70 protein-coding genes, 2 tRNA genes and 1 pseudogene (1 of these 73 only partly in view) are annotated in these 89947 nt (G+C 45.2%); 35 read left to right on the forward strand and 38 right to left on the reverse strand.

All coding sequences use genetic code 11. The features are described 5' to 3' along the window. The 4 genes from TY03_RS00830 to TY03_RS00845 form a co-directional block, all read right to left on the reverse strand. On the reverse strand, window positions 1–1184 hold the 5' portion of the coding sequence (locus tag TY03_RS00830; protein ID WP_042366474.1) for a RagB/SusD family nutrient uptake outer membrane protein. Its footprint begins 673 nt before the window's first position; 1184 of the gene's 1857 nt are visible here — the first part of the coding sequence; the start codon lies at window positions 1182–1184; its stop codon lies off the left edge, out of view. Window positions 1185–1200: 16 nt separating this feature from the next. Further along, the gene (locus tag TY03_RS00835; RefSeq protein ID WP_042366475.1) at window positions 1201–4641 is read right to left on the reverse strand and encodes a TonB-dependent receptor; all 3441 of its coding nucleotides are present in this window, start codon (window positions 4639–4641) and stop codon (window positions 1201–1203) included. A gap of 131 nt (window positions 4642–4772) precedes the next feature. Then, window positions 4773–5954 (reverse strand): FecR family protein, encoded by a 1182-nt coding sequence (locus TY03_RS00840; protein WP_042366476.1) that lies wholly within the window; start codon window positions 5952–5954, stop codon window positions 4773–4775. Window positions 5955–5997: 43 nt separating this feature from the next. Beyond that, window positions 5998–6618, reverse strand: a complete 621-nt coding sequence (locus tag TY03_RS00845; RefSeq protein WP_042366478.1) for an RNA polymerase sigma factor — start codon at window positions 6616–6618, stop codon at window positions 5998–6000. A 244-nt stretch (window positions 6619–6862) separates the two neighbouring features. Here TY03_RS00845 and TY03_RS00850 point away from each other — a divergent pair, with 244 nt between their 5' ends. From TY03_RS00850 to TY03_RS00860, 3 genes are all read left to right on the forward strand, one after another. Then, entirely contained in the window at window positions 6863–7078 is a 216-nt protein-coding gene (locus TY03_RS00850) for a helix-turn-helix domain-containing protein (protein ID WP_042366480.1), read from the forward strand. Window positions 7079–7123: 45 nt separating this feature from the next. After that, entirely contained in the window at window positions 7124–8194 is a 1071-nt protein-coding gene (locus TY03_RS00855; protein WP_081713023.1) for a PHP domain-containing protein, read from the forward strand. A 184-nt stretch (window positions 8195–8378) separates the two neighbouring features. After that, window positions 8379–9086, forward strand: a complete 708-nt coding sequence (locus tag TY03_RS00860; RefSeq protein ID WP_042366481.1) for a DUF4627 domain-containing protein — start codon at window positions 8379–8381, stop codon at window positions 9084–9086. Window positions 9087–9357: 271 nt separating this feature from the next. Here the strand turns inward: TY03_RS00860 and TY03_RS00865 are convergent, their stop codons facing one another. From TY03_RS00865 to TY03_RS00890, 6 genes are all read right to left on the reverse strand, one after another. Further along, complete coding sequence (locus TY03_RS00865; RefSeq protein ID WP_042366483.1) at window positions 9358–11448, reverse strand: hypothetical protein; 2091 nt, start codon at window positions 11446–11448, stop codon at window positions 9358–9360. A 271-nt stretch (window positions 11449–11719) separates the two neighbouring features. Continuing rightward, window positions 11720–11793, reverse strand: a tRNA-Ile gene (locus tag TY03_RS00870). An 83-nt stretch (window positions 11794–11876) separates the two neighbouring features. Beyond that, window positions 11877–12188, reverse strand: a complete 312-nt coding sequence (locus TY03_RS00875) for a DUF4491 family protein (RefSeq protein WP_042366485.1) — start codon at window positions 12186–12188, stop codon at window positions 11877–11879. Next, window positions 12188–12652: an Lrp/AsnC family transcriptional regulator gene (locus tag TY03_RS00880; protein WP_042366487.1), complete on the reverse strand. Its 465-nt coding sequence runs from the start codon at window positions 12650–12652 to the stop codon at window positions 12188–12190. Before TY03_RS00880 ends, TY03_RS00875 begins: the two co-directional genes overlap by 1 nt. Before the next feature lie 200 nt (window positions 12653–12852). Continuing rightward, window positions 12853–13719, reverse strand: coding sequence for an FKBP-type peptidyl-prolyl cis-trans isomerase (locus TY03_RS00885; protein WP_042366489.1), 867 nt, complete (start codon window positions 13717–13719; stop codon window positions 12853–12855). 21 nt (window positions 13720–13740) lie between these two features. Further along, window positions 13741–14325, reverse strand: a complete 585-nt coding sequence (locus tag TY03_RS00890; protein WP_042366491.1) for an FKBP-type peptidyl-prolyl cis-trans isomerase — start codon at window positions 14323–14325, stop codon at window positions 13741–13743. A gap of 196 nt (window positions 14326–14521) precedes the next feature. Here TY03_RS00890 and TY03_RS00895 point away from each other — a divergent pair, with 196 nt between their 5' ends. Beyond that, window positions 14522–15226, forward strand: a complete 705-nt coding sequence (locus tag TY03_RS00895) for an SIR2 family NAD-dependent protein deacylase (protein WP_042366493.1) — start codon at window positions 14522–14524, stop codon at window positions 15224–15226. Here the strand turns inward: TY03_RS00895 and TY03_RS00900 are convergent. Both TY03_RS00900 and TY03_RS00905 read right to left on the reverse strand, forming a co-directional pair. Further along, window positions 15206–15961 carry a glycosyltransferase family 2 protein gene (locus TY03_RS00900; protein WP_042366495.1) on the reverse strand — a complete coding sequence of 252 codons (756 nt, stop codon included), beginning with the start codon at window positions 15959–15961 and terminating at the stop codon, window positions 15206–15208. The two genes, TY03_RS00895 and TY03_RS00900, sit on opposite strands and share 21 nt — an antisense overlap. Then, window positions 15954–17219, reverse strand: coding sequence for a glycosyltransferase family 4 protein (locus tag TY03_RS00905; RefSeq protein WP_042366497.1), 1266 nt, complete (start codon window positions 17217–17219; stop codon window positions 15954–15956). Before TY03_RS00905 ends, TY03_RS00900 begins: the two co-directional genes overlap by 8 nt. Window positions 17220–17321: 102 nt before the next feature. On the opposite strand from TY03_RS00905, the gene wecC reads away from it, so the two are divergent. Next, the gene (gene wecC / locus TY03_RS00910; protein WP_042366498.1) at window positions 17322–18533 is read left to right on the forward strand and encodes a UDP-N-acetyl-D-mannosamine dehydrogenase; all 1212 of its coding nucleotides are present in this window, start codon (window positions 17322–17324) and stop codon (window positions 18531–18533) included. Continuing rightward, the gene (gene wecB, locus TY03_RS00915; RefSeq protein WP_042367238.1) at window positions 18533–19672 is read left to right on the forward strand and encodes a non-hydrolyzing UDP-N-acetylglucosamine 2-epimerase; all 1140 of its coding nucleotides are present in this window, start codon (window positions 18533–18535) and stop codon (window positions 19670–19672) included. Before wecC ends, wecB begins: the two co-directional genes overlap by 1 nt. On the opposite strand, the gene TY03_RS00920 is transcribed toward wecB, so the two are convergent. From TY03_RS00920 to metG, 5 genes are read right to left on the reverse strand one after another with little or no spacing between them, the layout of a single operon-like run. Then, window positions 19644–20852, reverse strand: a complete 1209-nt coding sequence (locus TY03_RS00920) for a glycosyltransferase family 4 protein (protein WP_042366500.1) — start codon at window positions 20850–20852, stop codon at window positions 19644–19646. The two genes, wecB and TY03_RS00920, sit on opposite strands and share 29 nt — an antisense overlap. Then, window positions 20849–21985 (reverse strand): glycosyltransferase, encoded by a 1137-nt coding sequence (locus tag TY03_RS00925; protein WP_042366502.1) that lies wholly within the window; start codon window positions 21983–21985, stop codon window positions 20849–20851. Before TY03_RS00925 ends, TY03_RS00920 begins: the two co-directional genes overlap by 4 nt. Further along, window positions 21982–23166: a glycosyltransferase family 4 protein gene (locus tag TY03_RS00930; protein WP_230201866.1), complete on the reverse strand. Its 1185-nt coding sequence runs from the start codon at window positions 23164–23166 to the stop codon at window positions 21982–21984. The genes TY03_RS00925 and TY03_RS00930 overlap by 4 nt, the downstream gene beginning before the upstream one ends. Continuing rightward, on the reverse strand, window positions 23163–24614 hold the full coding sequence (locus TY03_RS00935; RefSeq protein ID WP_042366504.1) for a lipopolysaccharide biosynthesis protein: 1452 nt from the start codon (window positions 24612–24614) through the stop codon (window positions 23163–23165). Before TY03_RS00935 ends, TY03_RS00930 begins: the two co-directional genes overlap by 4 nt. Before the next feature lie 19 nt (window positions 24615–24633). After that, entirely contained in the window at window positions 24634–26673 is a 2040-nt protein-coding gene (metG, locus tag TY03_RS00940; RefSeq protein ID WP_042366506.1) for a methionine--tRNA ligase, read from the reverse strand. A gap of 214 nt (window positions 26674–26887) precedes the next feature. Between metG and TY03_RS00945 the strand changes: the two genes are divergently transcribed. From TY03_RS00945 to TY03_RS00960, 4 genes are all read left to right on the forward strand, one after another. Next, the gene (locus TY03_RS00945) at window positions 26888–28681 is read left to right on the forward strand and encodes a right-handed parallel beta-helix repeat-containing protein (RefSeq protein ID WP_042366509.1); all 1794 of its coding nucleotides are present in this window, start codon (window positions 26888–26890) and stop codon (window positions 28679–28681) included. A 295-nt stretch (window positions 28682–28976) separates the two neighbouring features. Further along, a complete protein-coding gene (locus TY03_RS00950; RefSeq protein WP_042366511.1) occupies window positions 28977–31037 on the forward strand; it encodes an acetate--CoA ligase family protein in 2061 nt (686 codons plus the stop codon). Window positions 31038–31124: 87 nt separating this feature from the next. Beyond that, window positions 31125–31595: a radical SAM-associated putative lipoprotein gene (locus tag TY03_RS00955; protein ID WP_042366514.1), complete on the forward strand. Its 471-nt coding sequence runs from the start codon at window positions 31125–31127 to the stop codon at window positions 31593–31595. A gap of 2 nt (window positions 31596–31597) precedes the next feature. Further along, window positions 31598–32671 (forward strand): TIGR04133 family radical SAM/SPASM protein, encoded by a 1074-nt coding sequence (locus TY03_RS00960; protein WP_042366516.1) that lies wholly within the window; start codon window positions 31598–31600, stop codon window positions 32669–32671. Between the two features lie 118 nt (window positions 32672–32789). Here the strand turns inward: TY03_RS00960 and TY03_RS00965 are convergent, their stop codons facing one another. The 6 genes from TY03_RS00965 to xerD form a co-directional block, all read right to left on the reverse strand. Next, on the reverse strand, window positions 32790–33983 hold the full coding sequence (locus tag TY03_RS00965; RefSeq protein WP_042367242.1) for a 6-bladed beta-propeller: 1194 nt from the start codon (window positions 33981–33983) through the stop codon (window positions 32790–32792). A gap of 175 nt (window positions 33984–34158) precedes the next feature. Beyond that, on the reverse strand, window positions 34159–35853 hold the full coding sequence (locus TY03_RS00970; RefSeq protein ID WP_042366517.1) for a hypothetical protein: 1695 nt from the start codon (window positions 35851–35853) through the stop codon (window positions 34159–34161). A gap of 30 nt (window positions 35854–35883) precedes the next feature. Further along, window positions 35884–37422: a YifB family Mg chelatase-like AAA ATPase gene (locus TY03_RS00975; RefSeq protein ID WP_042366519.1), complete on the reverse strand. Its 1539-nt coding sequence runs from the start codon at window positions 37420–37422 to the stop codon at window positions 35884–35886. Then, on the reverse strand, window positions 37412–38434 hold the full coding sequence (locus TY03_RS00980; RefSeq protein ID WP_042366521.1) for a thioredoxin-like domain-containing protein: 1023 nt from the start codon (window positions 38432–38434) through the stop codon (window positions 37412–37414). Before TY03_RS00980 ends, TY03_RS00975 begins: the two co-directional genes overlap by 11 nt. Before the next feature lie 115 nt (window positions 38435–38549). Next, entirely contained in the window at window positions 38550–40241 is a 1692-nt protein-coding gene (locus TY03_RS00985; RefSeq protein ID WP_042366523.1) for a tetratricopeptide repeat protein, read from the reverse strand. A gap of 139 nt (window positions 40242–40380) precedes the next feature. Beyond that, window positions 40381–41337: a site-specific tyrosine recombinase XerD gene (gene xerD / locus TY03_RS00990; protein ID WP_042366525.1), complete on the reverse strand. Its 957-nt coding sequence runs from the start codon at window positions 41335–41337 to the stop codon at window positions 40381–40383. Between the two features lie 75 nt (window positions 41338–41412). Here xerD and aroQ point away from each other — a divergent pair, with 75 nt between their 5' ends. The 5 genes from aroQ to TY03_RS01015 all read left to right on the forward strand — a co-directional run bounded on the left by aroQ (window position 41413) and on the right by TY03_RS01015 (window position 45618). Beyond that, window positions 41413–41838, forward strand: coding sequence for a type II 3-dehydroquinate dehydratase (aroQ, locus tag TY03_RS00995; RefSeq protein ID WP_042366527.1), 426 nt, complete (start codon window positions 41413–41415; stop codon window positions 41836–41838). 88 nt (window positions 41839–41926) lie between these two features. Further along, complete coding sequence (gene pyk / locus TY03_RS01000) at window positions 41927–43384, forward strand: pyruvate kinase (RefSeq protein ID WP_042366529.1); 1458 nt, start codon at window positions 41927–41929, stop codon at window positions 43382–43384. A gap of 9 nt (window positions 43385–43393) precedes the next feature. Beyond that, window positions 43394–44032, forward strand: coding sequence for an O-methyltransferase (locus tag TY03_RS01005; RefSeq protein WP_042366531.1), 639 nt, complete (start codon window positions 43394–43396; stop codon window positions 44030–44032). Window positions 44033–44065: 33 nt separating this feature from the next. After that, window positions 44066–44398: a 30S ribosome-binding factor RbfA gene (gene rbfA / locus TY03_RS01010; RefSeq protein WP_042366533.1), complete on the forward strand. Its 333-nt coding sequence runs from the start codon at window positions 44066–44068 to the stop codon at window positions 44396–44398. Continuing rightward, window positions 44395–45618, forward strand: coding sequence for an FtsX-like permease family protein (locus tag TY03_RS01015; RefSeq protein ID WP_042366535.1), 1224 nt, complete (start codon window positions 44395–44397; stop codon window positions 45616–45618). The genes rbfA and TY03_RS01015 overlap by 4 nt, the downstream gene beginning before the upstream one ends. Window positions 45619–45634: 16 nt before the next feature. Here the strand turns inward: TY03_RS01015 and TY03_RS01020 are convergent, their stop codons facing one another. Together TY03_RS01020 and TY03_RS01025 are read right to left on the reverse strand one after the other, a co-directional pair. Continuing rightward, window positions 45635–46333: a response regulator transcription factor gene (locus TY03_RS01020; protein ID WP_042366537.1), complete on the reverse strand. Its 699-nt coding sequence runs from the start codon at window positions 46331–46333 to the stop codon at window positions 45635–45637. After that, the gene (locus tag TY03_RS01025) at window positions 46330–47646 is read right to left on the reverse strand and encodes a sensor histidine kinase (RefSeq protein ID WP_042366539.1); all 1317 of its coding nucleotides are present in this window, start codon (window positions 47644–47646) and stop codon (window positions 46330–46332) included. Before TY03_RS01025 ends, TY03_RS01020 begins: the two co-directional genes overlap by 4 nt. A 468-nt stretch (window positions 47647–48114) precedes the next feature. Here TY03_RS01025 and TY03_RS22765 point away from each other — a divergent pair, with 468 nt between their 5' ends. The 8 genes and pseudogenes from TY03_RS22765 to TY03_RS01060 all read left to right on the forward strand — a co-directional run bounded on the left by TY03_RS22765 (window position 48115) and on the right by TY03_RS01060 (window position 55323). Then, on the forward strand, window positions 48115–48405 hold the full coding sequence (locus TY03_RS22765; protein WP_230201867.1) for a hypothetical protein: 291 nt from the start codon (window positions 48115–48117) through the stop codon (window positions 48403–48405). A 526-nt stretch (window positions 48406–48931) separates the two neighbouring features. Beyond that, on the forward strand, window positions 48932–49066 hold the full coding sequence (locus tag TY03_RS22990; protein ID WP_262482494.1) for a hypothetical protein: 135 nt from the start codon (window positions 48932–48934) through the stop codon (window positions 49064–49066). A gap of 648 nt (window positions 49067–49714) precedes the next feature. Then, on the forward strand, window positions 49715–50071 hold the full coding sequence (locus TY03_RS01035; RefSeq protein ID WP_052332355.1) for a hypothetical protein: 357 nt from the start codon (window positions 49715–49717) through the stop codon (window positions 50069–50071). Window positions 50072–50251: 180 nt separating this feature from the next. Further along, window positions 50252–50614, forward strand: coding sequence for a hypothetical protein (locus tag TY03_RS01040; protein WP_052332356.1), 363 nt, complete (start codon window positions 50252–50254; stop codon window positions 50612–50614). Between the two features lie 423 nt (window positions 50615–51037). Further along, complete coding sequence (locus tag TY03_RS01045) at window positions 51038–52204, forward strand: HlyD family secretion protein (RefSeq protein ID WP_042366543.1); 1167 nt, start codon at window positions 51038–51040, stop codon at window positions 52202–52204. Window positions 52205–52236: 32 nt separating this feature from the next. Beyond that, a pseudogene (locus tag TY03_RS01050) lies at window positions 52237–52979 on the forward strand (ABC transporter transmembrane domain-containing protein); the annotation flags it as partial. 31 nt (window positions 52980–53010) lie between these two features. Further along, complete coding sequence (locus tag TY03_RS01055; RefSeq protein WP_042366544.1) at window positions 53011–54225, forward strand: aspartyl protease family protein; 1215 nt, start codon at window positions 53011–53013, stop codon at window positions 54223–54225. Window positions 54226–54393: 168 nt separating this feature from the next. Then, window positions 54394–55323 carry a hypothetical protein gene (locus TY03_RS01060; RefSeq protein ID WP_187373964.1) on the forward strand — a complete coding sequence of 310 codons (930 nt, stop codon included), beginning with the start codon at window positions 54394–54396 and terminating at the stop codon, window positions 55321–55323. An 89-nt stretch (window positions 55324–55412) separates the two neighbouring features. On the opposite strand, the gene TY03_RS01065 is transcribed toward TY03_RS01060, so the two are convergent. Further along, the gene (locus TY03_RS01065) at window positions 55413–55949 is read right to left on the reverse strand and encodes a DUF5043 domain-containing protein (protein WP_042366548.1); all 537 of its coding nucleotides are present in this window, start codon (window positions 55947–55949) and stop codon (window positions 55413–55415) included. Window positions 55950–56638: 689 nt separating this feature from the next. Here TY03_RS01065 and TY03_RS01070 point away from each other — a divergent pair. The 4 genes from TY03_RS01070 to TY03_RS01085 all read left to right on the forward strand — a co-directional run bounded on the left by TY03_RS01070 (window position 56639) and on the right by TY03_RS01085 (window position 62960). Further along, window positions 56639–57175 carry a hypothetical protein gene (locus tag TY03_RS01070; protein ID WP_042366550.1) on the forward strand — a complete coding sequence of 179 codons (537 nt, stop codon included), beginning with the start codon at window positions 56639–56641 and terminating at the stop codon, window positions 57173–57175. Window positions 57176–57278: 103 nt separating this feature from the next. After that, entirely contained in the window at window positions 57279–60434 is a 3156-nt protein-coding gene (locus tag TY03_RS01075; protein WP_042366552.1) for a SusC/RagA family TonB-linked outer membrane protein, read from the forward strand. Between the two features lie 28 nt (window positions 60435–60462). After that, the gene (locus TY03_RS01080; protein WP_042366554.1) at window positions 60463–61935 is read left to right on the forward strand and encodes a SusD/RagB family nutrient-binding outer membrane lipoprotein; all 1473 of its coding nucleotides are present in this window, start codon (window positions 60463–60465) and stop codon (window positions 61933–61935) included. Between the two features lie 20 nt (window positions 61936–61955). Beyond that, complete coding sequence (locus TY03_RS01085; protein WP_042366556.1) at window positions 61956–62960, forward strand: metallophosphoesterase family protein; 1005 nt, start codon at window positions 61956–61958, stop codon at window positions 62958–62960. A gap of 181 nt (window positions 62961–63141) precedes the next feature. Here the strand turns inward: TY03_RS01085 and TY03_RS01090 are convergent, their stop codons facing one another. Next, window positions 63142–65652, reverse strand: coding sequence for a YfhO family protein (locus TY03_RS01090; protein WP_042367250.1), 2511 nt, complete (start codon window positions 65650–65652; stop codon window positions 63142–63144). Window positions 65653–65745: 93 nt separating this feature from the next. Here TY03_RS01090 and TY03_RS01095 point away from each other — a divergent pair, with 93 nt between their 5' ends. From TY03_RS01095 to TY03_RS01105, 3 genes are all read left to right on the forward strand, one after another. Continuing rightward, window positions 65746–66429 carry a 5'-methylthioadenosine/adenosylhomocysteine nucleosidase gene (locus tag TY03_RS01095; RefSeq protein WP_042366559.1) on the forward strand — a complete coding sequence of 228 codons (684 nt, stop codon included), beginning with the start codon at window positions 65746–65748 and terminating at the stop codon, window positions 66427–66429. A 30-nt stretch (window positions 66430–66459) separates the two neighbouring features. Beyond that, entirely contained in the window at window positions 66460–66942 is a 483-nt protein-coding gene (locus TY03_RS01100) for an S-ribosylhomocysteine lyase (protein ID WP_042366562.1), read from the forward strand. Window positions 66943–67120: 178 nt separating this feature from the next. Continuing rightward, on the forward strand, window positions 67121–68287 hold the full coding sequence (locus TY03_RS01105; protein WP_042366563.1) for a sensor histidine kinase: 1167 nt from the start codon (window positions 67121–67123) through the stop codon (window positions 68285–68287). A 54-nt stretch (window positions 68288–68341) separates the two neighbouring features. On the opposite strand, the gene TY03_RS01110 is transcribed toward TY03_RS01105, so the two are convergent. From TY03_RS01110 to rpsO, 3 genes are all read right to left on the reverse strand, one after another. After that, entirely contained in the window at window positions 68342–69991 is a 1650-nt protein-coding gene (locus tag TY03_RS01110) for an AMP-binding protein (protein WP_042366567.1), read from the reverse strand. A gap of 19 nt (window positions 69992–70010) precedes the next feature. Next, window positions 70011–70586 carry a helix-turn-helix domain-containing protein gene (locus tag TY03_RS01115; protein ID WP_042366569.1) on the reverse strand — a complete coding sequence of 192 codons (576 nt, stop codon included), beginning with the start codon at window positions 70584–70586 and terminating at the stop codon, window positions 70011–70013. A 157-nt stretch (window positions 70587–70743) separates the two neighbouring features. After that, entirely contained in the window at window positions 70744–71013 is a 270-nt protein-coding gene (rpsO, locus tag TY03_RS01120) for a 30S ribosomal protein S15 (protein ID WP_042366572.1), read from the reverse strand. 154 nt (window positions 71014–71167) lie between these two features. On the opposite strand from rpsO, the gene typA reads away from it, so the two are divergent. Beyond that, window positions 71168–72967: a translational GTPase TypA gene (gene typA / locus TY03_RS01125; protein WP_042366574.1), complete on the forward strand. Its 1800-nt coding sequence runs from the start codon at window positions 71168–71170 to the stop codon at window positions 72965–72967. A 107-nt stretch (window positions 72968–73074) separates the two neighbouring features. Here typA and pckA read toward each other — a convergent pair whose 3' ends face one another. After that, a complete protein-coding gene (gene pckA / locus TY03_RS01130) occupies window positions 73075–74667 on the reverse strand; it encodes a phosphoenolpyruvate carboxykinase (ATP) (protein WP_042366576.1) in 1593 nt (530 codons plus the stop codon). A gap of 269 nt (window positions 74668–74936) precedes the next feature. Between pckA and upp the strand changes: the two genes are divergently transcribed. Continuing rightward, a complete protein-coding gene (upp, locus tag TY03_RS01135; RefSeq protein WP_042367252.1) occupies window positions 74937–75590 on the forward strand; it encodes a uracil phosphoribosyltransferase in 654 nt (217 codons plus the stop codon). A 99-nt stretch (window positions 75591–75689) separates the two neighbouring features. On the opposite strand, the gene TY03_RS01140 is transcribed toward upp, so the two are convergent. After that, window positions 75690–76700 carry a 2-oxoacid:ferredoxin oxidoreductase subunit beta gene (locus TY03_RS01140; RefSeq protein ID WP_042366586.1) on the reverse strand — a complete coding sequence of 337 codons (1011 nt, stop codon included), beginning with the start codon at window positions 76698–76700 and terminating at the stop codon, window positions 75690–75692. 4 nt (window positions 76701–76704) lie between these two features. Further along, window positions 76705–78558 carry a 2-oxoacid:acceptor oxidoreductase subunit alpha gene (locus TY03_RS01145; protein WP_042366588.1) on the reverse strand — a complete coding sequence of 618 codons (1854 nt, stop codon included), beginning with the start codon at window positions 78556–78558 and terminating at the stop codon, window positions 76705–76707. A gap of 495 nt (window positions 78559–79053) precedes the next feature. On the opposite strand from TY03_RS01145, the gene TY03_RS01150 reads away from it, so the two are divergent. After that, a tRNA-Arg gene (locus TY03_RS01150) sits at window positions 79054–79125 on the forward strand. Window positions 79126–79191: 66 nt separating this feature from the next. Here the strand turns inward: TY03_RS01150 and secDF are convergent. The 5 genes from secDF to TY03_RS01175 all read right to left on the reverse strand — a co-directional run bounded on the left by secDF (window position 79192) and on the right by TY03_RS01175 (window position 87490). Next, entirely contained in the window at window positions 79192–82209 is a 3018-nt protein-coding gene (secDF, locus tag TY03_RS01155; protein WP_042366590.1) for a protein translocase subunit SecDF, read from the reverse strand. 532 nt (window positions 82210–82741) lie between these two features. Beyond that, window positions 82742–84832 (reverse strand): M3 family metallopeptidase, encoded by a 2091-nt coding sequence (locus TY03_RS01160; protein WP_042366592.1) that lies wholly within the window; start codon window positions 84830–84832, stop codon window positions 82742–82744. Between the two features lie 11 nt (window positions 84833–84843). Then, window positions 84844–85932: an endonuclease/exonuclease/phosphatase family protein gene (locus tag TY03_RS01165; RefSeq protein WP_042366593.1), complete on the reverse strand. Its 1089-nt coding sequence runs from the start codon at window positions 85930–85932 to the stop codon at window positions 84844–84846. 3 nt (window positions 85933–85935) lie between these two features. Further along, window positions 85936–86835 (reverse strand): rhomboid family intramembrane serine protease, encoded by a 900-nt coding sequence (locus TY03_RS01170; RefSeq protein WP_042366594.1) that lies wholly within the window; start codon window positions 86833–86835, stop codon window positions 85936–85938. Then, window positions 86816–87490, reverse strand: coding sequence for a rhomboid family intramembrane serine protease (locus TY03_RS01175; RefSeq protein ID WP_042366596.1), 675 nt, complete (start codon window positions 87488–87490; stop codon window positions 86816–86818). Before TY03_RS01175 ends, TY03_RS01170 begins: the two co-directional genes overlap by 20 nt. Before the next feature lie 227 nt (window positions 87491–87717). On the opposite strand from TY03_RS01175, the gene TY03_RS01180 reads away from it, so the two are divergent. Together TY03_RS01180 and argS are read left to right on the forward strand one after the other, a co-directional pair. Continuing rightward, the gene (locus tag TY03_RS01180) at window positions 87718–87990 is read left to right on the forward strand and encodes an HU family DNA-binding protein (protein WP_042366598.1); all 273 of its coding nucleotides are present in this window, start codon (window positions 87718–87720) and stop codon (window positions 87988–87990) included. An 87-nt stretch (window positions 87991–88077) separates the two neighbouring features. Next, window positions 88078–89871, forward strand: a complete 1794-nt coding sequence (gene argS, locus TY03_RS01185) for an arginine--tRNA ligase (protein WP_042366600.1) — start codon at window positions 88078–88080, stop codon at window positions 89869–89871. The last annotated feature ends 76 nt before the right edge of the window (window positions 89872–89947 follow it).

The raw sequence follows: 89947 nt of genomic DNA on the forward strand, positions 1-89947 counted from the left end.
TGTCCATCAACACTTGTAAATCCATTGTCATTTGGATTATATAAATTGGATTCTTCTATAGGCAGACCGTCTTTCATCAGAAAATCATCTACTAACTCTTGTGTAATAGAAGCTGTTTGATTTCCTTTCTGCTCTGAAAAGGGTGTACAGTATTTGTCGTATCCGTGGCTGTCTTGAATCTTAGCGAAAAAGGTTTTGGATGAGGCCCATATTATTTCATTATTGTATGACATGAACATTTCATACAATGATTTATCTGCGTCATATTGGTTATTGCTATAGGCTTTATAGAGTTCATATTTTCCCTCCGAGAATTTGATGAAATTTTGAATCGCATCTAATGCTACTGTCCATTTTTTAGGGTCTGAGTCAGGAAAGATACGTTTCCCGTCTGGGTTTGTAAGCGCCAATGCTTCTGTATAACCTCCATTATACAGTGGACTTGCAACTAATATACGGGTTTTGGCTATTACTGCCAATGCCGCACCTTTAGTAGGAAGTGCCAAACGTTCTTGCTGGGTTTCTATTTCACTTAACCCACCTTCTTCTGCGATTAAATCCGCCATTTCTTTACATATATACTGAGCAACCTCGTCGATGCTATTGCGTGGTAGATCCAAATCATCTTGATAAGGGTCTAAAATTCCATCGACTAATGGAACGGGTCCATAAAGTTCTAATAGCAGATAATAATAGTAAGCCCGTAAAAAACGCGCTTGCGCGGTTAGCTCCTTTAATTCAGCTTCGTCTAAATAGTCGAGTTGTGTTCCTGCCATTGGAATAGCGTGAGCATCTTTCAGAAAAATATTCGCTTGTCGGATAAGCTTATATAATATTCCCCATCGATGAAAAACTCCGCTACCTGCATGATATCCTCCTGTAAGTGCATAATATGACTCATTCATTGTGCCAAAGGTTATCTCATCAGATAAAGATGTCCATGGGTTGCCTAACCCATTTTCCGAAGTTGATATGTCTTTTACACGTATATTCGAGTAATCGGGTATGCCTGTAAATATATTCCGATGCCATTGCCTGGTCTTTTGGGGATCGTTGAAAACTTGTTCTTTGGTCAACTGTCCGGCCAATTCATCCGACACATCCAAAAAGGTGCATCCGCAGAATAAATATGATAAAAGCAATGTGAATATGATGCTTTTTATTGTAAACCTTATTTTTTTCATGTGTTTTGCATTTATATTAAAAAGTGATTTCTACTCCTAATGAGAAAGTACGAGGCAACGGGTATGACATACCATCATTTTTGTTACCCATCTCCGGGTCCCAGAGTTTTATCTTGTCCCATACGGCTATGTTATAGCCCATCAAATAAACTCGTGCAGCTTGCATATGCATTTTCTGTGCGGTTCGTTTATTGAAGCTATATCCCAGTTCAATGTTTTTCAAGCGTAAAAAGCTTGCATCGCGCATCCACCAGGTACTTGAGGCACGATTGTTAAAATTGGAAGAAGAGTGTAGACGAGGGAACATAACATTTTGACTTGGATTATCTTCAGTCCATCGATCCATTGCTTGTATACGTGTACCTGATGTTCTATCTGCCCACGCGAATGGGTGGAAACCCGGCCCATTAGCGATACCCATAATAGTAGATGTTTTTCCTACTCCTTGGAAGAAGATACTGGCATAAAGCCCCTTGTAGTCTACGTTTAATCCGAAGCCGTAAACCAACTCCGGTACACTTGGATTACCTACATCTCTTATTTGGTCAAAGCTATCTATGATGCCATCATTGTTTTGGTCTACAAACTTGATATCACCCGGAGCAATACTTCCTAATGTAGAATTGGGTACTCCCGGTTTCACTTCATATTTTTTTGTTCCATCCTGATTTTCGGTAATAATGAAATCATCATGGGTATATAATCCGTCGGAAATGTATACGTTCCAAGAGTTCAATCGCGTACCGGTTGTATTCATCCAGTCATATTTCTGTGGAACTTCATCATACTCTAATATTTTGTTTCGGGCAAATGTAACGTTTCCGCGGAAGGTAAGACGAAAATCTCCCAGTTTCTCTGTTACAATGAGACTTCCATCCATACCCTGATTGGATACTTTTCCATAGTTTTGCCAAGGGTTTTCCCGGAAACCTGAGAGGGTGGGTATGGTATTTCTCTTTAGCAAGATATCGGTTCGCATATTATTAAAATAGTCTATCTGTATATCTACTTTGTTATTGAACAATCCGACGTCAAGACCCAAGTTGCGTTTATTCTCTATTTCCCATCCCAGATTTTGAGCAGCGAATCGATCTTCTATAATACCATTACCTACACCGTTCAATCCACCGTCTGTACCAATACCTATATTGTACCCGCCTGCATTTGTTTTTAGTATTTCGCGATATAAGAAGCGGCTACCACCGGTATTATCATTACCTGTTCGTCCTATGGATGCGCGAATTTTAATTTTATTCACGACATTGGTAAAACTACTCGGCATAAATGGTTCGTTGGTTAAGAGATAGGCAACACCTACCGCAGGGAAAAGACCAAATCGGTGATCTTTGGAGAATGTTTCGCTACCGGTATAGCCGAAACTACCTTCAATAAAATAGCGTTCGTTATACGAATAAGAGGCACGCCCCACTATACTCTGTTTGCGATACGACAAGGCATCATCGTGATATTGCTGCTCTTTCTGCATATATAGCAACATTCCACTTACTTGGTGCTTGTCTGCGAACAAACGGTTATAACTTAATTGAGTTTCAACGTATATTTTCTTATCTCCACTATTCTTTTCTGCCGGATCGCCCAAAGAGTCATTTCCTTTGACTACTTGATTGAAGATTAGTTTTCCATTCTCATCTCTTCCCGTGGCGTTAAATTGGGTGGGTGTTTTTAGGCGTGTCATATCGTAGAGAGAATAGGAGTCGAAGCTGATACGTCCCATCCAAGTAAGTCCTTTGGTTACAAAATCTAGTTTTTGTTGCAATTTTACCGTAGACTGAATGCTTGTTTTCCATGACTTGGTATATCCCGAATTCATAAGTAAGTTGTAGGGATTTAATATGTTGCCGGTTGGTTCTGATGGGCTTGCGATCGTTCCATCTGAATAGACCATTGGAGTTAAATGGGGAGGAGTCAATGAAATTTTAGTGAAAATCTCATTTGAGCTTTTCCCTGGGTTATTCGTTTGAGAGTATTGTCCGCTTAAGTCTACACTCAATAAGGTGGATGATGTGATATCAATATCGATATTGCTACGCAAGTTGTAGCGAGTCACTCCAATGTTTGTATCATAGTCTTCTAGGTTATTGTTTTTAAAGATACCTGTTTCGTGGAAATAAGCTCCAGATACAAAATAACGTGCTTTTGCCGACCCTCCTTGCACATTTAGTGTATACCTTTGGTTATAAGTCTGATTCTTTAGCATATCAAACCAGTTTGTATCCGGATACAAGTCTCGATCCTCTCCCTGTGCATATTTAGCAATAAGTTCTTCGCTGTAATAAGGAGCAAGTCCATCGTTAACACGGGCTTCATTAAACAATGTCATATGATCGACCGATCCTAACATTTGGGGTAAGCGTGTAGGCGAAGCCATTCCAACCTCTCCTCTGAAACTAATTTTTGCTTTCTCGGTTTTACCTCGTTTTGAAGTAATCAATATGACTCCATTGGCTCCTTCCGCTCCATATACGGCGGTAGCTGCTGCATCTTTAAGTACGGTAAAAGTTTCGATCTCATCCGGCTCAATATCTTGCATTGCCCGAGGGGCACCATCTACTAATACCAGAGGTGAGGTTCCTCCTGCGAATGAGCTTGTACCTCGTATCCAGAACTCAGCATTGTCGTTGCCCGGCTCCCCATTGCGTTGAATGGCAATAATACCGGCTAGCTGGCCGGCTAAGTTGTTAGTCAGATTTCGGGTCGGTGCTTTGATTTCTTTAGCAGTCACTGAATTGACAGAGCTAACAACTCCACTTTTCTTCTGTTGGCCATAACCAATAACGACAACTTCATCCAATGTCTTGGAGTCTTCACTTAACATAACATTAATATTGCGCCGGTCTTTTACTTTAATTTCTTCTGTGTTGTAACCTAGATATGATATCAGTAAGACCGATTCTTCCGAGGGCACGTATATTTCATATCGTCCCTCTATGTTTGTAATACCTCCAATGCCGGCACTGCCTTTGACTGATACATTGGCTCCGATAATTGACTCTCCTTTTCCATCGGTAACGACACCTGTGACTTTTATCTTACTCTTTTGTTGATTTTTATCTGCTGGTAAGTGATCTTTCTCTTTCTTATAAATGTTGATTTGTCGATCTTTGATTGAATAGCTGTTTTCCGTATTTTTGAAAACCTGTTCCAAAACCTTTTCAACCGATTGGTGGATTACATTGACTGAAACTTTACGATTAAGGTCGACGGCTCCGTCTCTATAAAAAATAATAAACTCACTTGTTTTTTCAATTTCATCGAAAATTTGTCGAACAGTTTTCTCTGCAGCCTGAATATTAAAAACCTTTTTCTTGCTGTAACTGTTTGTTGCTAAGGTTATATTACTTATCGATAAAAATAAAAGAAGTAAAAAAATACTTTTAAAAGATAATAAGGTTCTACCTTTAATCTTATTCAGATTAAAAAATGATTGGTTTTTCATACATTTGTACAAATTTGATTAAAACGTTGTTTTTTGAAAATTGTGTTTACGGGTTGGATGATATGTCGGTATTGTCCAACCTGTTTTTCTTGTCATTTAAGGTCCCTGTTTCATTTGATTGTTGTTAGAGGTTATTTAATAAAGAAAGTTCCATCTTCTGTTTTTTCAATTTCAGCCGGTATGGTTTCTGCCAGTGTTTCCAATACTTCTTCCAGGCTATCCCGCAGATTCAGTTTTCCGCTACACGTTATGTCTTTCAGGCGTGGAGATATGGTGATGTCGCGTTTATAGTATTGGGATAGTTTGGTTGCAACGTTTGATACGCTTTCTTTCTCGAAGATACAATAACCGTTTATCCAACTGATATAATTGGCTACATTGACCGTTCGAACTTGTAACTCCTTCTCGCTGTATGCCAGCATTTCATTCGGTTTTAGTTTTCTTGTGGAGTGATGGCGGGTATCTACCTCTACCGCTCCACTTACCAATACCACATTTTGATTTTCGGTATAAGCATTGATGTTGAATTTGGTTCCCAGTACCCTTACGTCTAATTGAGTGGTTTTTACGATGAAGGGTCTGCTCTTATCGGGCGATACCTCCAGATACACTTCTCCTTCCACATAGATTTCGCGTCTTTTGGTTGTAAACTCCACGGGGTATACGACGCGGGTGTTGGCATTTACACATACTTTGGTGCCATCGCTAAAGGTGATGGAAGAGCGCTTACCTGCCGGAACGATTAGTTGGTTGTATGCTTCTTCTGTACCTTTGCTCTCGTTTATCTGTATGGTTTGCGAGTTTATATCGACTTTTCCTTTTTGGTAGAGTAGTTTACTGTCTTCTCCATCTATGGTTAGCTTTTTCGTATCCGATAAAATCAGTTGCACTTCATCTGTTGGCTGCGCGTCTGGTCTTTTTACCAAGGCGATTCCTGCATACTCCTCTTCCGGCATATTCATCAGTGCCATCCATCCACCTACAAAAAGAATGATGATACAGGCCACCGCAGCTACCCATCGGCGTAGCAACAGGTAAGGGCTTTTTCTTTTCTCCTTGGCGATGGTGCGGCTTTTAATCTGTTCCCAAAGCTCGGCTACTTCCGGCTCTGAAATACGTTTGCCGGAACTATGCGCTACAATATGTAACAATGCACGTGCCAACTGCATTTCGCTAGCTAGTACCTTGTGCTCTGCTTCAAGCCGGCTCCAAAAGAGTTGGCTTTCGGGGGTAGGATGATGTTCTGACTCTAAGAAATAATCATCATTTAAGAGGTCTGTTGCCGTATATGTGATATAGTCTGTCTTCTCCATTTCTATGCCTTATTTATCTCAAAGACAAATGAACTTTTATTTTCTACTCATAGAAAATGAAATTTTTTAGGCATAACGTGTTTATTTGGATAAAGAAGAGCACAGATAAACCTGACGACTCGCGCAACTTGATCAAAGAACGCTGAAACAAATTGTAGGCAGATTGGTAATTGAGATCCATCAGACGGCATATTTCATCGTATTGCAAGTCTTCATAGAATCGGTAATAGATAATTTCGCGTTGCCGGGGCGAAAGCGTATTTAGTAGATGAGCAATGGTTTGACTTTGTGAGGATTCCTCTTCGTCTGCAATGAATTGCTCCTCGACCGATAGGTCGAAGTCAAAGGCAGTATTGCTTATATACGTATCGTGCAGACGGTTTCTGTTGAGTGTGTTAAATAAAGCATTTCTTAAAGCCGACATCAGATAGAGTTTCGGGTTGTCGGGTACTGTTAGCTTCTCTCTATTTTGATAAATGTTAACAAAGAGGTTCTGAATGCAGTCTTTCACCACTTCCGAATCGGCACAGAAACGACACCCGTATTGATAAAGTTGATGAATATATCGGTTGTATATCCATGTATAAGCCTCATTGCTGCCCTCTGTCAGTAGTTTCCATTGGGCGAGACTTTCACTCGTATCAGATTGGCCATTCTTTTTCATTAACGATTCCGTGTTTCTCTATTATAATCATTTTGGCAAGCCTTTCACTTCGGTGATTCTGCTTGGTGAGGCCTATTTATAGACTAAACCATTGTTTTAAAAAGGATTGTAAGGCGTCTTTTTATTTTATGATTGCTGCAAAGATAGATATTATTTTATTATAGACAAGGAAATGCCGAATATATTCGGAGTGAAATATGAAAAGCTATCCCGAACTTTGAGCAATTAAAGAAAATAGATACTTATGGTTAACGAAGCAGATGTTCTGACTGATATAGGTAAAATTATAGTTCGCAGACGCAAAGAATTGAATATTACCCAAGAAGAGTTGGCTTATTCCGCCAACGTAGATCGAACTTATATAGGATATATTGAGAATGGAAAACAAAATATTTCCATATCCATTCTTTGCAAAATAGCCAATGTGCTCGACTTGGATATGAAAGACTTCTTTTCTTAAGCCTTCTTTTTTCATGCTAATACTAATCTAAAAAATACAAATTCGATGCGAAAACTATGTATGTGTTTATTTGCTTGCATAACGCTGACTTCTTATGCACAACTGCAAAATAATGAGGTGTGGAAACTTCCTGAAATGGGTCAAGGCGCCGTTCGCCAACTCATCCGTATTCCCGATATTCAAGGCTATCATACGCTAAAGTGCGACTTTCATATCCATACCGTTTTCTCGGATGGCGAAGTATGGCCTTCTGCCCGTGTAAAAGAGGCTTGGCGGCAGGGACTTGACGCAATAGCCATTACCGATCATATCGAGTATCGACCGCATAAAGATCAACTTTCGGGAGATTTTAACTCGGCAGATAACATCGCCCGTAAAACAGCCAACGACCTTGGTTTTATCTTGATTAAGGGATCTGAAATCACTCGTCAGAAACCCTTGGGACACCTCAATGCCCTCTTTCTCACAGACTCTAATCCGCTCGATGTCAAAGATCCTTTGCAAGCCATCGACATAGCCCGTTCGCAAGGAGCTGTTATTTTGTGGAATCACCCGGGATGGCCCGATAACCAATCGACCATCTACCCGGTGCACGAACAACTGTTGGCCAATCATAAAATTGATATGGTAGAGGTACATAACTATATGGAGTACTATCCGCTCTCTTTCGATTGGATTACGAAATACAATATTGCTCCTTCGGCCAATTCGGATACACATAATACGATTGAAAATGAGTTTGGTACCGACCGTATGCTCCGTCCCATGACTCTTGTGTTTGCCAAAGATCGTTCGGAGGCAGGTATCAAGGAGGCTTTACTGGCTCGTCGCACAGCGGCTTTGTTCAATGGCAATGTGATGGCACGGCAGGAGTGGGCCGAGCAATTGTTCCGCTCTTCTATCGACTATCGGATTATTCGCCAAAGCGAAGGCATGGTAACGCTGGAGGTCGAAAACCGCTCGGATATTCCTTATACACTCAAAAATAGTAAGAACGACTTGATGGTGCTTCCCGCTCAAAAGGCTGTGATTCTTAATTTAATACCCGGCGAAAGGCTGCGTGTAATGAACGTCTTCGTAGGTCATAATCGAAACCTGGAGATTCCGGTAGAATAATTCGCCTTCCGAACATCGTAACGCTGCGATTCGTATTGTATTATTTTGAACCTAATATGTACAGAATCGGAACTTCTCTCGTCTGCTCTCATTTATCTTTGTCCCGGTTTCGGATCAAAAACAGATGCTTTTGATCCGAAACCGGGATTTATGTTAAACAAATCAATTTATTAAATTAAATCGTATGAAAAAACAACTATTCTTACTTGCTGCTATCGCAACTTCATTGGCGGCCGGTGCGCAAAACCTGATTCAGAACGGAGACTTTAACAAGAGTGTAGACGTGGTGGTTACCAATGTCAATAAGGCTGTTCCGGGCGAGTGGTTTATCGTTAATAATGAGCCGGACAAGAATGCCACTCAGATTGAGTTGGTCGATGGTGGTGAGGCTCATCAAGGTGTGATGCAGATGAAAACGACAACATCTGTTCCGTGGTACAGAGTTTTCTTTGGTCAACGCATTCAACAGACAACGATTGAGCCGGGTGTCTATACCTTGAGTTTCGATGCGAAAGGGTTGTCGAAAGACGCCGTTGTATCGGTCTATATCAAACAAACCGTGGAGGAGAAAGATCCTGCTAGTAATAAGTTCCGAAATACATTCTTTGTGCGCAAGCAGTACGATCCGGATAAACAACTGACTCACTCGGGAGCATCTTTCTCGCAGACGCTGAAAAAGGTCGATACGTGGACACCCGTCACGGTTGACTATGACTTCGGACGAATCATCAATAATATTTCGAGCAAAAAGTCGGTGGGCGATGGGTTGCAGATAACCGAACTGAGCGCAAATGCTCCGATTCTATCGGACTTCTTTGTGGTGATACAGGGGATTGCTGCCAACCAAACCATTCAGGTAGATAATGTGAAGCTCATCAAGAAGGGGAATTAGGTCAAGCACTTGATTAGTATCAGCATTCGCCTGTTACTCCGCCACCTTTACATCATCGTGTTTTTCGCTGTTTGCAGAAGAACTATTTTAACGGTGTGTTAACTACGTACTTTTGGTATGAATGAATACGTATTCATTCATACCAAAAGTACGTAGTCTTGTATCTGAAGAAATGGAAAGCATGCCGAACGATTAACAGTGTTAACATGCAGAGCGAATGCTTCATCGTTCGCCAAGTAAACTCTCTTCTACGAAGGAATTCGATCCTTTTCTATTTGTTAAACATTAATATACGAATTTCCTTCGGTTTTAGCTCAAGTGTCAACACATCGTTGTAACTCCAACTCTCTTTTAGCCCCTCTGTGTCGCCCAAGAGTGGTGACGAAAGGGTGTAATCCTTTACGCTACTGTGCACACCTATTTGTCGATTGAGCGGAAGAGCGATCTTTTGCGGACGACTGGATGGGTTGTGCAGCGATATATAGCCCTGTTTGCCTTTCCAACCGGAGTAACCGTAAACTTCCTGGTTCAGTGGGTTACCTCCAAACATCTTTACGCGCTCGAATGTGGGGAATACCGTTCGTACCCACTTTAAACCTTCGGCCAATACATCCCAATCCGAATTGGACAATACTTTTGTTTTTAAATACAGCTCAACAAATGCAGCACCACGGCTCAGATCCATGAATAAATAATCGCGGAACTCATCGGCCGATTCGCCCGTTGTTGTCTTCTTAGGCTCGTGATTGAATATGGAATGAATGGGAAACTTCGTATTCTCAGTTGCAAAAACCTCATGATAGACTCCATCCCGATATACCAATTCGCTACTGCGGTCTGCGCCTCCTGCTGCATCACCACAGTTGATAAGCCATACTACATCGGTGTATTGAAGCCACCAGGGGCTTAAATAGGCACCGTTGGTAATGGCTGTATAAACATTAGGGTTTACCTTGTGCTGATTAATCATTAGCTGCATCAATCGCTCGGTTCCGGCCACCAAATAGTACATCTTTAACTCATCGTATTTCTTGTCGTTTAAACGGATGTCATTGCAAGAGAAGCCTTGGGTGTTGAGCTGAGGCATATAAGGTGTATTGCGTCCTTCCAATTCGAAGTCGCGTGTATTGAGATGTCCGAATAAACCGTCGTATTTAAAATAGGTAACCCCCTGCTTTGTCAACTCTATGATCCGGTTTTCCAGCTTATCCATATACTTGGGACCGGCCATCGACATGGAGAGGGAGAGTGCTTCATACCCATTTTCCCGTAATACATTGACTTGTGGTCGTGAGCCAAAAAAACAACCCGGACTAAGCCATAAGCCCAAGGAGGAACCTATTGCTTTCAATTGCTCGTGTGTGTCACTGAAGTTTGGGGAGAATTTCCGGTTGATGCTCCATACGCCGTTTGGTTTGTCCAAATCGGGTAGGGTTACGTCTTGCCAGCCATCGTCAATTGCATACACATTCAACGGAGGCACTTGACGTTCCTCGACCAATTTGTTATGAATGTACTGTACACTCTCCTGAAACAACTCTTTTGTTACTTGAGAACCAAAGTCGAACCAGCTGTTGTATTGTACTTGCAGTCGAAGTGGGCGAATGCGAATATCGTTGATATAGTCAAAAAAGGCATCATCAATATAGGCTGCATCATCGGCTGCTCCCATGATGCTTTTATAAGAATGATACGTTGTACCGGGCTTCAACTCCCTCCCCCACAGATATCCCAACCGCATCTGCTGATTGGTTACACTGTTGTTGGCGGCTGGAAATTCAACTCCCCAGAACGTGCCGCTTGTAATGGTGTAGATGGGTTGTCCCAGTCCGGGACTCCAATTTCCAGGTGCTTGTGCGGTAATTGCTGTTTTGGTATAAGGCTGATATGCGTCCTCGAGCGTCAAAGCATCTACGTCAATACGTTCGAGTGTTATGGCAGTATTGTTGGTAATCGATAGCTGTTTGTGTAGATAGGGTTTATCTTTAAGCAGTTCGTAACAAACGACAACTTTCAAACCATGCTTTGCGTTGAAAAGAGAGAACCGAATACCCTCCCCCGGCTTTGCACCAGTAAGTTTATAGCGTTTTGTATCCGTTACTTTGAAGTCTTTTGAGCGAAGAATGAAGTCGGTTCCTACTTTATCTGTTCCTTTCGACAGGCGAAGTACAAACTCATCGCATTCCACAGGTACCAATGTCGTATTCGTCTGTTTGTTTACAATTTCGGTGGTATGTAGAAAGCCTTTGTCTGAGAGTGTTCTGCTTAGATATTGGTTGGTTAGCTGGTAGGTTTTCTGACAGTAAGCGACAGAGCTCAGCAAACAAAGGAACAAAGATAGGGTTAATTGTTTTTTCTGCATTTTTCAGGTATTATGGTTTTTATAGATGACTAAATATGCTTTTCAAGATACAAATATACGCTGTTTCTTTTAAGAAACGAACTTTTCAATGGTAAAAATTACTTTCAGTATTTGCTTCGTATGCCTTTTCATAACTGATAATCCAATACGGATAGAGCGGTTTTTCAGGTATCGTATATACATGTATTTTCCAAGATTGCCTCTTGCCGTGATTTGAATGGGGTATCAATAAAAAATCCCCATAAACAATAGTTTATGGGGATTTAAGAGGTGGGCCATCTTGGGCTTGAACCAAGGACCTCCAGATTATGAGTCTGTTGCTCTAACCAACTGAGCTAAAAGCCCGTGCTATCTTGTTTCCTAGAAGCGGGTACAAAAATAGTACTTTTTATTAATAGATGCAAGCTTTTTAAGCAAAAAATCATGGCTTAAAACTTGTATTTTCGTTTCGGGTTTTTGGGAAACCATCCCTTTTTCACGCGCTCTTCTTGCTCAAAGACCTCTTTGATAGTCCAGAAAGAAGAGAAAGCAAATACGCCCAGCAAAGAAGAGATCAGTATGTTGTCCGTGCTAAGCGAAGCGGCTACACCGGCAATACCGAGTAGTAGAAAGATCCACCAGCAGCGCGTTCCCCAGTAATATTCGGCCTTCACTACCACAGGATGGAAAAGACCAATAATGAGAAACGTACAGATGCCGATGAAAAGCCCCGCCAAATGGTAATCGTTTAAAAACTCCATTATTTATCTGTACGAATTGGAATCTCTTTCTTGATGCTCTGCTCAAGCGAGATTAGTGTTTCGGTAGCTGTAACCCCCGGTATCTCTTGCATTTTATTATTCAGCAAGTCCATTAAGTGTTCGTTGTCGCATGCATATACTTTTGTTAGCATGGTGTATGGTCCCGTTGTAAAGTGGCACTCTACGATTTCGGGTATTTTATTGAGTTCGGCAACCACCGCTTTATACATAGAACCTTTTTCGAGCTTGATACCGACGTAGGTACATGTTCTATATCCAAGCGATTTAGGGTTGACATGGTAGCCCGAACCCACGATCACTCCCAAGTCGATCAGTCTCTGAACACGTTGATGGATAGCAGCGCGTGAAACGCCACATTCAGCAGCTACATCTTTGAAAGGGATACGGGCATTTTGTGAGATAATCTCCAGAATCTGCCGGTCGAGGTTGTCTATCTTTTCCATAATTCTAATATATGTAATTTCCAGTTGTTATCAAATAGTAAGCAAATATAACGGTTTATTTTAATTTCTCTTCATAAATGAAAGAAAAAACAGAAAATTCGCACTATTTTATTTTTATTTTAGGGGTTTGAGCATAAAAAGAGGGTGTTCGGTAAAGACCAAACACCCTCGGAGTCGTAGGCTGAAAACCTATGTATTGTTTACTTCTCGATGTCCAACAGTTCTACTTCGAAAACCAAGGTAGAGAAAGGTTTGATTTGACCTTGGTCTCTTGAACCATAAGCCAAGTCTTGAGGGATATAAAGTTCCCATTTAGAACCTACGGGCATCATAGTCAACGCCTCTGTCCAACCTTTGATTACTTGGTTAGCACGGAAAGTTGCAGGCTCGTTACGTTTGTATGAGCTATCGAACTCAGTACCATCGATCAATGTTCCTTTGTAGTTAACCTTTACGCTTGAAGTATCGGCAGGGATAGCGCCTGTACCTTCTTTGATCACTTTGTATTGCAAACCGCTAGGAGTTGTTTTTACACCTTCTTTGGTTTTGTTTTCGGCAAGGAATTTTTCGCCGGCTTCTTTGTTAGCGCCGAATGTTTTCTCCATTGCTTTAGCTTTAACAGCTTCCATAGCTGTTTGTGTATAAGCTTGAGCTTGTTCCATAGTCATTACGCCACCTTTTTCAAGTGTACCTGCGATGAAACCTGCCAGGAAGTTTTCTTTGCTGATTGTTTGAGTAGAATCTGCACCGAATAGTTCTTGGTTGATACCTTTCATCATTTGGTTGCTGATTTGTTGTCCGATTTGGATACCAGCCATATAAGCGATATCTTTCTTGCTTGTCTTGCTTGCACCTTCGTTTACACCTTTGATGAACTCAGCCATATAAGCTGTATCAACGTCCATGCGGCCGGTCAGATAACCTTTCAAACCTTGAGTTTGAGACATACCGATTGAGTAAGACAATGAGTCAAGGTCTGTTTTCAGATTAGCCTTAGGGCTTTGAGCTGTACAAGAAGCCAAGCTGGCTGCAGCAGCTACTGCCATTAAAATAGTTACTTTTTTCATTTTGCTTTAAGATTTTTTTATTTATAATACTTCGATTAATTCTACTTCGAATACCAATGTGCTGTGAGGAGGAATCATTTCTCCGGCTCCTTGTGCACCATAAGCAAGTTCAGAAGGGATATAGAGCTTCCATTTAGAACCTTCGGGCATCAGTTGCAAGGCTTCTACCCAACCCGGAATAACTTGGTTAACACCAAATACGGCAGGCTGACCGCGCTTGATCGAGCTGTCGAATAGCGTTCCGTCAATTAGCGTACCTTCGTAGTGGCATTTCACCTGGTCGGTCGCTTTGGCCATTTTGCCGTTGCCTTCGGTGATCACTTCGTATTGCAAACCACTGGGCAATGTAACAATATTCGCTCTTTTTTTGTTTTCTTCGAGGAATGCTTTTCCTTGCTCAATGCTCGCAGCACTCATCTTGCTCTCTAATTCTTCAAAATATGTGTTGACGATCTCGCGAGCTTCCTGGTGGCTGATAGCCGTAGGGTTTCCTTCGAGTACGTCTTTGATTGCCTGAGCAAAATCATCTACTGAGATGCCTTTGGCACCCATTCCTGATAGGTTTTGGCCAATACCGAGGCCGATAGCATAGCTAAATTTATCCATATGTTTGTTCTTTGTCGACTTAAGAGCAACAGGTGATTGTTTATCTTACAGTCAGTTGCAAATTTGTAAATCGCAAAAGTACGTGTTTTATTTGAATGATTTAGCATTTTAGATTTAAAATTTGTTTATTCATTCATTCTATGCTACATTTGCAGTGTATGTAAGATTTGCTATACGATTATTGGAGGAGAAAGTTATGAAAAATTTAGTTGTCTTATCCGGTGCCGGAATGAGTGCCGAAAGTGGAATAAGTACGTTCAGAGATGCAGGCGGCCTATGGGATAAGTATCCGGTAGAGAAGGTGGCTACTCCCGAAGGGTACAGCCGAGACCCGCAACTTGTTATCAACTTTTACAATGAGAGGCGGAAGCAGTTGACCCGGGTCGAACCCAACCGAGGGCACGAGTTGATGGCCGAATGGGAGAAAGAGTTTAATGTGACCGTTATTACACAAAATGTAGACAACCTGCATGAGCGCGCAGGCAGTAGCTGTGTGATTCATTTGCATGGTGAGTTAACGAAGGTCTGTTCCAGTCGCGAACCACAGAATCCGCAGTATATAAAAGAACTCGAACCGCAGGAGTATGAAGTCAAGATGGGCGATTGTGCAGCCGACGGATCACAACTACGACCGTTTATCGTATGGTTCGGCGAGGCGGTTCCGCAAATAGAGACTGCTATCCGATATGTTGAGCAAGCAGACATCTTTGTCATTATAGGTACTTCGATGAATGTATACCCTGCTGCGGGATTGCTAAACTATGTGCCGCGGTCGGCACAGGTGTATCTGATTGATCCCAACAAGGTGCAGATTCAAACATCGCGTTCGATACACGTCATTCAGAAAGGAGCATCCGAGGGTATGGAGGAGTTGAGCCGATTATTGTCCGGGCTTCGTTAGCAAACGGAACACAAACCAAGCATGATGCATCACGGTGCTCCATAACCCATAATGATACACCATGATGCGAAACCGCTCCATGAGCGATGCCTTGCGGTTTTGCGTAGTCATCCCTTCGTCCAGATAATCGATAAGGGTCAGGTGTGTGTTATGAATCGTTTTCGCCTTTTTCAGGATGCGGATACACCAATCAAAATCGGCAGAATAGCGGTAGTTTAAATTGTAGGGCTGTATGAGCGTTCGGCGGGCAATGAAGGCTTGATGGCAAACAAGCATGCCTTGCCGGAAACTTTTCCAGGTAAGCACTTCGGGAGCCGATAACCTGCGCATGCGCAAGAAGTGTCCTTTGCCATCTACCAGTGCTGTTTCGCCATATAGTACATCGGGCAACTCGCGTCCTTTGATCGATTGCATCATCTGTTGCAACGTATCGTCCTGATGAAAGCTATCGCCTGCATTGAGAAAACAGACATACTCTCCCGTAGCCAAAGCGATGCCTTTGTTCATGGCGTCATACAATCCACGGTCGGGTTCGCTGATAAGAAGCTGAATCCGGTCGCGATACTTTTCTGCAATCGCCAACGTACGGTCTTTGGAGGCTCCGTCGATGAGAATGTATTCAATGTGATGATAGGTTTGCGAAATGACACTCTGCAAGGTAGTTTCCAACACCTGCTCGGCATTGTAAGTGACGGTAATGATCGATAGGGTAGGCAATGGGTGGTTGTTATGCATACTTTCCCGTTATTTTATTGTATACGTCGATGTACTTCTTGGCAATGATACTTTCGGAATAATGCGATACGGCCTTGCGGGCTGCCTGCTCCGAGAGAGTGGGATACTCCGATTCGGTAAGTGCCCAGTAAATGCCATTGGCAAAGTCTTCTGCCTCTTTGTAGCGAGCGATGTATCCGTTGTGCAGATGATCGATCATCTCGGGGATACCGCCTACATGAAATCCTACGCAGGGCACGCCACACGCCATGGCTTCCATGATGGTGTTGGGTAGATTCTCTTCGAGCGAGGGAGTCACGAATAAGTCGACAGCGTTGTAGATGTTTACCAGATCGTGCTCGTTGCTTACATAATCGAGTGCATATACCGGAAAGGGTAGTAGTGATGCTAATTGCTGTGAGTGCTGTCCGAAGGCAACAATGCCGATTGTTTTTTTTGATTCGGGATGCTTCTCTACCAAGTGCTTGCACGACTCAATCAGGTAATCGATTCCTTTTCGCTTATCGGTAATCTTGACAGAGCCGAAAAGGATCAACTTTTTGTCTTGAGGCAACCGGCATAACGACCGTGCCTCTTGCTTGTTGCGTGGGCGGAAAAGATTGGTATTAATCGGATTGGGGATGCTAAGTACAGTTTGCCCAACAAGCAGTGCACTGTCTTGAGCTCGTTTCTTCAACCATTTGCTACAAGCGATAAAGGTAATGGGAGCTGTTTGGTACAGTGCTTTCTTTTTGCGGAAGATGCGGGTCGATAAGTCTTTCTTGTTGCCTCCTCCATAGAGGAACGGACAGTGGTGGCACTCTTCCTGATAGTGGTTGCACTCGCGTGCATGGTGGCAAATGCCGGTACAGGGCCACATATCGTGCATGGTCCATACAACGGGTTTGCCCGAAGCCAGAATTTTCCGGATGTTTGCAAGTGAAAGCATGCCTTGGTTAATCCAGTGCAGGTGAATGATATCGGCTTGTTGAAACTCGGGAAGGGTGGTGATATCTGTTCCGGTATTGGCTATGTCGACAGCAAAAAGGTTGTTTTTCTTGAAGCGGTTGGCTTTCCAGATAACGATTCGCTCCCATACAAATTTCCATACACTCAGCCAGTTGCGATCTAGTTTGACAACACTGATTTGATCGGTTTGCTTATCGCGCACCAGCATTTTTGCTTTGATTCCGTTGTTCTTCAACGACTCCATCAAGCGGCTTGCGGCAACGGCTGCGCCACCTATCCGTTCGGAAGTATTGATAATTAGTACCCTCATTTGCCGAAATGTTTTGGCAAAAATAGCGGTTTTCCGTGAGAATCCGTACAAAGTCACGTATTATTTGTACTTTTGCCACACTTATATAAAAGTGATGTAGATATGAAAAAGGTTCTGTTTTTAGGCTTAGGCTACATTGGCCTTCCTACGGCAGCAGTTGCTGCCAATCATGGCTTTGAGGTGATCGGGGTGGATGTCAACCCGGTGGTGGTAGATACCATCAATCAGGGAAAGATTCATATTGTAGAACCCGATTTGGCACAAATAGTAAAGGAGGCTGTTCAACAAGGAACTCTTCGTGCCGTATCGAAACCCGAACCGGCAGATGCCTTCTTTGTGGTAGTGCCTACTCCTTTCAAACAGAATCATCGGGCGGATATTACGTATGTGGAGTCGGCTACCCGTTCGGTTATCCCTTTTCTGAAAGAGGGCGATTTGTTTGTAATCGAGTCTACCTCGCCCGTGCTTACCACCGAGCGTATGGCCGATATTATCCACAAGGAACGCCCCGAACTGAAAGGCAAAATATACATTGCTTATTGTCCCGAGCGCGTATTGCCCGGCAATACACTCTATGAGCTGGTACACAACGATCGTGTGATCGGAGGTATCAATCCCGAATCGACCGAGAAAGCCATTGAGTTTTATTCGGCTTTCGTACAAGGCAAACTACACCGCACAAATGCCCGTACGGCAGAGATGTGCAAACTTACCGAGAACTCCTCGCGCGACTCTCAGATAGCCTTCGCCAATGAACTGTCTATGATTTGCGACAAGGCGGGAGTCAATGTGTGGGAGCTTATCATGTTGGCCAATAAACATCCGCGGGTCAATATCCTGCAACCCGGATGCGGAGTGGGTGGACACTGTATTGCCGTCGATCCTTGGTTTATCGTATCAGACTATCCCGAGCAGGCGCAACTCATTAAGCGTGCCCGCGAGACGAATGACTATAAAGCCGATTGGTGTGCCAACCGCGTGATAGAAGCCTGTCAGCAATTTGTTGCCGAGAACGACCGCGAGCCTGTTGTAGCGTGTATGGGATTGGCCTTTAAACCCAATATCGACGACTTGCGCGAATCGCCTGCCAAATACATCGCTTCACGTATTATTTCCGAATCGCGTGCCGATGTGTTGATCGTCGAACCCAATATCAGCAAGCACCCCAGCTTCAACCTGACCGATTATCGCGAAGCTTACCGTCAGGCGGATATTGTGGTGTGGCTTGTTTGCCATACTCCGTTTATGGAGTTGCCCCGGCAGGAAGCAAAGGTGGAACTTGATTTTTGTGGTGTTCGAAAAGGGAATGGATGATGAAGAAAATATTATTGGTGTTCGGGACTCGTCCCGAAGCAATTAAAATGGCTCCGTTGGTGAAAGCCATGCAACAGGATACTGTACATTTCGAAACGAGGGTATGTGTAACAGCACAACATCGTCAGATGCTCGATCAGGTGCTCGAGGTGTTTGATATCGTTCCTGAGTATGACTTGAATATCATGGCACCCGGACAGGACTTATACGATATCACTGCCAAAGTACTGTTGGGTCTGCGCGATGTGCTTACCTCTTTCAGTCCCGATGTGGTGCTGGTGCACGGCGATACCACCACCTCTATGGCAGCCGGACTGGCTGCTTTCTATCAGCAGATAGCCGTAGGCCATGTGGAGGCGGGGTTGCGTACCTACGACCTTCTTTCGCCCTGGCCCGAAGAGATGAACCGTCAGGTTACAGATCGTTTCTGCCGCTACTACTTTGCACCGACAGAGCAATCGCAAGCCAATCTGCTTACAGAGAATATTGCCGCCGGCCGCATCTATGTAACCGGAAATACGGTGATTGATGCACTCCTGATGGCTGTCGAGATTATCTCTCAGACACCCGGAAAGCAAGAAGCTCTTCACGACGAGCTGAAGGCGAAAGGCTACGAGGTAACTCCGGAGCGTAATTATATACTGGTAACCGGGCATCGGCGCGAGAACTTCGGCGATGGTTTCTTACACATCTGCAAGGCCATCCGCGAACTTGCCGAAGGGCATCCCGAAATGGACATTGTCTATCCGGTACACCTCAACCCCCATGTGCAGAAGCCTGTTTATGAGCTGCTGTCGGGTCTGAGCAATGTGTATCTTATCTCTCCGCTCGACTACCTGCCATTTATCTACGCGATGCAACACAGTATACTGCTGCTTACCGATAGTGGTGGCGTGCAGGAAGAGGCTCCCTCGTTGGGCAAGCCTGTTTTGGTGATGCGTGATACGACCGAACGCCCCGAAGCCGTAGAGGCGGGTACGGTGAAGTTGGTAGGAACCGATTGTGCTACTATTGTTGCCGAGGTCAATGCGTTGCTGTCTGATAAAGAGCAGTATCGGAGGATGTCCGAAACTCACAATCCTTATGGCGATGGCAAAGCCTGTGAGCGTATCATGGCCGCTTTGCGAGCATCTGTTTAAATGCATCCAGATAACGCAGGCTGACTGATTCGATATTTATTTTTTCGTTAATAATGCGTTGCGACTCTTTTCCCATCTCTTTGCACAAAGCCGGTGATGAGAAGAGAGTCGTGATTTTTTCGCTCAGGCTATCGGCATCCCCTTCGCGGAAGAAGAAACCATTCCGACCCTCCAGCACCAGATCGCGTTCGGTACTGTCGCATACCGAGCAGATAACGGGCATGCCATAGCTCATGGCATCGTTGATTGAAAGTCCTCCCATACCGGCCAGCACATATACGGTCGATTCGTTCATGTACGCTCCCAACTCTTCGGGCTTGTACACACTTCCGGCAAAACGAATGTGATTACTCAGCCCCAAGCACTCCGCTTGTTGCTTTAGATTTTCCAACTCAGGGCCATCGCCCACAACGACCAGTTCTGCATCTGTAAACTGGCTTATCACCCTTGGTAGTGCATCGATCAACAGATCGACCCGCTTCCATTTCACCAACCGCCCGATGTGTAGGATGCGATGTGTGCAAGGCGGCAATATCGGCTGTCGTGCCAGTACTGCTGTACGCTCTTTGAGTAATGCTTCTGTGTCGGTAGCATTGAAGGTAACGTGTATGTCTTCGCGCTTTACTCCGTAAGATGGCAGAATATCATAGGCGGCAGTTGAGTAATTGAGTGTTCCGCTCGCTTGGGCATAGCAATAGCGACGGATGCACATGGTGAACCACTGTTTAAGATAAAAGCCGATGCCTGTACTTTGCAGCCGCATATTCTCATCGTACATCGGATGGGTGCGAAAATAGGCTTTGATCTCACCGTAAGGCGGTGTTTGAAAGGGTATCTCGCGGATGGCTATTTTCGTTCCACACTCCTTCAACGCTTTGCGAAGCGATGGTTGAAAGAACAGTTGCAGAAAGTAAGGCCAGCCCATGACCAATATATCCGGTTGCTCTTCGCGTACTAGCTGCGGTAGCGACGGGTAGCCCGTTTTTCCGTAAAACATCTTCTTCTCTATGGCAGTAAGGTGTTTGTAAGTGCCACCTTCTACCATCTTTACTCCCTTGCCAATCGTGGCATTGCCTTTCTGTGGGGTGACGACAACGACTTCGACACCTTTCGCGCAAAGTTTGTTGAGCATTGCATCCAGGTAATGCGGTATTCCGCCAAATGTATAGAGTACTTTCATGATAAATCGTTCAATAACTGATGGAAACATTCGGTTAACTTCCCGGTACTGTGATCGCGGGCATACAGATCGAACCGGGCTTCGGATAGTGCCTGCGGATGGGTGCATAGATACTCGATGGCAGTAGCACAGGCTGCCGGATCTGTTTCGCCAATCGCCATGCCCGTATGGTAGTCATCCACCCGATGCCCCATGCAATAGCCTTGGCTGACAATGATCGGTTTGCCAAACAGTGCTGCCTTGGTAAGCATATTGCTGCTTCCTTTGAAGTTCCGGTAAACGGCAAATAGAAGCGTGCTCTCCTCTACCAGCGCATTGAAGCATGATTCGTCCGGAATGCGCTCCAGTGAGAACAGGCAGTTCTCGTGTGTCTGTGCAAAGCGTTGCAGCGCTGCCTCTTGCGATTCATCTAGCGAGGATTTGCCTGCAATGACAAAGAAGTATGCATCGGGGGGAAGTTGCTCGACCGTTTGTATAAACAGATCGGTTCCTTTGCGGGTATGCACGGAGCCCAGTAGGGCAATAATATTGCGTCCGTTGGCTTGTGTACGAATCTGCTCCCGGAGCGGATAAGCCGTATTGGGTGCCGATGTATCGGCAAAATCGGGAAAGAGCAGGATGTGCGACTGAAACGGTTTCAGCTCATCAACGGCATATTCGTTCAATACGCCCACTCCTGTGCAGTATTTGGCACGTAAGCAACGTCTCGCATCGACTATCCCCAAGCGGGGTTTAGGCAAAGAGGCCTGTACTAGCAAACCGCCCCAACGATAAGGTAGCAGCCGGTCGAACAACCAAAGAGGAATGCACGTGGGCAGCATATCGTCTAAACAGGCAAAGAACACCCGGTCGGGGTGTATCTCGCGAAGCTGCTTGTGCAGTGCGGCTAAGTTCAGGCATAAAATAAGCGCATTACAGAGTACTATCCACTTCTTCTTTAGTGTGTTTCCGGCAGGCAGGGCAAGGAGCCGACGGGTACGAATGGGTTCAAACCGGATCGATGCATCCAACCCGGAACCATCAGGGGCTATGAGTGATGTTTCATGCCCCATGGCGAGCAAGGTTCTGCAAAACTGCTTATAGTACGTTTCCCTATGCCCCGAAACGGAGCAGTCTACCACGGTTACCTTCATGATGTTACTAATTGACGATACAGATCGGTTAATAGCTTGCCTGCCAATCGAAAGTCGAAGCGATTGACAATGGAGCGGCGAATCTGCTCTTTGTCAAACCGTTCGTACGTATGGTATAATTCCAACATCTTCTTACCAAGCTCTTTCGTATCGCCCGGTTCAATCAAGAATCCGCTTTCGGGAGTGATGATATCTTCCGGTCCGCCACAGATTGTACCAATGGAGGGCAATCCGGCAGCCATTGCTTCAATCACTACGATACCGAATGTTTCGGCATAAGAAGCCAGCACAAAGGCATCGGCACTGTCCAGCTGTGTAGCGAGTGCTTCGCGCGAGAGTCTTCCGGTTAAGGTGATCTGCTTCTGCATCTCCAACCGGTTGATGGTTTGCTGTAAGTTTACTTTCTCTTCTCCGTCGCCAATGATGAGAAGCGAAACATGGGGCAGGTTGCCGAACGATTGCCCAAACGCCTCTATCAGTTCGGTAAACCCTTTGCGCTTCGACAGGTTGCCTACGCTTACAAAGACAAAGCGCACCTCTTTGTCGGTGATATGTCCGCTCCATCGGAAGGTTTGTGTGTCGACAAAATTGGGTATAACGGTTATCTTCTCCGGACAGTCGGTGTAGCGTTGCAGGTTCCGTCCCAATAAAGAACCCACACAGATCACTTTTCGTGCATGGTTATATGCCTTCCTCAAGATGCGGGCCTGTGAAGGGCGCACGGCATCTCCATTGATCGAAGAGGCATGCTCGGTGATTAGGTAGTCGATGTGGTATATCTTCCGAATCAGGTAAGCCGCATAGCCTGCCCAACAGCCAAAGTGTGCATGGATCAGGTCGGGCTTTCCCTGTTTTCGAATGTATCTTCGTACCAGCAGCAGGGTGAGAAACGTCCAGATCAATCCTCCGATGTGTGTGGATAGCTTCGGGTTCCAGGCATGCATGCGCATCACGGTAAACAAGCCATTGTCTTCGGAGCTTATTTGGAAATGGCTCTCTTTGCAGAACTTCTTCCAAGAGAAGTTGCGGGTGGGACGTTGTTCTACGAAAGCCAGTCCTACCTTGCAGCCGTTTTGAACAATCTGCGTGGCTTGCTCGTAAAACATATATCCCCTATGTGGCGAAGAGTCCTTCTCCGGATAGTACATGGGTAGTATCAATACGTGCATCTCTTTTTTCATAATTCAGGCTTTCTTTTCCGGTGAATAAGTTGAGCTACCTCTTTGCTCATTTCCAGTTTCAGCAATAGGCAAGCCCCTGCATAGAATACGATGCCGCAAACAATCTGTATGCCCATCCGCAGATACGTATGCATCTCTACGAGAAAGAACAGGCTGATGCATACCGTCATGGCTATGGCAAGCAGCAGATAGGGAGCAATCGATCTAAAAAACGAACCGAACGGATAAGAGATGATGCGGCAAGCATAATAGCCCGATAGGCATAAAGCGGTAAAAGAGTACGCAACCCAGCCCACAGCCAAACCCTGCACACCCCACTGAAGGGTGCTGATGATGGCAATCACCAAGACGGCCTTTTTGGCTATCTCGACCCGGAGATAGGTGCGCGACTTCCCTTTCGATACCAATAGCTCGTTGAATATCTGCGCAAATACGCTGAATAACCCCGACAATAGTAAGATTCGGAAGATAGCGACCGATGGTAGCCATTTCTCTCCGATAAGCCCTACGATGAGTGGTTCGGCTACTACATACAATCCCATGATTACCGGGAATAAAACGAAGGCAATGCTCTTGATCGTTTTTTGCAGCACCCGTCCCAGCCGTTCATTGTCGGTATTGACATTCGAGAACACAGGAAGCACAACAGTGCGGAAAGTGTTTGATATGAGTGAAACCGGAATGTCTTGAAACTTATTGGCTTGTTGATAATCGCCCAACTCTACCTTATTATAATTCTTACCGATAATGACCGAATAGATATTGTTGAACACCACATTGATAATTCCCGAAAGGAGCATGTGCGAGCTAAAGGCGAAAGCCTCCTTCAAGGGTTGCAAGCTGAATCCGAACGAGGGGCGCCAACTGTTGAAGCACCACAGTAAGATACTTTTGAAGAGAGCCAGCAGCATGGTTTGAGCCACCAATGCCCAAACGCCTGCTCCCCGAATGGCCAACAGAGCCGCAATGGCCGATGAGAGAAGGAGCGATACGAAGTTGATCTGTGCCAATCGGTTAAAGTGCAGATGCTTCGTCAATAAGATTGTTTGTATGAAGTTGAATGCATTAAACAGAATGGTCAGGAAGAGTATCCGGGAGAGGAGAACCAGTTGAGGCTCGTCATAAAAGCGGGCAATGAGTGGTGCAGCTGCATAAAGCACTCCGTAGAGCGCGAAGCTAACGATGACATTGAAATAAAACACGGCATTGTAATCAGCCTGTGTCGTTTGTTGCTTTTTGATAAGTGCTCCGCCAAATCCGCTGTCTAATAGTACGTTGGATAGTGCCACGAAGATGGCGAGCATGCCCATCAGTCCATAATCTGCCTGAGACAAAAGACGAGCCAGAACGATGGCTGTTGCCAAGTAGATAAATTGCTGTCCGAATTTATCTACAAAGCTCCAGCCCAATGCCTTTACCGTTTTGTCTTTCAGGTTATGTTCTGTCATTTATTTCAATCTTATGCGGCTACTTCACCTCGCTACCCGGCTTCACTTCCTTGCCCGGCATGATCACCGCCAGACTGCCGTCATTGTTTTCGGCCGAGAGAATCATCCCTTCCGAAACAATGCCTTTGAGTTTACGTGGAGCCAGGTTGGCGATGAAGCAAACCTGCTTGCCTACCAGCTCTTCGGGTTGATAGTGTTGAGCAATACCGCTCACGATGGTGCGTGTTTCCAGTCCGTCTTCAATCTTAAATTGCAATAACTTATCGGCTTTGGGCACCTTCTGGCACTCCAATACCGTACCTACGCGGATATCCAGCTTAGTGAAATCGTCGAATTCGATGTTGGGGCGAATGGGTTTCGCCTTGTAGTTCGCCTCTTCGTTGGCCTTCTTCGTATCGAGTAGTCGTTGCACCTGTGCCTCGATGGTTGCATCTTCTATTTTTTCAAAAAGAAGTTCCGAAGCATTCAGTTGATGTCCGGCACTCAACAGGTCGTTGCGTCCCAGTTCATTCCAGTCGAAAGTATCCATATTCAGCATATCACGCAGTCTCTGCGAGCTGAAAGGTAAGAACGGATCGAAAGCGATGGCCAGGTTGGCAACCAGTTGAAGTGAGATGTTCAGAATCGTTCCGACACGTTCCATGTCTGTCTTTGCCAACTTCCAAGGTTCCGTGTCGGCGAGGTATTTGTTTCCGATGCGAGCCAGGTTCATGGCTTCTTTCTGTGCATCGCGGAATTTGAATACGTTGAGCAGCTTCTCCACTTCGGCTTTCACATTGACGAAGTCTTTCAGCGTGTCTCTGTCATAATCGGTCAGTTCGCCCGCTGCGGGAACCTTACCGTCGAAATACTTCTGTGTAAGCACCAAGGCACGGTTCACGAAGTTACCGTATACGGCTACCAGTTCGTTGTTGTTGCGTGCTTGGAAATCCTTCCAAGTGAAGTCATTGTCTTTCGTCTCGGGTGCGTTGGCGGTAAGTACATAACGCAATACATCCTGCTTGCCGGGGAAATCTTCCAGATACTCGTGCAACCATACCGCCCAATTGCGTGAGGTCGATATCTTATCGCCTTCGAGGTTCAGGAACTCGTTGCTGGGCACATTGTCCGGCAATACGTAGCTTCCTTCTGCCTTTAGCATGGCCGGGAATACGATGCAATGGAATACAATATTGTCTTTACCGATGAAGTGTACCAAGCGTGTTTCAGGATCTTTCCACCACGTTTCCCACGAGTCGGGCAGTAACTCTTTGGTGTTTGATATGTAGCCGATGGGAGCATCGAACCAGACATAGAGCACCTTTCCGTCGGCACCCTCTACCGGTACCGGTATTCCCCAATCCAGGTCGCGGCTTACTGCACGCGGCTGCAAGCCCATATCGAGCCATGACTTGCATTGGCCGTATACGTTGGGACGCCATTCCTTATGTTCTTCCAGAATCCATTGACGCAACCAGCTCTCGTGCTTGTCGAGGGGCAAGTACCAATGCTTGGTTTCGCGCATCACCGGTTTGCTTCCGCTGATGGCACTTTTAGGATTAATCAGGTCGGTCGGCGAAAGTGAGGTTCCGCACTTCTCGCACTGGTCGCCATACGCACCTTCGGCATGGCAATGGGGGCATTCGCCCGTAATGTAGCGGTCGGCCAGGAACTGGTGTGCTTCTTCATCGTAATACTGCTCGGAGGTGCGTTCGATGAACTCCCCTTTATCATACAGCTTCTTGAAGAAATCCGAAGCCAGTTCGTGGTGGGTTTTCGACGAAGTACGGCTGTATACGTCGAATGAGATACCAAACTCTTCAAACGATTTTTTGATGAGGAAATGATAACGGTCTACCACATCCTGAGGAGTAACGCCTTCTTTCTTGGCACGAATGGTGATGGGCACTCCGTGCTCATCCGATCCGCCAATGAAGAGTACTTCTTCTTTTTTCAGTCTTAGGTAGCGCACATAAATGTCTGCCGGTACGTATACACCGGCCAGGTGTCCGATGTGAACAGGACCATTGGCATAAGGCAAGGCCGAGGTGACAGTGGTTCTCTTAAAATTCTTTTCCATGCTATATCGTCTGATTTTTATTATAATCTGCTTAGTGAACGTGCAAAGATAATGACTTTCCGAAGATTGCACAAACGGAAAGCCTTTTAATCGAAGGGATTGTTACGGCTTATTTAACTTTTACTGTTTGTTGAATATAAATAGCTTACTTATCTTTGCAACCGATATGACACAGATAAAAATAGAAAACACTACAATGATTTAATATATACTTATGAAAAAATCACTATTCCTTCTGGGTTGCCTCTGCTTGTTTTTGGCAATCAATAACGTCGTTGCACAAGAGCGTACGTATGACATCACACAGTTCGGGTTGAAGCCCGACAGTAAGAAGAACGCTTCGCCGGTGATCGTTAAGGCACTTGCCAAGATCAAAAGCGAATGCAAGGATGGCACACAGGCTGTATTGCGCTTCCCTACCGGTCGCTACCACTTTCATGAAGCCGGATCGGCCGTGCGCGAGTACTATATCTCCAATCACGACCAGACCAATCCTAAGAAAGTAGGACTGGCTATCGAAGACTTTAAGAACCTGACCATCGACGGACAGGGCTCGGAGTTTATCTTTTACGGGCGGATGATTCCGTTGTCGCTCCTTCGTTCGGAAAATTGTACACTCAAGAACTTCAGCATTGATTTTGCCTCTCCGCACATTGTACAGGTACAGGTGGTGGCGAACGATCCTCAACAGGGCATTACGTTCAAGGTAGCTCCGTGGGTCAACTATCGCATCAGCAAAGACTCGTTGTTCGAGACCTATGGCGAGGGGTGGACGGCCCGACAAGCCGGAGGTATCGCTTTCGAAGAGAAGACCAAGCGTCTGGTTTACAATACGAGCGACATCAGTTGCCCCACCAAAGGAGTAACCGAAGTGGCTCCACGCGTGTTGCATGCACCGAAATGGAAGAACGAACGCCTCATCCCCGGAACGGTGGTGGCCATGCGTACCTGGTTTCGCCCTACACCCGGCGTTTTCCTTTCGCACGATGTCAATACAACGCTGCAAAACGTCAAGGTGCATTATGCCGAAGGCATGGGACTGTTGGCACAGCTTTGCGAGAATATCACGCTCGACGGCTTTAGCGTCTGCCTCAAAGGAGAAGACGATCCGCGCTACTTCACCACGCAGGCCGATGCCACCCACTTCTCGGGTTGCAAGGGAACGATTGTGTCGAAGAACGGACTTTACGAGGGCATGATGGATGACGCCATCAATGTGCACGGCACGTACCTCAAGGTGATTAAGCGGGTAGACGATCATACGCTCATTGGCCGCTATATGCACGATCAGGCTTGGGGCTTTGAGTGGGGACGCGCCGACGATGAAGTGCAATTCGTACGTTCGGAAACCATGGAACTGGTCGATGGAGTGAACCGCATTGCAAGCATTCGCCCGTACGACAAAGAACAGGTGCACGGAGCCCGCGAGTTCTATATCACTTTCGCCGAAGCCCTTCCTGCCGAGGTGAATGAGAAAAGCGGATTCGGCATCGAGAACCTGACGTGGACGCCCGAAGTGCTTTTCTCGGGCAATACGATTCGCAACAACCGTGCCCGCGGAACCTTGTTCAGCACCCCGAAGAAGACGGTGGTGGAGGATAACCTATTCGACCACACCTCGGGAACTGCCATTCTGCTTTGTGGCGATTGCAACGGATGGTTCGAAACAGGAGCCTGCCGCAACGTTATCATCCGCAGAAATAAGTTTGTGAACGCACTCACCAATATGTTTCAGTTCACCAATGCCGTGATCTCCATCTATCCCGAGATACCTAACCTGAAGGATCAGCAGAAGTACTTCCACGGAGGTTCCAAAGAGGGCATTGTTATCGAGGACAATGAGTTCGATACGTTCGATGCTCCGATTCTATACGCCAAGTCGGTAGACGGATTGGTGTTCCGCAACAATACGATTAAGCAGAACACCGATTACAAACCGTTCCATTGGAATACGAATCGCTTCCTGCTGGAACGTGTAACAAACGTTCAGATTCAAGAAAACAACTAGACTTATTCATATTCTCACCCGGGTGGGGAGACCTTCTCACCTAGGTGAGAACTTCCTCTCACCCGGGTGAGAATATCTCCCCACCTAGGTGAGAAAGCAAAAATCTCCCGACCAAAATCCTCTCAAGATAGCTTGATCACCCATCTATGCCTGCTTGCTTGGAGAAGAAGACTTGCCACGCTGACAGAAAGATAGTAATCCTTTCTTCTTTCGCTGATATTCTTGCCTTTATCCTTTCTTTTTTCTTTTAAAAGGAATATATTTGTGCATTAATAACCGAAAAACAAGTAGCAGTATGATAACAAACCAGTTACTTCGCCCTACAAGCATTGTGGTTGTAGGTGCATCGAACAATGTGCACAAACCCGGAGGAGCCATCCTGAGGAATTTGATTCAAGGTGGTTATCGCGGAGAACTCCGTGCGGTGAACCCCAAGGAGACCGAAGTGCAAGGCGTTGCCTCCTTTGCCGATGCGAAGGATATTCCCGATACCGATCTGGCCATTCTTGCCATTCCGGCTGCCCTTTGCCCCGATGTTGTCGAAACGCTTGCCGCCACCAAACAGACGCGTGCGTTTATTATTCTCTCGGCCGGCTTCGGAGAAGAGACTCACGAAGGTGCATTGCTCGAAGACCGTATTCTGGCAACTGTTACGAAATATAACGCCTCGCTCATCGGCCCCAATTGCATCGGGCTGATGAATACGTGGCATCACAGCGTATTTACCCAACCCATCCCCAACCTCAATCCGCATGGAGTCGATTTGATATCGAGTTCCGGTGCTACCGCCGTGTTTATTCTCGAATCGGCGGTGGTCAAAGGGTTGCAGTTCAACTCGGTGTGGTCTGTCGGAAACGCCAAGCAGATCGGTGTCGAAGATGTGTTGCAGTACATGGACGAGGCGTTCGACCCGAAAACCGATTCGAACATCAAGCTCATCTACATGGAGAGCATCAAAGATCCCGACCGCCTGCTGTTTCATGCCTCTTCTCTTATAAGGAAAGGGTGCAAGATAGCCGCCATCAAGGCGGGCAGCTCCGAGAGCGGCAGTAGGGCGGCCTCTTCTCATACGGGGGCTATTGCTTCGTCCGATTCGGCTGTTGAGGCGTTGTTCCGCAAGGCAGGCATCGTGCGCTGCTTCTCGCGCGAGGAGCTGACCACGGTTGGTTGTGTCTTTACACTGCCCGAACTCAAAGGGAAGAACTTTGCCATCATCACCCATGCGGGCGGCCCCGGCGTGATGCTGACAGATGCCTTGAGCAAGGGCGGATTGAATGTACCCAAACTCGAAGGCCCGCTGGCAGATGAGCTGAAGGGGAAACTCTTTCCCGGTGCTTCGGTCGGCAATCCGATCGACATCCTCGCCACAGGTACCCCCGAACACCTAAGCATTGCCATCGACTATTGCGAGGAGAAGTTCGATTCGATCGATGCCATCTTCGCCATCTTCGGTACACCCGGGCTGGTAACGATGTTCGATACCTACGAGGTGCTACACCAAAAGATGCTCACCTGTCGCAAGCCGGTTTTCCCGATCCTTCCGTCTATCCATACGGCAGGCGAGGAAGTAGGTGTTTTTCTTCAGAAAGGACACGTAAACTTTGCCGATGAGGTGACGCTGGGCACGGCACTGTCGCGCATCGTCAATGCCCCTCAACCGGCTGTTCCCAAGATCGAACTTTTCGGGGTCGACGTGCCGCGTATTCGTCGCATCATCGATTCCATCCCCGAAAACGGATACATCGAACCTCACTTTGTGCATGCGTTGCTGCATTCGGCAGGTATTCCGGTGGTCGAGGAGTTTGTGTCTGCCACTAAAGAAGAGGTGCTGGCTTTTGCCCGTCGCTCGGGCTTCCCGGTGGTGGCTAAGGTTGTTGGACCGGTACATAAGTCGGACGTCGGGGGCGTGGTGCTCAATATCAAGAGCGAGCAACACCTTGCCCTTGAGTTTGATCGCATGATGCAGATACCCGATGCCCACAGCATCATGGTGCAACCGATGTTGAAGGGAACCGAACTGTTTATCGGTGCCAAGTACGAAGAGAAGTTCGGGCACGTGGTGCTCTGCGGTCTGGGAGGTATCTTTGTGGAGGTGCTCAAGGATGTATCTTCGGGTCTGGCTCCGCTCTCGTACGAAGAGGCTTACTCCATGATCCGTTCGCTGCGCGCCTATAAAATCATTCAAGGAACCCGCGGACAGAAAGGGGTGAACGAAGATAAGTTTGCCGAGATTGTAGTCCGTTTATCTACCTTGTTGCGCTTTGCCACGGAGATCAAGGAGATGGACATCAACCCTCTGTTGGCAACCGGACAGAACGTGATTGCCGTAGATGCGAGGATTCGAATAGAAAAGTAATGTAAACTGTCTGAGAAAGAGGGGGATGCCATGCAGTAATTTCCCTCTTTGCGCATTTTATACTAAATACACTTAACTGATACGATTATGGAAAAAAACGGAAAAAGGTGGTTGCGGTTTACCAACCAAGTATTATCGATGCTGTTGGCACTGCTGGGTGTGGCGGCGTGTGACGGTTCTGGCAGTGTGGAGTATGGTACACCCGTTGCCAGCTATCATGTAAAAGGAAAAGTGGTCGATGCCGAAACAGGTTTGCCCATCGAAGGTATGCGGGTCAAAGCCGGGTGTATATATCAAGGCGATGGCGCATCGTGGCTAACTCACTATCCGGAGATCTTAACCTCCGACAAACAGGGATCCTTTGAAAAGAGGGTAGTCGACCTCCCCGGCAATACCTTCCGACTTATTTGGGAAGATGTGGATGGCGCGGTCAACGGTGCTTACGTAAAAGACTCGGTCGACGTGAAGATTGATAAGTTTGTGGGCGGCCAAGGTTGGAGCAAAGGCGAAGCAACGGTAGAGGCCACGCTGAAGGCCAAAAAGGTAACACCTAAATAACCATGAGCGATTCTCTTTCGCTGAGGCAACGCCTCTCTTTGGAAGTAAACCGGAAAGCACGCCATAACCTTCAGGAACTGCACCCGTTGCGCCAACTGTTTTGGGAGTGTACGTTGCGCTGCAACCTATCGTGCAAGCATTGCGGCAGCGACTGCAAAGCCACGGCGGGTAGTAAAGACATGCCTGCCGCCGATTTTCTTCGTGTCATTGATTCGATTACACCTCGCGTGGGCGAAAAGAAACCTTTTGTCATCTTTACCGGTGGCGAAGCATTGATGCGCAAAGACCTCGAAGCAGTGGGGCTGGCTCTCTATCAGCGTAAGTATCCGTGGGGAGTGGTGTCGAACGGTATGTTGCTCAACGGCAAGCGTCTCGATAGCCTGATGGCGGCGGGTATGCATTCCGTCACGATCAGTCTCGATGGTTTTGAAGAAGATCATAATTGGATGCGCGGTCATGCCGATAGTTACCACCGCGCTATCGGAGCCATCAAGATGTTGGTGCACGAACCTGAGCTGTTGTGGGATGTGGTGACTTGCGTGAACCGTCGCAACTACCCTTATCTGGAGCAGATGAAGGAGTATCTCTACCGCATCGGTGTGCGCAACTGGCGTCTTTTTACCGTTTTTCCGGTAGGCCGTGCTACTCAGCATCCGGAGTTTCAGCTAATGGATGAAGAATTTACGGGTACGCTCGAGTTTATCAAACGCATCCGCAAAGAGAGCCGCATGAAGGTCAGCTACGGTTGCGAAGGCTTTCTAGGTCGGTACGAAGGCGATGTACGCAATAACCTCTATACTTGTAGCGCCGGGGTTACGGTGGGTTCCGTCTTGGCAGATGGGGCTATTTCGGCCTGTCCCAGTATCCGCAGTAACTTTAAGCAAGGCAATATCTACGAGGACGATTTTATGGACGTATGGGAGAATCGCTTTGCTCCCTTTCGCAACCGCGAGTGGATGCGCAAGGGCGATTGTGCCGATTGCAACTTCTTTCGCTATTGCGAAGGCAACGGGATGCATTTGCGAAACGAAACGGGCGATCTCCTGTTTTGCCATCAAAAACGTATTACAGACTAAGGGGAAGTGTCGAAACTCCCCTTTTATCGAAATCACTCTCGCTACAGCAATCTGTGACGAGGGTGATTTTTAGTTTATGATAGTTTCGACACATCCCCTCTCGATTGTGTATCTGCTTTTATGGTTTCAGTTTGGCAAAGATGACAACGTTGTTGTCATTCTCGTTCAGTGAGTCGAACAACTTCTGGGCGCGTGCCCGTGCTTTGGCAGAGAGTCCCTTCTTTTTTAGTTCCTTTTCTAATGTCTCTTGCAGTTGCAACGGTTCTTGATTGAGTACGTAATAACCGTTACTGAATAACGGCCAAACGGTCATATCGGAGGTTCCGAGAAAATCGTTGTACAGACGCACGTAGCTTCCGCGCAAACTCTTCTTGTCGACCATGTAATATGCCGGCTTCGAACCCACCCACGTGGTTTTGGAAACCTGTATCGGCGATGATACATTGCCTTGATAATAGGCAGGTAGTTCGCTGTAATCGTGCCAAGGAATTTTATCTTCCGGATATTTCGCCGTAAAGCAGGCTTCCAGTTTGTTGGCGGTGGGGTTGTAGTGATACAGACTGTCGATACGCGGCGGCATGATAACGGCCAGCATTACGTTGTAGGTGGCTGCATTGTTATCATTCAGGACTTCGTTACTAAAGTCCTGCGGCACTTCGAGGTGTTTCGGTGCAACGACCTTTTTACGCTTTCCCTTGAAGTCTTGAACCCAGACAACAGCTGCCGAACCTTTAAAGGGGAGTGCCGTTACTGTTACTTCCGATTTGGCTCCGTCTACCCGAAACTGCCCCTTAGGAACTCGTGCACCGAGTGGTATGGGTGGTTGAGGCTGCCCTTTGAGGTCGAATACCAGTAGTTTGTCGCTTTGCCACGGAAGAATATAAATGCGGTTGCGCTCTTCGTCCAGCTGTTCGGCATACGTATTGAGATATTCGTTCGGCCCTTGTCCGTACGAGCCTATATTGGTCAGGAACTTACCATTGCGGTCGAAGAGTTTATAAGGAGTCTGTTTGTTGTTGCTTATTAAGATGTGCTTCTTGCCAACGGTGGTTCGCGTCCAGCCACCGATGAGTGCCTCGTCTCGATTGTCCAGCTTCACTATTTGAAGCTCTTCCGTCAGCTGACTTAGCGGAAGATTGATGGTGTCTTTTAAGGCCTTCAGTTCGGCAGTGACGAGCTGACCCGTTCGTTTTGCTACAATGGGAGAGCGGGCAAAGGGATTTTTCACCGTTTGTGCAAAACCGTCTGCACAAATAAAAGAGGAGAATAAACAACAGGCAATAAAGCCATGAGCTAAAAGATTTGTTTTCATACGCATTACAGATTAAATGAATCATGGTGTGTTGGTATGGCAGCAAAAGTAGCGGTTCGCCAGTGAAGGGGCAAATAAACAGGCGGACAAAAGAACGAACTCGAAATTTACTTAACTATCTGTTATCTAATTTCTTATATATGAAACATTCTTTTCTGTAAGCGGACATCTTCAGTTAGAATCTTTGTAAAAGTTGATCGAGGCTACTGCTTTCGTCGCAAACACCGAGCTTCTCCGTTTTAATGCGGTACTTCCGTTTGGTGATGGCAGCTTTACTTACGCAATAGATGTCTGATAGATCTTGTACGCTGGTATTGATCTTAACCAAGCAGCAAAAGTCGATCTCTTTCTCCGTGAGCTGTGGATACGCTCGCTTTAAGCGGACGGTGAAGTTGTCAAAACCATCGTTGACGGCTGCCCGTATTTCGCTCCACTCCGCATTCGTTACCTCGATCTTCTGATTGGAAGGATTACTGTTTCCGATATTCTCCGCATCCGTTGCATGCAACGAAGACAATTTATGGAAAAAGGAGATGTGCCGGAAGATGGCTTCGCGTAGTTTATGCTCCTTGTTTCGCAGGCACGCTTCCTTTTCGCGGAGTGTGCTGAGCTCGGCTTCTTTGTGGAGTAGCAGATTCTCGTGCTGCAACTGTCTAGCTCTCTCCTCGATTTGCTCTTTGTGGCGGTTTTGTTCCGATAGCAACCTTCTCTTCTTCTCATACTGGTAGAAAAAGGAGATGACCAAGGCGATAAAAAGCAGTATGATGACTGCCCCCATCATCCAAAGTTCTTGTTTCTGCTGCCGGAGCCGAAGTTGGTACAGCTCGTTTTGCAGCTTTGTTTCATTGTACTTCTTCGTCTCGATGCGGGTGTTGAGTTCCAACTCCATATTGTTATGTATCTCTTTCTCTTTTTGTGCCAGATAAAAAGCTTGTTCCGGATATGCTTCGGCATCCATCAGCCGGAACAGACTGCTGGTGGCTTCGGCTGCTACGTAGCTCGACAAGGAGTTGGAAGCCAGCGTATAGTATACTTTGGCCGAATCGGTTTGGTGGAGTGCGTCGTATATTCGCCCCTGTATAAGCTGGTAATAGGGCACATCGTAGCGGCTGCGCTGATAGTGCTTGAGTTGTTGGCTATAGCGAAGTGCTTGTGCGAAATCTTTGTTACGTACGAAGAACGTAACGAGAGATTCTGCCACGCGATAGTTTAGTCGGCGATACCGGCGAGAGGCATCGAGTTGTTGCATCAACTCGCGGCTGCCTGCAACGAACTCGTCGTTACGGTTCATCTTTTCCAATACCCCTAGTCGTGCCCGAAGAGTACGGTATATAAATAAGGTGTCATTCATTCGTTTGGCAAGTGTCAGGCAGCTATCTGCCAGTTGCAATGCCTGAGGATATGATCCTTTTTGTGCATGAGCGATTTGGGCTACCGTAAAGAGCGGTGCTTTGAGAGAATCGTTCATCTTCTGTTTCTCCCTTTCTATGAGAGCCACATAGTGTAGTGCCGAGTCCGGTTGTTGGGTGTAGAGGAAGCTGTTGGCCTGTGCTATGCGCGCCTGCATCCATTGAGTGCTGTCTTTCGCTTGTAGAAAAGCAGGTATGCATCGTTGCAGCAGTGAGTCTTTGGGTTTCCCTGTGCCCCAGAGCGTGGCTTTATAGAGTAAGAAGCAGTAGTTGGCTTGTGCTGTTCCGGTGAGCTTGCCGGGCTCTCTGACTTGTTGCAGATAGAACAGCATGCTGTCTGTAGACGCACTTTGCATGCGTTTTGCCTGTGTCAGTAAGTCTGCTGTCGATCGGTGTGTGCAGCCAATGAGGCAGATCAATAATGCGGTGAGAGTGAGTAATAGATAAAAGTGTCTTGTCATGTATTGTGGATTGGTTCTTATAATCGATGATTACCCCGCCCAATTCTCCCGATCCAGGTTTCTATATCCAATGGCTTCTGCCAGATGAGTTGCCTGTATCTCTTTGCTTCCATCGAGATCGGCAATGGTACGTGATACTTTCAATATACGATCGTAGGCACGGGCGGAGAGGTCGAGACGTTGCATGGCCGTACGCAATAGAGTCAATCCGGCAGCATCGGGTTGTGCATAGGTGGAGAGTTGCTTGCTCGTCATTTGTGCATTGCAATAGATGGTTGGGTGATCTGCGAAACGTTCCTCCTGTCGGTGGCGAGCATGAATCACCCGCTGGCGGATGGCACTGCTTGCCTCGCCCAATTGTCGGTCTGCCATCTTCTCAAAAGGTACGGGAACAATCTCTATCTGGATGTCGATGCGGTCGAGTAGCGGCCCGGATATTTTATTCAGATACTTCTGTACCTGACCGGGATTGCAGACACAAGCTTTGGTCGGATGATTGTAGTAGCCGCACGGGCAGGGATTCATTGAGGCTACCAGCATGAAACCTGCCGGATAATCGATGCTACATTTAACACGCGAAATATGGATACGGCGGTCTTCGAGCGGTTGGCGTAAGACTTCGAGCACGCTTCTGTTGAATTCGGGTAACTCATCGAGAAAGAGTACCCCATGGTGTGCCAAACTGATTTCGCCCGGTTGCGGAAAACTACCTCCTCCCACCATAGCCACTTGAGAGATGGTGTGGTGCGGATCACGGAAGGGACGTTTGGTAATCAGGGAGGAGTGCCGTCCCAACTTACCGGCTACCGAGTGAATCTTGGTTGTTTCAAGGCTTTCGCCCAGCGAGAGGGGAGGTAAGATGGAGGGTAGCCGTTTGGCCATCATCGATTTACCGCTTCCCGGGGCACCGATCATAATAAGGTTGTGACCTCCTGCTGCGGCTACTTCGAGGGCGCGCTTTACATTCTCTTGTCCCTTTACTTCCGCAAAATCAAAGTCGAATAGCTCTTGCTGTGCATAGAATTCTTCGCGCGTATCTACGAGCGTTGGTTTTAGCTCACATTCATTATTGAAAAAGCGGATAACCTCCCGGATATTGCTTACCCCGTATACCTGTAAGTTATTCACTACGGCCGCTTCGCGGGCATTTTGTTCGGGAAGGATAAGTCCGTCGAATCCATCCTCACGCGCCTTGATTGCAATGGGCAAGGCTCCCTTTATGGGCTGGATGGTTCCATCCAAACTCAATTCGCCCATGATGGTGTATCGGGCTATCTTCTCGGAAGTAATGGTTTCGCTCGCAGCCAGCATGCCAATGGCCAAAGGCAGGTCATAGGCCGACCCCTCTTTGCGAATGTCGGCCGGTGCCATGTTAATGACCAGATTGGTTCGCGGCATCTTATAGCCTGTGACTTGCAGCGCAGAGATAATCCGTTGATGGCTCTCTTTGACGGCAGAGTCCGGCAGCCCCACGAGGTATAACATACATCCCCGGGTGCTATTTACCTCAATGGTAATCAGCGTGGCGTCGATGCCTTGTACGGCTGCTCCAAATACTTTAATTAGCATCCTTCTTTGCGACTATTCGTTTGATATCCTCATCACTTACATTCCACGCGGCAATTTGACCATTGGGCTTAATCAATACGTTCGTGGGTATGGACTGAATGGCATATTGGTTGGCTATGTCCGAAAGGATACCGTTGAAATCGCAAACCTGCTGCCACGTAAGGGTATCCTGTTTAATGGCCTCTTTCCATGCCTTCCTGTTTACATCGAACGAGATACCGAGCATGCCGAAGTCTTTGTTCTTTTTATAGGCCCGATTGATTTTTCGGAGCTTTGCATTGGCTTCGGTCGACTGTTCATTCCAGGATGCCCAGAAGTGAATCAGAAGGAATTTGTCTTTAAACTCTCCGGTGCGCGTAATCATCTCTTTTTTTGCATTGGGTAGGCTGAAATAAGGTGCTGTTCGACCTACAGCAACGTTTTTGGCTTTGCTCAGACTCTCTTTGATTTGCTCGATAACCGGGTTGTCTTGGAGCGTGCCCGACATCAGCTCAATCAAGGTATCGATCTTTGTATAATCAGGATTCGTTTGCTGAACAAAATACGTATTGAGCAGATAGATACTTACCGGAGATGTGTGGTGGCTGCGAATGAACTCTTCTGCTTTTTCCTGCCATACTTTTTCCGATGGTTTGCCCAATCCCTTGAGGGTTTGCTGAAAAGCGCTGTACTCTTCGTTGGCCGCTCCTCCCTCGAAGGTTAGAAACTCCAATGCATCCGTGCTTCCCTGAATTTTAATATTCTCTTTTTTATTTAAGAAAACAGGCACCTGAGTGGTATGATTGAAGAGGAGTATGGCCGAGGTGGTTGTGTCTATCTGCACCGTATGGTCAAACTTTCCTTCTTTGGCTATGATTGTGTCAATGCGTTCATAGTTGCCATCGGCTCCATAGAGGTAAATCGTATCATTACCCAGCCCCTTTATGTCTCCTTGAATGCTGGTTTCTTTAGAGTTATCTCCGCATCCAGCCAGTGCAACGAGACATGCTACCCATACGAATTTCTTTTTCATTGTTCATTTCTTTTTTGCGAATGTAAAGGTTTTAAAGATAAAAAAAAAGAATTGCCCGCCATTTGTGTGGCGGGCAACTCTTTTTTTCATATTTTGTCAATATGCCGGGAACTCATTACTTAATGATGTTCACGAATTCAGCATTTGTGAAGTACTTAGCAAACTCAAGATCAGAAGCTGCTTTCTTAGCCAATGATGGTTCTTTTGCGATAGCGTTCTTCAAGCTGCTTGTCAACATAGAAGCGTTGTTTGTTCTAGCGCCAAGTACAGCCATCAAATAGTCTGTGTAAGCATCAGGAGTTTCGATACCAGCCAATGTGTTCTTAGCTTTGTTGTAATCCTTAGCAAGGATTTGAGCCAAAGCAGCACTGTTAGTCTTAGCGTCGCCGAATGCGTTTACAGCTCTTTCGTATTGTCCTTGAGCAACATACAGGTTACCTGCAGTTTGGCCATATTCCTTAGCACCGCTTGCTTTACCTAAGTAAGACTCGGCAGCAGCGTTGTCACCCTTAACCAAAGAGATAAGAGCAAGGTTCATGTTTACTTCAGGAGCTGATTGGATAGAAGCAGCTTTCTTGAAGAAAGATTCAGCCTTAGCGATGTCACCAGCTTGGTAAGCCAACTTACCTAAGTTGTTGAATGCACGATAGTCGTTAGGGAATTGTTGAGAAGCAGTTGTAAAGATAGCTACTTGCTCAGCAGGTTTGTTAGTCAATGTAGTTGCGTAAAGAATTTCTTCTACGTTCAACTCTTTCGGGTTAGAAGTAGCCAATTTAGCGATCTCTTCGTCAGATTTGCCGATGATGTCGTAGTTCAAAGTCAAACGTGAACGACGCAATTGAGGCAGGATTTCGCTAGCCAATGTACCGTAAACAGAAGAGATGTTTTTGATCTCTTGCTCTCTTTGCTCAGGATCTTGGTACATAGAAAGTACGCGAAGAATCAACTCTTTGTCTTGGATGTTTGATTTAGAAACCAATTCTTGGAAACCTTCCCAGTCTTCTGCAGTATATTTTGCATCAACCGGAGCTTCGATCTTAGCTTTCTTCAAATCTTTGCTCAACATCTTTGTAGTGTTGCCCTCACGATTCTCAGCCAATTTAGTATTCAACTGCATACCACCGTCTGGAGATGCATAAGCAGAAACCTCGATGTTGCTGATCTTCTTGTTGGCAGCATCGTTAACGTTAGCCACTTCTGTGTTGAATTCTTTAGCCACCTTCAATTCGCTTGAGCGAATGTTAGCTTGTTGGATAAGGAACATGATGTTAGCGTTATACTTTTCTTTGATGATACGTTGGAAAGCATCGTCACCGTTTGCAGGGTTTGCGCTTTGCAATGTGTTGTTGATCAACTCAGAAGTTGAGATCACACCGTCAGCAATTTTCACAGCAGGGATAGAAACTGTTTTTTTACCAACTTTTGCGTTGAATTCAAGGTACAATTCAGACTTAGCCATTTCAGGAACATAGTCGAATGTAGTTTTCATTGTGTAGTTACCACCAACTTTGTAAGAGATAGTTTGGTCGTTTCCTTCTACTTTTTCACCTTGGAAGATAGCAGGCTGGCCTTTCACTTGTCCGCCTTCCCATCTCAAAACCGGAGTTACTTCAACAACAGCTTTCTTGTTGAAATACTTTTCAGGGAATTTACCGTTGATTGTTACTGGAACTTTACCGGCTACAGCTTCCAACACTTGAGGAGTAGTAGTGAAGTAATCTGAAGATAATGCACCCATTTTGTTGCTACATGACGACAATGCCACAACCAATGCCATGAGTAAAGGCAAATACAACTTCTTAATCATTTTTAGGTATAATTTAAATGTTTGTAATTGAAATTTTTCCGTCTATTCGTGAACATTTTACGGCTTAGCTATAAAATGTAACGCAAAGATATTAAATCTTAAGATATATATGTGAATAAGGGGCTGATTTTATTAAATTTTAATGATATTCTTTCCCTTTCTCTTGTCTGTATTTAATATTCCGTGGATGATGCTCAATGATTTCGCTTCGGAGCATGTTTCGATCGATGTGTGTATAGATCTCGGTTGTTGCGATAGATTCATGTCCCATCATGCATTGAATGGCGCGTAAATTGGCTCCTCCTTCGAGCAGGTGAGTGGCAAAAGAGTGGCGAAACGTATGTGGACTGATATTCTTGATGATACCAGCCTCTTTGGCCAATTCTTTTATTAAATGAAAGACCATGATCCGCGAAATTCCGTTTCCCCACCGAGCCAGAAAGACGAAGTCCTCATAGCCGGCTTTTATCTTTCCGCGATTGCGGTCAATGAAGTAGAGCTGAAGCTCTTTGATGGCGCGCGGGGAGATAGGAACCAGCCGTTGTTTGCTGCCTTTTCCCTCTACCTTAATAAATCCTTCCTTTAAATACAGATCGGATAGTTTAAGGTTGGTCAGTTCCGATACCCGTAGCCCGCAACTGTATAATGTTTCGAGGATGGCGCGGTTGCGCTGGCCTTCATTCTTGCTCAGATCAATGGCCGAAATAATATCGTCTATCTCGCTTACGGTTAATACTTCGGGTAGCTTGAAGCCGATTTTGGGACCTTCGAGCAATTCGCTTGGATCGGCCTCTATGTAATCGGCCATAATAAGAAAATGGAAAAACGATTTGATGCCCGAAATGATGCGAGCCTGCGAGCGGGGATGGATGCCAATCTCATGTAGCCCTGCTGCAAAGAGTTCCAAATCTTTGAGGCATACATTCAATACCTCTATATTCTCTAGTGTAAGGAAGCTCAAGAGCTTATCTAAGTCGGTCAAATAAGCATCCAGCGTGTTTTTTGATAGTGACTTTTCCAACCTCAGATATTGTTGGTACTTTTTGATTATCACCTCTTGCTCATCCTTCTTGCTTCTTTTTTCGTATACTTTCATTTCTTTTTTCTACCTTTGCACCTTGAAATATTGTTCTCTGGGGACAAAGGTATTTAAAAATAGTAGGATTGTGTTATGAGAATACAAATTATTAATGGCCCCAATATTAATCTGTTGGGTAAGCGTGAACCTTCTATATATGGGAGTGTTACTTTTGAAGATTATCTGTCCGAGCTTCGCAAGGCGTATGCTGATGTCGATATCAGCTATTTCCAATCGAATATCGAAGGAGAGTTAATTGATTGTATTCAGCAGACAGGATTTGAAGTGGACGGCATTATCCTCAATGCCGGAGCCTATACGCATACATCGATTGCGCTGCAAGATGCTATTCGTGCGATCACAGCGCCGGTGATCGAGGTTCACATTTCTAACGTGCATAGTCGTGAAGCTTTTCGACATACCTCTATGATAGCCTGTGCTTGTCAGGGGGTTATCTGTGGCTTTGGGCTCAACTCTTACCGCCTGGCTCTCGAAGCGTTAACAATAAATCATCATTGAAAGAGATAAAAATAAATAATTAACCCTTTAAAACGCCAACCGATTGGCTCACTAACTCAATTGGTATGTTGGCACATTAATTACTATTATGTTATTAAAACAAACTAAAATCGTAGCTTCCATTTCAGACAGACGATGTGACGTGGACTTTATACAACAGTTGTTTGACGCAGGTATGAACGTGGTTCGCATGAACACCGCACACGCCAGTCGCGAAGGTTTCGAAGCTTTGATTGCCAATGTGCGCACAGTATCCAATCGCATTGGAATTCTGATGGATACCAAAGGCCCCGAAGTTCGCACCACCGGCAGTGCCGAACCCATTCTTTATAAGATTGGCGAGAAGGTGAAAATCGTTGGTAACCCCGACCTGGAAACAACACGCGAGTGTATTGCCGTTTCGTACGTTAACTTCGTTAATGACCTCGATGTGAACGGAGTGATTCTGATCGACGATGGTGATCTGGAATTGCGTGTTATTGACAAAACAGCCGACTATCTGTTGTGCGAGGTGCAGAACGAAACGACGCTGGGCAGTCGCAAGAGTGTCAATGTGCCGGGTGTACGTATCAACCTTCCTTCGTTGACGGAGAAAGACCGTGCCAACATTCTCTACGCTATCGAGAAAGAGATTGACTTTATTGCCCACTCTTTTGTGCGCAACCGTCAGGACGTACTCGATATTCGTGCCATTCTCGATGCTCATAACAGCGACATCAAGATTATCGCTAAGATTGAAAACCAAGAAGGTGTCGACAATATCGACGAGATCCTTGAAATAGCCGACGGCGTGATGGTAGCTCGTGGTGACTTAGGTATCGAAGTACCCCAAGAACGTATTCCGGGCATTCAACGCACGTTGATCCGCAAGTCGGTACTGGCTAAGAAACCGGTTATCGTAGCTACGCAGATGCTCCATACGATGATCAACAACCCACGTCCAACCCGTGCCGAAGTAACCGATATCGCCAACGCTATCTATTACCGCACCGACGCCCTGATGTTGAGCGGCGAAACAGCTTACGGAAAATACCCCGTAGAATCTGTTAAGACAATGGCTGCCATTGCCTACCAGGCCGAGCAAGACAAGCTCGAAGAGAACGATATCCGTATTCCGTTGGATGATCATAGCAACGACGTAACTGCTTTCCTTGCCAAGCAAGCTGTAAAAGCAACCGCCAAGTTGAATATGCGTGCTATTATTACCGATAGCTATAGCGGTCGCACGGCTCGCAATCTGGCTGCCTTCCGTGGTCGCTATCCGGTATTGGCCATCTGCTACAAAGAGAACACCATGCGTCACTTGGCTCTCTCTTATGGAGTAGAAGCAATCTATATGCCCGAGTTGGCCAACGGACAAGAGTATTACTTTGCCGCTCTGCGCCGCTTGTTGAAAGAGGGTCGCCTGCAACCAACCGATATGGTAGGTTACCTCAGCAGTGGTAAAGCCGGTACACAAACCTCTTTCCTTGAAATCAATGTAGTCGAAGACGCTTTGATGCATGCCGAAGAGTGTGTACTTCCTAACAAGAACCGTTATCTATAACGCATAGCAATGAACGAAACCGAGTCACTCGACGACTACATCCTGCACCATATCGACGAAGAGAGCGATTATCTCAAAGCACTCTATCGCGATACACACGTTCGCCTTTTACGTCCGCGCATGGCTTCGGGTCATTTGCAAGGTCGCATGCTGGCCATGTTTGTGCGCATGATACAACCCCGTCAGGTGCTCGAGATCGGAACCTATAGCGGCTATTCCGCTCTCTGTCTGGCCGAAGGCTTGGCTGACGGCGGAATGCTTCACACCTTCGAGATTAATGACGAACAGGAAGACTTTACCCGTCCATGGCTCGAAGGTTCACCCTATGCCGATAAAATCACCTTTTACATAGGCGATGCTCTCGAGCGAGTGCCCCAATTGGGAGTAACGTTCGACCTCGCCTTTGTCGATGGCGATAAGCGCAAGTACATGGAGTATTACGAAATGACCCTTGCTCATCTTTCGCCCGGTGGTTATATCATTGCCGATAATACCCTTTGGGATGGTCATGTACTCGAACAACCTCATAGTAACGATCATCAAACGATTGGTATTAAAGCCTTCAACGATTTCGTAGCCAACGATTCGCGGGTAGAAAAAGTTATTCTTCCCTTGCGTGACGGTTTAACCATCATTCGCAAGAAATAGTATTATTAATGTATCATTTTTATAAGTAACATTATGGAAACAACCCGTCAAAACAAGATATCTCGTTTGTTGCAGAAAGAGTTAAGTGAAATCTTCTTGCTTCAGACCAAAGCGATGCCCGGTATACTGGTATCGGTCAGTGCCGTCCGTATCAGTCCCGATATGAGTATCGCACGTGTTTACCTCAGCGTATTCCCCTCCGATAAGAGCGAGGAGCTGGTAAAGAACATCAATAACAACATGAAGTCTATCCGCTTTGAGTTGGGAACGCGTGTGCGTCATCAATTACGCATCATCCCCGAACTAAAGTTCTTTGTAGACGACTCACTTGATTATATTGAAAAGATAGACTCTCTATTGAAGTGAACCTGCCTTTTTACATAGCCCGACGTTATCTCTTTTCGAGAAAGAAGCACAACGCCATTAATATCATTTCCGCCGTTTCGGTATGTGGAGTGGCGCTGGCTACGTTGGCGCTTATCTGCACACTCTCGGTGTTTAATGGCTTTCAGGATATGGTGGCCGGCTTCTTTACCGCCTTCGATCCGGAGCTGAAAATAACCATCCGCGAAGGTAAAGTATTCGATGGGCAGGATGCCCGCATTCAATCTCTCCGTTCCCTGCCCGAAGTGGCTGTCTTTACCCAAACACTCGAAGAGAATGCAATGGTGCAATACAAAGACCGCCAGACGATGGCTGTGCTCAAAGGAGTCGAAGATAATTTTGAAGACCTGACGGAGATCGACAGTATTCTGTATGGTGCTGGCGAGTTTCTGCTACACGATTCCATTGTCGATTACGGGGTGATGGGAGTCGAGCTGGTAGCTATGCTGGGCACCGGCATACAGTTTGTCGATCCTTTGCAAGTCTACATTCCCAAGCGTGGCGCAAAGGTCAATATGGGTAACCCTTCGGCCTCTTTCAATCACGAATACCTCTATTCGCCCGGTGCAGTGTTTGTGGTCAATCAACAGAAGTACGATAGCCAGTATATCCTTACCTCGCTTGACTTTATTCGCCGTATGCTCGATTATACCACCGAGGTGTCTGCGGTCGAGTTAAAGCTAACCCCTAATGCCAACCTCTCTTCGGTTAAGTCGAAAATAGAACGGCTGCTTGGCAATGATTTCATTGTGCAAGACCGCTACGAGCAACAAGCCGATGTTTTTCGCATCATGGAGATCGAGAAGCTTATCTCGTACCTCTTTCTCACCTTTATTCTGATGATTGCCTGTTTCAATGTTATCGGCTCGCTTTCGATGCTCATTCTCGATAAGAAAGACGATGTGATGACGCTGCGCAATCTGGGAGCTTCCGATCATCTCATTTCCCGCATATTTTTGATTGAAGGCCGGCTGATCTCTCTGCTGGGAGCTGTGATCGGTCTCGTTCTTGGCCTCATCTTATGTTTCTTACAACAGCGCTTCGGGTTCATCTCTCTGGGTAGTAGCGGCAGCTTTGTGGTCGATGCTTATCCCGTAAGCGTTCATGGCTGGGATGTACTGATCGTTTTTGTTACCGTGCTTACCGTTGGTTTTCTTTCCGTGTGGTATCCGGTGCGCTATTTGAGCAAGCGATTGCTGTAGGAGATGGTGGCGGTTCTTATGTTCTCACAGATAGTATATAGCCTACACCCCGTACCGTTTTTATTTCAATAGCCGGCTCTTCGGCCAAAGATTTACGTAGATTGTTCATGAATACATCCAGGCTTCTTCCGGCATAGAAATCGCTGTCAACGTTCCAAAATTCACTTAGAATGGACTCTCTTTTAACGACACTCCCTTTGTTGCGGCAGAGTAGTTCAAGGATACCTGCTTCGCGTACAGTAAGCGTCTTCAGGTTTCCCTCGTTGTCTTTGAGAGCGTATTGTGTAGCCAGAAATGTAGAATGGCCAAGCCTGTATTGTCGCTCTTCGTTTCTTGCCGGCTGTCCCTTTTTTAGTTTGAGTAAGGCTTGAATGTGTGCATCGAGCTCTTCGGGTATGAAGGGCTTCTTTACGTAATTGTTCACTCCCAGTTTATATCCCCTTTCTACATCTTTGGCCGATACAAGTCCCGAGGCGAATATTATTAAGATATCTCCATCCCTTTCACGAATGTGGCGTACCATTTCAAATCCATTCAGCACGGGCATCTCTATATCCGAGATGATAACTTCCGGCTTCTCTTCTTTCCAGATGCTCAATCCTTCTTCGCCATTGTTGGCTGTCAGTACCTCGTATCCTCCGATCATATCTTCGAGGCTGCTCTTAACCATATAGCTCAGGTTGGTATCGTCTTCTACCAATAATAGTCTGATCATATTTCGTTGATAAATTTAGGTAAGTGTATCGTAAACTCGCTGTATTCTCCCTCTATACTGTTCAGCTCGATGGTTCCTTCGTGCGCTTCAACTACTCTCTGCACATAATTCAGTCCAAGACCGAATCCGGTTGCTCCCCCTTTGCCCGATCGCTCGGTGGCGGCAGCCCGTTCAAACTTCTCGAAGATGCTTTTTCTGTCTTTCATTGATATGCCCAACCCGTTGTCTCTGACTCCAATCACTGTCTCATCCTTTTCGTTCTCTTTGCTGAATATGTCGATTTGTACCGACTCGTTCGAGTACTTAATGGCATTGTCAATCAGGTTGCTGACAGCCTCTCTCAGGTACTCTTCGTCTGCATAGGCTGTTTCGGCCTCCAGCTGTGTGTTGAATCGAATGGATTTCGTTGCCTTTATGGCAAATATCTCCGTCAGGTTTTCGATCATGGCGGGTAGGTTTACCTCTTGTTTAATAAGCTCTAGCTTGCCGCTCTCCAGTTTCGACAGGGTGAGCACTTTATTGCTTAGTTTTAGCATATGCTCAGTCTCCTCCTCCATGATGCGTAGGTGTTTTGCTTTCTTTTCGGGCTGGTTGTCTATTTTACCGCTTTTGAGCATGCTTATTCCCATCGCAATTGAGGTTAGGGGAGTTTTCATATCGTGTATCATGGCATACGAGAAGTCTTGGCGTGCTCTGGCTATTTGGTTCTGTTTGGCTATAATCTTAATCTGATAAACGATGCATCCGGCTACAAAGATCATCATCAGCACCGTAGCAATCAGTAGCAGGCTCATACGCCCAAAGATATCCCAATAGGGGTTGGTCAAGATCACCCGAATAGCTCGGGAGTTATCCAACCGGATGGGTATGGGGCGGGTTGTTATAGTTCCCCACTGAGAGGCTTTTTCTTTTGAGGTGCTTTCGAGCACTATGTTTTGTTTAGGGTATAGTTTATTTATAATGATGTTGCTCTGAATCTGTTCTTTTTTGAGTAAGTCGGTGTAGATAGAATCTAACGCAACTAAAGAGATATCAGATCCTAATTTGCGAAACACTTTATCATGCAAGGAAGTACATACGAAAACAGATTCTTTATTGGTACCACCCGTTTCTATTGTTATTGGTGTGCGTAGTTCTATTTTGCTCATTCTATGGTTTACCTCCAACTCAAGTGCATCTTTTACCAAGAGATTGCTTTTCTCTACAATATTTGCTCGAATGAGAGAGTAGGTGTTGTATAGCCATGCCGTTTGGAGCGCTACAATAGCAACGAGCCCTAGTAAGGTTATTAACTTATCGTGTTTCTTTTCCACTTTATATATTTCTGTTGTTCGACAAAGATAATAACTTATTCATAACTTAGTATAACGTTCTGATAACTTTGTATTTGTGAAAGTGGATCTATATTTGCATCATTAAACAAAAGTCATATTAAAAATAGAGTAGAAAAATGAAGAAGAACAAGGACAGACTATTTAATGAATTGTCAAATGAAGAACTAATTTCCATATTCGGTGGTAGTAAAGTAGTAACTATTTATGTATATGAAAATGGTAAATATGTGAGGATGAATATTTATAGTTGATATTTTAACCTAAAGATAACGCAAAAATAACCATTTGTTTATGAAAGCTGCTTTATCTTTGTGCTATTCTAATTTGAAACCGAGATTAAAACCGAAATATTTATCTTAGAAACAAGTATTCTGAACACAGTAGCAGGCATGGTCGAAATGATCAGCGAAGAGCTGACAGCAGTTTATGGTGGTAATGCATCTCAGAATGAACAGGGTCATCTTAGCATATCGACCTTATATTTATGAGAATCATATTTATGATTTTCACCTTGCCGATGTAATAGGAAATTTAGTTGCAGTTCCTTCTTTAGTGCTTCTGTTATTGGCGTTGAATCGTTATACTTTACCGAAAGCAGTTCTTTATAGTGTCAGCGTGTGGATAATCTATGAAATTTTGCCAATGGGAGTGTTTGATTATTATGATTTGTTAGCAACACTTATAAGTGGTCTAATAACTTATTGTGCCCTTCGATATATTACCATTTGGAGATCATAATTTCAGTACGGCTCCTTGGGTTGTTTGTGAAAAATATTACTGAAATCAGACTTCGTATGAGTTTTTGAAAAGCGTGAATATGAATAAACACAATATTATTTATGCCTTCTTAATATGTTTAAAAGTCGAGTTATTTATAAAAGATACACCAACAAAATGAAGAAAAAACTTTTACTAATATCAGCCTTATTATACGTAATCTTCGTCGGTAGTCTATTGATAAATTGGAACTCTTCTATTTTAGAGCGTAAATATATTAACATATTGGCTATCATATTCTTTTTAATAGTGTTATTGTTTAATTTTTTAAGGAAAACGAAAAAATGAAAAAATGTTGGAGAGAGGCTTACTGTTTGTTATGTTGATCATAGCAGCTTTTGTATATACGTCATGTAGTAATGAAGATAGATTGTATCTTGATAATGTAAGAGTTGCATTGTTGGAAAGTATATATGAGTTCAACACTAAAAGTATGACACGAATCTCACCTGAGGATAGGATGATATGGTCTTATACCGCATCAAATATGAGTCAATGTCAATTGGATGCCAGTATAGATATATCTCTTGGAGTGATAGGGTTAGTTGGTGCTGCGGTCGCTTCTCCTATAAGTGGTATTGTAGGAGTTGGTGTGGCTCTTTGGAAGTATTGTACTGATTGAGTGTATTAGAAAAACATATAGGAAATTACCTATTTAGTTGTTCTTTGCTTCATGTCTTTGTGATTGCCAAGTCATTAAAGAATGAAATCAAACTATCCAACCAACTTTACTGATCACCAGTGCGGCATAATATTGCTAATAATTGGCGACAAAGGCAAACGAAAGTGTTTGTTGAAGGCTGGTTATAAAATATGTTGTTTCTATTGTTTTCGTGAAATTTAACTGTAAGAATAGCTGATAAAAACATAAATGCCTATTTTTTTAAAACAAATAAATATATAAATAATGAAACATAAATATTTATTATTGTTTTTATGCGTCTTTGTCGCATCGTTTACAATCGCTATAAAAGAAAACAATTTTATGGCTATTTTTAGCATGGAAACAATTTATCTTTTATTGCGTATCTTTCTTTTTTTGATCGTATTAGATTATATAAGGATTAAATCTAAAAAAACATAACCATTTTGGGGGAATCTTGAAAAAGCGGTTTCTTAACTTAGCTGGGTATGTGTATGGCTTTTTGGGATTTCTTTTTTTAATAAACAAGAGGCATTTGGGGTGTAATAAATGTAAAAAAACTAATGTAAAGGATATCCCAATTTCTAAATTAGGGACATCCTTTTTATTTCTAGTTATCTAAGATGTATGATGATACTGAGATTGCAGATTATTTTGATGTGTTTATTAGCGAATGCTATGCTGTACTTTGGTAAGCTATTTTATAGACCTTTTATTTACCAGAACCAATATTTTGATTGTTATTTGGCAGATGTATTCCCAAGTCTACTTTCGGTACCTATACTTTCATTGGGCTGTTTGGCCTTTAATCCCCGATACTGCCTTAAATACTATTCAATCATGGGGATTACCGTGCTTTCTTTGTTGATAGAGCTTTTAGATGATAATACAGTTGATTTTAAAGATATTATTGCTATCCTTCTCGGTGCAGGTATAGCTGTATTATTGAGTGAAAGTATTAAAAAAAAGTACTTTATGTCTTAATCTCGTTTATGGATAGAAAGATAGATACAATTATTGAGTTGTTAGGAGAGTTATTCATGCATAATTCTTTTTGGAGTACGCTTGTTAAAATAGGCATTGTTGCATCTATAAGTCTTTTATTATATACCTTGAGCAAAGATTTTGGTTGATTGTTTTATAACTTATTTAATTAATTTTATTATGAAAAAAACACGAATAGTGTATTTCTTGGTGGGATGTTTTTTTGTTATTATCACGGCTCTGTTTAAATTATATTATGGCTCGTGGATAGATGATAATGATTTATTTGACTTATATTTAGCAGACACTTATATGCATCTATTTAAAGTACCCATTATTTTCTTTATTTATTCTTCGTTTGCTTATAATGGAACTCATGCTCCGATTAAAGAGCTAATTGGAATTGTTGCAGGCCTTATTCTGTATGCAATTATAGGCGCATGGCTCGAGGGTGTGTTTGATTATAAAGATATACTTGCTATCGGTATGGGTGGGGTATTATCTTTGGGAATCAATAAATATATTCTTAAGGTTGTAAGATAGCTCTGATTAAAAAAACGTAGACGGGTGAGGGATGGTTAGGGAGGTTCTATAACTTTATTTCTCTGAATCATATATTCTTTTTATTTTCTTTTTTTTAAGATACAAAGGTTAGCATTCTCCCTCACCATCCCTCACACTTTGATGGAAAGTGCTTCACAGCATACTCTAGCATTGACGAGATAAATAGCACGTAGTAAGATACTGGTTTACTGTGCGGATAAAAGTTGGCGATGTTTTATTAAAACGCCGCCAACTTTTTTATTTTTCCCGCGGGGTTTTTCAAAAAGACGGCAGGCTTTTCTTTGGTATTGTTTGCCTTAACCTAAAGATAACGTGGCGATAACCTAAGTTTATTCGCTAGTAGCTTATTTTTGCGGCATTAAAAGTAAAATAAGGCTATAATCACTCTAAAGCTAATGAATTATGTTATTGCCCAATGAATTTCTTGAAAATTGTATCGAGACTTACATTTATCAACACACCACGAAATCGCAGAAAATCTACTGGCTAGTGCTATTGGTTGTTACGATGGCTTTGGTGGTGCTACCTTTTGTGTATGTCGATATCTCCGTACGGGGCAATGGGGTGGTGCGCCCGGTTACAGAGAGGACGGAGATCAAAGCAGCAATTACCGAACAGGTCGATTCTGTCTATGTACGCGAAGGCGACCGCGTGCGCAAAGGCGATGCACTTCTTCGCTTTCGTACCAACAATCCGGACAATAAGATATCTTATCAAAATAATCGTTTAGGCGACTTTAATACTCATTTGGCAGACTTGGTTTATTTGGTACAAGGACAGCAGCCTGCTAACTTTCAATCGTCTGTTCGCAAGCAGGAGTATGCTTATTTTATAAAACGGAAAAGAGAACTCGAAACAGCAGTTGCAAAAGCGGAGAAGGAGTACCACCGTAATAAAATACTGTTTGAGAAAAAGGTGATATCTGAAGAAGAGTATGACAACTACCATTTTCAGTACCAGAGCCAGCAAAACGAATTGGCTTCGCTAACCGAAAGCCAGCTGAGTACCTGGCAAGCCGATTTAAACACCTATCGAAACTCGTATAGCGAAATGAATACTGCGCTCAAACAAGAAGTCAAGGATAAAGATCGATACATTGTTCGTAGCCCGGTGAGCGGTACAGTCGATCAGTTTTCGGGTATTTACTGTGGAAGTACACTCCAAGCAGGGCAGTCACTAGCCATGATTAGTCCCGATTCGACACTTTGTATTGAGGTGTATGTAACTCCACGCAACATCGGCTTTCTCCATATTGATATGCCTGTACAAGTTCAGGTCGAATCGTTTAACTATAATGAGTGGGGAACCATCTCGGGCGAGGTAAAAGAAATCTCGTCGGACTTTCTGACAGACAACCAAGGCAACTCGTTTTATAAAGTAAAATGCCGGATGGAGCGTGATTATCTTACTTTAAAGAATGGACGTAAGGGTAGACTCAAGAAGGGAATGACAGTAAGTGCACACTTTATGGTAACGCGACGATCGCTCTTTGATTTGCTTTACCAACAGATGGACGATTGGGTGAATCCGGAGCAGTATGAAGGGAAAACAGAGATCGCTAACCAGTAAATTAATACAAGCAATACATAGGAGAAAAGAATATGAGTAAGAAAGGCATCAACGTCAAACAACATGACATAACCGACTGCGGAGCAGCCTGCTTGGCATCGGTTTGTGCTTATTTTGGATTACAGTTTCCCGTTTCGCGCATTCGTCAGTACGCTTTTACCGATCAGAAAGGAACGAACGTGTTGGGCTCGATAGAGGCGGCCAATAAGCTTGGTTTTTCGGCCAAAGGGGTCAGGGCACAGTTTGAGGCGTTGAAGATAGTACCTAAACCGGTCATTGCACACGTCGTGGTCAAAAATCAACTACAGCATTTTATCATTATGATTTACAGTGTTTTATGGTTATCTACCTCGGTTTATATTGGTAAAATAACCGATTATGTACTTATTGACAAAAACACCAATCTGCTCAACCTGATGGGCGTTGTGATGATCGTAATCTTATTGCTGAGAACGTTTATAGGTGCTATGAAAAGTATTTTGGCATTGAAAACCGGACAACGAATAGACGCTGCATTGATTTTGGGATACTATAAACATCTCCTAACGCTTCCGCAACAGTTCTTTGATACGATGCGTGTAGGAGAAATCATTTCACGTGTTAACGATGCAGTGAAGATACGCAACTTTATCAACAATGTATCACTCGATCTGGTGGTCAATGTAATGATACTTCTATTCTCCGTTTGCCTGATGTTTGTTTATTCATGGCAACTGGCATTGATTACGCTATTCTCTGCGCCTCTGTTTTTTTCATATATTGGGCATTTAACAAGCACTTAAAACACTCTCTTAATTTGTGTATTTATGAATAATATTATATTCTACAAAGTAGTAAAAGTTTTATCTTTTGTTTTTATTATTATAGCCTCTTCTTCGTGTGGGCTAGGAGCTATAGGCAAGTATGCAACCTATACGTCGAGTATCGGAGACTCGTTGCCCGATACCTTTCGCGTAGAAGTACCCATGGCTTTCTCTGAGGGGTGGTTTACGATTGATGGAAAGATGAATGGTCAAGAGATGCCTTTTATCATTGATACAGGTGCATTCATGTGTTTGGCTCAAACAAATACTTTAGCCGAGATAGGGGCAACACTCTGGGGAACTTTTCCTATTAAGTCGTTGAATGCCTATGGGGAGAAGACAGAAACCACTCTTTATTATCCTCATAATTTCGAACTATATGGTTTGTCCTTTAAAAAGCCTCTTTTTACGGCCATCTCTCCGAACGAATATATTTATGATTTTGCCTCTAAACCAATACTTGGTGATAATTTGATTAAAGCTCTTTATTGGAAATTCTCGATGGATGAACGGAAGATAATTTTATTTGGGAAAGAAGATAAGGCCCTGCTCAATAAAGAAGTAAAAGGATATGCGAAAATAGAAATGGGGGCATCAAAAAAAACAGAACTGACAATCCGACCTCTCGGGAAATCGCGTGAATTTCTGTTTGATTTAGGTTTTAATAGCGAAATCAGAGTGGATAGAGAGACCTTTACCGAACTCTCCAAACAAATTATGTTTAAAAAATATCGATATACTTTTAACGATAGCATTACCGATACGCTCTTCCTCTCGGATTATGTCAATGTAGAGTGGGGTGGAGTCGAGGTAAAAGATTGTAGAATTGCCCATGCTGCTAAGGTAGATCACAACTTGATCGGCTCAAGATTTATGCAACGCCTAAACTTCGTTTTAGCCTTTGAAAGCTTGAAGAAACGGCTTTATATACAGCCATCTGCTACGTTCAAACTATCGGAGAGCACTGCTTATTTCTCAGACTTTGGCTTTGATTTGAAGCAGAAAGAGGAAGAAGCACACGTTGCCTTGCTCGAAGTCGGTGGATTGGCCGAAGCTGCCGGTTTGCAGTTGCAAGATAAAGTGCTGAGTATCGACAATGGGGCCTTTGACTTACATGCAGAGGATTGTCATGATCGGTTGTCCGTCTATCTTCGGGATAAGCAAAGTATCAATATTCGGATTGAGCGAGGCGGACAGATAATGGAGTTTAATATATAGCACACTCGGAGGCTTATTGTCGGATGCCTTTCGAGTGGAAGCACCCCCGATTAATTCGCATCATTAACTAATTTTAGCGTATAATGAAAGGTTTAAGCAAGGGACATAAAGCTATTCTTTACTCAATAAATAAAAGTAAATAATGTAGCAATGGAGAGGAGTAACCATATGATGACAAAGACTATTCTCGTTTTAGTTTATTTTCTATATGCTATATCTTCTTATAGCACGAACATGATCCGTGTGAGTGTAAAAGATGAAGCATCTCTCCCGCTTTCTTATTGTGATGTGGCGCTGCTAAGCAAGCTATACTTGGTTACGGGTGATGACGGCACGGTCTTTTTGGATGCTTCTTTGTGCGAAGTGGGAGATACCCTGCGGATTCGCTATTTAGGGTATGAGAATCTAGATGTTGTTATTTCACAGCAATTTCTGGAGACAGCAAGCCATGTCTTTAATTTAATCCCTAAAACGTATGCACTTGGTGATGTAGAGGTGAGTGCAGCATTTGATGCGGAACAGTTTTTCAGGAAGAAGAAAAAAAAGATGCTGTTGCCTTTTGACGCTAATCATACGTTGTCTATCTTGGCTAAAGTGAGCTATATAGATAAGGATGGAAAGCCCAAGAATCTGTCTGGTAGGATGACGATTGCTTGCCTCGCTAAAAAGTACAGCATCGTAGAGAATACTGATATGCAGGATTCTTTGGTGGAAGCTACCGTCTTGCGTAGCCTGCAACTGTCGTCCTATATTCCTTACTCTTTTTGCTTACAGAGGTTTCGGAAGCACTTTGATATTAATTATATCGGAATACAAGAAGGCCGTTGGAACTTTCTTCTCTCCGTGAAACCGGAGTTTGTGACACACCCTTTTACCGGTTTTCAGGTTGGGGATAACCTTTCCACACAGGTCGACATCGGTCAAGATGGTTTTGTGTTCAGTGCCGAAACACGTGCCGTGATTCATTCGGGTGCCTCACGATCGTATACGCTCTATACGGAATATGCTAATTATAAATCCCAACTGGCTGCAGTCTATATCAATGCAATGTTGCATAAAGAAAAAACACATGTAGAGTTATTTTGTGAGTATGAATAAAGAGCCCATACAAGCTGTTTTAGCTAATATCATAGAGAACCTTTAACGAACCCTAAAATGTAATATTACGTTGACTTGTGGTATAGACTTTATTTTACTTCTTGTCTCCATCCGCGAAAAATGTAATTTACTTTCTTACCTTCCGCATTGGGTCTAAACCAGATATTCTTTTTTAATTCAGTCTCAATTTTATGATAGACAGATACCGGAATTGTGGCAAATGGATTTGTTGATATAAATTGGAATTCAACATCAATAATCCTCCCTGTCTCTGAGCTGATATACATTGTTATTGTAATCTCACGCCCTTTTAATCTTTGTTTCTCTGCCGCAGTAAATGAATTGTTTACAATATCACGACATTTAGATCTGGTCCAGTTATCTTCTTCTAAAAATGGAGTGTATAATTCTTCTACGACTTGATTGGTGCCTTTTATAACTTGATCAACATGATTCAGCTTATTCTCTTTGTTATATAATGTCACAAATTTGGCTCCTTCCAACACATCACATTGATACGTGTATCCATCCTCTTGAAATGTTTTATCAACGGCATAGTAATACGTTTGAGCTAAAACAGGTTGTATGCAACACACGAAGCTAATAAATACTATAATTGTTTTCATGATTTAGCAGTTTTTGGTTAGTATTCTTAAATTTGAGAAATTGGATAGGCTGGTTCTGCTTTGCTCCCACTTACGTTTTACTCAATGCTGCCGACTTTCCTCACATTGTTCGTTTTCATACGATTGACTTTAGACTAATACTCTCTCTTTGTTGTATAGATACGGGTTATCACTTTATTATAGAAACGTAGTTACTACTGATTTGTTTTTTGTACTTAGATTTTATGTGTATTCGTAATTGCTTGATAATTAGCATTGGAACGACTGCTCTTCATTGTGTATCAATTTATTGAAACACTCGATTGACAGGGTGCTCCAAGAGCTATTAATAGCCCAGTGATACATCCTTTTGGGGTTCTCAGGCCTGCTGGGTTAAAAGAAAAGCGATTCTACTTTTTTAACTATTTCTTATTCTACTGGGCTTGATAATTTGATAGCTAACGCTAATAGTAATAAAGTTGAGATTTGTCTCTTTATTCTTAAATTTGTCACAAATTGGTATGTGATAAACTCTTCTGAAGCCTTATCTCTTTAACCCTCTTCCTGCATGTAACTCCTTTGTAACCAAAAACGTAATTAAACGATCCTTTTCCGCTACAACCTTAACGAGTCTTAAAATGTAATCTGGTTGATACCTCTTTGTAATAGCTCATAGCGATCTTCGTGCCGTAATCTAAAAAGATAAAGGTATGAAAAAGAAAATGGTGTTAACAACTGCCTGCATGGTATTACTTCTGATAGCGAATGCTTCCGTGCTACGACCACTGGATGAAAAGTCGGTCAATCGTAGCAAAGCAACGGAGAGTGTGGTGCTGGAGAAGACGTGGAAGTTTTATTCTGCCATCAAGCAACCTACTGCGGAAGCGTTGGCCGATGAAAATAACTATAAATTCGGCAAAGAAGCCGGCTACTTGTATACGATGTTTATGACTACCTATGTAGTAAGAGAAGAGGTAGTGCCCGGCGACCCTATGCGGCGTACGGTTATTCGTAAGCCGATTATCTATAATGCCGTTCGCTCCATTGAGAAGCAGCTTGGCAAGGAGCTTCGCAGCAATCGGATGAATGCCGAACAGGTAGCTACCGACTTTGCACAGGTACTAAAAACCGCTCTTTCGGCTATCGACTCCGATAGCCAGTCGTTCGAAGATGCTTTGCAGGCCAACCGCAAAGATGCATCTTATCTTCTTTCCGTATTCAAACAAGTGGAACTAACCGAAATTTAATCGGCTTTACCCTACATTTATTTTAATGCATAAGTCTTGAACAGGGAGCATCTGCTCCTTGTTCCGGGGGCTTATTATCTCAAATTTCTAAAGAAAAACAAGTATGAACAGTAAATTTTATCTGCTCTTTTGTGGACTGCTCCTTTGCAGCTTCGCTATCATGGCACAAACAATCAAAGTAACAGGAGTCGTTACCGACAAGATGGGGCCTATTATCGGAGCTACCATTCTGGTGAAAAATGAAACGAACGGAACAGTGACCGATCTCGACGGACGTTACAGCATCGAAGCACCCGAGAAAGGCACGTTGGTATTCTCTTTCATCGGCTACAATCCGGTTGAAAGGCAAGTGGGCAACAGCAAGGTGATCAACGTCGAACTGTCCGAAGATGTAAAGGCGATCGACGAGGTGGTGGTTACGGCCATCGGTATCAAGCAACAAAAGAAGAAGATTGGTTATACTACTCAGCAGGTGAGTAGTGAGGTACTCAATGCTACACCGGGGCTCAATGTGGGCTCGGCACTGTCGGGGCAGGTGGCGGGGTTGTTGGTAGCCAATCCTACGGGACTGTTTCAGGCTCCGAGTTTCAAGCTGCGTGGAAATACTCCGTTGGTTGTACTCGATGGGGTACCGGTAGAAACTGATTTCTTCGATGTATCGAGCGAGAATATTGAGAGTGTAAACGTGCTCAAAGGTACGGCTGCATCGGCTCTTTACGGTTCGCGAGGTAAGAATGGAGCCATTCTTATTACCAGCAAAACAGCTCAAAAGGAGGGCATCGAGATTCAGTTCTCGACCAACAATATGATGACTGCCGGCTTTGCCGTACTGCCCGAAACGCAACATCAATACGGTAGCGGATCGAACGGTAAGTATGAATTCTGGGATGGTGCCGACGGAGGAATATCGGATGGAGATATGACTTGGGGGCCGAAGCTCAACGTCGGTCATAAGGTGGCACAGTGGAATAGCCCCATCCGTGACAAAACAACCGGCGAACAGATAGACTGGTGGGGTGATGTAAAGGGAACCCAGTACGATGATAAGTCGCGCTACGAGCGTGTGCCCACCGACTGGGTATCGCACAATAACCTGAAGGACTTCTTGCAAACAGGTTTAGTTACCAACAATACAATTTCGGTGGCATACAAGGGAGCCAAAGCGCGCTACTTCCTCACGGGGCAGTATGCGTATCAGAAGGGGCAGGTGCCTTCGACCCAAATGCACAACGGAGGTATTAACTTCAACTCGACCTTCGATCTGGCGAAGAACTTGCAGCTCGATGCCAACTTATCGTACAACAAAGTGGTTTCGCCCAGTTATCCGCGCTACGGATACGGGCCTAAGAACCATATGTACACCATCGTGGTGTGGATGGGTGATGATGTGAACGGCAAGGAGCTGCAAAAGCACAAATACGTTCCGGGGCAGGAAGGATATCGTCAGGCCAACTACAACTACTCTTGGTATAACAATCCTTACTTCGCTGCCGAAGAGCTGAAGCAGTCTGAAAGCCGCGATGTGGTGAACGGACAGTTGCGACTCAACTACCAGTTATCTCCCAAACTGAACCTTCAGGGACGTGCCTCTTTGCGAAACCGGACTACGCTTCAGGAGATGACCGTGCCCAAAAGCTATATGAACTACGGAGACTCTCGCGAAGGCGATTATAAGGTATGGAATCGCCATCAGAACAACGTAGATGCCGCCCTGCTGGCAACGTATACGGAGAACCTCACTCCCAATATACTCTTTACGCTTAATGCCGGTTCATCGCTCTTTTACCGCAACTATCGCGAGGAGTATCAATCGACCGATGGGCTAATCGTTCCCTTCGTATATAGTATCAGCAATACACAAGGCCCTGCTATCGCGACTGCGCAGCGCAACGAGAAAGCTACACGAAGCGTCTATGGCTCGGCCAACCTTGATTTCTATACGTATGCTTTCCTGACGTTGACCGGGCGCAACGACTGGTCGTCGACCTTGGCCAAAGGGCAGAACTCTTACTTCTACCCGTCGGTGGCGTTGAGTACCATGGTTTCCGAATATGTCCGCTTGCCCAAAGCAATCGACTATCTGAAGCTGTATGCCTCGTGGGCGGTGGTGTCGACCGACTTGAATCCTTACCAAATTCTGTCGACCTATACCAAAGATACGAACTATGGTTCTCATCCCTCCATCTCATATCCCAATAAACTGGTCAATTATTACATCAAACCCCAAAAGACGACTTCGTGGGAGGCTGGCTTGTCGACTGCCATACTGCGCAACCGTATTTCCCTCGATGTAACCTATTATCACACCATCGACGAGAATCAGATTATCGATCTCAACATCTCCAATGCCTCGGGTTTTGCCAGCCGCAAGGTGAACGGAAACCAATACACAACCAACGGCCTTGAGATAGTAGCCAATGTACAAGCCATTAAAAAGCGCGACTTTAGCTGGGATTTTGCCGTGAACTGGAGTAAGAGTGTGCGTAAACTGACCGATATTTACGGTGGGCAAAAGAAGTTTGGCGACCTGAAGGTGGGCGACCGTGCCGATGCCTTTTATGGTTCGCAGTGGCAGAAGAGTGCCGATGGAAAACTGATTCTCGACGGCAACGGCATGCCTACCAAAGATGCGTATAACCAATACCTCGGGCATCGCGACCCCAATTTTCGTATGGGAATGCAGAATACTTTCCGATATAAGAACTTTACCCTCTCGATCGATCTCGACGGTGCGTATAAAGGAGTTATCTACTCGGTGTTGAGCGAAAAACTGTGGTGGGGAGGTAAGCACCCCGGTTCGGTGCAATACCGTGATGCGCAGTACGCTGCCGGGCATGCTGTATATGTGCCCGATGGGGTAGTGGTTACCGGTGGCGAACTGAAACGCGATGTAGATGGAAATGTAATCTCCGATACCCGTACCTATGAGAAGAATACAACGGCAGTCGACTGGCAGCAATGGTGTCAGAACTATCCCTACCGCGCCTTTGTCTCTTCGCAAGAGAGCGAGCAGTTTGCCAATGTGTTCGACCGCAGTTACCTGAAACTGCGTCGTGTATCGCTGGCATACGACTTTACCAAGCGGTTGCCCAAGCATAGCGCGGTCAAGGGGCTTACGGTAACCGTTTTCGGCAACAACCTTGCCGTGTGGAAGAAAGTTCCTTTTGTTGATCCCGATTATACCGGCGATGACAACGACGGAGGAGCCAATGATCCCACCGCACGGTATATCGGTGCAGGTGTTAATGTAAAATTCTAAGCCAATATCTACTTAATTCAGACTAAAAATGAAAAAACTATTATTACTTCTGCTCACCGTTTGCATAGCTGTCTCTTGCGGCAACCTGAGCGACATGAATATCGACCCCGATAACGCGCTGCAAACGCACCCTAAACTGCTGTTGACGCAGCTTTGTATGAATGCCTTCAAGAGAGATACCGATGGTATGTATGCCACCCGAAAGGTGATACAAGCCGACGGAGAGAATGCCGATCAATACTATAAATGGACACGCGGCAGCTTTGGCTATTACGACAACCTGCGTAATGTGCAGAAGATGGCCGAAGAGGCCGAACGGGTAGGAGAGCCTGTTTATACCGCTTTGGCCAAGTTCTTCCGGGCGTACTATTTTTATGAACTCACCCTTCGTTTCGGAGATATACCGTATAGTGAGGCATTGAAAGGAGAAACCGAGGGACTGTATACACCTGCATACGACTCGCAGGAAAGCGTATTTGCCGGTATTCTCCAAGAGCTTAAAGAAGCCGATGAACTCTTGACGGGTCACGCCTCCTCGATTGGTGGTGATATTATTTATAGTGGCAACAGTATCCAGTGGCGGCAACTGATCAACTCCTTCCGCCTGAAGGTGTTGATGACACTCTCTAACCATACCAATGTGGGCGGGCTTCACATTGCTTCCGAGTTCAGAACCATTGTCACCTCCAAACCGCTGATGATGAGCTTGGCCGATAATGGACAGCTTGTCTATCTCGATCAGCAGGGCAACCGCTACCCTCAGTTCAACGCCCAGTGGTCGGGCTACTACATGGATGACACCTTCATCGGACGGATGCGAGAACGCAAAGATCCGCGTCTCTTCCTCTTCTGCACGCAAACCAATAAAGGGCGAACCGAAGGAAAGGCAATCAATGACTTCAGTTCGTACGAGGGAGGCGATCCGGCTGCTCCGTATAGTGAAGCTAACAAGAAGGTGACGGCAGGAACCATCTCGCCCATCAATGACCGCTATCGGATAGAACCGATTGTAGAACCTACGCTGTTGATGGGATACGCCGAGTTGCAACAGATATTGGCCGAAGCAGTGGTGCGGGGATGGATTGGCGGAGATGGTAAGGCATATTACGAAAACGGTATCCGTGCCTCGTTTACTTTCTTTGCCACCCATGCCAAAGCATACGCGCAGTATCTCAACGCAGAGGCGGTTGAGGCTTACCTGCAAGAGCCCTTGGTCGATTTCGCACAAGCCACTACCACCGATGCCCGTATAGAGCGTATTGTGATGCAGAAATACCTTGTTACCTTTTATCAGGGCAACTGGGATGCATTCTTTGATCACTTGCGTACCGGCTACCCTGCATTCAGACGTTCGCCGGGTACTGAGGTGCCCAAGCGCTGGATGTATCCGCAACAGGAGTACGACAACAACGCCACGCAGGTAAAGGCAGCCATTGTTCGACAGTTCGGTGCCGGAAACGATAAAACCAATCAGCCCACTTGGTGGCAGAAGAAAGATTAAATCAACTCAATATTCAACCCATGAAGAAAAAAATTATGTTCAGCGTCATGCTGTTACTAAGCCTGCTTGCACAAGCGCAACAGGCTCCTGCTCGAATGAGTTTCGACAAGGATGGAACGTTTAAAATAGCGCAGTTCACCGACATGCATCTGGCCAATGATCCGGAGAAGAACCGGGTAGTAATCGACCTGCTTAAAGAGGTGCTTGCTTCGGAACAACCCGACTTGGTCGTTTTTACCGGCGACAATACCACTACGGACGAAGTACAGCGTGCGTGGACTGACATTGCCCGCGAACTCTCTGCACGGCAAACTCCTTGGACGGCAGTCTTGGGCAATCACGATGATGAACACGCGGTGAAGCGCAAAGAGATTGTCCGGATGATCAGTGAGCAACCCTACTGCATTCTGCGCAACGTGGCTCAGAGCATTGATGGCGAAGGCAATCATATTATTCCCATTTATAAAACCTCGGACGTAGCCCAGCCATCGGCTTTGTTGTATTGCTTCGATAGTCAAGCCTATTCTACCTTGAAGGCAGTTAAAGGATATGGATGGGTGCAGCAGTCGCAGGTCGATTGGTATCGTTGCGAAAGTCGTCGCTACACCGAAAACAATGCGGGCACTCCCTTGCCTGCACTCGCCTTTCTTCACATTCCGCTACCCGAATATACACAAGCCTGGGAGTCGCTCGAAACCAAACGATATGGCGACCGCAATGAGAAGGAGTGCGCTCCGAATGTCAACAGCGGCCTGTTCGTCAATCTGCTTCAAGGTGGAGATGTAATGGGTGCTTTTGCAGGACACGACCACGTGAACGATTACATCGCTACCCTTTACGGTGTTGCGCTGGCTTACGGTCGTGCTTCGGGTGGTAGTAATACATACGGAGATAAGACCCCGGGCAGCCGGATCATTGTACTAAAAGAAGGCAAGCGGGAGTTCGATACATGGATTCGTGAAAAGGGAAATACGGAGCGGTTGTATAACTGCGCTTATCCCGAATCGTTTCTTATCGTAAAGTAGGGAGCATATACTTCTATCTTTTTACTCTTTGGCATTCCTCTTCTTATCCGCTAGAAGAGGAATGTTTCTTTTTTAAAACATGGGGGTGTTCTACTACAATACATGGGGATGTTGCAACGAACAACATCCCCATGTATTGATGGTAAACTATACTAGTTTAGCAGAGTAAGAATAGTTACTGCTATTTCTGATCTTCCCTCTCTTTTGTAGTCAACCTTTTACGGTAGATAAACAGCAAGGCTATAATAGCAATCAGAATCAGTGCCAATGCTCCGTAAGCAATGCTTTCGGTCACATGCAGGCTCTTGGGGTCAAAGCGCATCACGATGGTGTGCTTACCTGCCGGCACTTGCATAGCACGTAGTATGTAGTCGGCACGGGCTATCTCGGCGGGTTGCCCGTCAATTGTTGCTTGCCAGCCCGGGTAGTATATCTCCGAAAAGACGACAACACCCGCTTGTGGTGTCGATACTTCGTAGACCAGTTCGTTGGGCTCATAGCTCGTTAAGCGGATGGTAGAGAGCGAGTCTTTGAAGCCTTGGGTAACCCCTTGGAGTTGTTCCTTGAAGCGGCTGTCGACAATGGCGGTTGTTTGCAGGTCGGTACGGCCTACGGCATCAATCTCTTCATTGGCGTTGGCCACATACGTTACTTTGTCGACAAACCAAGCGTTGCCATAGGCATAGGGGTTGAGGATAGGCACTGTCTGTCCTTGTTGTCCGGCTGGGAAAATGAAGTATTTCGCATTCAGCATATTCAGCACACGGAATTTGGAGGCATCCACACTATCCATCTGTCCGCCGGCTGTGGCTATCTCTTTATATGCGGCCTGCATCTCGGGCGATATGTGGTGGTTAATCATCTCTTGATAGCGTTGCAACTTGGCTGCGTGGTAGCCGCCAATGCTCTTGTGCCAATACGATGTATTGTTTTCGTTGAAGGTGTTGCTGGCGAAGTTGAGCACGCGATAATCGAGTGATTTGTCTTGAAGTATCTGCTCGTCGGTAGCTGTTTTGCGGAAGCTGTCGGTTTGTGCCGTTTTAGGCACGAACTGCTCGTCGTTCAGATAACGCTTGTTGACGCTCCACATATCGACCAGACAGAGCACGGCGATAGCACCCACTGTCCACGAGATGTTGATCTTCCGGGCGTTGTAAGCCAACAAGATAAGCGTACCTATGGCTACGATAAAGAAGCTGCGCCAAGCGTCGGATGTGAAGAGGTGTACACGCATCTCTTCGAGGTTTGCCACGATGGCAGGCAGCTGATCGGCCGGCAATCCGTTTTGCAAGGCTGCCATCTCCTGTGCCGGAACGAAAGCCGAGAAGAAGAGGCGGGGCGCAACGGCGAAGAGAAAGGCCAGTCCACCGGTTAGCCCGAAGCTGATGTAGATGTATTTTAGTTTCTCTTTGAGCAGTTCGGGGTGCGAAAGAATCTCTTTGAGCGTAAGCATCGCCAGCAGAGGAATCGTGAATTCGGCTATCACCAGTATCGAGGATACGGCACGGAACTTATTATACATCGGAACGTAGTCGATGAAGAAGTCGGTAAGCCCCATGAAGTTCTTACCCCAGGCAAGTACGATGGAGAAGATGGTGGCACCTACCAAAGCCCACTTCATCGGGCCTTTGAGTATGAAACAGCCTAATAGGAAGAGCATCAATACGAATGCACCTACGTATACAGGACCCGAAGTCATCGGTTGGTCTCCGAAGTATTGGGTGAGCTGCGAATAGAGGCTGCCGTACATCGGGTTGGCTTTTTCCATCGCCTTTTCGCTTTGCGATAGCGGAATCGAAGCACCTCCTTTTACGTTCGGAACCAATAGGCTGAAGGTTTCGCCAATACCATAACTCCACTGCGTGATGTAGTCGCGATTCAGACCGCTGCTTGTTTGTTCGGCCGCAGCTCCATCAAACTTCAGCTCGCTCTTGCCGCGCATGGTTTCTTTGCTATACTCGTAGGTATGGTATAAATTCGAGATGTTAACGGCTACGCCTACCAGTCCGGCAATCACCAGAATGCCGCTGGCCTTAAAGAAGGCAGGCAGCTCTTTCTTGCACCAGGCATCTTCAAAGAAGGCTCCGGCAATGAAAAGAATAACGAATAGGAAGTAATACGACATCTGTACGTGGTTCGACTGTATCTGCATGGCGAGGAACAGCGCGGTGAGTATGGCTCCGAGCAGGTATTTCCTTTTGTACACCAATACGATACCGGCTATTGTAGGGGGGATGTAGGCCAGTGTGATGAATTTCCAGATATGGCCTGCCGCGATCAGGATGAAGAAATAGGACGAAAAGGCCCAGATAACGCCACCCAATGCCGATAGCCAGGCGGGTAGTCCGAAGGCGCGCAGCAATATGTAAAAACCGAGCATCATCATAAATGCCAGACTAACGTAGCTGGGCAGGTATAAATGATAAGCATCTTGTACAACCTGTAAGGGTTTGGTCGAATCGTAGCTAGGCGACATCTGATAGGTAGGCATACCCCCAAAAAGGGCATTCGTCCATCGTGTGCGCTCGCCGGTACGCTCTTGATAGGCCACCGATTCTTGTCCGGCTCCGGCTCCGGCAGCAGTGTCGTGTTGAAAAAGGATACGACCTTCGATATCGGCCGGGAAAAAATAGGCGAAAGAAAGGATTACAAATGCCAGAATGGCAAGCAGGTCCGGAAGAAGCCTTTTGATGAAATTCATAACTATCTCTATTATAATTAGTGGGGCAAAGATAGTGTTTATCAGCGAAAAATTGTACTTTTGCTTTTACAAAAGAAAAGAGACATGAGAATTGGAGTGATAAGCGCCATGAGCGCCGAACAAGAACAGTTGATCGGGCTGTTGGACCGTAAAGAAGATAAACAGGAAGGGAGCTTCCGCTGGGTAGAAGGCCGGATGGGCGATCATACGCTGATACTCGTACAGTCGGGTATTGGAAAGGTGAATGCTGCTGTTGGAGCTATGGAGCTGATTCGTTGCTGTCGCCCCGACTGTGTGGTGAGCACCGGTGTGGCGGGTGGCATTGATACCTCCCTGAGTGTGATGGATGTTGTAGTGGGGCGTCAGGTCGTATACCACGATGTGTGGTGTGGCGAAGGCAATGCCTACGGGCAGGTGCAGGGCTTGCCTACTTCGTTTCAAGGCGATGAACAGATGCTTGCTTCTGCTCTGAAGTTGCAAACTCCGGTAACGATTCACGAAGGGCTGATTTGTACAGGCGATCAGTTTATCACGGCACGCGAAGAGCTTGATCGAATCAAGGCACAATTCCCCAACGGCTTGGCTGTCGATATGGAGTCGGGAGCCATTGCGCAGGTATGCTATCTGCAAGGAATGCCTTTTTTGAGTTTCCGTATCATCAGCGATACACCGGGAGTGAAAGAGCATAGCCAACAGTATCAAGATTTCTGGGGCACGATGGCTGAGCGTTCGTTCGAGGTAACGCGGGCTTTTCTCTCCTCGTTATAAAAATAATATTCATTATACACAATCATTTATATGAAGACAATTCCAAGTTTTACCATTGATCATATTCATTTATTGCGCGGCATTTATGTATCGCGTAAAGACAATGTAGGAGGCGAAACCGTTACTACGTTTGATATTCGCATGAAAGAGCCCAACCGCGAACCTGCTTTGGGACAAGGTGCGCTGCATACCATTGAACACCTGGCTGCTACGTATCTGCGCAATCATCCGGTATGGGCCGACCAAATCGTATACTGGGGGCCTATGGGTTGCCTCACGGGTAATTATTTGTTGATGAAAGGCGACTTAAGCTCGAAAGACATCGTAGAGCTGATGCAGGAAACCTTCCGCTTTGTAGCCGAATTTGAAGGGGAAGTAGCCGGAACATCTCCGATGGATTGTGGAAACTACTTGTTGCATGATCTGCCCATGGCAAAGTGGGAGTCGGCCAAGTATCTGCATGAAGTATTGGAGCAGATGACAGACGCTAATTTGGTATATCCCGTAAAGTAGTAGATATAACTAGCTTGTCGTATCAAATTGTGATAAAAATGGAGCCAATAGCATCAAAACTATTGGCTCCATTTTTATCCAATAATAACTTGTCCAATTAGCCCTATAGGTCAAAAAAATATTTTATATTTGCAACAATATATGTAGATTATACAACAAAATAAAGAGACAATTACGAATGGAGAGTTGCGAGCAAAAAACAAAGGAAGAGCTAGTAAAATTGGTAGCCACACTCGAAAGAAAGCTGGAAGAGGTCTCTTCGGAACTTACGCTGTATAAAAATCAGAATTTTTGTGATAAGTATGGTCCTCATATATTTGGTGCAATGTCCGATATGCTGACTATTATAAGTCATGATGGAACAATTGTAGAATTAATCTCATCGGCCGAGACGAACCATGTAGAGGGCACAACGGTTCAAAATCTAATCAATGCCAATGTGGAAGATTTGTTGCCCGAATCGGCTTATCGAAGCCTGCGTCAGAATATGGATAAAGTGATTACTACCGGACGCAAATCGGTTGCCGGGCATTCAATGATGTTTCGCGGAGAACTTCGACACTATGAGAATCAGATATTTCCTCTCGATGAAAAGTATTTATTTTGTATTTGTCACGATGTCACCAATCAAAGAAAGGTAGAGCAGGAGTTGATAAGTGCTCGTTTGAAGGCGGAAGAATCTGATCGGCTAAAGTCGGCGTTCTTAGCCAATATGAGCCATGAAATTCGTACTCCTTTGAATTCCATCGTCGGCTTTTCTCGTTTGGCAATTGATGCAAAAGAGGAGGCCGTGAAGAAACAATATGTAGAGATTGTAGAGAAGAACTCGGATATTCTGCTCAATTTATTCAACGATATTCTTGATCTTTCGGCGTTGGAGGCCGGCGTACTCCAATTGGCTGTTGAGCCGGTTTCGTTGATAAGTGTGTGCGAAATGTTGCTTTGGGAGCATCGTTGTACTCTTCGAAAAGAAGTTAGCCTGATTCTCGATGCAGTTGATCGTGAGTTAATGGTTTATGGCGACAAGCACCGAATTTCTCAGGTATTGGATAATTTATTGAGCAATGCTTGTAAGTTTACTCCTCAGGGTACCGTACGCTTTGGCTTTGAGAGTAAGAATAATGTGATTCAATTTTACGTGCAGGATACCGGTATAGGTGTTTCGCCCGAGAAAGCCTCTACTATCTTTCGGCGTTTCGGTAAAGTGAATGACTTTGTGCAGGGTACCGGATTGGGTTTGACTATTTGCCGTTTGTTGGTTGAGAAGATGGGTGGTCGCATCTGGATTCGTTCGAAGCTGGGACATGGAACTACCTTCTATTTTACATTGCCTCAGCAAATATAAGAATGGTGACTATTGAATATCGATCTATTCATTAGTCACCATTCGGCTTTTCTTTTAGATAATCTCGATTCCTTGCTCTTTACAGAGTTTTAATCCGAGCTCTTTTAGTTTGAACTTTTGTATCTTTCCGCTTCCCGTCATGGGGAATTCGTCAATGAAAAACACATATTTCGGTATCTTATACCGGGATATCTTATCTTTGCAGAAATCGCGTACGTCCGATTCGTGCATTTCTGCTCCTTCGCGCAAGATGATAAAGGCACCTACAGCTTCGCCGTATTTCTGCGAGGGGATACCTGCTACTTGTACGTCTTTTACGCCTTCGAGCTTATATAAAAACTCTTCTATTTCGCGTGGATAGATGTTCTCTCCTCCTCGGATAATCATGTCTTTGATACGTCCCGTAATGCGATAGTTGCCGTCTTCGTCTTTGATACCGAGATCGCCCGAATGGAGGAATTGGTTTTGATCAATTACCTCGGCTGTTGCCTGCGGGTTCTTATAGTAGCCCTTCATGGTGTTATAGCCACGGTTACACATCTCACCCTGTACGCCGACGGGGCATTCGAGCCCGGTTTCAGGATCAATCACCTTTACTTCGGTAAATTCAAAGTCGTATCCTACGGTATTGCAGCGGGCGTCAAACGAATCTTCCAGTCGAGTGGCTGTCATGCCCGGAGAGGCTTCGGTAAGCCCGTAAACACTGGTTACTTTCATGAACATCTTCTCTTCGACCTGCTTCATCAACTCTACAGGACATAACGAGCCGGCCATAATGCCTGTGCGTAGGCTCGACATATCGAAGAGCTCGAACATAGGGTGGTTGAGTTCGGCGATGAACATGGTCGGTACTCCATAGAGAGCAGTACAACGCTCTTTGTGGATCGAAGCCAGTACCACCAATGGGTCGAAGCGTTCGACAATTACCTGTGTGCAACCATGCGTAAGGCAGTTCATGGTGGCTAGCACCACGCCGAAACAGTGGAATAGCGGAACGCAGCAACAGAGTTTATCGGCTGCGGTGAACTTCATGTGTTCGCCCGTCAAGAACCCATTGTTGGTGATGTTGTGATGTGTCAGCATCACTCCCTTTGGGAAACCTGTAGTGCCCGAGGTGTATTGCATATTCACCACATCGTGACAATCGACCTGACTCTTCAATTTATTCAGGTGATCGTCCGCAACGTTATTGCCCAACAGTAGTATCTCGGATGTATTGTACATGCCGCGATGCTTCTCCTGCCCTACGTAGATGACATTTTTCATGTGCGGAAATCGCTCGCTCTTCAAGTGTCCCCGTTCGCAAGTTTTAAGTTCGGGCAGCATGGTATAGGTCATCTGTACAAAGTCACTGTCCTTTTCGCCATTAACGATGCAGAGCGTATGCATGTCTGAGTTCTCACAAAGATATTCCAACTCTGCCTGTTTGTAGTTTGTGTTGACGGTTACATATACTGCACCGATCTTAGCACATGCATATAATAAGGTAAGCCAATCGGGAACATTGGCTGCCCAGATACCTACATGCGTACCTCTCTCTACTCCGATGGTAACGAGCCCTTTGGCCATATCGTCAACCCGTTCGTTAAATTGCTTCCAGGTAAAACGAAGGTTACGGTCGGAGTATACTATGTATTCTTTATCGGGAGTTGTTACGGCCCAGTGCTCTAACCACTGACCGAGTGTTTTGTCGTATAATTGCATAAGTATGAATCAAGCTAAGTTAGATTGGTGTGTAGATAACGGCCAGTATCTTTGCAGCTTGTCCTTCGTATGCATGTACATGGTGGGGTACGATTGAGTCATAATAGATGCTGTCGCCCTCTTCGAGCAGGTACGTGCTTTTGCCGTAGCTGATTTCCATGACTCCTTCCATAACCATGATGAACTCTTCGCCCTCGTGAGAAGAAAGGATAAAGTCGCTATCCTCGGTGGGAGCTACGTCGATAATGAAGGGTTCCATATGTCGGTCTGATTTAGACTTTGACAGGGAGTGATACTCCATATGCTTACGCGAATGGATTGCATTATTGGAGAAGCTAATGGTGTCTTTTGCCTCTTTCTGCCGACAAACAACCGGGCCACTCTCTTCTTGGTCATCGAGGAAAGTACCTAAGCGGACACCCAATACACGTGCTATCTTGATGAGTGGAGCGAGTGATGGCAGATCGATGTTGTTTTCGATACGTTCCACTTGTTCCAGTGCCAGACCGGAGCGTTGAGCTAACTCTTCGATAGTGATTGACTTATTTTCGCGGAGGGCTTTGATTTTCTCTCCAACAATCTTGCTTGTATCCATATTGATAGGTTTTATTGTCTAAATGGTTATGATTTAAAATAGATCAACTGCAAAAATAATCAAATCTTTAGTTCGTAGCAACAATATGTGCAAAAAAAGAAAGGCTTCCTTAATCATAAGGAAACCTTTCTTCTTTTTTCTGTCCGAAAGTAACGAATTACTTACGCAGACCCAGAGTCTTAATGATAGCACGGTATCTGTTGATATCGCGATCTTTCAAGTAGTTAAGCAAGCGACGACGCTTTGCTACTAACATGGTCAAGGCTCTTTCAGTACTATAATCTTTTCTGTTGAGCTTCATGTGCTCAGTCAGGTGGGTAATACGGTATGAAAACAAAGCTATCTGGGCCTCTGATGAGCCAGTATCAGTGTTAGACTTTCCGTACTTACCGAAGATTTCTTGCTTTTCAGCAGCGTCTAAATACATAATTCTTAGAATTTTTAATATATAAGTATTTCTTTGAGCGTGCAAAGATAGCTATTATATTGATAATCCGCAATGAATTAAAGGAAATTATTTGGAAGATAGCGTTTATTCTAATCCTATTTTCGTACCTTTGCAGCAAATATATAGGTATTATATGCAAAATATTAGAAACATTGCAATTATTGCCCATGTTGACCATGGGAAGACGACTCTTGTCGATAAGATGCTTTTAGCGGGAAATTTGTTCCGCGATAATCAATCAAGTGGTGAATTGATTCTGGATAACAATGACCTGGAACGCGAACGAGGAATTACCATTCTCTCTAAAAACGTTTCTATCAACTACAACGGAACGAAGATTAACATTATTGATACTCCGGGCCATAGTGACTTCGGAGGTGAGGTAGAGCGTGTGCTCAATATGGCCGATGGATGTATTCTGTTGGTGGATGCTTTCGAAGGACCGATGCCCCAAACACGCTTCGTGTTGCAGAAAGCAATACAAATTGGTTTGAAACCTATTGTTGTTATTAATAAGGTAGATAAACCTAACTGTCGCCCCGAAGAAGTGCACGAAATGGTATTCGATCTTATGTTCAGTCTGGATGCCACCGAAGAGCAACTTGACTTCCCTACAATTTATGGTTCGGCAAAGAACGGCTGGATGAGCACCGATTGGCAACAGCCAACCGATTCGATCACTCCGTTGCTTGACTGTATTATTGAAAATATTCCCGCACCCGTACAGCTGGACGGTACGCCTCAGATGTTGATTACTTCGCTTGACTACTCTTCGTATACCGGACGTATTGCTGTGGGACGTATTCACCGCGGTACATTGAAAGAAGGCATGAACGTGTCTTTGGCCAAGAGAGATGGCAGCTTTGTGAAATCAAAGATTAAAGAGGTACATGTATTCGAAGGTTTGGGTCGTGCTAAAACGACTGAAGTGTCTTCGGGCGATATCTGTGCGCTGGTAGGTATCGAAGGCTTTGATATTGGCGATACGATCTGCGATTATGAGAATCCGGAAGCATTGCCAACCATTGCGATTGATGAACCAACGATGAGCATGTTGTTTGCCATCAATGATTCTCCATTCTACGGTAAAGACGGTAAGTTTGTAACCACTCGTCACATCCATGACCGATTGATGAAGGAGTTGGACAAGAACTTGGCACTGCGTGTTAGAAAGAGTGAAGAGGATGGTAAATGGGTCGTATCGGGCCGTGGTGTACTCCACTTATCGGTACTTATCGAAACCATGCGTCGCGAAGGATACGAGTTGCAAGTAGGTCAGCCACAGGTTATTTACAAAGAGATTGACGGCAAGAAGTGTGAGCCTATCGAAGAGCTTACCATCAACGTGCCCGAAGAATATTCAAGCAGAATCATTGATATGGTAACCCGTCGTAAGGGTGAAATGGTGATGATGGAAAATACAGGCGAGCGTATCAACCTTGAGTTTGACATGCCTTCACGCGGTATCATCGGACTTCGTACCAATGTATTGACCGCTTCGGCAGGTGAAGCTATCATGGCGCACCGCTTTAAAGAATATCAACCCCACAAAGGTGAGATCGAAAGACGTACAAACGGTTCTATCGTTGCGATGGAAGCAGGTACTGCTTTTGCTTATGCCATCGACAAATTGCAAGACCGTGGTAAGTTCTTCATCTTCCCGCAAGACGAAGTATATGCCGGTCAGGTAGTAGGTGAGCACTCACACGAAAAGGATTTGGTGGTAAACGTTACAAAATCGAAGAAGCTGACGAATACACGTGCTTCGGGTACAGACGACAAGGCTCGTTTGATTCCGCCCGTACAATTCTCGCTCGAGGAGGCATTGGAGTATATCAAAGAAGACGAGTATGTAGAGGTTACTCCTAAGGCTATGCGTATGCGTAAAGTGATTCTTGATGAGAATGAGCGCAAGCGTGCCGGCAAGAACTAATAGTCGTTAGTGCTTGTTAAAGCAAGCCGACTTTTAGCCATTATAGAAAACAGAAAGGGCGGTTCCTAAATTAGGAACCGCCCTTTTTATGATCTAATACAATCAGATTAGAGTTGAGGACCAGCTGCGATCAATGCTTTAGCTGCATCGTTATCGCAATATTGCTCGAAGTTCTTGATGTACATACCAGCAAGCTTAGTAGCTTTAGTTTCCCATTCTTTCACGTCAGCATAAGTGTCACGTGGGTCAAGGATACCTTCTGATACATTGTTCAATGATTTAGGAGCAGTCAGGTTCATGATAGGAATTTGTACCTTCTCTGCGTTCTCGATAGAACCGTCGATGATAGCATCGATGATAGCACGAGTGTCTTTGATAGAGATACGTTTGCCTGTACCATTCCAGCCTGTGTTTACCAAATAAGCTTTTGCTCCGTGCTCGTGCATCTTTTGTACCAATGTCTTAGCATACATTGTTGGGTGCAGCGTCAAGAACGCTTCGCCGAATGCAGGAGAGAATGATGGAACGGGCTCAGTGATACCACGCTCTGTACCTGCCAATTTCGAAGTGAAACCGCAAAGGAAGTGATATTGAGCTTGCTTTTCGTCAAGGATAGATACCGGAGGCAATACACCGAATGCATCAGCCGACAGGTAAATGATCTTCTTAGCGTGACCAGCTTTTGAAGGAAGAACAATCTTGTTGATGAAATAGATAGGATAAGATACACGAGTGTTCTCAGTCTTAGAACCATCAGCGAAGTCAATGCTTCCGTCTTCGCGTACTGTTACGTTCTCCAACAATGCATCACGACGAATAGCTCTCCAGATGTCCGGTTCGTTTTCTTCGCTCAAGTTGATAACTTTTGCATAGCAACCACCTTCGTAGTTAAATACGCCATTGTTATCCCAACCGTGCTCATCGTCACCGATCAAGAAACGTTTTGGGTCAGCCGAAAGGGTAGTCTTACCCGTTCCTGACAAGCCGAAGAATACAGCTACATCACCCTTTTCGCCTACGTTGGCAGAGCAGTGCATAGAAGCCATACCTCTCAAAGGAAGGTAGTAGTTCTGCATAGCGAACATACCTTTCTTCATCTCACCACCGTACCAAGTACCACCGATGATTTGCATTCTTTCTGTCAAGTTGAAGCAAACGAATACTTCTGAGTTCAAACCTTGTTCTTTCCAGTTAGGGTTTACGGTCTTAGAAGAGTTCAATACAACGAAATCAGGTTCGCCATAGTTGTTCAAATCGTAGTTAGAAGGACGCATAAACATGTTAGTCACGAAGTGTGCCTGCCATGCTACTTCCATAACGAAACGTACTTTCAAACGAGTGTCTTCGTTAGCACCACAGTAAGTGTCGACTACATACAATTTCTTAGAAGAAGAAAGTTGTTTCAGTGACAATGCTTTCAAATCATTCCAGATTTCGGTAGAAACCGGCTTGTTGATTGTACCATCCCACCAGATCGTATCTTCTGAGGTAGCATCTTTTACAATATATCTATCTTTAGGAGAACGACCGGTGAACTTGCCTGTATCAACTGCAACTGCACCTGTGTTTGTTAAAATACCTTTTTCGAAACCCTCGTTTGCAGGGTTGGTTTCGTCTTGGAACAATTGTTCATACGAAGGATTGTGTACGATTTCAAAATCGCCTACGATACCGTACTTGCTTAAATCTAAATTTGCCATTTTACTTTTGAATTAATTTAAAATTGGGTATGTTATTTATGATATCTAATTTGTGTGTATCGGAAAAGGCTTTGAACAGCCCCTTGTAAATCGACTACAAAAATAACACTTTCTTTGGAAACGTACACGGTATTAGAGAAATATTTCCCTAATTGGTTCTCTTTTATTAAACCATAACAATATCTGCTAACTGAATGTTGCAAATTGGAAGATTATCACTTACTTTGTATTCTGAATAAATGGGCCTCAGTGCCAATACAGTATTAAAAATGAAAATAATTAATTTTAGTGAGACGAACTCCATACTGAATCAGTACGTATCTGAAATCAGAAATGTGGAAGTTCACAAGGATCGTTTGCGCTTTCGCCGCAACATCGAACGGATCGGTGAAGTGATGGCTTATGAGATGAGTAAGTCTTTTGCCTATTCCGTGAAGAATATTCAGACACCGCTGGGGATAGCTCCGGTTAGTACCCCAGACAATCAGTTGGTAATTAGTACCATACTTCGCGCCGGACTTCCTTTTCATCAAGGGTTTCTTAGCTATTTTGACAGAGCCGAAAATGCCTTTGTTTCTGCCTACCGCAAATATAAAGATACATTGAAATTCGATATACATATAGAGTATATCGCCTCTCCCCGTATTGATGGAAAAACGTTGATAATTACCGACCCGATGTTGGCTACCGGGGGAAGTATGGAACTTAGCTATCAAGCGATGCTAACCAAAGGAGAACCGGCCGAAATTCATGTAGCGGCTATCATTGCCAGCCGTCAGGCGGTAGATCACATTGCCAGTGTCTTTCCGGAGGCTAAAACAACCATTTGGTGCGCAGCTATCGATCCTGAGATCGATTCTCATTCGTACATTGTTCCGGGATTGGGTGATGCCGGCGACTTGGCTTACGGCGATAAGGAGTAAATTCTTTATATAACGAAGATGCCGGTCTTACCATAAACTCAAGTTTGTAATGAACTGAGCTTATGGTAAGACCGGCATTTTTCTTATCGGCCTATCGGGCTATTTTACTTCCCAGGTTTCATTGGTCAATAACAACTCGGCGAAGTTATGATATTTCTTCTTAGCCTGTACTTCTTTGATTTGTTCGGCAATAGCCTCGTCGTAAGTAGGTGCTTTTACATCGCGTATGACTCCTAAAGCAATTGGGAAATCAGGGCCTTCCATTAAGGCTAACTTTAGTTGCAGGGTGTTGTCTTCGCAATGTGCATCGTGAATCAGAAGATCCTTTTCGGTGATACCGTTTTCGCCCAGCTTTACTACTTTCAGACCGAAGCCTTGTTGCATTAACCCGAATTCACGGTTTTGTCCGAATACCATCGGTTTGCCTTGTTCCAGGTAGATGGCATTTTTGCTACGACCTTCTTTGGTGGCTACCGACTCGTAAGTACCGTCGTTAAAGATGATACAGTTTTGAAGTACCTCTACCACCGAGGCGCCTTTGTGCTTGGCAGCCGCTTGCAGCACTTCGATAGAAGGCGCACTGTCTACGGCTATGCAACGGGCAAAGAAATGACCGCGCGCACCAAAGGCCAATTCGGCTGGGTGGAAGGGATCTTCGACTGTGCCGTATGGGGATGATTTGGTGACAATGCCTCGTTCCGAAGTAGGAGAGTATTGACCTTTTGTCAGACCATAGATGCGGTTGTTTAACAGAATCATGTTAATGTCGATGTTGCGACGTAGCGCATGAATGAAGTGGTTACCTCCAATGGCTAGTCCGTCACCATCACCGGATATCTGCCAAATAGTTAATTCCGGGTTGGCTACCTTGGCACCGGTAGCTACAGCAGCCGCACGGCCATGAATGGTATGAAAACCATACGTATTCACATAGTAGGGCAGACGAGAAGAACACCCAATACCCGAAATAACGGCAATGTTATGTGGAGCCACACCTATCTCGGCCATGGCTCTGTGCAGTGAGTTCAAGAAAGCATGATCACCACATCCCGGACACCAGCGGGGTTGTCCCGATTTATAATCTTTAGCTGTATATACTGTTTCGCTCATCTTCTTATTCCTCCAATAATTTAGTGAATGCATCTACTAATTCTCTGGTTACGAAAGGTTGGCCTTTTACCTGGTTGAACTGGCTCAGGGCTACTCCGGGCACTTGCATGCGTAGGTATCCGGCAAATTGTCCGAGGTTTTGTTCGGCAACAACTACTTTCTTGTATTTCGTCAATACCTCTGCCGCGTTTTTGGGTAGTGGATTGATGTATTGGAAATGTGCCAATGCTACCTTCTTTCCATGTTGACGCATATAGTCCATGGCGAGATAAAGATGTCCGTAGGTACCACCCCAGCCAACTATTAGCAAGTCGGCATCGTCAACATCTCCTTGAACTTCTACATTGGGGATGCTGTTAGCTATTTTATCTATTTTGGCTTGGCGCAGTAAAGTCATTTTTTGATGATTGTCGGGGTCGGTAGAGATTACACCTGTTTCATTGCTCTTCTCCAAACCACCGATACGGTGCATGAACCCTTCGGTTCCTGGTACTGCCCAGTAGCGCACACCGGTTTCCTCGTTGCGTTGGAACGGTGTCCATGTTTCTGCCATATCGGGTGTTACATAGGGAGGTTTGATGGCAGGATATTCCTTTAAATCGGGTAGTTTCCATGCAGCAGAGCCGTTAGCAATAAAAGCATCGGTTAGTAGCACTACCGGAGTCATGTGCTCTAAGGCTATCTTGGCAGCCATGTAGGCAGCATCAAAACAGTTGGTGGGCGAAGTTGCTGCAATGACCGGCATCGGGCTTTCTCCGTTGCGACCGTACAAGGCTTGAAGTAAGTCTGTCTGTTCCGATTTGGTAGGTAGACCGGTCGAAGGGCCACCGCGCTGTACGTTGACAACGACCAAAGGAAGTTCGGCAATAACGGCAAGATTCATCGCTTCGCTTTTTAGACAAACACCGGGGCCGGAGGTTGTCGTTACAGCCAAGTCGCCGGCAAAAGCTGCACCCACTGCTGAGGCGCATCCGGCTATTTCGTCTTCGCACTGAACGGTTTTAACACCGAGTGATTTGTGCTTGGCCAGTTCGTGCAGAATGTCGGTAGCAGGAGTAATGGGATACGAACCCAGATAAAGTTCCAGCCCAGCTTTTTCTGCGGCGGCAATCAGTCCGTAAGCGGTTGCTTTATTACCGTTGATGTCGGTATATAATCCTTTTGCTTTAGGCGTTTTGCTTTCTATCTTATAAGTAGAGGTTGATGCGTGTGTATTGGCTCCGTAATTGTATCCGTCGTTCAACACCTTGATGTTGGCTTCGGCTATATCCGGCTTTCTGGCAAATTTAGCTCGGAGCATCGTTTCGGCTGCACTTAGGTTACGGTTGAATAACCAGCAAACCAGTCCGAGTGCAAACATGTTCTTGCAGCGTAGGGCAGCTTTGTTGTCAAGCCCCGAATCTTTGAGGCTCTCCTTGCACATAGAGGAGATAGGCACTTCGATCACTTGGTTCTTGATGCCTAATTCTTCGAATGGATTGTTTGTGGTGAATTTCGCTTTCTCCAGGTCTTTCGTATCGAAAGAATCCAGGTCTGTTATAATAAGTGCATTGGGTTTGCAATACTTCACTTGTGTTTTAAGTGCCGAGGGGTTCATTGCCACTAAAACATCGCAATGATCGCCGGGAGTGAAAATCTTGTTTGCACCAATGTGTACTTGAAAGCCAGAGACTCCTGTTAACGATCCTTGCGGGGCACGGATATCTGCCGGATAGTCGGGAAATGTACAGATATCATTACCTACCGTTGCCGACACGTTAGAGAAGATGTTGCCGGCAAGCTGCATGCCATCGCCGGAGTCGCCGGAGAAGCGGACTGCCACTTGCTCCAATTCTTTAACCATCATTTCGTCTGCCATAATTATATAACTCAATTAAAATTTAGTGTCAACCTTTATATTCTTGCGTCTCTTTTACCTTTTAGAGGAGGAACAGTCAAATGTAAAAAAGATGATGCAAGTGATAGGCAAAGGTCGTAAAGTTATGCGACTTAGCAAAATCTTTTTCGATGAATCTATGGGCCACTATCAAAAGAATTGTGTTAATGATTAGTTTGGGTAATTAAAGTAAGCCTAGCGCCTTGACTAACTCTCGATTTTGTTTTATTTCTTAACATATTGTCACCGCGATCTCATCTGTAATCTGACTAATTGCTTGTTTGTGTTGTGTATTTACAGATATATGTATTTATTTTTGGGTGAATGTCTTTCATAACTGTGCTTTTAGGTTTTGTTTGTTGACTCTAGTTGTAATACCTTCGGTTTGCTTCTTCCATTTTGCCCTCTCTTGTTATAAATCTATGTATTCGGCCTTGTCAAATCGACAGAATGCATTATCTTTGCAAACGAAAACAGGGTCCTGTAGTTCAACGGATAGAATAGAAGTTTCCTAAACTTTAGATACGAGTTCGATTCTCGTCGGGACTACTGAAAAAAAGCCTCCTTTGCACCATGGTGCAAAGGAGGCTTTTTTAATACCTTTATATATAGGACTTATTCTTCTGTTGTGCCTTTGGTTCCTTTATTTTTGCTCATCAAAATATAAGCAATAGGAGAAGCGACGAACAATGAAGAAAGTGTACCGATTACCACGCCCAGAATCATTGCGAATGCGAAGCTGCGGATAGAGTCACCACCGAGGATGAAGATACACAGCAACACGATGAATGTACTCATAGAGGTATTGATAGTACGAGCCAATGTTGTATTCAGAGAGTCATTGAATAACTGATACTTGTTGCGCTTAGGATACAGACCGAAGAACTCACGTACACGGTCAAAGATTACCACCTTGTCATTGATAGAATAACCAATAGCTGTTAGGATAGCACCGATGAACGTTTGGTCGATTTCCAATGAGAATGGAACGATACCCCACAACAGTGAGTAGGCACCAATAATCATAATTGTGTCGCTAGCCAAAGCTGCCACTGAACCCACACTATAAGCAATGTTGCGGAAGCGGATCAAGATGTAAACACCGATAGCGATCAATGCCAGTACTACCGACCAAATAGCTGAGGTCTTGATATCATCGGCAATGCTCGGACCCACTTTTTGTGAGCTGACGATACTACCACCGGTATGGTTATCACGGTCGATAAACAGCTCCAGTGAGATATTCTGTGTCAACAGAGGTTTCAGTGTTTCGTATAAGTATGCTTCAATCTCCGAGTCAACGTTGCTACCATCTTCGGCAATGCGGTAGTTGGTGCTGATACGAACCGTCTTCTTATCGGTTCCGATAGCGATAACACTTACGTTCGAATCGCCGAACTTCTTCGCAATCAGTTCGCGCACTTGTTCGGGTTCTACCGGTTGCTCAAATTGTACCTTGAAGTTACGTCCACCGGTAAAGTCGATACTTTGGCTCAAACCACGGATGAAGAATGAACCCACGCAGATCAATAGGATGGCACCTGTGATGGCAAGCCATTTCTTGTTGCCGCCCATGAAGTCGAAGTTGGTGTTTACCAATAGTTTTCTCGAAATTTTCGAGGTAAACGTCAGGTGCAGCAACTTGTCTTTGCCCATGAAATATTCGTAAACCAAACGGGTCATGAACACAGCGGTAAAGAACGAGCAGAGGATACCGATAATCAATGTCGTAGCAAAACCACGGATAGGGCCTGTACCGAAGTAGAACAGGATGATACCGGTAATGATTGAAGTTAAGTTCGAGTCGAAGATAGCAGAGAATGCATTTGAATAACCATCCGACAATGCTTTCTTAATACCCTTTCCGCTGCGAAGCTCTTCCTTCGTACGTTCGTAGATAAGTACGTTGGCATCTACTGCCATACCCAGTGACAACACCATACCGGCAATACCCGACATAGTTAATGCGGCCTGGAACGACGAAAGGATACCCAGCGTGAAGAAGAAGTTCAGGAACATAGCACCATTAGCAATCATACCGGGGATAAAACCGTACATGGTACACATGAAGGTCATCAGTACGATCAAGGCTACGATGAACGAGAAGATACCGGCATTGATAGAGGCTTGTCCCAGTGATGGGCCGATGATGTCTTCCTGAACAATCTGTGCAGGTGCAGGCATTTTACCCGACTTCAATACGTTGGCTAAGTCCTTCGCCTGTTCGGGAGTGAAGTGCCCGGTGATTTGTGAGTTACCACCTGTAATCTCTGTATTAACCGTCGGAGCCGAATATACGTAGTTATCCAGTACGATAGCTACTGATTTACCAATGTTTTGCTTCGTCAACATTGCCCAGCGGCGTGCACCGTCCGAGTTCATTGACATGCTTACAGAGGGCTTGCCGTATTGGTCGAATTCATCCTTGGCATTGGTTACCACATCACCCTCAAGTGGTGCTTTGCCGTTGCGTTCGGTAGATTTGATTGCGTATAGTTCGAATGTTTGTCCCTTCGGGTCAAGGTCAGAACCATAAACACCCCATTTCAAACGGAGGTCTTTAGGGAACTCTGCCAATGCTTCTGCCGAAGTAAGGTATCTATTGATCTCGGCTGTATCCTTGTAGTTAGCATAGCCTACGATAGGGCCTTGTGCGTTGGGGCTCAGCTGAAGAATAGCCAATAGAGGGTGTTCTTTCTTGATTTGCTCCATGTTGACAGCTGTATTCTCTGCTTTCTTGTCACCCTTGAGTGCGGCAGCCAGGCTGTCGGCAGCGCTGATGGTCTTAGCAGGAGTCAGTGCGGTAGCCGGAATGGTATCGCCCGAGATAGTCGAAGCAGAATCCTTCACCGACGATTCGCTTGTCAAGCTGGCACGCAATCGTGCATCGGCAGTTTGCATGAAAGGAATGATGTCTTTGGCGTTGTATGTTTCCCAAAATTCAAGATTGGCCGAACCTTGAAGCAACTTTCTTACACGTTCAGGTTCTTTGATACCCGGAAGTTCCACCATGATACGTCCCATCTTGTCTTCCAAGCTCTGGATGTTGGGTTGAACCACACCGAAGCGGTCGATACGTGTACGCAGTACGTTGTATGAGTTGGCAACGGCTACTTTGATCTCTTCTCTGAGTACTTTCTCAACTTCGGCATCGGTCGACTTTTGTGTTACTTTGTCCTTCAGTTGTTGTGTGGCAAATAACTCAGACAGTTTAGCTCCGGGAGCTGTTTTGTGATATTCTTTCACAAACAGTGTTACGAAATCGTCTTGGCTTTTTGTTGCTTGTTTGGCAGCAGTAGAGATTGCTTTGTTGAAAGCCTCGTCTTGTTTGTTGTCTGCCAGTGCTTTTACGACTTCGGGGATAGAAACTTCAAGGATAACGTTCATACCACCCTTAAGGTCCAGACCTAAACTAATTTCCATCTCACGAGCCTGTTTCAGCGTGTAGTTACCCAACCAGACCTTCTCATTGGCGAGCGAGTCAAGATAGTCTTGTTCTACTTTCACATCGCCTTTCGCATACTCTTTTGCCTTACTGGTGTAATGGCGAGTAACGAAGGAAAAGGATAGGTAGAACACGCAGACCAGCGTGAGTAATACCGCAAAAACTTTAACAAATCCTTTGTTTTGCATTTTACTTTTGATTTATATGATTACTTTTTAAATTTAATTCTGTCGCATACAAGGCTGCAAATATAGTTTTTTTTTCACATTCAGAAGCTATCGAGAGGCAAATATTTGAACGTTAGGGAGATTTTAAGAGAAAAACTTTCGGCTAACCGAAGCATTTACCGATGATTTCTTACAAATAAGCGGCATTTACCGATTCTTGTCAGAAGTAGTTTTATGGATTATTAATATGAAAGAAGAGTTCAGGTGTGAAAAAGTAATTCGATTGGAGTGTTTATTACATTTGATGTAAATGCAATAGGTACCCTGATTGGATCTACTATACCTTCCGAGGAAATGCAAGGCTCTTTCGAAGGGTGAAAAGACTTCTTACGTTTTTTATAGGCTTTCTGAGGTGTTGTGGTGATGGATGACACAAAAAAGGAGAAAGCACAACTTTCTCCTTTTAAGGCAGTTTAATCTGAATGTCGGATAGGACTATACTGACAAGGTATAGTACAATTTCGATACGAAGTCAAGCATTTGCTTCGAAATATTACTTCATTCCCCGATTTTTCAGCATTGGTTCCAATTGTGGTTCGGCTCCTCGGAAGTTTTTGTACAACGTCATCGGTTCTTCGCTATCGCCCTTCTCAAGTACGTTACGGCGGAATCGGTTGGCGGTTTCCTGATCGAAGATGCCTTTCTCGCGGAAGGCTTCGAAGGCATCGTTATCGAGTACATTCGCCCAAAGGTAGCTGTAGTAGCCTGCTGCATAGCCACCGATGATGTGGTTGAAGTAGGTGGTGCGATAGCGCGGAGCAATGGCGGAGATCAGTCCCAACCGGTTCATCGCTTCTTTCTCGAAGGCTACCACGTCGAGATCTTTCACCTCTTTGAGGTTGTGCAGATTCATGTCGAGGATGGCAGCTGCCAGCAACTCGGTGGTCATAAAGCCTTGGTTGAAGGTTTTCTGGTTGAGTATCTTAGTAATGAGGCTGTCGGGGATCACCTCGCCTGTTTGGTAATGTTTGGCATACATCTTCAATACTTCGGGTTCGGTGGCCCAGTGTTCGTTGATTTGTGAGGGTAGTTCGACGAAATCGCGCACCACGCTCGTTCCCGAAACACCCTTGTAGGTGCACTTCGTCAGTAGTCCGTGCAGTCCGTGTCCGAACTCGTGGAAGAGGGTTTCTACCTCGTCCATGGTCAGCAACGAAGGAGTATCGCCTACCGGCTTGGTGAAGCTGCCCACGTTACACACCAGCGGACGAATGTCGCCCTGTTGTTCGCGGTAGTTGCTCATCCAGGCACCGCCGCTTTTGCCGGGGCGAGGGAAGTAGTCGACGTAGAAGATTCCCAGTTGCGAACCATCGGCATCTTTGACTTCGAATACCTCCACATCGGGGTGATAGGTGGGAATATCGGTTAGCTTGGTCAGCGTAATGCCGTATAGCTTGTTGGCTACGGCAAAGGCACCCTCGCGTACGTTCTCGAGCTTAAAGTATGGCTTGGTTTGCTCCTCGTCGAGGTTGAATTTCTCTTTGCGTAGCTTCTCGGTGTAGTACCACCAGTCCCAAGCTTCGAGCTTCTCGCCTTTGCCTTCCTTGTCCATCAGCGTTTGCAGTTCGGCTGCTTCGGCTTTGGCTTTGGGTAGTGCGTAGGCCCATAGGTTGTTGAGGAAGCTCATCACCGTATCGGAGTTTTTGGCCATGGTCTCGTCAAGTACGAAGTTTGAGTAACAGTCAAATCCCAGCAGGTTGGCCTTTTCCAGACGGAGACTTACGACTTGCGTGATGATCTGCTTGTTGTTGTTCTTATTGTCGTTGTTGCCCCGGTTGATGTAGGCATTGTAGAGCTTCTCACGTAAGGGACGGTTGGCTGAGTATTGCAAGAAGGGCAGGCGGCTGGCGTTGTGCAGGGTAAACATCCACTTGCTCGGCTGTCCGGCTGCCTTGGCTTCTTCGGCAGCACTTTGGCGCACGCTCTCGGGTAGTCCCTCCAGATCGGCTTCGCGGTCGATGAAGAGTTTGAAGTCATTGTTCTCGTTCAGGATGTTGTTGCTGAACGTTAGCCCCAGTGTGGAGAGCTCTTTGTTGATTTCGCGCAGACGGGCTTGCTTGTCGGCATTGAGGTTGGCGCCCGAGCGCACAAAGCTTTTATAGGTCTTGTCGAGCAGGCGTTGCTGCTCGGTGGTGAGGTTTAGCGCGCCTTTTTGTTGATAAACGGCATCGACCTTCTTGAACAGTTCTTGGTTGAGCGAAATGTTATCGCTGTGCTCCGAGAGCATCGGTGCGAGTTTAATTGAGAGCGCTGTAAGCGAATCGGTGGTTTCGGCATCGGTCATATTAAAGAAAACAGCAGAGACACGGCTCAGCATGGGCGAGCTATTGTCAAGGGCGACAATGGTGTTGTCGAACGTAGGCGCATCGGCATTCTCAATAATGGCTTTGATCTGTTGGTTTTGTTCCTCAACCCCCTTCAGGAAGGCAGGTTCATAGTGTTCCAGTTTAATCTTATCGAACGGCGGAACACCATACTCGGTTTGAAACTCTGTAAAGAAAGGGTTGCTTTCGGTCTTTGTGGCACAGGAGTACATCATACAACTTGCTGCTAAAATAATAACGGTTCTCTTCAGTGTTAACATAGGGTTATTGTTTAGTTAATCTCAATATGGCACCAGATGGGGTAGTGATCCGAACTATCGATAGAGCGGTCTACCGTGCAGTTATGCGAGCTCATATTCTTGCTTATCAATATATGATCGATGCGGAAATAGAACTTGTTCTGATTGTATGAGATGCCCAGTCCGCGCCCCGACTCGGTAAAGGCGTCTTTGAGTTGCTCCGCAATGACCCGGTGGGTATAGGAGATGGGGCTGTCGTTGAAGTCACCACAAACGATAATCGACGCATGGGGTGAGGTGGCTATCTCGCGGGCAATAGCATCGGCTTGTTTGGAACGGATGGCAGAAGCCTCGGCCAGTTTGTTGATCAACAGTCTGGCTCCCGACTTTACCTTGTCGGCATCGGGGTCTTTAATCATCGACTCGTATACGACTTTATCTTCTTTGGTCAGCTTGTTCGACTCCAGATGGTTATTGATTACCGTCAGCGTGTCGTCGCCTACCTTGATCTCATACGCCACCGATCCGTTGTAGTGGCTTTCGTAGGGAATGACTCGTGCGGAGAGAATGGGGTATTTGGAATAGCACGCCAGTTGGTTGCTACCCTTTTCGCCTATTTGCTGCACATTACGGTATCGGTAGGCTTTCAGACCCTTGCGTATCTCTTTCTCGTTAAGATGTCCTTTAGTGTTTTGCGGAGTGACGTACTCCTGCAAGCACACAATATCGGCGTCGAGCTTCTGAATGTAGCTCAGGATGGGGTTTGCACCGCCCGTCTTCTCCAGGTGATTGAATGCCATAATGTTGTAAGAGAGTAATTTCAAACTATTCTCGGTAGGTGCGGTTCGGAAGTTCATCGGCAGGTAGGTTAGTATCTGCGAGTAGCAGAGCAGAAATCCGAGTAGCGACAAGGCTGAGTATTTGTAATGAACGATCAGCCAGAAGATGAAGAAACACAGATTGATAAGCAAAAAGATAGGAAAGGTTAGACCCATGCACGATTCGATGGGATGTACCACCGGATGAATGTAGGGGCTGTAAGCTGTCAATAAAAGGATTCCGACAAAGAATGCGTTGATGGCTAACAGTAAGTAAGTGAAAACCTTGCTGATATGTTTCATTCGTTATTTTTTGCTTGCATCGAACAAGCTCTTTTTCTCGTCGGTAGTAAGACTCTCGTAGCCCGATTTCTTTAATTTTTCCAGTATGCGGTCTACATTGTCCGATTGAGCTTTCTTACGAGCGTTGTAGTCATAGTCTTTCTCGTGGCGGGCACTGCCGTAGTGCACTTTCATCTTGGGCTTGCGTTGCCATGTTTTCTTTTCGAACAACGCCCCGATGGCATCGAGTGCTTTGTTTATCCAAGCAGTCATGTCGAACCCTTTGCTCAGGCTGGCGGCAAACCATAAACCTGCCAAGGCTCCACCCAGATGAGCCAGATGTCCGCCTGCATTGGCCGAAGTGATGAATAATAAATCGCTCAATACGACAATCAGTGCTAGGTATTTGAGCCGAACCGTACCGAAAAGGAACAAACGCACCGGATAATTGGGCTCACGGTACGCTGTTGCCACTACAATGGCCAGCACAGAAGCTGAAGCACCCACCAAGGTTGATTTGGCTATCAATGGCTCGAAATAGGGAAATACATTGTAAGATACCATGTAAAGCAATCCTCCCAACAGTCCACCCAGTACATAAAGCCCGCGTAAGTGCTTGCCCGAGAAGAACGAGAGAAATAACTGTCCGAACCAGTATAGCCAAAGCATATTGAAAAGGATATGCAGGAGCCCGGCATGCATAAACATATAAGTGAAGAGCGACCATGGCTGTTCGATAAATCGAACGAACGAGGCGGGAAGTGCCAGCAGGTCGAATACATCGGCTGCACTTCGGTTAAAGAGTTGCAACAGAATGCTCATCAGTGTAGTGACAACGAAGACCGCTACGTTGATATATATCAGTTGAATAAAGATGTTACCTCTACGGAACGAATCTTTCAGGTCAGCTATAATATGTGCCATTGTGATTCCCTTTCTTTCTCCAATACATAATTAGTATAAAACCGAATATCATACCTCCCAAGTGGGCAAAGTGAGCTACGTTGTCGCCCGCATTGTTGGCCAGTCCCGAATAGAGTTCAATCAACGCATAGCCTATCACAAAGTACTTGGCTTTGATTGGAAAAGGCAGTGGGAAGATAAACATCTGTTGGTTGGGAAATAGCATACCGAAGGCCAGCAGAATGGCATATACGGCACCTGATGCTCCCACGGTAGTCATCTGGTTCAGGTATTCGGCCATCGGGATAACTCCCATACCGGTATCTACGCCGCTGTAGCCAGTGAGCACAGTTTCGTAATGTATGTATTGCACCACTTCCTGAATAACACCTGCACCAATGCCACAAACAATGTAGTAAAACAAAAAGCGGCGAGGTCCCCATACTTGCTCGAGAATACGACCGAACATCCAAACGGCAAACATATTAAAGAAAATATGTGTCCATCCGGCATGCATGAACATGTAGGTAAACAACTGTGCCGGGTTAAAACTCTCGGCGAGGAAGAAGTGAAGTCCTAAATAATTAGCCAAATCAATACCGTAGCTTTGAGCGACAATGGTACCTGCAAAAAGCAGTACGTTGATAATTATCAGGTTTTTAGTAACTGTTGGCATCGTTATATTTGTTTTCTTATATATGCAAAACCGCATACATGTTTGCAAAAATACAAATAATTTCTGTTCTACAACAGAAAAAAGCAATGTGATTAGCTCTTTTTCAGTAAATTGAGTTGTTTTTTTCCTATTTTTATTTGATATATTGTTTTGTTACTCTATATTTGTGAGGACATTACGTCAATCTTTTGTGTAACCTGTAATTAATTAATCATTTTTTTAAAATTATGAATAAGGCAGAACTTATTAGCGCTATGGCTGCTGAATCAGGCTTGAGTAAGGCCGATTCTAAGAAAGCACTTGAGGCTTTCGTTTCAAATGTTACTAATGCATTGAAGACCGGTGATAAAGTTTCATTAGTGGGTTTTGGAACTTTTTCTATTAGTGAGAGAGCCGAAAGAACTGGTATTAACCCTTCTACTAAAGCAGCGATTGTTATTCCTGCGAAGAAAGTTGTTAAATTTAAGGCTGGTGCCGAATTGGCCGGTATCGTTGAATAAGTAGTAGATATAGTTGAAAGAAATTAAGAAGGGAGGCGTGTGGCGTCTCCTTTTTTTATATCTTTGCGCGCAGAAACAACTCCGAATATGAATATAGAAAATAAACTTGTGACGTCCGTCATAAGCGGACTCAAAGCCCTTTACGGACAGGAAGTTCCTACCGAACAAGTGCAACTGCAGAAAACAAAAAAAGAATTTGAAGGCCACCTTACGCTCGTTGTGTTCCCGTTTCTTCGTATGTCAAAGAAAGGACCCGAACAAACGGCACAGGAAATCGGCGAATACCTACAAGCCAATGAACCGGCTATTGCAGCTTTTAATGTAATCAAAGGATTCCTGAATCTGACCATTGCTTCGGCTAGCTGGATTGACTTGCTCAATGCCGTACATGCCGACGATCAGTATGGTATAGTCGCTGCCACCCCGTCATCTCCATTGGTGATGATCGAGTACTCTTCGCCTAACACCAACAAACCGTTGCATTTGGGACATGTGCGCAATAACCTATTGGGTAACGCACTGGCCAATATTGTCAAAGCCAATGGTAACCAAGTGGTAAAAACCAATATTGTAAATGACCGTGGTATTCATATCTGCAAATCCATGCTGGCATGGAAACTGTACGGTAATGGCGAAACGCCCGAAACGTCGGGTAAGAAAGGCGATCACTTGGTGGGCGACTACTACGTATCGTTCGATAAGCATTACAAAGCCGAGTTAGCCGAACTGATGGAGAAAGGCATGACGAAGGAAGAAGCCGAAGCAGCCTCACCACTCATGAATCAAGCGCGCGAGATGTTGGTACAGTGGGAAGCCGGAGATATCGAAGTACGCGAGCTGTGGAGCATGATGAATAATTGGGTTTATGCGGGCTTCGATGAAACCTACCGTAAGATGGGTGTAAGCTTTGATAAAATCTACTATGAATCGGAAACTTACCTCGAAGGAAAAGAGAAAGCATTGGAAGGCTTGGAAAAAGGCTTCTTCTACCGTAAGGAAGATGGTTCGGTATGGGCCGATTTGACTGGTGAGGGACTCGATCATAAACTGCTGCTGCGTGCCGACGGCACATCAGTATACATGACACAAGACATCGGTACGGCCAAACTGCGTTTCGCCGATTACCCTATTGATAAGATGATTTACGTGGTGGGCAACGAACAGAACTATCACTTTCAGGTACTTTCTATTCTACTCGATAAGCTGGGCTTTGAGTGGGGCAAGGGCTTGGTGCACTTCTCGTATGGTATGGTCGAACTGCCAGAAGGTAAGATGAAGTCTCGTGAGGGAACAGTGGTCGATGCTGACGACCTCATGGAAGAGATGATCGCTACTGCCAAAGAAACATCCGAAGAACTCGGTAAGCTCGATGGACTGACACCCGATGAAGCTGCCAATATTGCCCGTATCGTTGGTTTAGGTGCATTGAAATACTTTATCTTGAAGGTTGATGCCCGCAAGAACATGACGTTCAACCCAAAAGAATCAATAGACTTTAATGGAAATACGGGTCCGTTTATTCAGTATACGTATGCCCGTATTCAGTCGGTATTGCGTAAGGCCTCCGAACAAGCGATTATTATCCCTGCCGAACTATCTGTCGGTATTGAACTGAGTGAGAAAGAAGAAGGATTGATTCAAATGGTAGCCGATTTTGCTGCCGTAGTGAAGCAAGCCGGAGACGATTATAGTCCGTCGATCATTGCCAATTATACGTATGAACTGGTCAAGGAGTATAACCAATTCTATCATGACTTTAGTATTTTGCGCGAGGAGAATGAAGCAATGAAAGTATTCCGTGTCGCCTTATCAGCCAATGTAGCCAAAGTGGTTCGTTTGGGTATGGCTTTGCTCGGTATTGAAGTTCCGGATAGAATGTAAGCACCGTTTTTTACAAAAGAATCTATATAACAAACGTGGCTGCAATTCATTTGTAATTGTCAGCCACCGTTTGTTA

Source organism: Bacteroides neonati (assembly GCF_000499785.1).
In the GTDB taxonomy this organism is placed as follows: Bacteria; Bacteroidota; Bacteroidia; order Bacteroidales; family Bacteroidaceae; genus Bacteroides; species Bacteroides neonati.

Excerpts from the sequence above, each read along its gene's own strand:
- TY03_RS00835 (WP_042366475.1), bottom strand. The coding sequence starts at position 4,641 with ATGAAAAACCAATCATTTTTTAATCTGAATAAGATTAAAGGTAGAACC.
- TY03_RS00840 (WP_042366476.1), bottom strand. The coding sequence starts at position 5,954 with ATGGAGAAGACAGACTATATCACATATACGGCAACAGACCTCTTAAAT.
- TY03_RS00845 (WP_042366478.1), bottom strand. The coding sequence starts at position 6,618 with ATGAAAAAGAATGGCCAATCTGATACGAGTGAAAGTCTCGCCCAATGG.
- TY03_RS00850 (WP_042366480.1), top strand. The coding sequence starts at position 6,863 with ATGGTTAACGAAGCAGATGTTCTGACTGATATAGGTAAAATTATAGTT.
- TY03_RS00855 (WP_081713023.1), top strand. The coding sequence starts at position 7,124 with ATGCGAAAACTATGTATGTGTTTATTTGCTTGCATAACGCTGACTTCT.
- TY03_RS00860 (WP_042366481.1), top strand. The coding sequence starts at position 8,379 with ATGAAAAAACAACTATTCTTACTTGCTGCTATCGCAACTTCATTGGCG.
- TY03_RS00865 (WP_042366483.1), bottom strand. The coding sequence starts at position 11,448 with ATGCAGAAAAAACAATTAACCCTATCTTTGTTCCTTTGTTTGCTGAGC.
- TY03_RS00875 (WP_042366485.1), bottom strand. The coding sequence starts at position 12,188 with ATGGAGTTTTTAAACGATTACCATTTGGCGGGGCTTTTCATCGGCATC.
- TY03_RS00880 (WP_042366487.1), bottom strand. The coding sequence starts at position 12,652 with ATGGAAAAGATAGACAACCTCGACCGGCAGATTCTGGAGATTATCTCA.
- TY03_RS00885 (WP_042366489.1), bottom strand. The coding sequence starts at position 13,719 with ATGAAAAAAGTAACTATTTTAATGGCAGTAGCTGCTGCAGCCAGCTTG.
- TY03_RS00890 (WP_042366491.1), bottom strand. The coding sequence starts at position 14,325 with ATGGATAAATTTAGCTATGCTATCGGCCTCGGTATTGGCCAAAACCTA.
- TY03_RS00895 (WP_042366493.1), top strand. The coding sequence starts at position 14,522 with ATGAAAAATTTAGTTGTCTTATCCGGTGCCGGAATGAGTGCCGAAAGT.
- TY03_RS00900 (WP_042366495.1), bottom strand. The coding sequence starts at position 15,961 with ATGCATAACAACCACCCATTGCCTACCCTATCGATCATTACCGTCACT.
- TY03_RS00905 (WP_042366497.1), bottom strand. The coding sequence starts at position 17,219 with ATGAGGGTACTAATTATCAATACTTCCGAACGGATAGGTGGCGCAGCC.
- wecC (WP_042366498.1), top strand. The coding sequence starts at position 17,322 with ATGAAAAAGGTTCTGTTTTTAGGCTTAGGCTACATTGGCCTTCCTACG.
- wecB (WP_042367238.1), top strand. The coding sequence starts at position 18,533 with ATGAAGAAAATATTATTGGTGTTCGGGACTCGTCCCGAAGCAATTAAA.
- TY03_RS00920 (WP_042366500.1), bottom strand. The coding sequence starts at position 20,852 with ATGAAAGTACTCTATACATTTGGCGGAATACCGCATTACCTGGATGCA.
- TY03_RS00925 (WP_042366502.1), bottom strand. The coding sequence starts at position 21,985 with ATGAAGGTAACCGTGGTAGACTGCTCCGTTTCGGGGCATAGGGAAACG.
- TY03_RS00930 (WP_230201866.1), bottom strand. The coding sequence starts at position 23,166 with ATGAAAAAAGAGATGCACGTATTGATACTACCCATGTACTATCCGGAG.
- TY03_RS00935 (WP_042366504.1), bottom strand. The coding sequence starts at position 24,614 with ATGACAGAACATAACCTGAAAGACAAAACGGTAAAGGCATTGGGCTGG.
- metG (WP_042366506.1), bottom strand. The coding sequence starts at position 26,673 with ATGGAAAAGAATTTTAAGAGAACCACTGTCACCTCGGCCTTGCCTTAT.
- TY03_RS00945 (WP_042366509.1), top strand. The coding sequence starts at position 26,888 with ATGAAAAAATCACTATTCCTTCTGGGTTGCCTCTGCTTGTTTTTGGCA.
- TY03_RS00950 (WP_042366511.1), top strand. The coding sequence starts at position 28,977 with ATGATAACAAACCAGTTACTTCGCCCTACAAGCATTGTGGTTGTAGGT.
- TY03_RS00955 (WP_042366514.1), top strand. The coding sequence starts at position 31,125 with ATGGAAAAAAACGGAAAAAGGTGGTTGCGGTTTACCAACCAAGTATTA.
- TY03_RS00960 (WP_042366516.1), top strand. The coding sequence starts at position 31,598 with ATGAGCGATTCTCTTTCGCTGAGGCAACGCCTCTCTTTGGAAGTAAAC.
- TY03_RS00965 (WP_042367242.1), bottom strand. The coding sequence starts at position 33,983 with ATGAAAACAAATCTTTTAGCTCATGGCTTTATTGCCTGTTGTTTATTC.
- TY03_RS00970 (WP_042366517.1), bottom strand. The coding sequence starts at position 35,853 with ATGACAAGACACTTTTATCTATTACTCACTCTCACCGCATTATTGATC.
- TY03_RS00975 (WP_042366519.1), bottom strand. The coding sequence starts at position 37,422 with ATGCTAATTAAAGTATTTGGAGCAGCCGTACAAGGCATCGACGCCACG.
- TY03_RS00980 (WP_042366521.1), bottom strand. The coding sequence starts at position 38,434 with ATGAAAAAGAAATTCGTATGGGTAGCATGTCTCGTTGCACTGGCTGGA.
- TY03_RS00985 (WP_042366523.1), bottom strand. The coding sequence starts at position 40,241 with ATGATTAAGAAGTTGTATTTGCCTTTACTCATGGCATTGGTTGTGGCA.
- xerD (WP_042366525.1), bottom strand. The coding sequence starts at position 41,337 with ATGAAAGTATACGAAAAAAGAAGCAAGAAGGATGAGCAAGAGGTGATA.
- aroQ (WP_042366527.1), top strand. The coding sequence starts at position 41,413 with ATGAGAATACAAATTATTAATGGCCCCAATATTAATCTGTTGGGTAAG.
- pyk (WP_042366529.1), top strand. The coding sequence starts at position 41,927 with ATGTTATTAAAACAAACTAAAATCGTAGCTTCCATTTCAGACAGACGA.
- TY03_RS01005 (WP_042366531.1), top strand. The coding sequence starts at position 43,394 with ATGAACGAAACCGAGTCACTCGACGACTACATCCTGCACCATATCGAC.
- rbfA (WP_042366533.1), top strand. The coding sequence starts at position 44,066 with ATGGAAACAACCCGTCAAAACAAGATATCTCGTTTGTTGCAGAAAGAG.
- TY03_RS01020 (WP_042366537.1), bottom strand. The coding sequence starts at position 46,333 with ATGATCAGACTATTATTGGTAGAAGACGATACCAACCTGAGCTATATG.
- TY03_RS22765 (WP_230201867.1), top strand. The coding sequence starts at position 48,115 with ATGAACAGGGTCATCTTAGCATATCGACCTTATATTTATGAGAATCAT.
- TY03_RS22990 (WP_262482494.1), top strand. The coding sequence starts at position 48,932 with ATGAGTCAATGTCAATTGGATGCCAGTATAGATATATCTCTTGGAGTG.
- TY03_RS01035 (WP_052332355.1), top strand. The coding sequence starts at position 49,715 with ATGATGATACTGAGATTGCAGATTATTTTGATGTGTTTATTAGCGAAT.
- TY03_RS01040 (WP_052332356.1), top strand. The coding sequence starts at position 50,252 with ATGAAAAAAACACGAATAGTGTATTTCTTGGTGGGATGTTTTTTTGTT.
- TY03_RS01045 (WP_042366543.1), top strand. The coding sequence starts at position 51,038 with ATGTTATTGCCCAATGAATTTCTTGAAAATTGTATCGAGACTTACATT.
- TY03_RS01055 (WP_042366544.1), top strand. The coding sequence starts at position 53,011 with ATGAATAATATTATATTCTACAAAGTAGTAAAAGTTTTATCTTTTGTT.
- TY03_RS01060 (WP_187373964.1), top strand. The coding sequence starts at position 54,394 with ATGATGACAAAGACTATTCTCGTTTTAGTTTATTTTCTATATGCTATA.
- TY03_RS01065 (WP_042366548.1), bottom strand. The coding sequence starts at position 55,949 with ATGAAAACAATTATAGTATTTATTAGCTTCGTGTGTTGCATACAACCT.
- TY03_RS01070 (WP_042366550.1), top strand. The coding sequence starts at position 56,639 with ATGAAAAAGAAAATGGTGTTAACAACTGCCTGCATGGTATTACTTCTG.
- TY03_RS01075 (WP_042366552.1), top strand. The coding sequence starts at position 57,279 with ATGAACAGTAAATTTTATCTGCTCTTTTGTGGACTGCTCCTTTGCAGC.
- TY03_RS01080 (WP_042366554.1), top strand. The coding sequence starts at position 60,463 with ATGAAAAAACTATTATTACTTCTGCTCACCGTTTGCATAGCTGTCTCT.
- TY03_RS01085 (WP_042366556.1), top strand. The coding sequence starts at position 61,956 with ATGAAGAAAAAAATTATGTTCAGCGTCATGCTGTTACTAAGCCTGCTT.
- TY03_RS01095 (WP_042366559.1), top strand. The coding sequence starts at position 65,746 with ATGAGAATTGGAGTGATAAGCGCCATGAGCGCCGAACAAGAACAGTTG.
- TY03_RS01100 (WP_042366562.1), top strand. The coding sequence starts at position 66,460 with ATGAAGACAATTCCAAGTTTTACCATTGATCATATTCATTTATTGCGC.
- TY03_RS01105 (WP_042366563.1), top strand. The coding sequence starts at position 67,121 with ATGGAGAGTTGCGAGCAAAAAACAAAGGAAGAGCTAGTAAAATTGGTA.
- TY03_RS01110 (WP_042366567.1), bottom strand. The coding sequence starts at position 69,991 with ATGCAATTATACGACAAAACACTCGGTCAGTGGTTAGAGCACTGGGCC.
- TY03_RS01115 (WP_042366569.1), bottom strand. The coding sequence starts at position 70,586 with ATGGATACAAGCAAGATTGTTGGAGAGAAAATCAAAGCCCTCCGCGAA.
- rpsO (WP_042366572.1), bottom strand. The coding sequence starts at position 71,013 with ATGTATTTAGACGCTGCTGAAAAGCAAGAAATCTTCGGTAAGTACGGA.
- typA (WP_042366574.1), top strand. The coding sequence starts at position 71,168 with ATGCAAAATATTAGAAACATTGCAATTATTGCCCATGTTGACCATGGG.
- pckA (WP_042366576.1), bottom strand. The coding sequence starts at position 74,667 with ATGGCAAATTTAGATTTAAGCAAGTACGGTATCGTAGGCGATTTTGAA.
- upp (WP_042367252.1), top strand. The coding sequence starts at position 74,937 with ATGAAAATAATTAATTTTAGTGAGACGAACTCCATACTGAATCAGTAC.
- TY03_RS01140 (WP_042366586.1), bottom strand. The coding sequence starts at position 76,700 with ATGAGCGAAACAGTATATACAGCTAAAGATTATAAATCGGGACAACCC.
- TY03_RS01145 (WP_042366588.1), bottom strand. The coding sequence starts at position 78,558 with ATGGCAGACGAAATGATGGTTAAAGAATTGGAGCAAGTGGCAGTCCGC.
- secDF (WP_042366590.1), bottom strand. The coding sequence starts at position 82,209 with ATGCAAAACAAAGGATTTGTTAAAGTTTTTGCGGTATTACTCACGCTG.
- TY03_RS01160 (WP_042366592.1), bottom strand. The coding sequence starts at position 84,832 with ATGTTAACACTGAAGAGAACCGTTATTATTTTAGCAGCAAGTTGTATG.
- TY03_RS01165 (WP_042366593.1), bottom strand. The coding sequence starts at position 85,932 with ATGAAACATATCAGCAAGGTTTTCACTTACTTACTGTTAGCCATCAAC.
- TY03_RS01170 (WP_042366594.1), bottom strand. The coding sequence starts at position 86,835 with ATGGCACATATTATAGCTGACCTGAAAGATTCGTTCCGTAGAGGTAAC.
- TY03_RS01175 (WP_042366596.1), bottom strand. The coding sequence starts at position 87,490 with ATGCCAACAGTTACTAAAAACCTGATAATTATCAACGTACTGCTTTTT.
- TY03_RS01180 (WP_042366598.1), top strand. The coding sequence starts at position 87,718 with ATGAATAAGGCAGAACTTATTAGCGCTATGGCTGCTGAATCAGGCTTG.
- argS (WP_042366600.1), top strand. The coding sequence starts at position 88,078 with ATGAATATAGAAAATAAACTTGTGACGTCCGTCATAAGCGGACTCAAA.